The following is a 115343-nucleotide window of genomic DNA, read 5'->3' on the forward strand; positions in this document are numbered from 1 at the left end:
CAGGCGGCGCGTCGTCGGCACGACACAGGAGCTGACCCGATGACCCTCACCCTCGAAACAAGATACGTCTTCACCATCACCGCGCGCATCGGTGACGTCATCACCGCCGGCGAGACCGGGATCGGCGTTCGCCGCATCATTCCGATCATCGGCGGCGAGGTGCAAGGCACGGTCACCGGCAAGGTGCTGCCTTACGGCGCCGATTTCCAGACCATCCGCCCCAACGAACTGATCGATCTCGAAGCCAGATACGCCTTCGAGACCGACGACGGCGCCACTGTCTACGTTGAGAACAAGGGCATGCGCTTCGGCCCGATCGAGCTCCTGCAGAAGCTCAAACGGGGCGAGCCCGTCGATCCGAAACTGATCTATTTCCGCACCGTGCCGAAGTTCGAGACGGGGCACGAGAAGTACCGTTGGCTGATGCAGCACATCTTCGTCGCCTCCGCCGCACGCCATGCGGACCGGGTGGTGATCGACGTGCATCAGGTGATGTGAGCCGAACAGACGTCATTGCGAGCGAAGCGAAGCAATCCAGACTGTCTGCGCGGATACATTCCTGGAGTGCTTCGCTTCGCTCGCAATGACGAAAAATGGGGTAGTGTCGGCGCCCTAAACTCGGCTCGTCGTCCCGGGGCGCGACGAAGTCGCGAGCCCGGGATCCATAGCCACAGGAAGGGGTTTGGCGACGACCCGTAACCCCGATCTCGCGCCACATCGCTCCCTGAGGTTGATGGTGCGGAACGGCCTTCGCAGGGGTGACGAGCGGAGGTTGGCCGCAAAGGAAGCGCATCCCTAACGTGTCAGTCGCAAAAATCGGCCAAGCACCTCGATGGCCCGCTAGGAACCGCATCCTGACCTATCCGCCCCGCCTTGACTCCCCCGGAATTCGTTATACAACATAACTATTCTGACAAGGACGCAAATGACACAGGGAAACGCCGAAGCCGCCAGCGCGGGTGCCGCCGGGCTGCTCAAGATCGAGAGGGCGGACAGGGTTTTGACCGTGGGTCTGAACCGGCCGGCCAAGCGCAATGCGCTGAACGACGGCATCATTCTGGAAATCGGCGACTGCTTCGCGACGCTGCCCGAGGATATCGGCGCGGTCGTCATCCACGGCATCGGCGACCATTTCTCCTCCGGCCTCGACCTCTCCGAATTGACCGACCACGACGCCACCGGCGGGCTCCTGCATTCGCAGATGTGGCACCGGGTGTTCGATCGCATCCAGTACAGCCGCGTGCCGGTCATCGCCGCGCTGAAAGGCGCCGTGATCGGCGGCGGGCTGGAGCTGGCCTGTGCCGCGCATATCCGCGTCGCCGAGCCCTCGACCTATTTCGCGCTGCCGGAGGGGCAGCGCGGCATCTTCGTCGGCGGCGGCGGATCGGTGCGGCTGCCGCGACTGATCGGAGTGGCGCGGATGATGGATATGATGCTGACGGGGCGCGTCTATTCGGCGACCGAAGGCGCTTCCTACGGCTTTGCGCAATACGTGACGGAAGCCGGCAATGGACTCGGCAAGGCGCTGGAGCTTGCCACCCGCATTGCCTCCAATGCGCCGCTGACGAATTTTGCCGTGCTCCAGGCGCTGCCGATGATCGCAGAAGCCAATCCGCAGACCGGCCTGTTGATGGAATCGCTGATGGCGACGGTGGCGCAGAGCGACAAGGAGGCAAAGCGCAGGATCCGCGAGTTCCTCGAGCACAAGACCGCCAAGGTGAAGCCGAAGTCATGAGCGCGCAGCCGTCCTCTTCCACCACGGAGCGCGGCATGAGCACATTCCCGCTGCGGCCGATCTCGTTCGGCGATCCCGCCGTCAATATCGAGCGGCGCGAGGACGGCACGATTTACCTCAGGCCGAAGCAGCCGCTCGGCGACTATCCCGTCCGCATCACCGACCGCCTGCATCATTGGGCAAAGACCACGCCCGACCGCATCTTCATGGCGGAGCGCGAAGGCGGACGCGGCTGGCGCAAGATCACCTATGCCGAGCTGCTCACGGCGAGCCGGCACATCGCCTCGGCCCTGATCCAGCGTGGCCTGTCGGCGGACAAGCCGGTCGTGATTCTCTCCGGCAATTCGATCGATCATGCCCTGCTCGCGTTCGGCGCGTTCTACGCCGGCATTCCGTTCTGCCCGGTGTCGCCGGCCTATTCGCTGGTGTCGAAGGACTACGGCAAGCTGTCCTATCTGATGCAGCTCCTGACGCCCGGACTCGTCTTCGCCGAGGACGCCGACAAGTTCGCGGATGCGCTTCTTGCCAACGTCTCGCTCGGAACCGAGATCGCCGCATCCTACGGCACCGTGGCCGGACGCGACGTCACGCGGCTCGCCGATCTCATCGCGACACCGATCCATCCCGCGCTCGACGAGGTGCACGACAAGATCGGCCCGGACACGATCGCAAAATTCCTGCTGACCTCCGGCTCGACCGGCAATCCCAAGGCCGTCATCAACACCCAGCGCATGATCTGCGCCAACCAGGTGATGCTGCGCGAGACGCTCGCCTTCCTCAAGGACGAACCACCCGTCATCATCGACTGGCTGCCCTGGAACCACACTTTCGGCGGCAACCACAATATCGGACTGACGCTCTACAACGGCGGCTCGATGTATCTCGACGCCGGCAAGCCGATGCCCGGCGGCATCGAGGAGACCGTGCGCAATCTCCAGGAGATTTCGCCGACGGTCTATTTCAATGTCCCCAAGGGCTATGAATCGCTGCTGCCCTACTTGCGCGACGACCAGGCCCTGCGCGCAAAATTCTTCGACCGGCTGCACGCGATGTTCTTCTCCGGCGCGGCTCTCTCGCCCTTCGTCTGGAACAGCCTCGACGAGCTCGCGGTCAAGGAGAAGGGCTATCGGGTACCGATGCTGACCGGCTTAGGTGCGACCGAGACCGCACCGTTCTTCATGTCGGTCAATCCGCGCACCAGCCGCTCCGGCCATGTCGGTCTGCCTGTCTCGGGCAATGATGCCAAGCTCGTGCCGAACAACGGCAAGCTGGAAGTCCGCTGTAAGGGCCCGAACGTGATGCCCGGCTACTGGCGCCAGCCGGACGTGACCGCAAAGTCCTTCGACGAGGAAGGCTTTTACAAGCTCGGCGATGCGCTGAAGCCTGCCGACCCCGATGATCTCAATGCCGGCTTCGATTTCGACGGCCGTGTCAGCGAGGATTTCAAGCTCGCGAGCGGCACGTGGGTCAGCGTCGGCCCGCTTCGCGCCCGCCTCATCGCGGCCTGCGCGCCGCTGGTGCGCGACGTCGTCATCGCCGGGATCAATCGCGACGAGATCTCCGCGCTCGTGGTGCTCGACCTCGACGGCTGCCGCCTGATCAATCCGACGCTGGCGGCCGACGATCTCGTCGTGACCGCGCGAGACCGTCTGGTCCGCGACGCCTTTCGCGAGCGCCTGATCCGTTTCCTCAGTACCGCCACCGGCTCCTCGACACGAATTACGCGCGCGATCCTGCTGGACGCGCCGCTGTCGATCGACAAGGGCGAGGTCACGGACAAGGGTTCGATCAACCAGCGCGCGGTGCTCGAACATCGCGCCGCATTGATCGAGGAGCTCTACGCTGCCAATCCATCGGACCGTGTGATATCGGTCGGCTAACAGGACGAGATTTGTCGTGAAACAGTCGGCCCCGGCGTTCCCTTCACCTCGCCCCGCTTGCGGGGAGAGATCGAATTTGCGCAGAAGCGCAAATTCGGGTGAGGGGGACTCTCCGCGTGTCCGTCTTTCACCTCTTTTGCGGAAGCAGCCCCTCACCCCAACCCTCTCCCGTAAGAACGGGGGGAGGGAGCAGATCGATCGATCCGATCGCATTCGAATTCGAAGGAGAACGCCATGTTGTTGAAGGATCAGGCAGTCATCGTCACCGGCGGCGCATCGGGACTTGGTGCTGCCACCGCGCGTAAACTGGCGGCGCAGGGCGCCAAGGTCGCGGTCTGCGATCTCAATGCCAAGCTCGCAGAGACCGTCGCCGCCGAGATCAAGGGCGTCGCGGTCGCCTGCGACGTCTCCGATGCGGCTTCCGCCGAAGCCGCGATCGCGCAGGCCGCTAAGGCGCATGGCCCGGCGCGCGTGCTGGTCAACTGCGCCGGCATCGGCGTTGCAAAGCGCGTCGTCGGCCGCGACGGACCAATGGCGCTCTCCGATTTCGACAAGGTGGTCAAGGTCAACCTGATCGGCACCTTCAACATGCTGCGCCTCGCCGCGACCGAGATGTCCAAGCTCGAGCCGCAGGCCACCGGCGAGCGCGGCGTCATCATCAACACCGCGTCGGTCGCTGCCTATGACGGCCAGATCGGACAGTCGGCCTATTCGGCCTCCAAGGGCGGCATCGTCGGCATGACGCTGCCGATCGCGCGTGAGCTCGCTCAGTTCGGCGTCCGCGTGCTCACCATCGCGCCCGGGCTGTTCCTGACGCCTTTGCTCGCCAACCTGCCGCAGGAGGCCCAGGACTCGCTCGCCGCAGCGATCCCCTTCCCTCGCCGGCTCGGCAGCCCGGACGAATTCGCCGCGCTCGCGCTGCACATGGTGGAAAATCCCTACCTCAACGGCGAAGTGGTGCGCCTCGACGCCTCGCTGCGCATGGCGCCGAAGTAAGAACGGCAATCGTAGGGGCGCGACATGTTCGTGAACCGGCGCGACGTACAGATCCAGTGGGGCGATTGCGACCCCGCTAACATCGTCTATTACCCGCGCTATTTCGGCATGTTCGACGATTCGACCTCGGTCCTGTTCGAGAAGGCCGGCTTCTCGAAGCAGGACCTGGTCCACAAATATGGCCTGGTCGGCATTCCCATGGTCGACACGCGGGCGAAATTCTACATCCCCTCGACCCATGGCGACTGGATCACCATCGAGACCCGGATCGAGAGCATCAAGCGCTCGAGCTTCGAGGTGAAGCACAACGTCTACAAGGGCGAGGCGCTGGCAATCGAAGCCTTCGAGACCCGCGTCCTGGTCGGCCGCGACCCGGCCGACCCGGACAAGCTGAAATCGGCGCCGTTTCCTCCGGAAATGGTGACGAAATTCATCGGGAGCTAAATCGCCACACCATCCAAAGACGGGGCTGAATTAACCCCCGATTTCTGCTTTCAAAGAAACACGTAAAGGGAGGAATAGATGAGACGCTTTTACCTGACCGCCGCGATCGCCGCCGCGACGCTCGCACTGCCGGCGCTGGCGCAGACCAATGAAATCACCATCGGCATCACCACCACCACGACTGGCCCGGGCGCGGCCCTTGGCATTCCCGAGCGCAACGCGCTGGAATTCGTGCCGAAGGAGATCGGCGGCGTGCCGCTGAAGGTGATCGTGCTCGACGACGGCGGCGACCCGACGACGGCGACCACCAACGCTCGCCGCTTCGTCACGGAATCCAAGGCCGACATCATCATGGGTTCGGCTCTGACGCCGCCGACGATCGCCGTCTCCAACGTCGCCAACGAAGCCGGCATTCCGCATTTCGGCCTCGCGCCGTTTCCGATCACGCCGGACCGCATGAAGTGGTCGGTGGCGATGCCGCAGCCGATCCCGATCGTGGGCAAGGTGCTCTACGACCACATGAAGTCCAAGGGCGTGAAGACCGTCGGCTATATCGGCTACTCCGATTCTTACGGTGACCTCTGGTTCAACGACCTGAAGGCGCAGGCCGTGCCGATGGGCGTGACCGTCGTCGACGAGGAGCGCTTCGCGCGTCCCGACACCTCGGTGACCGGGCAGGTCTTGAAGCTCGTCGCTGCCAATCCCGACGCGATCCTGGTCGGCGCCTCCGGCACCGCGGCCGCGCTGCCGCAGACCGAGCTGCGCGAGCGCGGCTATCAGGGGCTGATCTACCAGACCCACGGCGCTGCCAGCATGGACTTCATCCGCATCGCCGGCAAAGCCGCGGAAGGCGTGCTGATGGCCTCGGGCCCGGTGATGGATCCGGAAGACCAGCCGGACGAGGCGCAGACGAAGAAGCCGGGCCTTGCGCTCAACACCGCCTATGAAGCGAAGTACGGCCCGAACAGCCGCAGCCAGTTTGCCGGTCACTCCTACGACGCCTTCGAGCTTCTCAAACGCATCATTCCGGCTGCACTGAAGACGGCCAAGCCGGGCACGCCGGAGTTTCGCGAGGCCATCCGCCAGGCCCTGCTGACGGAGAAGGAACTGGCGGCCAGTCAGGGCGTCTACAACTTCACCGAAAAGGATCGCTACGGCCTCGATGAGCGCTCGCGCATCCTGCTCACGGTGAAGAATGGCAAGTATACGCTGGTCAAGTAAGCACAGCTTTCGGTTCGAGACGATCAGAGCCGGCCCCATGGGCCGGCTCTTTTTTGCGCGGCGTGGCGCCGAGCTTCAGGCAGCCTGAGCAAGCCTGCTCCAGGCAAACTCCGGATAGTACTTGACCATCATCCGGTCGACATAGGCGGTGAGGTTCGGAAACTCCTCGGCCCGCCCGCGCAGCTTGGATTCGAAGAACGGCGTGAGGATTCCGGCGAGCGCGCCGAAGGCGGTCGCATCGACGCCGCACGGCTTGTCGCCCATCAGATAGGACTTGTCGCCGAGCTGCACCGAAAGCGCAAACAGCGAGCGTACGGCGAGATCGACATCGTCATCAGGCGCATGGCGGCCGAGACCGGAGAGCAGATAATTCTCGGCGACCCGAAATTGCGCATCCTCGCGCAGCTTCTCACGGTTGTGCTCCGGCGCGCCGTCGAAGAAGTGCGCAGGCCCCTTGGCGAAATTGACCGGATCGACCCAGCGCGCCCCGACCAGCGCCCAGTAGACGTGATGCTCGATCATCCGCTCGAAGGCCCAGGCCTGCGCGCGCTGCTGCAGGCTGAGGCCGGCGTCGAAATCGAATCCGTATCGGCGTTCGATATGGGCGCGGATGAAGGTGGAATCGGCGACCGCCTCGCCATCATCGTCGATGAAGGGCAACTGCCCCTTGGGCGAGGCGGGCGGCATCGCCCGCTCCTTCCGATACGGCAGCTCCGCCATCTTGAGCTGCACCTCGGTCTTGGTGACGAAAGGGCTGATTTCCGGCAGGCCGAATCCGACACCGAAGCCGTAAAGGGTGATCATGTCTCGCGCTCCTGATCCTCGAAAGATGCGATGGAACCTATCGTCCGGCTGCTGCCACCATGGTGGCAGCAGCCGTGATATCCTTGGTGAAACGAGCCCCCCGCCAGGCCCGGCCCATGAGGTGGCGGACCAACGCGTTCGCGACCTGGACCAGCGAGCGGGTCACAAGGCTCACCAACGCAAGGCGGAAGTCGATGAACATCAGATCGAGTGACATGAGGCGCCCGAACGCCCAAGTAGGCAGCAAGGCGTGCAGCGAGGCCTGTACCCGCCATAACGGGACGGCCGTGCCGAATTGGGTGGGAATGAACATGGACAAATCCTCTTCTGTCGAAGCGTTGTCCCGGTATAGAACTCCCCTGCTGCCAACATCCTGTCAGCAGCCGCGCGCCGTTTTTTGAGCCGCCTGCGATCACGGATTTGCGAAGAGAACTGTCATGAGACGTGCCGACCGGCTGTTTCAGATCATCCAGGTGCTGAGGCGCAGCCGCAAACCGCTCACGGCCGACGCGATCGCGGCCGAGCTCGAGACCTCCAAGCGCACCGTCTATCGCGACATCGCCACGCTGATCGGCCAGCGCGTGCCGATCCGCGGCGAGGCCGGCATGGGCTACATCCTGGAAAAGGGCTTTGACCTGCCACCGTTGATGCTGACACCTGACGAGATCGAGGCGGCGGTGCTCGGGGCGCAATGGGTCGCTGGCCATGCCGACGCGGCACTGGCGCGTGCCGCCGAAGACCTCATGGCCAAGATCGCCGACACTGTGCCCGAACGGCTGCGGCCGTTCGTGCTGGAGCCCGCAAGCCGCGCCCGGCCAAGCTGGAACAGGGAGCCTGACCGCATGGACATGGTGCGCACGCGCACCCAGATCCATGAAGGCAAGAAGATCATGCTGCGCTATCGCGACGAGCAGGGCCGCCCCAGCGAGCGCATGATTTGGCCGATCGCGGTCGGCTATCTCGAAGCGGTCCGCCTGCTCGCGGCCTGGTGCGAGCTGCGCAGCGACTTCCGCAGCTTCCGCACCGATCGCGTCGTGGAGGCGACCTATCTCGACGAGAGATATCCGGAGCGGCGCGACGTGCTGCGCGCGAAATGGCGGCAGAGCCTGGTCTGGGGCCCGCCGAAGGATACGTAATGGCGATTGATGGGACGTTCGCCGTCGACCTGTCGACCTGCTGCCAGGCTTGCGGCGCCTGTTGTGCCTATTCGGCAAACTGGCCGCGCTTCTCGATCGAGAGCGATGATGAACTTGCGCTGATCCCGGAAAAGCTCGTCAACGATCGGCAATCGGGCATGCGCTGCGAGGGCGATCGCTGCGCGGCTTTGCAAGGAGAGATCGGGACGGCGACCGCCTGCGGCATCTATCAGGTGCGGCCGGAGGTCTGCCGCACCTGCATGCCGGGCGACGCCGAATGCGCCATGGCGCGGCGGAAATTCGGACTGCCGGTGATCGCGGTAGTCTAAGCCGGAACGGCCTCGGCGAGGTCGTCGTCGTCGAGCTCGTCCTCAAGTGGCGCGAGCACAGAGAGCGGCTTGGTCGATAGCGTAATCGGCTTGCGACCGCCCGACACGGACAATGTCGATTTGGCCGAGCGCTCGCGCGACAGCGCGTAGAGCGTCGAGCCGACGCGGCCGCCGTTATCGACCAGGTCGCGCTCGCTGCAGCTCGCCGCGATCGCGACCGCCAGCGAATGCAGGTGGCTGCGGCGGTAGCAGAACAGCGCCAGCCTCGCGCGGACCTCGGGGGAAACACTCTCAACCAGCCTCGGCAGGCCGCTTTCACTGGCGCGATACATCTCGCCAAGGAGTTCGTCGCGGACCGGGCAGAAATCGCTTTCGTAGGCGTCGCGGCTTGAAAACATTGCAGTTCTCCCTCGACGCCGAAGATGCAGCGCAATTCTCTAATGAAAGGTTAACCACACTGACCGGTAGTTCCGCAGGGTTGTTGCGCCCAGGCCGCGAATCAGGCGCGGGCGGTCCCGTTGCGGCGCATCCTTCGAGACGCCCGCCTTCGGCGGGCTCCTCAGGATGAAGTCTGGGTTTGCGGGAAGATCTTTGACCCTCATGGTGAGGAGCGCCGCTTGGCTCGTCTCCGGACGATGCTTTGCATCGCCGGGCGAACCATGAGGCCGAGCCCCCATCGGGAGCGCCCCGGCGTCAGTTGGCGGCCATGAAGATGGAGAGACCGAAACCGGTGAGGTGGTGCAGCGCCTGGTCGACGCCGATCAGGGTCCAGAACCAGGGGTGCTCCTGGTTGACGCCGAAATTGGCCGAGACAAGACCCTTGGCCCGGTCGACCGTAATGTGAATCGCGAAATCGATCAGCGCCACGAACCAGAATCGTGGCGCCACGATCAGGATCAGCGGCAGCGCAACCGCAAGGTGAATCAGGCAGTGCACCAGCAGCGGCAGACCCCAGCCGTGCTTCTGGTCCTTGCCGTGCGCCATCCAAGCGGTTTGCAGCACGAAATCGGCGATGATGTGCTTGAAGGTAAGCAGCATCATCCAGCCAATGAGCGCTTCAACCGGAACCGCCGATGACATGGGTGGAAACGACAAAGCTGACGCCCTCATTGACGTGGGAAGCAAAAATGGAGCGTTCAGCGCAACTTCTTCTTGGACCCGGCCAAATCTCCGGGATCGATCTTTTATGACATTTCCCGCGGCGGAATGCATCCGGGGGGAACTCGAAAATCGCCAACTGTGGCCGAACGGCGATAGGACGACCAATCGACGCGGACGCGCCAAGTCAGGTTACCTTCGGCTCAAAATTTGCATTCTCCTGCCAGGAAGCTATCATCCCCAGGTAGAGAATATCGTTCTTTTTTCAGGCATGTACGAATTTTCAGGCGCGCGCAGCCGGCAAATCCGCCGCCCGCCACCCAGCGTAAGGCCAGAGTGCTGCCCTGAGTACTGTAGGCCCGACGGCACCCACCGAGCAGCAGCCGCCGCGGCGCCCCAAGGTGATCAAGACCAATCAGCAGCAGGTCCTTCGATACGATCGGGCTCGAATGGCTTCTGGTCGCACAGTCCAGGATGTCCGTGACCACGGCCGGCGACCTCGCGCGCATCATCTACGAGAACAAGTCTGCGCTCGGGCTCGATAGCGGCTTTGCCACGCGCATCGAGCCGGCCTCCACCGAGAAGGACGCCCTCGTGATGGCGCATCAGGGCGCGGCCGACTACATCAACGACGACACCAAGTCGTTCATGGATAAGTACAGCGACATGATGTACCTGGGCGCTGCCGCGCTCAGCGTCATCGGCTCTATCTTCGCCGCGATCTACGCCAAGATCACCCAGATCGCACCGGAGAAGGCCAGCGAGCTGTCCACCGCGATCCTCGACATCGGCGAGCGCATCGAGCAGGCCCATTCGTTGGATCAGCTCGAATGTCTTCAGGACGAGCTCGAGGGCATTCTGCGCGGCGCGATCATCGGGCTCCGGGACGGCACGATCAGTACCGATGGACTCGACACGTTCAAGCTCGGCTATGAATTCGTCCGCGACGAGATAGGTATGCGCCGCGACTACCTGAAGCGCCATGCCGCCGAGGTGGAGAAGGACGCCCCCGCGCCGCACGACGACACCAATGTCGTGGTGGTGAAGACCGCACAGAGCGCCTGATCTCGCAGGCGCAGCAACCGAGCTCGAAGACGACCCGGCATTTCGCCTGGATCAGCGTTCGGAACCCCGGGAACCCTCCCGATCCGCAACCGTTGGGGTGCCGAATACAACCGGAGAACGCGGCATGCGTACACTCCTCGTCATCCTCCTCCTGGGAATGCTGGCGGCGGTTGGCTATTTCGCCTATTCCGCGATGGCGGTCGAGGGAGACCCGATCCCGACGGAAGGCTACGTGGCGCTCGCCCTGGGCGCAGGGTTCTCCGTGATCGTCGGCGTCGGCCTGATGGTCCTGCTGTTCTTCAGCAGCCGCCGCGGCTACGACGAGCCGCCGCATTTCAAGTAGTGGCCGGTCTGCCTGTCACCTCCCCGGCATGGCGGATCGAGACCGGCCGGTGACGCCGCCCGATCGGCTTCCTTTTGACGCCGCCGGTCAAACTGTCCTTGCCCGTCGTTGACGCCCCCCGCCCGCACGGGCACTTTGGCGCCGACGTCCCAACCGGGACCTCCAAATCCTATCCCCAGACCCGGGCCGCCTCCCCGCATGTGCAAATCCTTGATCCCCGCTCTGGCGCAGTTCGTAGCCGCCACGGCCGGCCGCAACATGACCAAGGCGGCGTATGGCGCGGTGATCCTCGGTGTCGCGGCCATGGTGCTGCTGACGGTCAACCCGGCCTATGAGGCGGCGTACCGCTGGCTCGATGGCCTGCTGTGGGCCTGCCTTCTCTACTTCGTGTTCGAATGGGTGGTCCGGCTGCGCCACATGGCGCGGCAACGGCGTCTTTCGCTCTACATGTCCACCTCCGCAGGGCTGGTCGACGCGATCGGGGCGCTGGCCGTCCCGACAGCACTGATCTTGGGCATCGAACCCAGAACGGCCTGGCTGCTCAGCGTGCTCTGGGTCATGAAGGTGGTGCCGGGCATTCCCGGCCTGCGGCAGCTTCGCCGCGTGCTGGTGCTGGAATCGGGCCCACTGATCAGCGTGCTCGTGATCTTCCTGATGGTGGTCTTCCTCGCCTCGGTCGCCGAATATTTCCTGGAGCGGGACGTGCAGCCGCAGACCTTCGGCAGCGTCCCGGCCGCGCTGTGGTGGGCGGTGGTGACCCTGACGACCACGGGCTATGGCGATGTCGTGCCGGTGACGCCGCTCGGCCGCATGGTGGCGGCGCTGGTGATGATCTCCGGCCTCGGCGTGTTCGGGCTCTGGACCGGTATTTTGGCGACCGGATTCGCCGCCGAGACCCGGCGCGACAATTTCCTGAAGACCTGGGAGTCCGTCAGCAAGGTGCCGTTCTTCGCCGCCCTCGGCCCCGCAGCGATCGCCGACGTCACCCACATGCTGCGCACCATGGAGCTGCCGGCCCGCACCATGATCATCCGGAAGGGCCAGCAGGGCGACTGCATGTATTTCATTGCGGCCGGCGAGGTCGAGGTCGATCTGCCTGGCAAGAAGGTGCAGCTCGGCGAGGGCGCCTTCTTCGGCGAGATGGCGCTGCTCGGCAACAATGTGCGCGGCGCCAACGTCGCGACCACGAAAGTATCGCGGCTCCTGGTGCTCGACCTCGTCGACTTCCGCGTGCTGATGGCGCGTCATCCGGATCTCGCCGAGACCATCGATGCGGAAGCCAAGCGCCGCGCGCTCGAGAACAAATAAACGGAGACAAGAATGTCGGAGACAGCCGACGCGGCCAGCAGCCCCGTGCTCGAAATCACCGGCGCGCGCGCCACCATCCGCCTCAACCGCCCGAAGCATCTCAACCGGCTCCAGGCCGAAGATCTCGGCGAGCTCATGAAGCTGTTCGACCGGATCGAGGCGGATCCCGCAATCCGCGTGCTGGTGCTCACCGGCACGGGGCGCGCCTTCTCCGCGGGCTACGACCTCAACTCGGTGGCCGAGCGCGCGGTGAGCGCCAAGGAGCAGCAGAGTGCCGGCTCGGCGTTCGAGGTGGTCGTCAACCGGCTGGAGGATCTCGGCGTGCCGACGATCTGCCGGCTCAACGGCGGCGTCTATGGCGGCGCGACCGACCTCGCGCTCGCCTGCGATTTCCGCATCGGCGTCGATACCGCCGAGATGTTCATGCCCGCGGCGCGGCTCGGGCTGCACTACTACAAGAGCGGCATCAAGCGCTACGTGACGCGTCTCGGCGTCGACAACGCCAAAAGACTATTCCTGACCGCGCAGAAGATCAGTGCGCCGGAGATGCTGCGGATCGGCTATCTCACCGACATGGTGCCGGAGGAATCGCTCGACGAGGAGATCGACAAGTTAGCTGCGATCCTGGCCGGCAACGCGCCGAACGCGATGCGCGGCATGAAGCGCGCCATCAACGAATTCGCCCGCGGCGAGCTCAATGAGGCCGCCGCCGACCAGCGCCATCGCGACAGCATGCGCGGCGACGAGATCAAGGAAGGCATCAAGGCGTTCGCGGAAAAGCGGCCGCCGCGGTTTTGAGAAGCGCAAGTCTGGATTGGCAGATTGGCGGTTGGGGATCGGGTGAGCGAGCCCCATATTCGCTCGTCGTCCCGGCGAAGGCCGGGACCCATAACCACAGGAAGCGGTTGTGGCGCGAGATCGTGGTTACCAATCTTCGCCAAGCCAAATCTTGTGGTTATGGGTCCCGGGCTCGCGCTTCGCGCGCCCCGGGACGACGAGTCGGATTTGAGGCGCCACCTTCAGCGAACATTTTTACCCTCCGCAACCGACGAAACAGTCCTGAAACACGATTCTCCCGTCATGGCGTGAACGGATTCGCAGCTCGGCTCGACCGAAACGCAGGGACACAACAACGGCCTTGCGCCAAACTGGAGAATGAAGATGTTTCGCAAGCTTGCACTTGGTCTGATCGCCGCCGGCTCGCTCGGTGTTGCCGCCCTCGCGCCCAACGCTGCATCGGCCCACGGCTTCCACCATCACTGGGGTCCCGGCTGGGGCTGGGGTTATGGCGGCCTCTACGTCAACACCGGCGTCAGCAACTGCTACCAGGAGCGCGCCATCCAGACCCGCCACGGCCTGCGCGTCCGCGTCGTGAACGTCTGCGCGTACGGGATGTACTGAGATCTCGCTTTCGGCAAACAAGCCTCGGTCGCACAGCGACCGGGGTTTTGCTACGTGTCACTCCGGTCGTCCGACGAAAGTTGAGAGAAGACTACTTCATCGTCGTCATTGCGAGCGAAGCGAAGCAATCCAGAGATGTCTCCTCGGTGGGATTCTGGATTGCTTCGCTTCGCTCGCAATGACGACGTAGGAGAATCTCACTCGTCCGCGAAGGTCACAGTATCCGCAACACTCGCGCGCGAGGTGCGGTAGCTGTTGACCTTGTGAGCGTGATCGGCATAGCCGAACGAGATGCCGCAGACGACGCGGCGGTCGTCGGGCAAGTTGAAGTGACGCCGGATCAGCCCGGAGTGGCGCGCAAGCGCGGCCTGCGGAATGGTGCCGAGCCCGAGCGCCTGGGCGGCGAGCATGAAATTGCTGACATAAGCACCGCAGTCGATCGCGCCGTAGATCCCGAGCGGCTCGTTGGTGTGGATCACAGCCACATGCGGCGCGCCGAAGAAATTGTAATTCTCCAGCGCCTGCTTGGCATAGGCCGCCTTGTCGCCGCGGGCAATGCCCAGCGTGTTGTAGAGCTGAAAGCCGCTCTCGCGGCGGCGTTCGAGGTAGACGCCGACATATTCGCGCGGCGGGGTGAAATCATGGTCGTCCTTGGCGCCGGATGCGGCTTCCGCATAGATCGCCTTGTGAAAGCGCTCCTTGGCCGCGCCGCTGGCGATCAGCACCTGCCAGGGCTGGCTGTTGCACCAGGACGCGGTGCGCTGGGCGGTCCTCAGCACGTGCTCGATGGTCGCGCGGTCGACCTCCCTCGGCAGGAATGCACGCACGGAGTAGCGCTCGTTGAGGAGCTCCTCGAGCACCCCGATGCGATCTTCGGTGGCGTAGCGGGCGTTGGGTGATTTCGCATCCATGGCGCAACCTTTGTCTTCCGTAGGGTGGGTTAGCCGAAGGCGTAACCCACCTCTTCTATCGATCGTCATTGAGAGCACTAGTGGGTTACGCGTCGCTAACCCACCCTACGATTCCAAATCAACGTCCCTTCGTGGGGATCTTGTTATACGGCACGTCCTTGTCAACGCGGATGTCACCGGGCAGGCCCAGCACGCGCTCGGCGATGATGTTGCGCAGGATCTCGTCGGTGCCGCCCGCGATGCGCATCGAGGGCGAGGACAGCAGCATCTGCTGGAACTGGCCGTGCGCGGTTTCCTCGTCCATTCCCGTGAGAACGCCGGCCGCGCCCTGGAGGTCCATCGCGTAAGCGGCGATGTCTTGTAGCATCAGGCCCGACACCAGCTTTCCGATCGAGTTTTCAGGGCCAGGCCGCTCGCCCTTCGACAGCGCCGAGATCGCGCGGTAGCTCGTGTATTTCAGCCCGCTCGACTTCACCGCCCAGCTCGCGAGCTTCGAGCGCACCGCGGGATCGTCGATGGCGAGGCCATCCTCCAGCATCAGTTTGGAGCAGAACTCGAACATCTCCGGCACGCCGGTCGCGAGCCGCGCGCCGATCGACATGCGCTCGTTCATCAGCGTGGTCAGCGAAACGCTCCAGCCTTCGCCGACGGCGCCGAGGCGCTGGCTGTCGGGGATCACCACGTCGGTGAAATAGACCTCGTTGAACTCCTGCATGCCGTTGGCCTGCTTGATCGGGCGGACCTCGACCCCTGGGCTCTTCATGTCCAGGAAGAACATGGTGAGGCCCTTGTGCTTGGGCACGTTCGGATCGGTGCGCGCGATCAGGAGGCCATAGTCGGAATAATGCGCGCCCGAGGTCCAGATCTTCTGGCCGTTGACGACCCAACTGTCGCCCTTCTTCTCCGCGCGCGTGCGGAGCCCTGCGACGTCCGAGCCGGCGGACGGCTCGGAGAAAAGCTGGCACCAGATCTCCTCGCCCGCGGCGAGTTTTGGCAAGTACCGGCGCTTGGCATCCTCGCTGCCCCAGGCCATCACGGTCGGGCCGCACATGCCCTCGCCGATCTGGAACGGCTGCGTCAGCTTGCCGTAGACGCCCTCCTCCTGCTGCCAGATCACGCGCTCGATCGGCGTCGCGCCGCGCCCGCCATATTCCTTCGGCCAGTGCAGGCAGGCCCAGTTACCTTCGAACTTCCTCTTCTGCCAGGCCTTGCCGACATCGACGATGTCGTGCTTCGCAAGCCGGATGCGGCCGAGCGAGGATTTCGATAGCTCAGCCTCGAGCTCCTTCGGCGCGTTGGCGTCGATCCATTTGCGCGCTGTCTCGCGGAATGCGGCTTCCTGCGGCGTGTCGTCGAAATTCATGGCGGACCTCACTTCTGCGTAGGATAGGCGCCTAGCGGATTGCGCTTCGCGCATCCGCGGGGCTAACCCACCCTACTTTTCGAACTCATCTTCCCTTCGTCGGGATCTTGTTGAACGGCACGTCCTTGTCGACGCGGATGTCGCCGGGCAGTCCCAGCACTCGCTCGGCGATGATGTTACGCATGATCTCGTCGGTGCCGCCCTCGACGCGCGTACCCGGCGCGCGCAGCAGCATCGCCTGAAAGCGGCCGGCGACTTCGGCGTCTTCAGAACCGCTGATCACGCCGGCTCCTTGCAGATCGAGCGCGTAGGCCGCAACGTCCTGGATCATGGAGCCAGCGACCAGCTTGCCGATGGAATTTTCAGGCCCCGGCCGCTCGCCTTTCGACAGCGCCGAGATCGCGCGCATGCTGGTGTATTTCAGCCCGCTCGCCTTCACCGCCCAGTTCGCGAGCTTCGAGCGCACCGCTGCGTTCTCGATCGCCGGTCCATCCTCCAGCATCAGGCCGGAGCAATAGTCGAACAGCTCCGGAAAGCCTGTCGCCACGCCCGCACCGATCGACATGCGCTCGTTCATCAGCGTGGTCAGCGAGACGTTCCAGCCGTCATTGACCTCGCCGAGGCGCTGGTGATCGGGAATGCGGACGTTGGTGAAATAGACCTCGTTGAAGTCGGACGCGCCGCTCGCCTGCTTGATCGGCCGCACCTCGACGCCCGGACTCTTCATGTCCAGGAAGAACATGGTGAGGCCCTTGTGCTTGGGTACGGTGGGATCGGTGCGCGTCAGGAGGATGCCGTAGTCGGAATAGTGCGCGCCCGAGGTCCAGATCTTCTGGCCGTTGATCACCCATTCGTCGCCGTCCTTCTCGGCGCGCGTGCGCAAGCCCGCGACGTCGGAACCGCCAGCCGGCTCGGAAAAGAGCTGGCACCAGACCTTCTCGCCGGAAGCGAGCGGCGGCAGATATTTGCGCTTATGCTCCTCGCGCGCGAACGCCATCATGGTCGGCCCGCACATGCCGTGGCCGATGATGAACATATGGGAGAGCTTGCCGAACGGGCCCTCCTCCTGCTGCCAGATCACGCGCTCGATCGGCGACGATCCGCGCCCGCCATACTCCTTCGGCCAGTGCAGGCAGGCCCAGCCGGCGTCGGCCTTCTTCTTCTGCCAGGCTTTTGCGACCTCGAGGATGTCAGCGTTCTTGAGCTGCGTGCGGCCGAGCGAGGATTTGCGCAGCTCCTCCTCGTACTGCGTGGGCGCGTTCGCGGCGATCCAGGCGCGGGCTTGGCTGCGGAATTCGGCTTCCTGCGGGGTGTCGTCGAAGTTCATTACGCTTCTCTGTCTTCCGTAGGGTGGGTTAGCCGAAGGCGTAACCCACCACTTCTCTAGAATGTTGTTACGCCGCGTTCTTCTTGCGCATGCGATCGATGAGCTGGTCTTCCCAATAGGTGAGGCTGCCGAGCCCGAGCGCCATGGCGTTGGCGCGACGGTAGTACATGTGGCAATCGAACTCCCAGGTGAAACCCATGCCGCCATGGACCTGGATGTTGTTCTTGGCGCAGTGCTGGAACGCCTGCGTCGCGCTGATGCGCGCCGCGGCGGCTGCTTCGGGCAATTCGGCCGCATCGGTGGAGAGCGCCCAGGCGCCGTAATAGCTGTTGGAGCGCGCCAGCGTCGCCGAGACATACATATCCGCGAGCATGTGCTTGACTGCCTGGAACGAGCCGATCTGGCGCCCGAAGGCGATGCGGTCGAGCGCGTAGTCGCGGCCCATCTCCAGCGCGCGGTCGGCACCGCCGACCTGCTCGAAGGCGCACAGCACCGCGGCACGGTCGAGCACCTGGGTGAGGATGCTCCAACCTTCGCCGGGAGCGCCAAGCGGTTCGGCCTTGCAATCCTTGAAGGTGATCTCGGCCTGGCCACGGGTCGGATCGAGATTGGTCAGGTTTTTGACCTCGACGCCGCCGCCCCTGAGGTCGACCAGGAACAGCGAGATATCGCTGTCGCGCCCGCTCGTTCCCGTGCGCGCGGCGACGACCGCGAAATCGGCGATCGCGCCGTCGGCGACCGGTTTCTTGACGCCGTTGAGCACGCCGTTCGAAGCGGCGACTTTGATGCTCTTCGGCGACGGATTGCCCTTGCCCTCGAACAGTGCCAGCGTGCCGATCGCCTCGCCCGAGGCAATCGCGGGCAGCCATTTCTTCTTCTGCGCGTCACTGCCGGCGATCAGCAGCGCTTCGGCGGCGAGATAGACGGTCGAGGAGAACGGCACCGGCGCATTCGCCCGGCCCATCTCCTCGGCGATGACGCAGAGCTCGAGATGGCCGGCACCCGCGCCGCCGAATTCCTCGGGAATCGCAACGCCGAGAAAGCCCATGTCGGCGAGCCCCTTCCACAGTTCGCTGTCATAAGGCGCCTTGCCGTCGAGCACGACGCGCACCGCCTTGGGCGAGCACTTTTCGGTGAGGAATTTCCGCGCCTGGTCGCGGAGTTGTTTCTGGTCGTCAGAGAAATCGAAGTTCATGGCGGCTTACCTTCTTATTCGTTGTCATTCGTCAAGGCCGTCATTCCGGGGCGCCGCGCAATCGGCGAGCCCGGAATGACGCGTTGATGGATCTTCATTCATCGCAGCACGATCACGTCCTGATCCGGCCTGTCCGCATAGAGCCGCTCGACCAGCGCAGCGCGGCGCTCGAGGCCGGCACGCTGGTTGATGTAGCCCTTGTCGGTGAGCTCGTTGCCGTCGATCGAGGGCGGCTCGACCATCAGCATGGCGCGCGCGATGATGCGGCTGCTCGCGCCTTCGCAGTCCTTGTTGTGGGTCTCCAGCCCGCGCCTGAAGCAGGCGATCACGTCGGGATGCTTCACGGCTTCCTCGAAACTCAGCTCGGGACTGCCGGTGAGCTGACGGCAGGCATGCAGGTTCGGCCAGGCCAGCAGGCCGATGAAGGGACGATCCTGTCCTGTCACCAGCGCGTCATGCACGACCGGAGTCGCGGCCGCGATCGTATCGGTGCGGAGCGAGCCGACATGGACGAAGGTGCCGGTCGTAAGCTTGAAGTCCTCGACGACGCGGCCGGCGAAGATGATGCCCTTCACCGGATCGCTGTCATCGACGAAGATGCCGGCGTCGCCGATGCAATAAAAGCCTTCCTCATCGAACATCTTCTTGGTCAGCTCGGGCTGGCCGAAATAGCCGGGCGTGACGTTGACGCCGCGCAGGCGCAGCTCGTACTTCGAGCCGCACGGCACCATCTTCAATTCGACACCGGGGAACGGCAGGCCGATCAGGCCGACGCGCTCGGTGTCCCAATAGGTGCCGGTCGAGGTCGGTGCGGTCTCGGTGGAGCCCCAGCCGGTATAGAACACGATGCGCTCGCCGGTGGTCTTCACCGCCAGCGCCTGCATGCGGTCGTAGAGATCGTCCGGCAGCCGCGCGCCGCCATAGGCCATGATCGCGAGGTTCTTGAAGAAGGAGCGGCAGAGCGCGTCGTCCTTCTCCATCGCCGCCGCGAGCGCTGCATAGCCGGCCGGCACGTTGGCGTAATAGGTCGGCGAGATCTCGTGCAAATTGCGCAGCGTCTCCTCGAACTGGCCCGGCATCGGCCGGCCGTCATCGATATAGAGCGTACCGCCATCGACCAGCACGGGATGGAACGCCGCATTGCCGCCCATGGTATGGTTCCAGGGCATCCAGTCGAGCACGGTCGGCAGCGGGCCACCCGGTGTGCGCGGCCGCACCTGCATCATCATCGCCGCATTGGCGCCCATCATCTCCTGGGTGTTGATGACTGCCTTGGGCATGCCGGTCGAGCCGGAGGTGAACAGCAGCTTGCCGATCGTCTGCGGCGTGATTTTTGCGATCGACGCCTCGACATCAGCAGTCACAGGGGTCGCTGCGAGATCGGCGAAGCTCACGCTCTTTATGCCGTCACACGGCCGCGCGACGTGAACGACGGTAACGCCGGCGAGGTTGAGCGCCTTCAGCGCCTTCCCGAAGGTCGGGCCGTCCTGCACCATCACGACGGCCGGCTTGATCAGGTCGAACAGATATCTCAGCTTGGCGTGATCGTGGCTCATCAAGGAATAGGCAGGCGACACCGGCGCGGCCGGCGAACGCGCCTGCATCGCCGCCTGCGTCATGAGCGCGTGCTCGATCGAATTGCCGGAGAGGATCGCGACCGGACGGCCGTCGAGCCCGAGATTGAGCAGCGCTTGCGTCAGCGCATCCACGGTACGCTTGGCTTCGTCGTAGGAGACCTTTCGCCATTCGCGATTGGGTCCGCCGCGCTGTGCGAGCCAAATGCGCTCGGGCGCTTGCTTCGCCCATTTCGCCAGCGATGCCGGGATGTGCTTCTCGTAAGGCTGCAGCGGAATGCGCGACTTCAGCACCACCGTGCCGTCGTCGCGGCGTTCGACATTGATGTCGCGCGCCAGCCACTCGACCTTGCGAAAGGCGGGCTTCGTCATCACCGCCGCCGCACTCCCATTCATTTTGCGTCTCCCGGAATTATTGTCCTTTGCGGATCTTGGTCGTTCAGCGCTTGATATAGACAGGCTTTCGCTTCTCAAGGAAGGCCCTGATGCCCTCCGAAAATTCCTCGGAGCGGCTGCACAGGACCTGGTTACGGTCCTCCATCGCAATCGCTGCTTCCAGCGATCCGGCGTCGACGCTCATATTGAGACATTCTTTTGACAAGCGCAGGCCCACAGGCGATGCCGTCGTCATCGCATCGATGTAAGGCGCAGCCGCGTCATCGAGCTTGTCTTCGTCGACGACTTCGGAGACGAGCCCCACCGCGAGCGCGCGCTCCGCGCCGATGAAACGTCCGGTGAGGATCAGCTCCGAGGCCACAGAGACTCCGATGAGGCGCGGCAAGAAATAGCTGGTGCCGATGTCGCAGCCGCCAAGCCCGAGCTTGATGAAGGCACAGTTCATCCGTGCCGACTTCGTGGCGATGCGGATGTCGGAGGCGAGCGCCAGCGCAAAACCTCCGCCGGCCGCCGCGCCCTGCACCAACGCCAGGATCGGCTGCGGGCAGCGCCGCATCAGCATCACGATGTCAGCGATGCGCCGCTGCGAGTCCAAGGACTCGGTGACGCCGGGCGGCTCCTGCTGCCCGGCGCGGCGGGCCATCGCGTGCTTGAGGTCGAGGCCCGCGCAAAAATTCTTGCCCGCGCCCTTCAGCACCACAACGCGCGTGTCGCGGTTGCGCTGGAGGCCCTGGAAATAGACGTTGAGTGCGTCGATCAGCGACGGATCGAGCGCATTGAGGCTTTCGGGACGATTGAGCGTCACCCGGTCGACGCCGTCGTCATGCTCGATCAGCAGCGGTTGGGACATGGATCGCTCCTGCATCCGCGCTTGAGGTGGCGGATATTGTGCCCTCTCCCCTTGTGGGAGAGGGCAAGCACGTCGCTAGCCAGGAATTCGCTTGGGTGAGGGGTTTTTCTCGGCGGATGGAGACCCCTCATCCGGCGCTTCGCGCCACCTTCTCCTACAAGGGGAGAAGGGAAGAGAGCGCCTCTTACCTTGGCGCCATGCGGATGGCGCCGTCGAGGCGGATGGTCTCGCCGTTGAGCATCGGGTTTTCGACGATGTGCACCGCGAGCGCACCGTATTCGGCGGCATCGCCGAGGCGCGAGGGATGCGGCACCTGGGCCCCAAGGCTCTTGCGGGCCTCTTCGTTGAGGCCCATCAGCAGCGGCGTAAAGAACAGGCCGGGCGCAATGGTGTTGACGCGGATCTTCTGGCTGGCGAGGTCGCGCGCGGCCGGTAGCGTGAGGCCGACGACGCCGCCCTTCGAGGCCGAATAGGCGATCTGGCCGATCTGGCCCTCGTAAGCCGCGACCGACGCCGTGTTGACGATGACGCCGCGCTCTTCGCCGATCGGCTCGGCCGTGACGAGACGCTCGGCGAACAGACGCAGGCAGTTGAAGGTGCCGATCAGGTTGACATTGATGATGCGCGCAAACTTCTCCAAGGGATAGACGCCATCGCGGCCGACGATACGCTGCGAGCCGCCGATGCCGGCGCAGTTCATCAGCACGCGCGCGACGCCGTGCGCAGCTTCCGCCTTGGCGATCGCGGCCTTGATCTGCTCTTCGCTGGTGACGTCGGCGTGCAGCGCGACGCCCTTCACTTCAGCCGCGACCTTCTCGGCGTTTTCCTTGTTCTGATCGATCACGCCGATCTTGGCGCCCTTGGCGGCCATGGCGCGGGCGGTTGCGGCACCTAAGCCCGAACCACCGCCGGTGATGAGAACGGCTACGTCTTTCAACTGCATCGTAAGCTACCTTTCCTTGGGCGTTTCTTCTCTAGACTTGAAGGTTTTGGCCGATTATCCGGCCGCGGCGGCTTCCCCGGCTTGCGTGAGGATGCCGCCGCAGATCAGCGTTTCCATGTGCTTGATGTATTGCCGGCAGACTTCGTCGGTGACTGGGCCGACGCCGGTCGCGCGAGACATCGCGTGCCGGCCGAAGAACAGGTGATCGCAGGCGCCGATCAGGCTGGTGTAGAACAGCACGGGATCGGTCGCGCGGAATTCGCCGCGGCTGACGCCTTCGGCTAGCAGACGGCGGTGGAAGTCGAGCAGCGGCGCGACGAAAAACTTCGAGACCTCGTCGGCGGAGTCGGCCGTACTCTCGTGCAGCAGATAGTGAATCAGGCGGTTCATGTAGGGGAACCGGTGATAGGCGCGGATGATGCCGCCGATATGCAGCTTCAGTTTCGCGGTCGGCGTGATTGGCTGCGCCAGGAGAAATTCGAGGTTGGACAGCTCGGTCGCGGCATCGCGCGCGAGCAGCGCCAGCAAGAGGCCGTCCTTGTTGCCGAAGTGATATTTGACCAGGGCGGCGTTGGCGCCGGACTTCTGGGCGATGTCGCTGAGCGAAATCTCGATCGAGGAGCGCTCGATCATCAGTTCGCTCGCGGCCACCAGCAGCTTCTCCGCCGTGGAGCTCTTCGTCGCCGGAAGCCTGGTCGGTACGGTGGTAGTCACGAAATCCCTGTCATCGCCGCGGAGAGGGGCGCAGATAAGCGCAAGCAGCGGCTCATCACAAGAGTTAATTGATCGATTGACTAAACGATCTTCCGCCCTTTTAATCCGCGCCCGACAACCAACCCATTCAGAACCATCAGGGAGAAACCGAATATGGCCGAGGCTTACATCGTCGCCGCTGCGCGGACCGCCGGCGGGCGCAAGGGGGGCCGCCTCGCCGGCTGGCATCCGGCCGATCTCGCCGCCAAGGTGCTCGACGAATTGGTCGACCGCACCAAGGTCGATCCCGCCTTGGTCGAGGATGTCATCATGGGCTGCGTCATGCAGGTCGGCGAGCAGTCCAACAACGTCGCCCGCAACGCCGTGATGGCCTCGAAGCTGCCGGAGAGCGTGCCGGGCACCTCGATCGACCGCCAGTGCGGCTCCTCGCAGCAGGCACTGCACTTTGCCGCACAGGCGGTGATGTCCGGTGCGATGGACGTTGTGATCGCGGCCGGCGTGGAATCGATGACGCGGGTGCCGATGGGCCTGTCCTCGCAGCTCCCGGCCAAGAACGGCTTCGGCAATTACAAGAGCCCGGGGATCGAGACCAAGTACCCCAACATCGTGTTCAGCCAGTTCACCGGCGCGGAGATGATGGCCGAGAAGTACGGCCTGTCGAAGGACGCGCTCGACGAATATTCCTACAACAGCCACCAGCGCGCGATCGCGGCTACGCAAGCCGGCCACTTCAAGAAGGAGATCGTGCCGCTCGAGATCACCCGCGCCGACGGCTCCAAGGACACGCATCACATCGACGAGGGCATCCGCTTCGACGTCAGCCTCGACGGCATCAGGAGCGTCAAGCTGATCGCCGAGAACGGCAAGCTCACCGCGGCCAGCGCCAGCCAGATCTGCGACGGCGCCTCCGGCGTCATGGTGGTGAACGAGCGCGGCCTGAAGCAGCTCGGTGTCAAGCCGCTGGCGCGCGTGCATCACATGACCATGACGGGCGGCGATCCCGTGATCATGCTGGACGCACCGCTGCACGCCACCGAGCGCGCACTGCAAAAGGCCGGCATGAAGATCGGCGACATCGACCTGTTCGAGGTCAACGAGGCCTTCGCCTCGGTGCCGACCGCGTGGCTCAAGACCACCGGTGCCGATCCGGACCGTCTCAACGTCAATGGCGGCGCCATCGCGCTCGGCCATCCCCTCGGCGGCTCCGGCACCAAACTGATGACGACGCTGGTGCATGCGCTGCACCAGCGCGGCAAGCGCTACGGCCTGCAGACCATGTGCGAGGGCGGCGGCATGGCCAATGTGACGATCGTGGAGCGGCTGTAAGAAAAGCAAAAGCGAGTAGTGAATGGCGAGTAGCGAATAGTGAGTAGGCGAAGGGCAGTCCGCTCTTCTTCCTATTCGCCATTCGCTACTCGCCATTCGCGTTTAGAGGAAACGCGATGACCCATCCCTCCATCCACGCCCGCACCACGCCCGACAAGATCGCCTACCGGATGGCCGGAACCGGCAAGGCGATCACCTATCGCGAGCTCGACGAGCTCTCGAACCAGGGCGCCCAGCTCTTCCGCTCGCTCGGGCTGAAGGCCGGCGATCACATCGCGCTGTTGATGGAGAACCGCCTCGCTTTCATGGAGATCTGCTGGGCCGCGCAGCGCAGCGGGCTCTACTACACGGCGATCAGCCGCTACCTGAAGCAGGATGAGATCGACTACATCATCGGCGATTGCGGCGCCAAGGTCGTGATCACCACGCCGAAATGCGCCGACCAGATCAAGGGTCTGATCAAGGGCACCCCTTGCGAGCCGATCTTCTACATGATGGACGAGCCGCTGCCCGGCTTCCGCTCCTACGACAAGGAGGCGGCCGCGCAGCCGACGACGCCGATCGCCGACGAGGTCGCCGGCTATGACATGCTGTATTCGTCCGGCACCACGGGCCGGCCCAAGGGCATCAAGAAAGCCTTCGAAGGCAGTCGGATCGACGTGCCGAACGCGTTCCTGCGCGTGCTCTGCGCCGACATGTGCGGCATGAATGCCGCAAGCACATACCTCTCGCCGGCGCCGCTCTATCACGCGGCGCCATTGCGCTTCAACATGATGGCGATCGTGCTCGGCGGCACTTCCATCATCATGGAACATTTCGACGCCGAGGAGTTCTTGAAGCTGGTCGAGCAATACAAGGTGACGCAGTCGCAGCTCGTGCCGACCATGTTCGTGCGCATGCTGAAGCTGCCGGACGAGGTGCGCTCCATGTACGACGTCTCGACGCTGAAGGGCGCGATCCACGCCGCCGCGCCCTGCCCGATCGATGTGAAAGCAGACATGATCGAATGGTGGGGACCGATCCTGATTGAGTATTACGCGGGCTCGGAAGGCAACGGCGTCACCGTCTGCAATTCGAAAGAATGGCTGGAGCATCGCGGCAGCGTCGGCCGCGCGGTGGTCGGCAAGATCAAGATCCTGGACGAGAATGACGAGGAGCAGCCGCTAGGCGAAATCGGCACGGTCTATTTCGCCGATGCGCCGGCCTTCACCTATCACAACGATCCCGAGAAGACGAAGAAGGCCTACAATGCCAAGGGCTGGTCGACCCTCGGCGATGTCGGCTATCTCGACAAGGACGGCTTCCTCTATCTCACCGACCGCAAGTCCTACATGATCATCTCGGGCGGAGTGAACATCTACCCGCAGGAGACCGAGGACGTTCTCATCTCCCATCCCGACGTCGCCGACGTCGCCGTGTTCGGCGTGCCCAATGCGGAGATGGGCGAGGAAGTGAAGGCGGTGGTGCAGCCGCACGACATGAAGCGTGCGGGCAAGGCGCTGGAGGCCGATCTGATCGCCTACTGCAAGAGCCGCCTCTCCGCGATCAAATGCCCGCGCTCGGTCGATTTCGAAGCCGAACTGCCGCGTACACCGACCGGCAAGCTGGTGAAGCGCCACTTGCGCGACCGGTATTGGCCGAAGAGCGCGGTGAAGATTTGACTCGTGGCAGGGACCGTAGGGTGGGTTAGCCGAAGGCGTAACCCACCTCTGCTCTATCCGCGGGAGCTGAAGAGGTGGGTTACGCTTCGCTAACCCACCCTACTACGATCTTGCGCAACCTTCCGTTATGCCCGGGCTTGTCCCGGGCATCCACGTCCTTCAACATGCGCGAAAGAAAACGTGGATGGCCGGGACAAATCCGGCCATGACGGGAGGATAGATTGACCGCTCAGCCAACCACCGCTCTCCCCGACATTCCCCTGCCCGCCGGTATCCGCTCGCGTTACGTCGACGACATCAACGGCCTGCGCATGCATGCGCTCGAAGCCGGCTTCGAGACCAAGGGGCGCCCCTGTGTCTTGCTATTGCACGGCTTCCCCGAGCTCGCCTTTTCCTGGCGCAAGGTGATGCCGGTGCTCGCTGCGGCCGGCTATCACGTGATCGCGCCGGATCAGCGCGGATATGGCCGGACGACGGGATGGAGCGCGGACTATGACGGCGATCTCGCGCCGTTTCGGCTCTTCAACCTGGTGCGCGACGCGCTCGGGCTGGTGGCGGCGTTCGGCTACAGCCGCGTCGATGTGGTCGGGCATGATTTCGGCAGCCCGGTTGCGTCCTGGTGCGCGCTGATACGGCCCGACGTATTTCGCTCCGTCGTGATGATGAGCGCGCCGTTCGGCGGGCCGCCGCCGCTGCCGTTCGACACGGTCGACGCGCCGGCAAAGCCGCCCGTCGAAGATCCCGTGCATCGCGAGCTCGCTGCGCTGCCGCGCCCGCGCAAGCATTATCAATGGTACTATTCGACGCGTGCGGCGAATGCCGACATGCATCAGGCGCCGCAAGGCGTGCATGATTTCCTGCGCGCCTACTATCATCACAAGAGTGCGGACTGGATCGATAACAAGCCCTATCCGCTGCAGTCATGGTCGGCGAACGAGCTCGCAAAGCTGCCGACCTACTACGTGATGGACGCTGGCGAGACCATGGCGGAGACGGTGGCGAAGGAGATGCCGTCGCCGGCCGCAATCGCCGCCAATCATTGGCTGCCGGACCGCGAACTCGCCTACTACAGCGCCGAATACGGCCGCACCGGTTTTCAGGGCGGGCAGCAATGGTATCGCTGCGGCACTTCCGGCGCTTTCAATAACGAGTTGCAACTGTTCGCGGGCCGCAGCATCGACGTGCCCTCCTGCTTCATCTCGGGCAGGCAGGATTGGGGTACGTATCAGCGCCCCGGCGTGGTGGAGGCCATGCGGGCCAGCGTCTGCACCAACATGCTCGGCTTTCACCTTGTCGATGGCGCCGGCCATTGGGTGCAGCAGGAGCAGCCGGCCGAGGTGAGCCGGCTGGTGATCGACTTCCTGGCGAAGGCTCATGCCGCATGATTTGACCCGGGAACCGCAGCGCATTATATAGTTTAGAACCATTCTAAACTTTGTCGCAGGGCCGTCGTGAAGAACTTTGCCGATCTGACCGAGCGCGAGGTGCTGGCGGTCGCGATTTCCTCAGAGGAGGAAGACAGCCGCATCTACATGACCTTCGCCGAGGACCTGAAGGAGCGATACCCGGACACGGCCAAGATCTTCGAACAAATGGCCGAGGAGGAGCGCGATCACCGGCATCGCCTGCTGAAGCTCTATGAGGAGCGCTTCGGGGTGCATCTGCCGCCGATCCGCCGCGAGGACGTCAAGGGCTTCCTGCGGCGACGTCCGATCTGGCTGACGAAGAACCTGCCGCTCGACACGATCCGCAAGGAGGTCGAGACCATGGAGCTCGAGGCCGAGCGCTTCTATGCGCGGGCCGCCGACCAGGCCGACGATGTCGGCGTGCGCCGCCTGCTCGGCGATCTCGCCGAGGAGGAGAAGCATCACGAGAACCGCGCCATCGCGCTCACGGACGAATTCCTGAAGCCCGACGTGCGCGCCGAGGAAGACCGCACGCGGCGGCGGATGTTCGTGCTGCAATATGTGCAGCCCGGTCTCGCCGGCCTGATGGACGGCTCGGTCTCGACGCTGGCGCCGCTATTCGCCGCCGCCTTCGCCACGCACCATAACTGGCAGACCTTTCTGGTCGGACTCGCCGCCTCGATCGGCGCCGGCATCAGCATGGGCTTTGCGGAGGCGCTCTCCGACGACGGCTCGCTGACCGGGCGCGGCTCGCCATGGCTTCGCGGCATCACCTGCGGGGCGATGACGACGCTTGGTGGGCTCGGCCACACCATGCCCTATCTCGTGCCCGATGCCTGGCCCAACGCGTTCTGGATCGCGACAGCGATCGCCTGCATCGTCGTGTTCTTCGAATTGTGGGCGATCGCCTTTGTCCGCGCGCGCTATATGGACACGCCATTTCTCCAGGCCGTATTCCAGATCGTGCTCGGCGGCGCGATCGTGCTCGGCGTCGGCATATTGATCGGGGCGGCTTAGGTTGCCCTCCGTGTTATGCCCCGCGAAGGCGGGGCATCCAGTATTCCAGAGACTGTAGTCGTATGCGGACAAGCCGCGGCATACTGGATCGCCCGGTCACGCCGGGCGATGACCACGATCTGTTGTGTGGCTTACTCCCGATACGTCTCGCTCACATGGCAATCGCCGTCAAACGGCGGTTGCAGCGTTTGGCCAAACTGCGCATCATTCCCAGGATGAAAGGAGAAGCGTTGTGGCCAAATCGGAATGGAGTTTCAAGAGCGCGGTCGAACTGTCGGCCGCATTGACCGCGAAGAAGGTCTCCGCGGTCGAGCTCACGCGGGACGCGATCGACCGTATCGAGCGTCACGACGGCAAGGTCAACGCGATCTGCGTCCGCGACTTCGATCGTGCGCTCGCCGCCGCCCGCGAGGCCGATGCGGCACTGGCGCGCGGCGAGCGGAAACCGTTGCTCGGCCTGCCCATGACGGTGAAAGAATCCTATAACATCGCCGGGCTTCCGACGACCTGGGGCATTCCCGCGCAGAAGAATTTCATCGCCGAGGAAGACGCTCTCCCGATCGCGCGGGTGAAAGACGCCGGCACCGTGATTCTGGGCAAGACCAACGTGCCGCTCGGCCTCGGCGACTGGCAGAGCTATAACGACATCTACGGCACCACCAACAACCCCTATGACCTCAGCCGCACGCCCGGCGGCTCGTCCGGCGGATCGTCAGCCGCGCTTGCGGCGGGCTACGGCCCCTTGTCGATCGGCTCCGACATTGGCGGCTCGCTGCGCGTGCCGGCTTTCCATTGCGGGGTCTACGCGCACAAGCCCACCTTCGGACTGGTCGCGATGCGCGGCCATACGCCACCGCCGCTGCCGGCCCTACCGTTCGAGCGCGACCTGTCGGTGATCGGCCCGATGGCGCGCAGCACCGCCGACCTGTCGCTGCTGCTCGACGTGATGGCCGAGCCCGATCCGCTGGATGTGGGCAAGGCCTACCGGCTCGATCTGCCGGCGGCACGGCACGGCGCCCTGAAGGATTTCCGCGTGCTGGTGATCGACACCGATCCGGTGCTGCCGACCGACGCGGCCATACGCGGGACAATCAACACGCTGGCCGAGGATCTTGCCAAGGCCGGCGTCAGGGTCGAGCGCACCAGTCCGCTGCTGCCGGATTTCGCCGCCTCCTCGCGGCTCTATATGCGCATGCTGATGTCGTTCCTGGGTGCGACCTTCGCGCCCGACATCTATGCCGGCGCCAAGACGGCCGCCGCCGCGCTGCCGGAGAGCGACAACAGTCTCGCCGCGGAGCGGCTGCGCGGCATCGCGCTCAGCCATCGCGATTGGCAGATGGCCAATGGCGGGCGCACGCGGCTGCGCGCGCAATGGCGCGAGCTGTTCAAGAGCTTCGACGCAGTGATCTGCCCGGTCATGCCGACGCCGGCCTTTCCGCACGACCATTCGCCGGAGCAGGAGCAACGGCGCATCACAATCGACGGCAAGGAGCACGCCTATCCCGATCAGCTTGCGTGGCCCGGCATCGCCACCCTGCCCGGCCTGCCCTCGACCGCGATCCCCACCGGCTTTGCACCGGACGGACTGCCGGTCGGCGTCCAGATCGTCGGCCCGTGGCTGGAGGACCGCACGCCGCTAAAACTTGCCGAGCTGATTGAGCGCGAGTTCGGCGGCTTCACGCCGCCGCCGGCATTTGATGATTAGTCCGTTCGTCATTGCGAGGAGCGGAGCGACGAAGCAATCCAGTCTGCGTCCGCGGAATCATTCCTGGATTGTTTCGCTTTCGCTCGCAATGACGGCGCAACTAACTTCGAGATGCCGGGTTCGCGCTTCGCGCGCCCCGGAATCACAAAAAGGAGAAAAACGCTATGAGCAACGACATGGAGGAGCTCACCGCACTCAACCGCGACTATGTCGCGTCCGTGCAGAACTGCGACGTCAATCGCTTCGACGAGATCCTGGCGCCGGATTTCTACTGCTCCAATCCCGACAAGACGCTGGTCGATCGCGCAGGCTTCCTGGAACAGACGGCGCGGCCAATCGCGATCCGGAACTTGCGCGAGCGCGACGTCATCATCCGCATCATGGGCGATTTCGCCATCATCCACGCGTCGACGAGCTACACCACGGCCGACGGGCAGCAGGCCACCGGCCGCTACACCGACTGCTGGGCCAAGAAGAATGGCAAGTGGCTCGCGGTGTCGGCGCACGTGTCGCGGTGAGGCGGGCGAGATATGTCCACCACTCCGCTGTCATGCCCCGCGAAAGCGGGGCATCCAGTATTCCAGTGGCCGTGCGGTTTACGACAACTGCCGCGGCGTACTGGATCGTCCGGTCAAGCCGGGCGATGACACGTCGTTGATGCTAGCTATCAAACACAATCACGCTGCGCAGCGTCTTGCCGGCTTTCATGTTGGCAAAACCTTCGTTGATTTCGGACAGCTTCAGCTTGGCCGAGATCCAGTCCTCCAGATGCAGCCGGCCGCGCAGGTAGAAATCGACCAGGCGGGGCATGTCGACCCGGAAATGGTTCGAGCCCATCGACGAGCCCTGGATCTTGCGCTCGCGCAGGAAGTCGAAGCCGTGCAGCTCGATCTTCTGCCCGAACGGGATCATGCCGACGATGGTGGCGGTGCCGCCTGCGGCGAGCATGCCGAAGGCCTGCTCCGCGGTCTCCTTGCGGCCGAGCACCTCGAAGGAATGATGCACGCCGCCATTGGTACGATCGCGCACCTGCTGCACGACGTCGCCATCGGCCGGATTGATGATGTCGGTCGCACCCAACTTGGTCGCGAGCTGGAGCTTTGCGGGATTTGTGTCGATGGCGATGATGCGGCCGGCCCCTGCAATCTGCGCACCGTTGATCGCGGCCATGCCGACGCCGCCGCAGCCGATCACCGCCACGGTCTCGCCGGCCTGGACCTTCGCGGTGTTCACCACCGCGCCGTAACCGGTGATGACGCCGCAGCCGATCAGGGCGGCGAGCTCCAGTGGCATGTCCTTGCGGATCTTCACGATGGCGTTCTCGTGCACCAGCATCTGCTCGGCGAAGGACGAGAGATTGAGGAACTGGTGCAGCTTCTCCGGCTTCGACCATTGCATCCGGTTGGAAGCGCCCGGCAGCATCTTCACCGTCGTATCCGTGCAGAGCACCGTGCGGCCGGTCGTGCAGTTGTCGCAGGTGCCGCAGAACACCGAGAGGCAGGTGACGACATGGTCGCCCGGCTTCACATAGGTGACGTCGGAGCCGACCTGCTCGACCACACCGGCGGATTCGTGGCCAAGCACCGCGGGCAGTGGATGCGGATAAAGGCCTTCCATGAAGTGCAGATCGGAGTGGCAGAGGCCGGCGACCGCTGTGCGGATCAGGACCTCGCGCGGGCCGGGCTTGGGCAGGCTCACATCCTCGATGACGAGCGGCTGATTGACTTCATAGAGGACGGCGGCCTTCATCGGTGTTTCCTCGTTGTTATGATGTCGTTGAGTGCGGGTCTTCACCTCTCCGATAGGGAGGTGAAGCGCGAGCGCGGGCCCAATGAGCCTACGCCGCCAGAACGAGTTCGCCAACCTCGCTCATGCCGGCGGCACGATCACCCAGCAGCAGTACGGCAATCTTCTGCTGCGCGGCATTTTCCGTCAGCCGGAACGGGTCGGTTGGCGACACCCGATGATCGATCACCAGCCGCGAAAGCAGCAGCCGGCGCGCATCGCCGCGCGCCTCGTGGATGCGATGCGCCTCCCAGGCGAGCGCGACCGCGCTTGCAACATGATAAAGCAGGCTCGTCGCCCGCCGCGCATCGGCCTCGTTGTCGGCCTTGCCTGCGACCTCGCGCGCGAAGCCGACGGCACGATCGGAGAGGCCACGCAGCCCATCGCGCCAGGCCTGCGGCACGGACGCGCTGTCGTCGAGCCGGGCATGCAGATCGGCGGCGAGCGCGGATTCGGCACCGTGGCGGCCAACGGCGCGCTTGAGCGCATCGATCGCCACGATATTGCCGGTGCCTTCCCAGATCGAGCCGAGATGCGCATCGCGCAGCAGGCGAGCGGTGGCGAATTCCTCGATATAGCCGATGCCGCCGCGCATCTCGAGCGCGTCGCCGCACACCTTGCGGGCATCGCGCGTGGCGCGGAATTTCAGCGTCGGGGTGAGGATGCGCAGCAGTGCCGCGGCATCCTGGCTTCCCGCTTCGGCGCGATCGAGCGCGTCGGCGGTGAGAAAGCTCATCGACAACGCCTGCTCCACCGGCAGCATGATCTTCAGCATCTGCCGCCGTCCGAGCGGCAGGTCGATGATGGGGTTGCCGAACACCACGCGGTTCCTGGCCACCGTCATCGCGTCGTGATAGGCGCGGCGCATCAAGGCGGTCGATTTGACGCCGTTGGAGAGCCGCGACGAGTTCACCATCTCGGCCATCTGCACGAAGCCGCGGTCGAGCTTGCCGACCGCATAGGCGATCGCGCCTTCCAGCTTGATCTCGCCCGACGCCATCGAGCGGGTGCCGAGCTTGTCCTTCAGCCGCACGATCCGGTAGTGATTTTGCGAGCCATCGTCGAGGAATCGCGGCATCAGGAACAGGCCGACGCCGCGCGTGCCGGGACCGGCGCCTTCGGGACGCGCCAGCAGCATAACGACTTTCGCATCCGCATTCGAGCAGAACCACTTTTCGCCGTAGAGCCGCCAGTGGTCGCCCTCCCTGACCGCACGCGTCGTCAACGTGCCGACGTCCGAGCCGCCCTCCTTCTCGGTCATGAACTGACCGCCCTGCGTCAGCTTGCTCATATCGGTCTGGGTCAGGCCGTCGAGATATTTCGCCTTCAGCGCCTCGTCGCCGAAACTTGCAAGCAACTTGGCGCAGCCGTCGGTGACGTTGATCGGGCAACCCATGCCGAATTCGGTCTGGTTGAACAGGAAGGTGAAGGCGTGCTTGGCCACGACGGGATATTTGTCCGGCCAGCCCATGATGCCCTTGCGGATCGAGAGCGCGTGAATGCCGAACTCGCCGAAGGCCGCCTTCTCCAGTTCGCGATAGGCCGGATGATACTCGATCCACTGCACGTCGCGGCCGAACTTGTCGCGCTGATGCAGCACCGGCGTGTGCCGGTCGGCGAGACGCGCGCATTCGTCGAGAGGGCCGCCGGCAAGCTCACCGAGCCGGTCGAGGTGCGGCTCGATGTGACGGAACAACGTGTCCGGCAGATGAATGCGCAACAGATCCGTCAGCGCCGGATCGGCACGGTAGAAATTCATGCCGGTGGTATCGGGTGCGAGCAGGCCCGGCTGGCCTGCCGCTGCATCTGCCTGATGCGAACTGATGGGCTGATGCATGATGACCTCTTCGTTTCCGTCCCGCGGCATTATCAGCGGCTGCTTTCCCGCTTGCCGCGTTGCATGATGTGGATCATGCTCCAGACGGCAACACGGTTAAAGCCGCAAATTGTCAGGGAGGCATGACCGCCGCGAGGGAGCAATTCGCTCTGCGGAATTGTGATCGCCCGGTCCGGCGCGTCCGCTGGTTGTCCGCGCGCATGATGCATAGATGAACGGCTCTTATCCCCGAGGGACCAACCATGGATCACCCAAAGTACAAGATCGCGCTGATCGTCGGCGCCGGTGAAGGATTGAGCGCTTCGCTGGCACGGCTCCTGTCCGGCCAGGGACTGCGCGTCGCGCTCGCCGCACGAAAGATCGAGAAACTCGGCGCGCTCTGCACCGAGACCGGCGCGAAAGCCTATGCCTGCAATGCGACGGAGCCGGAGGAGGTCGAGCGCCTGTTTGGCCTCGTCGAACGCGAGATCGGCACGCCCGACCTCGTCGTCTACAACGCCAGCGGCCGGACCCGCGGCCCGTTCCTCGACCTGGTGCCGGCGGATGTCGCGCAATCGATCGCGGTCAGCGCCTATGGCGGGTTCCTGGTGGCCCAGCAGGCGGCCAAGCGCATGCTGCCGAACAAGCATGGCGCCATCCTGTTCACGGGCGCATCCGCCAGCGTCAAGGGCTACGCCCAATCCGCCCCGTTCGCGATGGGCAAGTTCGCGCTGCGCGGGCTGGCGCAGAGCATGGCGCGCGAATTGTCGCCGCAGGGCATCCACATCGCGCATTTCGTGATCGACGGCGGCATCCGCAGCGCGGCGCGCACCGAAGCGGAGGACAAGCCGGATTCGATGCTCGATCCCGATGCGATCGCGCTGAGCTATTGGAACATATTGCAGCAGCCGCGCAGCGCCTGGAGCTGGGAGCTGGAGTTGCGGCCCTGGGTGGAGAAGTTTTGAGGTGAACTGCCGTAGGGTGGGCAAAGGCGCATAGCGCCATGCCCACCAGCAACGACAACGAAGCAAACGGTGGGCACGCTTCGCTTTGCCCACCCTACAAGAGCAGGGGAGCGAGATGACCACCGAAACCACCATCGACACCGGCACCACCGAGCTTCTTTGCGTCATCCGCGACCGCGTCGCGGTGATCACGCTGAACCGGCCGGAGGCGCGCAATTCGCTGTCGGACGCACTGACCCCGGCGCTGCGCACGATGATCCGGACCTGCGGCGAGGATCCGAATGTCGGTGCGCTCCTGATCACCGGCGCGGGCGAAGCGTTCTGCGCCGGCGGCAACGTCAAGGGCATGGGCGCGCATCGCGACAAGGCCAAGCTCGAAATGTCCTTCGACGACAGGGTCGCCGATCTGCAGGAGCGGCAGCGGCTGCTCACCGGCGCGCTCGTGTCGGTGCGCAAGCCGACGATCGCAGCCCTGCCGGGGCCCGCGGTCGGCGCGGGGCTCGCGATCGCGATGGCCTGCGACATCCGCATCGCCGCGCAATCGGCCTTCGTCGCCACCGGCTACGCTCGCGTCGCGCTCAGCGGCGACTACGGCATCGCCTGGCTGTTGACACGGCTTATCGGCACCGCGCGGGCGCGCGAACTCATGTTCACCGGCGACAAGGTCGACGCTGCCAGATGTGAGGCGATCGGCCTCGTCAACCGCGTTGTGCCCGATGACAGGCTGCAGGCCGAAGCCTTTGCGCTGGCAAAATCGCTCGCCGAGGGCCCGCGCCTCGCGCTGCGCTACATGAAAGACAATCTCGATGAGGCCCTGCTGTTCGATTTCGAGACCGCCCGCGACCACGAGGCCGCGCGACTGATCCGCCTGACCACGACGGCCGATCACAAGGAGGCGGTGCAGGCCTTCATCGACAAGCGCAAACCAACGTTCACGGGGAAGTAAATCTCACGCGTCCGTGGACAGCCCTCCGTCAATCGCGCTCGATGTGGAGTCAAAAAAAGCCCGGCCCTGGGTCACCAGGGCCGGGCTTGGAGTGCGGTCAGGCCGCGGCTGAGGGGCTTGTGGCCTGACGGGAAAGAGCGGCGAGGCGCCAGCTCGCGCAGGGAATGTCCTTCGGCGCGACCGTGATCTCCTTGTCGAAGCGCACCAGCTTCCAGTCGTCCGGATGATTGGTGAAGGCAAAGCCAGATTTGCGCGCGAGCGAGATCATGGTGTCGTTGGAGCGGAGCGTGTCACCGAACATGTGCTCGGCGCCGAGCGCGGCCGCACGGCATTCCAGGTTCTTGAGCAGCGCGCTGCCGATGCCACGGCGCTGCCAGCGATCGTCGACCGACAGGCCGAATTCGAGTGTCGCGGTTTCGGCATGGAAGGCGTAGCGCGCTTCGGCGACGATCGTCTCGAAGCCGTCGACCATCACGCTTGCGACGATCGTGAAGCGCTCGCGCTCGCCGACCTGAAGGAAGTCGTGCAGCAGCCCCTTGGGCAATTCGCTGATCGCGCCGAAGAAGCGGTTGTAGCGGGACCGCGTCGAGAGCGAACGGAAATAGTGCTGAAGCTCATCGGTGTCGCGCGGTTCGACGAAGCGCACGGTCAGGGCGTCGCCATGCCGCGTGCGCAGCGTATCCGAATATTGCCTGAGATCGCCGAGGCGAAGGGTGCTCATGACGCGTGCCCTTTAAAAAGGACCGCCGGCGCCCCTGATCAGGCGGCGCCGGCCTAGCTGCCGTTCAGGCCCGCCAGAAGGGCTTCTCAGCCTCAAAGGCAACATCGCTCCAGGACAGGCCGACATCCTGAAGATCGCGGCTGGTCCACTGGGCGAGCTCGCGCCGGGTCCGATAGCGCTCGTGCCAGACATGAAGGGTCTCGCCGATCTGGTAGATCAGGCTTGGCGCATGATGATTTGTCATCGAATTGGTGGTGCACGTAGACATTTTCAGCTCCTAGAGCTAAATTTGAGCGTAATATCTGCCTGCAAACGCACTTCGACAAACGACAATTTGTACCTTTTCGCATGAATTAAACTCATGAATCCTGCTGCCAAATGACTGCCAGATTGCCATCCCTGAACGGATTGCGGGCATTCGAGGCCGCCGCGCGCCACCTCAGCTTCACGCTGGCCGCGGCCGAGCTGAACGTGACCCAGACCGCGATCAGCCATCAGATCCGGCGGCTCGAGGAGGAGCTCGGCATCCGCCTGTTCGTCCGGCAGAACCGCGCGCTCGCGTTGACGCCGGAGGGGCGGGATTACCTGCCCGGCGTGCGCGCTGCCTTCAACGATCTGCGGCTGGCGACCGACCGGCTGCTGCGCAAGGACGACGACAAGGTGCTGACGGTCTCGACGCTGGCCTCGCTCGCCGCGAAATGGCTGTTGCCACGGCTGACCGATTTCCAGGAGGCGCATCCCGGCATCGACGTGCGCATCACGACTTCGACCAGCCTCGTCGACTTCCAGCGCGACAATGTCGATGCGGCGATCCGCTATGGCCGCGGCCAGTGGCCGGGCCTGCGCGCCGACTGGCTGATGGCTGATGAGCTGTTCCCGGTGTGCAGCCCGTCGCTGCTCCGCGGTGACAAGCCGCTGCGTCGACCGGAGGACCTGAGAGACCATCCGCTGCTGCACACATCCAACGCCAACAGCGACGATTGGCGGCTCTGGCTGACGGCCGCGGGCCTGCCGGCCAATCTCGCCAAGCAGCCCGGCATCACCTTCGACATGATCTTCATGACCATCCAGGCGGCGATCGACGGCATCGGGGTTGCGATGGGGCGGACTTCCTACGTCCAGGACGACATCGCCAAGGGCCGCCTCGTGGTGCCCTTCAAGATCGCCCTGCCGGCGGATGCCGGCTTCTATCTGGTCGCGCCGGACGGCGGCCGCGTAGCGCCGAAGCTTGCCGCCTTCCGCCAATGGGTGGTCGCGGCAGCGCAGAATAAAGCCTGAAAAACCATCAGCTTCTGCAGCAAATTCGGTTGACTCGCAGCGCCCCGCACGACAAGGGGTAGGACAGATTGTCGCAGCATCAATCTGTGCCTGCCGTGAAAATGAGTTCCGGTCCGGCCACGTCTATAGGGGAGCAACGCCATGGCTGGACCGGCCAATTCAACCAATCCACCCGAGATCAAGTCGCGCATCGGCGCCATCCTGCGCGCGACGAGCGGCAATTTCCTCGAGCAGTTCGACTTCTTCCTGTTCGGCTTCTATGCCGCCGCGATCGGCAAGGCGTTCTTCCCCTCGACCAATGAGACGGCTTCGCTGCTCAACACGTTCGGCGTGTTCTGGCTGGGCGCACTGATGCGGCCGGTGGGCGCGATCGTGCTCGGGGCCTATATCGACCGTATCGGCCGCCGCCAGGGCCTGATCGTCACGCTCGGCATCATGGCCGCCGGCACCGTGGTGATTGCATTCTGCCCGAGCTACGCCAGCATCGGCATTGCCGCGCCGATCATCGTGCTGCTCGGCCGCCTGTTGCAGGGCTTCTCCGCCGGCGTCGAGCTCGGCGGCGTCTCGGTCTACCTCGCGGAGATTTCGACGCCAGGCAACCGCGGCTTCTATACCTCGTTCCAGTCGTCGAGCCAGCAGGTCGCGATCTTCGTGGCGTCCATCCTCGGCTACATTCTCTCCGAAGTGATGCCGGCCGACACCGTCGCCGCCTGGGGCTGGCGCATTCCCTTCTTCGTCGGCTGCCTGATCATCCCGCTGATCTTCTTCCTGCGGCGGACGCTGCAGGAGACGCCGGAATTCCTGGCGATGAAGAAACATCCGACCGCGGCGCAGGTGTTTTCCTCCGCGGTTGCCAACTGGCGCATCGTCATCCTCGGCATGATGATCGCGATCCTGACCACCACGACGTTCTATTTCGTCACGGTGTACACGCCGACGTTCGGCAAGAACGTGCTGAAGCTGTCGACGCACGACGCGCTGCTGGTCACGCTGCTGGTGGCGGTGACCAACTTCATCTGGAATCCGGTCGGCGGCGCGGTCTCCGATCGCATCGGCCGCAAGCCCGTGCTGCTGACCATCGCCTGCCTCTCGCTGGTCACCGCCTATCCGGCGCTGCACTGGCTGGTGGCAGCGCCGACCTTCGGCAAGCTGCTCGCGGTCGAGATGATGTTCTCGTTCTATTTCGGCGTCTACAGCGGCACCATGCTCGGCGCGCTGGTCGAGATCGTGCCGGCGCATGTGCGCACCACCTGCTTCTCGCTCGCTTTTGCGCTTGCTGCCGCTCTGTTCGGCACCTTCACGCCATTCGCATCAACCTGGCTGATCGAGCGGACCGGCGACAAGGCCTCGCCCGGCTTCTGGCTGATGTTCGCCGCCGTACTCGGCATCATCGCAGCATCGACCGTCTATCGCGGCGGCGCCAAGGCGGTGGCGACGTACGATCCGGTGGCGGAGCCGGTGGCTGGCCACTAGCCCCATCGTCATTCCGGGGCGATGCGAAGCATCGAGCCCGGAATCCATAGTGCCACAGCAGCGCTACGAGAAATGGATTCCGGGCTCGCCTCTTCGAGGCGCCCCGGAATGCCGGGGGTTGGGGTTACAGCTCCACCACCACGTAGTCGCTCTCGACCCGCACCGGGATCGTCTCGGCGACGTACGGTCCCTTCACCACGTTGGCGCCCGGCTCGACATGGGCCGGATACGCCTTCACGCGGAAGCGGCGGGGGTCGCAGTAGGATTGTCCCGTGCGGACGTCGAACTCCCATCCATGCCAGGGGCAGCGGATGATCTCGCCCAGCTTGGTGTATTCGATCTCGCCGGGGTCCTTTGACTGCGCGAGCCCGATCAGCGGCCCTTCGCACAGCGCCGCGCCCTGGTGCGGACAGCGGTTCAACAGGCCGAAATATTCGCCCTTGATGTTGAAGACCGCGATCGGCCGGCCGTCGATCTCCAGGAATTTCCGCGTACCGGGCGGGAGCTCGTCGACCGGCGCAATCACATGACGCGCCATCAATCGATTCCGTACAGCTTCCGCGCATTGCCCAGATAGAACGCCTCGCGATTGGCATCGCTCACCCCCGGCGGCAGCACACGCGAGGGCTCGTCATAATCCCAGTGCGGATAGTCGGTGGCGAACAGGAGCCGGTCCCAGCCGATCCACTTGATGACGTCGAACAGATCCTCGCGCCGCTCCGGATCCTCCATCGGCTGCGTGGTCCACCACACCTGTTCGCGGATATATTCCGATGGCGGCCGCTTCACATGCGGCACCTCGCTGCGCAGTCGCTGCCAGGCCTTGTCGAGCCGCCAGGCGAGCGACGGCGCCCAGCCGAAACCGGCCTCGATCATCACCATCTTCAACTTCGGGAAGCGCTCGAACACGCCCTCCAGCACGAGGCTCGCAAGTGCCGATTGCTGGCACTGCGAATGGCCCACCATCTCCTCGATGTAGTAACTCGGCCAGCCCGAAGGCGTGATCGGGTTGCCGCCGAAGCCGAAGGCGTGGACGCCGACGGGTAGGCCGGCCTCTTCCGCAGCCTGGTAGATCGGCCAGTATCGGCGCTGGCCGAGCGGCTCGACATTGCGGCTGAGCAGCAGCACCTGGACGAAGTTCTTGTCACCCGCGCGCTCGCGGATTTCGGCAGCGGCCGACAGGCCGTCCTCATTGCCGACGACGATCGAGGCCTTCAGCCGCTTGTCCTTGCTGGTCCATTTGTCGATCTGCCAGTCGTTGATCGCCGAGCACAGAGCGGCCGAGAGCTCGTGATTGCGGATGCCCTGTCCGGCGTTGAGCGGATTGAGCACCCCGAGCTGCACGTTGTTGGGATCGAGATGCTGCGTCTGCATGAAGGAGAGCGAGGAACCTTGCGGCCCGCCCTCTGGCGGATAGGCGTCGCGGCGCGAAGCGTTGGGCTGGGCTTTCGGGTAGGGCGGGCCTTCCATCATGCCCTGATAGGCATGGACGCCGTAGATCTCGAGATGATGCTGCCAGCGTTTGGCGAGGTAGGGATAGAGTTCGGTCCGGGTCGCGCGCGCCGGGTGGATGTCGCAGTCCGCGATCGCGGTTTTGGCGGTCAGGGGGGAAGCGGCTTCGGAGCTCTCGCGGAACTGGATATTCATCGCCTTGCCTCCTTTGGCAGCGGCTAAGTCAGGCGGGGATAGGTTGCATGCGGATTGTCGATCATGATCTTGCGCACGAGATCGGGGGACAGACCTTCGGGCAGCGCAGCCTGGCCGTCGAACTGCCAGTGCGGATAGTCCGTGGAGAATAGGACCAATTCGTCGGACTGCATATGATCAAACAGGCGAATTAATGTCGCCGGCTCTGGCGGCGCGTCAAATGGCTGTAACGAAAAGCGGATGTTGCTGCGCACAATTTCCAGCGGCGCGCGATCGACCCAGGGCGTCTCCATCCGTACGCCGCGCCAGAACTTGTGCAGGCGCCAGAGATAGGGCGGCAGCCAGGAGACGCCGGATTCCAGCATCACCATCTTCAGCCGGGGATGTCGGGCGAACACGCCTTCGACGATCAGGCTGGTGAGCTGGGCCTGGAACGCTTGGGCCTGACCGACATAATCCTCGATGTGATAGGAACCCCACCCGACCGCGGTCGGCGGATTGTGATAGGCGGAACCGGCGTGGACGCCGATGGGAAGGTCCAGCCGCTCCGCCGCCTCATATATCGGCCATAGCGCGCGCTTTCCCAGCGGCACGTCGCCCATCACCAGCATCAACACCTGCACGAAGCGCCGGTCCTGCGCGCAGCGCTCGATCTCGGCGACGGACTTCTCGACGCTTTGCGTCGGGATGACGATCGAGCCGCGCAGCCGCTTGTCGCGATCGAGCCACTCCTTCGCCAGCCAGTCGTTCAGCGCGCGGCAGAAGGCGGCTTGCATGTCCTCGGAAAACACCATCTGCACGCCGTAGAGCGGATTGCAGATGGCGTGGCTGACCTCGAAGGGATCGAGCACATGGCGCTGCATGTCCTCGAGACTTGAGCCGGGCTTGCCGGTTTCGGGACGCCAGTCGTCGCGCGCCGTGATCGGCGAGTTCTGCGGATAGGATTGCGAGACGAGGTCGACCATGCCGCGCGTCGTCACCTGGTCGCGCCAGTAGTCGTTCAGATAGGGCAACAGGCTCGTCAGATGCGGCACCGCCGGGTGCACGTCGCAATCCACACCGCCGGCGATCAGGGACGTCATGACGTCTCCTCTTCACGTTTCCTCTTCTCGCAGCGCTACTGCCGCGCCGTCCTGCGTCCGCCATTCAAGCAGGCCTGTTCGGCCCCTGCAACTCGGCCAAGGCCGCTGTCATATGCTAGGAAGGCGCAGCTCGGTTGCGGAGATGAGGTGCAGGAATGAAGGAGCTCATTGGCATTGCGGAACAGGTCGCCGCAAAACTGATCGCACGCAAACAGACCATTGCGGTGGCGGAATCCTCGACCGGCGGTCTGATCTCGGCAAGCCTGCTCGCGGTGCCGGGCGCATCGGCCTATTTCCTCGGCGGCGCCGTGGTCTACACGCGCGATGCGCGGCGCGTCCTGATGGATATTTCGGACGACGGCATGAAAGGCTTTCGGTCGGCCTCGGAGCCTTACGCAAAGCTCCTCGCCGAGCAAATGCGCAGCCGCTTCGGCTGCGACTGGGGCCTATCGGAGACCGGCGCCTCCGGCCCGACCGGCAACCGCTACGGCGATGCCGCCGGCCATAGCTGCATGGCGGTTGCGGGCCCTGCGGCGGAGGTGATGACCCTCGAAACAGGCAACAACGACCGCTTCGTCAACATGCAAACGTTCGCGGCGACGGCGTTGAAGTTGCTGCTGAAGAATTTGGAGCGGTGATCGCATCGCCACTCTGGTAAATCGACACGACATCACCCCAGATCGCGCTGTCATGCCCCGGCTTGCCGCCTTCGCTAAAGCTTCGGCGGCCGAGCACCCTCGTGGCCCGGCGTAGCCTTGGCGGAGCTGGGACCGGGGCATTTAGTACGCCGCGGCCTATCGATTCAATCACAACCGTCTCTGGAATACTGGATCGCCCGGTCAAGCCGGGCGATGACAGCGGAGAGTGAGGTGCGTCCATCCTCGATGTCGTTTTGGCTTTCACTAGGACGACGTTGGGAAGGCCTTGCGCCTACCTCCCCAAATGCCGCATGAAAATCCGCACCACATAACCCTTGAACCGCGGCGCCTCGTCGTAGAGATCTGACGCGATCCGTTCGATGGTCTCACGCAAGGACAGGAACTGCGCCTGGCGGGCGCTGCTTTCGGTGCCCTGCATGCCCGCAAGCTCATCCATGGCGGCATCGCTGATTTGACACTGCACGACGTCGCCGTCGTTTAGCATGGTGAAACGAAAAGCCAGCCGTTCCAGATCATGGCCCACGATCTTGTCGCGCGTCAGCGGCATCCAATTGTCCCGTTCGCGCCCCCGAACGGGACAATGCTGAAAATCTCGGCTCTTGTCACCATGCGCGCCAAGTGAGGTGGCAGTTATGCCGAGCGCCTCGACGGGTGCGCGCCCGCACGCGGCCCCACGAGCTGGCTCACCTTCAATAGACCAACGCCGTGCCGGTCGGCTTCTCCAGCGCAGCGGCCAACGATTTGTACTCCTCGCAATCCGTCCCGCAAATAGCGGCGATCCGGCTCAGATGATACAGCGCCTGCTCGCGATTGCCCTGCTCGAGCTGCCACAGGCCATAATACTGCCAGGTCAGCACGTGGTTCGGATCTGCTTTCAGTGCGCGCTCGTACCAGACCTGCGATTGCTTGTAGTCGCCGAGCTTGCGATAGGAGTAGCCAATGAGATTGGCGACATTCGGATGGTCGTCATGGCCGAGCGCCTTCAATTGCTCGATCGCGGCCGCGTAGTCGTTGCGCTCATAGATCGTGTCATAGGCCACGCGGTAGCCGGCCGCGAATGCCGGATCGCCGATGCTGGACTGATTGGTGGGCTTCTTGCCCCTATGGGTTGCCTTGGTGCCGGAGCGTCGCGGATAGGTCGGTTGCGGTTGCGCTTTCTGGTCCGAATAGGCACCGGCATAGGGATCGGTGTTGCTGACGCCACCGCCGCCACCACCACCGCCGCCTCCGCCACCGCCTGCGGCAAACGTCGGCGAAGCAAGCAGCGCCGCTGCAAACGTTCCCAGCACGACGACCCTGATCATCGCTGTGATCATTTCTGTCTCCTGTTTCGATCCAAGCGGCCCCGGACGACGTGATAACCCTGCCCTCGCGGCGATATTCCGCGATGCCTGCATGCTCACGGAGACGTCAGCATCCGTACGACAGTCCTTCTGCCCTTCCGACCACGGAAGACTACTGAAATGCCACCTCGGCGAAGCTGCGAAGCTTGCGCGAATGCAGTCTTTCCGATTCCTGCTGCTTGAGCCGCTCCAGCGCCTTCAGACCAATCTCGAGATGCTGGCCGACGCGGCGCCGGTAGAACTCGCTGGCCATGCCCGCAAGCTTGATCTCGCCGTGCAGCGGCTTGTCGGAGACGCAGAGCAGCGTGCCGTAGGGGACGCGGAAGCGATAACCGTTGGCCGCGATCGCCGCCGATTCCATGTCAAGCGCAACGGCGCGCGATTGCGACATGCGCCGGATCACTGCGGGTCCGCTGATTTCCCAATTGCGATTGTCAACGCTCGCCACCGTTCCCGTGCGCATCAGACGCTTGAGCTCAAACCCCTCGAGGCCCGTGACGTCACCGACCGCCTCCTCGAGCGCGACCTGCATCTCGGCCAGCGCCGGGATCGGCACCCACAGCGGCAGCTCGCGATCGAGCACGTGGTCTTCGCGCACATAGCCGTGGGCGAGCACGTAGTCGCCGAGCCGCTGCGTATTCCGCAAGCCGGCGCAATGGCCGAGCATGAGCCAGGCATGCGGACGCAGCACCGCGACGTGGTCGGTGACGTTCCGCGCATTGGACGGGCCTGTCCCGATGTTGATCAGCGTGATGCCGCGATAGTCGGGCGCGACGAGATGGAAGGCCGGCATCTGTGGCGTGCGCTCGGGCGCAACTCCGGTCGTTCCGCCGCCATTGCGCGTGATCACGTTGCCGGGCGCGACGAAGGCCTCAAGGCCGGCCTCGCCGGACTGGAGGCGCTGCTCACAAAACTGCGCGAAGGCGTCGACATAGAACTGATAGTTCGTGAAGATCACGAAGTTCTGGAAATACTCGGGATCGGTGCCGGTGTAGTGATAGAGCCGTCGCAGCGAGTAATCGACGCGAGCCGCCCGGAACAGGGAGAGCGGTTCGGGCGCCCCTGGCTGTAGCTCGAACGTGCCGTCGGCGATCGCATCGTCCATGGCGGCGAGATCCGGCACGTCGAACATGTCGCGCAGCGATCGCATGACAGGGAACGTCTCGCCGCTGGCGATGGCGGCTTCGATATTGATGTCGCGGCGATAGGCGAAGTGGATCGGGATCGGCTCGCTGGACTCGCCGATCTCCACGGGCACGCCATGGTTCTGGATCAAGAGCCCGATCTGCTCGGTCAGATAGCGCCGGAACAGGTCGGGCCGCGTCACGCTGGTCTCATGCACGCCCGGTCCCGCGACAAAGCCGTAAGACAGACGCGAATCCAGCCGTGCATGCGTCGCGGTGGTGACACGAACGAACGGGTAGTAGGCGCGCGCGTGCGTCGTGATCGTCTCGCCGTTGACATAGGCCTCGAACCGGTCGCGCAAGAATTTCGTGTTGCGTTCGTAGATCTCTTCGAGGCGGGCGACGGCGGCGTCCGCATCGTTGAAGGATTCGCTGGCGATGGACGGCGGGGATTGGATGGGAATGGGATGCATGTTGGCGCCAAGTTTCATTGAAGAGCCGCTTGGCGTCGGAGTATAGCAAGAATAAAGCCGCGCCGTCATTGCGAGCGCAGCGAAGCAATCCAGAATCTCTCCGCGGAGACAGACTGGATTGCTTCGCTGCGCTCGCCATGACGAGTGGAAAGCCGTGATTGCCGCCGGGACGGTCGGTGGATACGGCGCTGCGCGCCCTTGCCTACCCTACGAGATCGGAAATGACGCTGCGCGTCACTTCTCTCGGAAGGCGCGCATGAGCTGGTCGTGCAGCGGCTTCATCAGGTAGGACAGCATGGTGCGGTCGCCGGTCTGGACGAAGGCCTCGACCGGCATGCCGGGGATCAGCTTGACGTCGCCGAGGCGGGCGATCTCTTCCGGCGGCATCGAGACGCGGATGGTGTAGTAGCTCTGGCCGGTGCGCTGGTCGGTGGTGACGTCGGGCGAGACGCGGCTGACGAGGCCGTTGAGCTCGGGCGTGGTGCGCTGGTTGAAGGCGGAGAGGCGCAGCAGCGTCTTCTGGCCGATCTGGAGCTTGTCGATGTCGACCGGATTGACCTTGGCCTCGACCTGGAGATCGTCGGACTGGGGCACGATCAGCATCAGGGTATCGCCCGCGGTGACGACGCCGCCAACCGTATGCACGGTCGATTGCAGCACCATGCCGTCCTGCGGCGCGCGGATGTCAACGCGGCGGAGCTGGTCCTCGGCGGTGACCTTGCGCTCGATCAACTCGCCGATCTTGTCGTTGGTCTCGCGCAGATCCTTGGAGACCTCACTCACCATGTCCTTGTCGACCTGGATGATCTGGAGCTCGGTCTCGGTGATCTTGCCCTTGGCCTGCGCCCGCGAGGCGATGTATTGCGCGCGCTCGCCGTTGAGGCGGGCGGAGTCGCGCTCGAGCGTGGTGAGGCGCGAGAGCTGCACCAGATGCTTGTCGTAGAGATCGCGGACGCCGGTGAGCTCCTGCTGCACCAGGGCGATTTCCCTGTCCTTGGCCTTTTCCTGGGCGGAGAGACCTTCGATCTCCTCATTGAGCTGCTGGATGCGCTCGCGAAGCTGCGCCTTCTGGCCGGCACGGCCGTTGACGCGAACGTCAAACAGCTTGCTTTCACTGGCGATCAGCGTTCTGACGTCGGGATCGGCGACGCGATCGAGCAGCGACTGCGGGAACTGGATCTGGTCGAGGCCGCGCTGCTCGGCCTGGAGCCGCGCCGCGCGCGCCTGTGCGGCGTCGAGATTCTTGGTAACGATGGCAAGGTTCGCCTTGGTGACGGTATCGTCGAGCCGCACTACGATGTCGCCGGCTTTGACCACGTCGCCATCGCGGGCGCGCACCTCGCCGACAACCCCGCCGGTCGGGTGCTGTACCTTCTTGACGTTGGATTCGACGACGATCTGCCCGGGCGCGATCAGCGCACCCGAAATCAGCATCGTGGATGCCCAGCCGCCCAGCCCAACGGCCAGAATCAGCATGATCGACAGCCCGAGGATCAGGTGAAACCTGATCGAATGCCGCACGCCCTGCTTCGCGCCGGGCTTCGTGCCGCCAATCGTCATCGTACTCATGGCTTGGTCACTCCGCCCTCGCTGACGATCTTGATCGGCGCCGGCGGCGCGACACGGGGCTGCAGCACCTGGGCCAGCACCTGCTCCTTGGGACCAAAGGCCTGCACACGGCCATCGCGCAGCACCAGGATCTGGTCGACCGCCTCGACGCCGATCGGCCGGTGCGCCACGACGATGACGATGGCACCGCGTTCGCGCGCCGCGCGGATCGCGCGGGTCAGCGCCTCGTCGCCCTCGGTGTCGAGATTGGAGTTCGGCTCGTCGAGCACGATCAGGAACGGATTGCCGTAGAGCGCGCGCGCCAGCGCGACGCGCTGCGCCTGGCCTGCGGAGAGGGCAGCGCCCTGCTCGCCGACCTGCGTGTTATAGCCCTCGCGCATCTTGATGATCATCTCGTGCACGCCGGCCTCTTTGGCCGCGGCGATGATGCCGTCCGACGTCGCCTCGGGATCAAAGCGGCTGATGTTCTGCGCGATGGTGCCGCCGAACAGTTCGACGTCCTGCGGCAGATAGCCGATATGGCGGCCGAGCACATCCGACGACCATTGGTCCAGCGCCGCGCCGTCGAGCCGCACCTTGCCGCGGACCGGCTGCCAGACGCCGACGAGTGCGCGGATCAGCGACGACTTGCCGGAGCCGCTCGGCCCGATCACGCCGAGACCATTGCCCGCGGTCAGCGCGAAGGTGGCGTCCTGCACGATGAGGCGCTGATCGCCCGGCGGCACAATGGAGACGCCTTCGACCGACAGCCGGCTGGAGGGCACCTGCAGTTGCGTCGGCATCGCCTGCGCCGGCATCTGCTCCAAGAGCCGGCTGAGGCGATGCCAGCTCTGGCGGGCGGCGACGAAGGACTTCCAGTGCGCGATCGCGAGATCAACCGGCGCCAATGCGCGCGCCGCCAGGATCGAGCCGGCGATGATGATGCCCGCGGTCGCCTCCTGGTGGATGACGAGATAGGCACCGACCGCGAGCACGGCCGATTGCAGCATCATGCGCAGCACCTTTGCGACCGCACCGAGACCGCCAGCGATGTCGCTCGCGCGCTGATTGCCGGTGAGATATTTTTCGTTGGCCTCGCTCCAGCGCTGGTTCAGCCGGCCGGCCATGCCCATCGACACCAGCACCTCGGCGTTGCGTCGGCTGGCCTGGGCGAGATCGTTGCGCTGTGCGGCGAGCCCCATCGCCTCGCGCGCCGGCTGGCGCGACATGAACTCCGTGACCAGCGTCAGCCCCACCAGGATGATGGCGCCGATCAGCGCGGTCACGCCGATCAGGACGTGGAAGGCGAAACAGATGGCGAGATAGAGCGGCAGCCAGGGTAGATCGAAAAACGCGCTCGGTCCCATGCCGCCGAGGAAGGCGCGGACATTGTCGAGATCGCGAAGCGGCTGCAGTCCCTCGTTGCGGCCACCGATCATAAGCGGCAGGCGCACGATGGTGTCGAACACGCGCTTGTTGAGAGCTTCGTCGAGCGCGGTGCCGACCCGCCCGAGGATGCGCCCGCGGATCATGTCGAGCACGCCCTGCGCGATATAGAGGCCGCCGGCCAGGATGATCAGGCCGACCAGGGTCGGGATGCTGCGGCTCGGCAGCACCCGGTCATAGACCTCCAGCATGAAGATCGACCCAGTCAGATAGAGCAGGTTGATCATGCAGCTCATCAGCCCAACGCCAATGAACGCCGTGCGACAGGCGCGCAAAGCGTCACTGAGCTCTGAACGGCGAAAGCCGGGAACGGCTGCCATCAGTCTGATCTCTTTCGGGTAATGGGCGAAGCCCCTGATCTAAAATGCAATTTCAGGGCTACTTGACCCGGATTAACACCGCGTTTTCGGCCCTTGTCCAATGCAGTCAATAAATCCTAGAAACTGGTACTTCATCATCTACCCCGACCGCGCACGTGCGCAAGTCCGGAATTTCACAGGCTCGCGGCTTTTTCTTCCAAGCTTAACGGCCCTCCCCAGCCTGCAAGCGGCGCCGGGTTCCGACTTGCCAAGCCTCCCGCTAAAGCCGGCCACCGCCGCGGAGCAGCCGCACAACCAGCAGCAGAATGACCGCGCCGATGGCGGAATAGACGATCTCGGACACGAGGCCGGTGCCGAGGCGAATGCCGAGCTTCGGAAACAGGAAGCTCGCCACCAGTGCGCCGGCGATGCCGACCACGATGTCGCCGATGATACCGAACCCGGTCCCGCGCACCACCTTGCCGGCCAGCCAGCCCGCGATCAGGCCGACGAACAGGATGACGAGCAGGCCTTCATTGGAAATGTACATGAGTGAGGTCCCTCTCCGCGAACGGCCTCATGGAACCGGAACGGCGATGAATGAGGTGTGAATGTGCTTCACCTTCGTCCGGTTGCCCCTCAAACAAAAATCGCGAAAACAACCCCATGCAAAGTAGACCGGCACTCGCCGGGATGCGCCCGGTGAATTGTGACAAGTCCATCTTGGCACAAGAGATTTTTCTGTCCTGGCGCAGAAGATTTTCGAAGTAAGGAGCGGGCGAAGTAAGGCGCGCACTTCTCTCTCATTCCCTCCCTCCTTGCGGGGGGAGCGGCAGGGAGGGGGTAGCCACGAACTCCGATCTCGCTTGGGGCTACCCCCTCCCCAGCCCTCCCCCGCAAGGGGGGAGGGAGCGCAGCGTGCGTTGGGCTGCACTTCAGCTCAAATCGACCAGGTCATATCGACAACAAGCTCGCTACGAAGCTGCTGTCACCGCCTCCGCCAGCACGCACCTTGCCGCCCTGCCGGGTGCCACCTCCACATTCGGCGGCAGTTGCTGCAGGCAGCGCGGCTGGGCCGCGGCGCAGCGGGGGGCGAAGGAGCAGTTGTGCGGCTTCTCCGCCAGCGAGGGCGGGGCGCCCGGGATGGTCTCGAGCCGCTGTCCGCGCCTCGCGCCGTGGATGGTGGAGGCGAGCAGGCCCTTGGCATAGGGATGCAGCGGCGCGCGGACGATGTCGCGAAGGCTGCCCTGCTCCACGATCTGGCCGGCATACATCACCGCGACGCGGTCGCAGATCTCGATTGCGACGCCGATGTCGTGGGTGACGAAGATGACGGACATGCCGAACTCGCGCTGCAGCTCGCGCAACAACAGCAAAATCTGGATCTGCACGGTGGCATCGAGCGCGGTGGTCGGCTCGTCCGCGAGCAGGATCTTCGGCCGGCAGGCCAGCGCCAGCGCGATCATCGCACGCTGGCGCATGCCGCCGGACATCTCATGCGGATAGGCGTCCAGCCGGCGTTTGGCCGAGGGGATGCGCACGACCTCGAGCATCTCGAGCGCGCGCGCCCTGCCATCCGCAAAACTCTTGCCTTCATGGCGCACCACGCTTTCGGCGATCTGCGCGCCGATGGTGTAGACCGGATCGAGCGCCAGTGCAGGCTCCTGGAAGATCATCGAGACGGTCTGGCCGCGGAAGGCGGAGAGCTCCTCGTCGTTCATCGCGAGCACGTCGCGGCCCATGACGTTGACGCGGCCGGAGATCTGCGTGCGCTTTCTCGGCAATAGCCGCATCAGCGCGCGCAGCGTCACGCTCTTGCCCGAGCCGGACTCGCCGAGCAGGCCCAGCACCTCACTGTTCCCGAGCGAGAGGCTAAGGTCGTTCACGGCGAAGACCGTGCGCTCGCCGGTAAAGCGGATGTTGAGGCCTGAGATCTCGACGAGCTTTGTCATGACGGCAGTTTCGGTACCCGGTCGTGGTAATCGGTCACGCGCTGGAAGGCGGCGCCGATGGTGAGCAAGGTCGCCTCATCGAAGGAGCGACCGATGAGCTGCATGCCGATCGGCAGGCCGCTTTGAGTGAAGCCGGACGGCACCGTCAGCGACGGCAGGCCGAGATAATTCACCGGACGGGTGAACAGCGTCAGCCGCTGCAACAGCGCCGGCGCGTTCGGTCCGCCGCCGACGTCGCTCTCCGCAATCGTCGGCGCTGGCACCGGCGAGGCCGGCGCGATGACCGCATCGACGTCAGCGGTTGCCGCATTGTGCGCGGCGAGCGCCGGCCCGCGCCAGCGCATCGCCTCCAGATAGGTGATGGCGGGAACGGCGAGCCCGTTCTGCAGGCGCATCAGGACCTGCGGGCCATAATCCTGCGGCCGCTCGATCATCCAGCGCTTGTGGAAGGCGGCGGCTTCGACGGCGAGAATGAGCTGGCTCGCCGCGGACAATTGCCGCTGGTCCGGCAGCTCGACCTTGATGATGTCGGCGCCCTCGCGCTTGAGCACCGCGATGGTCTCGTCCAGCACACGCGCGACCTCGCTGTCGAGATCGTCGACATAGAACGACGCGGGCACGCCGATCTTCAGGCCCTTCAGCGAGCCCTTCGTCGCGACGACATAGTCCGCGAGCGGCTCGTGGCTTGCGGTCGGGTCCTCGGGATCGGGGCCGGCGATCAATGCCAGCAGCAACGCGCAGTCCTCGGCGGTGCGAGCGAGCGGGCCGACCGTGTCCAGCGACTGCGACAGCGGCATCGCGCCGGCGCGGCTGACGCGACTCCAGGTGGTCTTCAGCCCCGTGACGCCACAGAAATGCGCGGGCATGCGGATCGAGCCGCCGGTGTCGGAGCCGAGCGCGGCATAAGTGAGCCGCGCCGCGACCGACGAGCCGGAGCCCGACGAGGAGCCGCCGGTGATGTGCGCGACATTCCAGGGATTGCACACCGGGCCGTAGTGGCTGTTGTGGCCGGTCGGGCCGTAGGCGAATTCGGCCATATGCAGCGTGCCGAGCCGGACCTGGCCGGCATCCTTCAGCCGCTGCAAGGCGGTCGACGTGGTGGTGGCGACGAAGTCGCGGCGGATCAGCGAGCCGCAGGTCGCGACCTTGCCGGCATCGTAATACATGTCCTTGTGCGCGAGCGGCACGCCGTGCAGCGGGCCGCTCACTTCGCCTTTGGCCAGCGCGGCGTCGGCGGCATCGGCCGCCTTCAGCGCCGCCTCCGATTCGATTGCCATGAAGGCATTGAGATGCGGTTGCCACTGCTCGATGCGATGCAGCAAGGCCCGCGTCACCTCTTGCGAGGACACCTGCTTCAGCGCGATCGCACGCGCGACCTCGGTGAGCGTCATCAAGGCGGGCTCGGTGCTCATTTCGAAACCTTCACATGCTGCGCGACCACGTAAAGCGCGGGCTCGAGATCGAACGGCAGCGTGCCGGCGATAGCCGCGAAACCTTCGAAAGCCGGTCCGATCGAGTTGGAGATGCGCGTCGCGATCTCGTCATCCACGGCAATGCCGGCCACCTGCGCCGTCGCCTTGATCTCTTTTGTCGTTGGTCTCGTCATGCAAGTTCCTCCCTCGGCGCGCGGCTATGGCCTGAACCCGGGATCGCCATGTAGCACGCGGCCTCGTGGCCCATCTTATCGAGCGCGGTGAGCTTTGGTGTAGCTTTTGCGCAGAGCGGTTCCGCAAACGGGCAACGGGTGTGGAAGCGGCAGCCCGACGGCGGATCGATCGGATTGGGCGGATCGCCCGTGATCGGCGGCTTCTCGGTGCGCCTGTCAGGGTCGGAGGACGGCATCGCGGCGAGCAGCGCGCGTGTATAGGGATGCGCGGGTGCGTCCCAGACCTGGTCGACCGGGCCGAGCTCGACAACCTCGCCGAGATACATCACCAGCACGCGATCACTGATGTAGCGCACCACGTTGAGGTCGTGGCTGATGAAGAGATAGGTCAGGCCGAACTCGCGCTTGAGATCGGCGAGCAGGTTGAGCACCTGCGCCTCGACCGATTTGTCCAGCGCGGAGACGGCCTCGTCCAGGATCACCAGCCGCGGCGACAGTGCCAGCGCTCGCGCGATGTTGACGCGCTGGCGCTGGCCGCCGGAAATCTCGTGCGGATAGCGGTTGGCGAAATTTTCCGGCCGCAAGCCCACCTTGCCGAGCAGCTCGCGCGCCAGCGCGCGCGCCGCGCTGTCAGCCATGCCGTGGACCTTCGGGCCGAAGGCGATCGACTCCTCGATCGTCAGGCGCGGATTGAGCGAGGCATAGGAGTCCTGGAACACCATCTGCATGCCGCGGCGCAATTCGCGCAAGGACAGCGACCGGCCGACGGTCATGCCGTCATAGACGATGTCGCCGGCATCGCGCGGCATCAGATGCATCAACAGCCGCGCGGTGGTCGACTTGCCGCAGCCGGACTCGCCGACGATGCCGACCGTCTCGCCCTTGGCGACGGAGAAGGAGACGTTGTCGACGGCGCGCACGGTGCGCTTGGCGCTGAACAGCTCGCCGCGAACCGGAAAATGTTTTGTCAGGCCGCTCACCCGCAGGAGCGGCTGCGCCACGCCGCCGCGGTCTTCGACCGGCTCGAGCATTTCGACAGTGGTGGTGGTTTCGCTCATGGCCTAGTTCCTGATATCCATGGCGCTGCGCAGGCCGTCCGAGAGCAGGTTGAAACAGATCGAGACCGCGAAGATCATCGCGCCGGGAAGCGCGGCGACCCAGGGATTGACGTAGATCGCGGTGCGCAGCGTGTTGAGCATCAGGCCCCATTCCGGCTCCGGCGGCTTGGTGCCGAGGCCGAGGAAGGAGAGCCCTGCGGCCAGGATCATCGAGACCGAGATCAGGCTGGTGGCATAGACGAAGATCGCGCCCAGCACGTTGCCGAGGATGTGCACGCGCATGATGGTGAAGGGACCCGCGCCGGAGGCGCGCGCGGCCTCGACGAAGTCCATGTTGCGCACGCCGGTGGTGACGCTTTCGGCGACGCGCGTGATCTGCGGCACGAACACGATGGTCAGCGCCACGATGGAGTTGAGGATGCCGGCCCCCAACGCGCCGGAGATCGCGATTGCGAGCAGCACGGAGGGGAAGGCGTAGAACACGTCGACCGTGCGCATGATCGCGGTGTTGAGCCTGCCGCCGACATAGCCGGCAATGATGCCGAGCGAGGTGCCGATGCCGATGGCGAGAATCACGGGCAGGATGCCGATGACGAGCGACAGTCGCCCGCCATAGATCAGTCGCGCCAGCATGTCGCGGCCGAGCTCGTCGGTGCCGAGCGGATAGCCGGGCGTTGCGATGTGACGGAGACGGCGGATCATCGAGCCCTTGTAGGGATCCTCCAGCCCAAGCCACGGCGCGAGCAGCGCCGAGAGAAAGATCAGGAGCAGCACCAGCGCGCAGGCGATGCTGACCTTGTCGCGCAGGATGCGGCGGCCGACGGTCGCCCAATAGCCGCGCGCCTTGGTCGCCGGCGCGGCCTGAAGTGCCGCATCGCTCGTCGCGGACAACGGAAGCTCGCTCATCGGCTAGCCCCGCTTGATGCGCGGATCGATCGCGGCCTGCGCGATATCGACCAGCAGATTGAGGAAGACGAAGAACAGCGCCAGCACCAGGATGGTGCCCTGCAGCAGCGGCAGGTCGCGCTGGAAGATCGCCGAATTCAAGAGGAAGCCCGAGCCCGGCCAGGAGAACACGGTCTCGATCAGGATCGAGCCGCCGAGCATGTAGCCGAGCTGCAGCCCCATCACCGCCAGCGCCGTGGGCGCCGCATTCTTGATGACGTGGCGGAACACCCCTCGCTCGCGCAGGCCTTTTGCGCGCAAAGCCTCGACGAAGTCCTGCGAGAGAATATCGCCGGTGAGTGCACGCACCGTGCGGGTGACGATGCCCATCGGGATCACCGACGTCGTGATCGCCGGCAGAACCAGGTATTTGAGATGCGCCCAGTCCCAGGCCCAGGCGCCGGAACCGCCGGGACCGGCGCCGACCGCGGGCAGCCAGTTCAGCTCGACCGAGAAGATGATGACGAGCAGCATGCCGAGCCAGTAATGCGGCACCGAGACGCCGGCGATCGCAAAGGACGTCGCCAGCTTGTCGATCCAGGTCTCGCGGAAATAACCGGCGATCAGGCCGAACAACAGGCCGAGCGTGAAGCCGATGATGGCCGCCGCAATCGCCAGCGTGACGGTGTTACCGACCGCGCGCATGACCTCGGCAAGCACGGGACGCCCCGTCGCGATTGAGTTGCCGAGATCGCCATGCAGCGCGCGCAGCAGCCACAGTCCGAACTGCACCGGCAGCGGCCGGTCGAAGCCGTAGGCGGCGCGAAGCTGCGCCGCGAGCTCCTGCGAGGCGTCGGCCGGCAGCACCGCCACCAGCGGATCGCCCGGCGTGATGTGCACGAGCAGAAAGCACACCAGCGCCACGCTGATGACGATCGGGACGACGTAGACGATGCGTCTGGCGATATAGGCGAGCACGTTTGGTTCTTTCTTCCTTCTCCCCTTGCGGGAGAAGGTGGCGCGAAGCGCCGGATGAAGGGTTCTGTCCGCGGGTGCAGTCATTTCGAACGAGGGGTCCGCATCCGCGGAGGGAGACCCCTCACCCGGCTTCGCTTTGCGAAGCCACCCTCTCCCACAAGGGAGAGGGTGCACCGGTCGTGTTGCGCGAGCTACTGCGTCATCGAGATCGGCGAGAAATCGACGAACCAGCTCTTGGGCTGCACGAAGCCCTTGACCTTCGGACTCATCGCACGCGGTGCGACGTCGTGGGCGACGTAGAGGAAGGCCGCATCGTCGACGGAGGCCGCGTGCAGTTCGGCGAGCGCGGCGTCGCGGGCGGCGGGATCGAAGGTCTGCCGCGCCTTTTTCACCAGCTCATCGAACTTGGGATTGTTGATGAAGCCCCAATTGTTCGAGACCGGCGGCGCCATGCCCGATTGCAGGAAGCGCACCAGCGCAAAGAACGGGTCCATCGCCGCATAGGTGACGTTGGTGGCGTTGGAGCCATTGGCGCTGGGATCCTTGGCGCCGCGCCGCCAGTTGGTGAACAGCGTATTCCACTCGATGACGTCGAGCTGCACGTCGAAATAGCACTCGGCGAGTGCCTGCTGCAGATATTCGTTCATCGGCAGCGGCAGCATCTGGCCCGAACCGGATGCCGAGGTCTGCACCTTCACCGTCAGCTTCTTGTTGGGGCCGTAACCTGCTTCCTGCATCAGCTTCTGCGCTGCCGCCTTGTCGTACTTGATCTGGAACGTGGGATTGCCGCGCCAGGGATGGCCGGGCTCGAAGGTGCCGGTCGCCGGCACCATCAGGCCGGCAAGCAGCCCATCCTTCAGGCCTTCGCGGTCGACGCAGAGGTTCGCCGCCTTGCGCACGCGGATGTCATTCCAGGGTGAGCCTTCGACGCGCGAGAACTGCCAAGGCCAGACATGCGGCTCTTCGTTGGAATAGAGCACGAAGCCGCGCTGCTTGATCTCCGGCAACGCATCCGGCGCCGGCGCCTCGACCCAGTCGACCTGGCCGGAGAGCAGCGCCGCGGTGCGCGCATTGGCTTCGGGCATCGGCAAGAGCACCATCTTGTCGACCTTGGGCACGCGCGCCTTGTCCCAGTAGCTCGCGTTCTTGACGAGCTCGAGCCGCTCGCGCGGCGTGAAGCTCGACATTTTCCAAGGTCCGGTGCCCGAGGCGTCCTTGGCGAACGCGGCCCAGGCTGCTTGCGACTTCGCCTTGGCGTCGGCGCCTTCGGCGGCATCATAAAGCTTTTGCCACTTCGCCGGGCTCGCCATGAAGAGATTGGTGAGGTTGATCGGCAGGAAGCTGTCGGGCTCCTTGGTGGTGAGCTCGACGGTCATGTCGTCAATTTTCTTCGCGGAGGCGAGCGTGGGCATGCGCGAGGCGGTAACGCCGACCTGGCTCGCGTCGAATTGCGGCGCGTCCTGCTTCAGCACCTTCTCGACATTCCACACCACGGCGTCGGCGTTGAACGGCGAGCCATCATGGAAGGTGACGCCGGGACGCAGCTTGAATATCCACTTGGTCTTGTCGGCATCGTCGACCTTCCACTCGGTGGCAAGGCCGGGGATCACCACGCTCGCCTTGTCGGCGGAGGACAGGTCCCAACCGGTGAGCCCGTCATACATCGTGAGGCCGGTGAAGCGGTTGCCCTCAAAACCCTGATCGGGCTGGCCGAGCGTGCGCGGAATATCGGCAGCGGTCATGCCGATGCGCAGCACGGTTTCGGCATTGGCAACGCGCGGCCATGTGGCCGCCGTGCCGAGCGCGAGCACCGCGATCAACGCCGCGCGAGAAGTCTTCTTAATAAGCATCGCCTCAATCCTTTTCCGGCTTTCGATGACTATTTTTGATGCAATCGTATGCAATGGCTATGCCAATGGGGAAACTTATTCTGCAAATTGCCCATGCGACGACAAGTCCTTGTGATCGCGCGCCGCTAAACGCGTCGCGCTGCATATTCTGGCATCGAGCTTGCAAGTTTGGCCCCGATTTCTCCCTTCTCGATTCTCCCTTGGAGCCTTGGGCCATGCGTATTCGATCATCGATTTGCCTCGCCGTGCTTGTGCTGGCGTTCTCTGCAATCTCGGCGCGCGCCGAAACCGTGGTGCGCTACGGCATCTCGATGGCGGATATTCCGCTGACGACGGGCCAGCCCGATCGCGGTGCCGGCGCCTATCAGTTCACGGCCTACACGATCTACGATCCGCTGGTCGCCTGGGAGATGGACGTCGCCGACCGGCCCGGCAGGCTGGTGCCGGGGCTCGCCACCGAATGGAAGGTCGACGACAACGACAAGACCAAATGGCGCTTCAGCTTGCGCAAGGGCGTGAGGTTTCACGACGGCAGCGAGTTCAATGCCGATGCGGTGATCTGGAATCTCGACAAGGTGCTCAACGACAAGGCGCCGCAATTCGACAAGCGCCAGAGCGCGCAGGTGAAGACGCGCCTGCCCTCGGTCGCGAGCTACGCCAAGATCGATGACTTCACGGTGGAGATCACGACCAAGACGGTCGACTCCTTCTTTCCCTATCAGATGCTCTGGTTCCTGGTGTCGAGCCCCGCGCAGTACGACAAGCTCGGCAAGGACTGGGACAAGTTCGCAAGCCAGCCCTCCGGCACCGGCCCGTTCAAGCTGACAAAACTCGTGCCGCGCGAGCTCGCGGAGCTCACCAAGAACCCGGACTACTGGAACAAGAAGCGCATTGCGAAGGTCGATAGAATCGTGCTGGTGCCGATGCCGGAAGCGCTGACGCGCACCAACGCGCTGCTGGCCGGGCAGGTCGATCTGATCGAGACGCCGGCGCCGGACGCCGTGCCGCAGCTCAAGGCGGCCGGCATGAAGATCGTCGACAACATCACGCCGCATGTCTGGAATTATCATCTCAGCGTGCTGCCCGGCTCGCCCTGGACCGACATTCGCCTGCGCAAGGCGCTCAACCTCGCGATCGACCGCGAGGGCGTGGTCGGCCTGATGAACGGCCTCGCCAAGCCGGCGAAAGGTCAAGTCGATCCGTCGAGCCCGTGGTTCGGCAAGCCGAGCTTCGACATCACGTATGATCTCGCTGCTGCCAAGAAGCTGGTCGAGGAGGCCGGCTACTCCAAGGACAAGCCGCTGAAGACCACCTTCATCATCGCCCAAGGCGGCACCGGGCAGATGCTGTCGCTGCCAATGAACGAATTCCTGCAGCAGAGTTTCAAGGAAATCAGCATCGACATCGACTTCAAGGTCGTCGAGCTCGAGACGTTATATACGCATTGGCGCAAGGGCGCGGCCGACGAAATGAACGCAGGCATCACCGCCAACAACATCGCCTATGTCACCTCGGATCCGCTCTACGCCATCGTACGCTTCTTCGCCTCCGACCAGATCGCGCCGGTCGGCGTCAACTGGGGCGGCTACAAGAACCCGAAGGTCGATGCGCTGATCAATGAAGCCAAGCAGACTTTCGACACCGTCAGGCAGGACGATCTGATCGCACAGGCGCATGCCCTGATCGTCGACGACGCCGTGCTGGTCTGGGTCGTCCACGACACCAACCCGCACGCGCTGTCGCCCAGGATCAAGCAGTTCGTCCAGGCGCAGCACTGGTTCCAGGACCTGACCACGATCGGGGTGGAGTGAGGGAGTTGAGGCACATCGCAACCACAAATAACTCTGTCGTCCCGGCGCAGGCCGGGACCGACACCTTGCTTTAGGCTCCTGCGGAGCTCACGCACGCAGCGCAGCCCCGCTACTTCGTCAGCAGCGCATAAGCACCGGACCAGCCGTCGGGGGGTGGATTGAGCTGGAAGTCCTTGATGCGCGCCTCGTAAAGCTTGAACAGCTTTTCCAGCGTGTCGGCGTCCTCGCTGCGACGGCCGCGCTCGATCGCGCCGAGCGCACCTTGCCAGTTGCGGCTGCGATAGCAGCCGAGCATCTCGATGGTGATGTTGCGGAGGCGCTGGAAGGCCGCCGAGTGCATCACGTCCTCGCGGCCGGCGATCGCATAGATGACTTCCGGCTCGGTCTTGCCCTTGACCATGATGAAATCGAGCTCGAGGATCGCGAACTTGTCCTTGGCGGCGAGCGCGGTCGAGGAGCCGACGATGATCGGGAATCCGTATTCCTTCGATTGCCCCTCCAGGCGCGAGGCCAGGTTCACGCTGTCGCCGAGCACCGAATAGTTGAACTTGCGGTCCGAGCCCATATTGCCGACCACGCCGATGCCGGTGTTAAGGCCGATGCCGACATTGAGCGGAATGTAGACATGGCCGCCCTCGGCGGCCTCCTGTTCGCGCTCCTTGTTGACCATTTCGATCTGCTCGAGCATCCGGATCGCGGCCTCGCAGGCATTGATCTCGTGCTGCGCATCGTCGAGCGGCGCGTTCCAGAACGCCATGATGGCGTCGCCCATATATTTGTCGATATAGCCCTTCTGCTCGATGATCACGTTGGTCAGCGGCGTCAGGAAACGGTTCATCAGGGCGGTTAGCCCTTGCGGATCGTGCTTGTAGGTTTCCGAGATCGTGGTGAAGCCGCGCACGTCGGAGAACATGATCGTCATCTCGCGCTCCTCGCCGCCGAGGACGAGCTTTTCCGGCGCGAGCGCGAGCTGCTCGACCAGAACCGGCGACATGTATTGCGCGAACATGCCGCGGATCTGCACGCGCTGGCGCTGCTCGCGGACGAAGCTCGCGAAGATCAGCGTCAGATAGATCGCGGTGGTCGACAACAGCGGATAGGTGAAGTCGATGAGGTAGCGGTACCGCGCGTAGAAGAACCAGGACACGCCGATCAGGATGGCCGCGAACATCGCACCCGCGAGCACCAGCCGCACGGGTCCCAGATTCGGCGTGAAGGCGATGACGAGGAGGCCGATGACCAGCGCCGCGAGCAGCTCGACGCCGAGCGCGTAGTTCGGCAGGGAGATGACCGCGCCGCTCAGCACGCTTTCGAGCACCTGGGCATGGATCTCGACGCCCGGCATCGTGGACGACACCGGCGTGGTCTTGATGTCGTTGAGCCCGACCGCGGAGGTGCCGATCAGCACCAGCTTGCCGGAGATCCTGCCGGGCGACACCTTGTTGTCAAGCACGTCGGCCGCCGAGACATAGATCGAGGGATCCTGGCGGGCATAGTGAACCCAGAGCTGGCCGTTCTTGTCGGTCGGAATCTCGAGGCCCTTGAGGCGGACCGCCCTGATCCCGGTCTTGTCGGTCCTGACCAGGAGCGTCGGCGTGCTGGTGACAACCCGCAGGATCTCGAGGCTGAGCGAAGGCATGATGTTGCCTTGCGCGCGCATGATCATCGGCACGCGGCGGATCAGGCCGTCACGCTCGGTCTTGATGGTGAACAGGCCGCGGCCGGCCGCCGCCGTCTCGATGATGGGCACATTGCGCAGCAGGCCGGGGAATGCGTACAGGAAGCGCTCGGCGCCCTCCTCGCCGACCGTGGCGACGCCCGTGAAGGGAAGTGTCTTGTCGATCTCGGCGGTCGCAGCCGGCTGTCCGGTCTCGCCCAGCACCACGCGCGAGCGCTTGATGGCTTCGGAGAGGATCTGGTCGTTGGTCGGCAGCTCGCGCAGCTTGGCGCGGGTGACGTCGTCCAGATAGCGCATCTGGCTCGCGACAATGTCCGGATTGAGCCGGTCGGCCTCGGAGAACACGACGTCGAACCCGATCGCCACCGCGCCGAGGTTGGTGAGGCCGAGGATCATGTCCGCGATCCGCGTGCGCGGCCACGGCCACTGGCCGAGCCTGGCCAGGCTCTTGTCGTCGATGTCGACGATGGTGACCGGCCGCGCCGTCTTATGGCGCGGATCGATGAGCTGAAACATGTCGAAGGTGCGTAGGCGCAGCTCCTGGATCGGCGGCGGATCCCAGAGGCGAAGCCCGGCGAATCCGATCAGCAGCGCCAGGCACATCAGCCGCGCAAAGCCGAACTTCCGCGCGAACCACCGCCGCAGGGTCTTAAAGCGCTTCATTCTGGTCGGACTTCCTGTCCTGCGTCACGCCACAGGCCCCGATCATGGCGCCTAGTCGCGCGATTGGCTATTCCCCGGCGGTGCAAGATTGAGGTTTTTTGCCGCGGTCCAGGCGGGCCGCCCCGCCGGGAGGCCAGGCGTTCCTCAGGTGATGTGGAAAATGAAATCGCTCGCCTTGAGGTTTGCGGCGACCACGCTCTTTAGCAAGATCGATTCATGCTCGGTGACCGGCGCGCTCTCGAACGGGGTGACCTGCTGGGTCCACGTCACCAGCGTGCCTGTGCCGTCGGACTGCTGGGTGATAACGAGATCGTTGATGGAGCTGACGTCCGAGAACTGCCGCAGGTCGATCTTGTCCACGCCCGTCGCAAAATCGTTGATGATGTGCTGGCCGTCGGCACCCGACGCGTTTGGCGAGAACACGAACTGATCCTTGCCGGCGCCGCCGATCAGCGTGTCGTTCGTCTCGGTCGCAAAGATGACATCCTTGCCGTCCGTGCCTTGCAGCGTGATGCCGTTGCTCGTATCGCCCGCCTCGTTGAAGATGAAGTGAACGACATCGGAGTGACCGGCGGAATCGGTGACGGTCAGCGTGATCTCGTCGTCGAGCGGGGCCGGGACGCCGGGATTGTAGGTGATGCCGTTCTCGAAGGCGAGGTTGATGTCGTCGAGCGAGCGGGGCGTGGGATCGACATCGACGCTGCTGCCCTCATGCGCGGTGAGTGCCGTGACCGTGAAGGTATCCGTCGAAGCGCCGGAATCGGTATCGACGACCCGGAGATTGGTGATGAGGTCGGTGTTGGTCTCGTTGCTATGCCAGACCTGGAAGCTTTCGGTGTCGATGACCGGTCCGCCCACGGGAGCCGTCACCTCCGTGCTGATGGTGGTGACGTCGTGCGAGACCGGGGTCGGGCCGCCGGTGCCTGTGCTCGTGAGGTCGATCGTCGCCGGCGACGTGACACCACCCGTATAAGTGTCGTCGAGGGCGTGCACGCCCAGCGCGCCCGGCGTACCGGTGTAACCGTCGGCCGGCACGAAGCGGATCAGCGTATCCGGGCTGAGCACCAGCGCATGCGCATCATCGACCGATCCGATGTCGACCCACTGACCGCCAACCTCGTATTGCCAGACGCCCTGTGCGGAGGTTGCGGCATCCGACGTCACCGCGACCGCCTTCAGGCTCGCACCATTGTCGACGTCGTGGAACTTGCCCGCGAAGAGAACGCTGATGGCCTCTCCGCCCGGATTGCTTTCGTTGCCGGCGACGGACGGCAAGGACGCGTTGTCCAGCGTCGGGGCGTCGTTGACGCCGTTGATCGTGATGGTGACGTCCTGGCTGACTGTGCCGCCGTGGTGATCATCAAACGTGACGGTGTAGACCTGAGTGATGGTCTGGCCCGCGGCCAGCGACTGCAGCGTCTGATCGCTGTCGTCGAGCGTGAAGTGCCAGCCGAGCGTCGCGCCGTTGTCCGTGTCGGTGGTCAGCTCGGTCACCGACGGATCGATTGTGAAGGTGCCGATATGCGAGCTGCTGTCGAAGCCCGGCAGAGCCGAGCTGACGGATGAAGACTTGAACGTCGATGTCGCCGTGTGGGTGTCGATCAGATCCAGATCCTGGATCGCCAGCGTGCCGTCGAGCGACAGCGTCAGGCCCGTATCCTCGGTGACGTCGCCCGCTGCCGCCGCCGCACCGCTTGTGATCGTCGGCGCGTCATTGACGCCGGTGATGGTGACCGTGACGTCCTGCGACACCGTCGCATTGTGGTCGTCGGTGAAGGTGACGGTATAGACCTGGGTGATGGTCTGGCCTTCGGCCAGCGACTGCAACACCGGATTAGAGTCGTCGAGCGTGAAGTGCCAGCCCAGCGAGGCACCGTTGTCGGTGTCGGTGTTCACTTCGGTCACCGACGAATCGATCGTGAAGGTACCGATATGATCGGTGCCGTCGCCGAAGCCGGGCAGATGCGCATTCGACGTCGACGACTTGAACGCCACCTGCGCCGTATGGGTGTCGATCAGATCGAGATCCTGGATCGTAAGCGTGCCGTCGATCGACAGCGTCAGGCCGGTGTCCTCGGTGACCTTGCCCGTTGCCGCGGCGGCGCTGCTGGTGATGGTCGGGGCGTCGTTGGTGCCGGTGATGGTGACCGTGACGTCCTGGCTGACAGTTCCGCCGTGATGATCGTCGACGGTGACGGTGTAGACCTGGGTGATGGTCTGGCCCTCGGCCAGCGACTGCAGCACCGGATTAGAGTCGTCGAGCGTAAAGCTCCAGCCGACCGACCCGATGGTGCTGACGCCGGGATGCTCGGTCACCGCCGTCAGCGCGAACGTCCCGATCTCGCTGAGGGGCGCGGTTTCCGAATAGCCTGGCAGGTTGGCGTGTGCATCCGACGACTTCAGCACGAAGCTCGCCGTGTGAGTGTCCGTGAGGTCGGGATCGCGGAAGGTGATCGTGCCGTTCGCTGCCAGCGTCGTCGCCGCATCCTCGGTCAGCGCTCCGGTCGCGGTCGTCGACTGGTCGACGATCGTCGGCACGTCGTTGGTGCCCTCGATATTAACGTCAGCGCCATTGATAGAGACGGTGACCGGCGTACTGACGACGCCGCCGTGCCCGTCATCGACCTGCACCACGTAATTGAGGACCAGCGTCTCGCCGTCGGCGAGGAAATCGAAAAAGTGGTCGGCGACGCTATAGGTCCATTTGGCCGTACCATTGTTGGCATTGCCCGCGGCCTGCACCACGGTGAGCGGCACCTCGACGGCGGCGATCGCGGCCAACTGCTCCGGGGTCAGTGACGACGTGACATCGTGGCCTTGCGCATCGAGATATTTGAACGGTTGGGTCGACGAGATCGCCGCACTCACGATCGGCCGATCGGTCAAATCGACGTCGGTGAAGGTGACGGTGCCGGTGATGGTATCCAGAACCGTGTTGCCGGTCCCGATCTGCTCGATCACGGTACCGCCCGACGTCGCGATGGTCGGCTTGTCGTTGGTGCCGGTGATCGTGATGGTGATCGGGATGTAGGTCGTTTCGTTGTTCGGTGCGAAATTATTGTCGACGCGAACGACGTAGGTCAGCGTCAGCGTCTCGCCCCCCGCGAGGAAGTCGAAGCTCTTGTCGGGAATGCTGTAGGTCCAGACCGCCGAGCCGTTGTTGTGGTTGTTTGCATCGGGCACGACCGCGATCTTGATCTGGGTCGCCGCGATGTCCTGCTGCTGCAGCGCCGTGAGCGTGGCGGTGACGTCCTGCTGGCCGGCGTTCTTGTAGACGTAGTTGGGCGCGAGATCGACCTGCACCGTCGGCTGGTCGCCCCGATTGAAGTCGAGGAAGGTGATCCTGCCGCTGACCGTGTCGAGATCGGTCGCGTCGCCGGTCTTGTCGGCGCGCTCGGTGAGCAGGAACGCCGTCTGCACATTGCCGTCGAGATTGAGGCTCCGTGCCTCGGGCGGACCGGGGATGCGGTCGTTCGACGTCGTATGGTCGGCGGGCGCCTGCGGCGTCGGACCTAGCTGGTTGAGATTGACGAAGGTCGGGATCGCGACAAAGCCCGCGGCCGTCTTGATCACGAGACCGTCACTGGTCTGCGTGATCGTATCGGTGAAGTTCGTGGTCAGCTTGGTGTTGCTGTTGTTGTCGGTGAACTTCAGCGTGAACACATCCGTGATCAGCTTCTGCACGTCCGGCGACAGCAGCGCATTGCTGACCGAGACGTTGCCGCCGCTGATCTGGATCATCTGACCGGCCTGGTTGACGGTCGCGATCGGCAGCAGCGTGATCTTGTCGAACAGGATGTAGGAGCCGGTCGTGCCGTTGGGCTCGACCAGCACCTGGAAGTTCGCCTGCGGCTGCGGATCGCCGCCGCCGGGGGGCACGATGAAATTGATCTGGGTCAGCACCGCCGTGCCGCGGATGCCCATGGTGGCGACCGGCGTGTCGACCTTCATGTCGCCGTGCTTGGCGGTCTCGCCGGCAACGAAGGTGATGGTGCCCGCGACCAGGCTGAGCAGCGAGGAGTTGTTCGACCCATTGGGGTCGTAGACCATGTCGTTCAGCACCATCCGCGCGTTGGAGGACAGGCCGAACACAGTGCCGTCGATGAAGGTAATGCCGAGCGTCGAATCCGCGCCGGTCGAGACCACGTCGCCCTTCTCGACGTTGTCGCCATTGTTCAGGATGATCGAGACGCCGTTGCGCACCGCGGTCGCGCTGCCGGCGAGCTTCGTGACGTGGCCGATGACCTCCGCGCCAGCCGCGCCGGCCGCCGCCTGCGCGTACTGGACGTGACCGGTGAGCGCGCTGACGATGTCGCCGGTGAGATGCGCGCCGTCCGGTGAGGCGATCGCCGCGCGTTTGTCGCCTTTGAAATAATCGTGAACGACGAACTCATGACCGTCGTTGGACAGCACGAGATCGACGCCGGCGCGGCGGAACTCACCGTGGAAGATCAGGTTCGGATCGGGAACAACGACGGCGCCGTCCGGGACATGACCATGCGATTTCGCCGTGAAGGAATCGACATGGACGTCGGCGGGCGGGTGTAAACCCTGGCCATCCAAGGAGAGCGCGGCGTCAAGCTTGCCAGCGTAGTAATTCAACGGGGCACCGTAAAAACGTTAATATTGAAATAAGTATCGGGCGCGCGGGCCCCGCCTAAGCTTGCATATCATTACCAAGTCCTTAGTGAAACCGTCTATTGCTTGTGTGATTTCGCATCACAAGACCACCCGACCCCGATCCGGGTAGTGGGACCGGAGAGGAAGCAAGGTAAATTTTCGAGGTTCCCCAGTCGAATTCAGCTCATTCAGACGCATATTTCGTCTTTTGAAGTATACTGCCGTCAAAGTTCGGCGGCGATTACTTGTGTCATCTTTGGTTCGTGGTGCCCTGCAGCATCCTGCAGCAAACACGGAACTAAAACTGTGAGGCAGCTAACAGAACCCGTGAAATTAGCGGCCCGTTAGCCATAGAACGCAGAATCAATTGTTCCACAGCCTGCACCGGCAATTGGTTCCATTTCACGGCAACTCCGGCCTCAGTTGCGGCCGATCCGTAAAATTTTACCCAAAACGTCTAGTCTGATTTCAGTCTGTTATTGGTTTTTGGCGCCCTCCGCCGCGCGCGTTAAGCTGACCAAAACGCCCCGCCTCGCACCATCTGCGCGAAAGCAACAAAGCCCGGCACGGACAGGTCGAGGGGATCTGACGAAGCCGGAAGGGGAAGTCAGATGGAGACCACAGCTCGCAGGCGCGCCTGGCGCGCAATCCTGGTCCTGTGCGGATTGAGCCTGCTCGGACCAAACGCCGAGCTTCGCGCCGGCACGCTGCTGTCGCCGGGATCCGCCGTGCTGGTGCGCAAATCGGCCGAGCCGTTCGGCGTGTTCGCCTTCGCCATCTCCACCGGCAGCCTGCGGCAGAAATGGTCCGCGCTGAAGGACAAGATCGATGACGACATGGTGCAGCTCGCGCTCTGCGACGGCGACCGCGACAACTGCGCCTCGCCCGCGGCCCTCAAGCTGCTCGCCATCGTCGACCGGGCTCGCGCCCGCGACGGACGCGCGCGGCTGGGCGAGACCAATCGCGCCATCAACCTCGCCATCAAGGCTGCGAATGACGGCGCTGAGGATGTCTGGAGCTCACCGCTTGCGACCTTCCAGCGCGGCACCGGAGACTGCGAGGACTACGCCATCGCCAAGCTGGCTGCGTTGCGGCTCGCCGGCGTTGCGGCCGAAGACCTCCGCATCGTGGTGGTGCGCGACACGCACTCCGGCGCAGAGCACGCGGTCGCGGCCGCGCGGCTCGACGGCCGCTGGCTGATGCTCGACAACCGCCGCATGGCGATGGTCGAGGACGAGGACGCCCGGAGCTATCAGCCGCTGTTCGTGCTCTATCGATCCGCCGTGCTGAAATATGTCGACGAGCCGGTGCGCGTGTCGCTGGTCGCCGTAAGCGCGGCGATGCACTGAGCCGGGCGACTTGTAGCCCGTACCGCCACAAAGGCATTTCGCCGCGCGATCGGGGAAGCTAGCATGGCCGCCACCATGCTGGGGGGCAACGGAATGCGGTTCATCGTGCTGACTGTGCTTGCGCTGCTGGCGTCGCCGGCCTTCGCGCAATCCGGCACGTCCGATCGCTCCATCGCCGACAAGCTGCCGTTGTTCACCAAGAACAACTGCGCGCAGAACCGCGATCCCGCCAATCAAATGTTCTGCGGCGATGCCCAGCTCGCCGCCGCTGCCGAGAAATTGAGCGGAGCGATCGAAGCGCGGCTGGCTCGCTTGCCCGATCGCCTGCCCGCGATCGAAGAGAATGCGATCTGGATCCGCCAGCGCAGTCTCGGTTGCGGAATCATCGGCCAGGCTGCGGTTCGCTACGAGGATGTCGAACGGGTCAAGGCCTGCCTCCTCAAGGTGACCGAGGAGCGCGCCGCCATCCTGCGCGATCCCGATTTCGACTGCCTCGCCGCCAACACGGCGGCGGGCGCGCTGATCTGCGCCGACCCGGCGCTGGCGCTGACCGAAACGGAGCTCAACAAAGAGGTCCTCGGCCTGATCAACAAGCTGAACCCGACCGAGGCGCGCTTTGCCTTCGCCGAGTACGGACGCTGGACCAGGGAGCGCGACCGCAAATGCAATCTGGTCGGCAAGGAGAACGTGCCGCTTGCTGAGCTTTCGCCCGCGGAAGATTGTCTCGCCGACTACCTGAGCAGCAAGACCGCGGAGATCGCCGCCGCCAAAGGCGATCCGAAGAAGGTGTTCGGCCGGCAGATCGCGGCGCAGCTCCCCGACACCGATGCCGTCGACTTCTGCGCGGCGCGAATTCATGCGGCGAGTTCATGCGGCAACTTCGTCCGGATCAACCGCGTCTTCGCGGTCGACAGTCAGGTGACCGAGCAGGAGGCACAGGTCACCGGCGAGATCGAAATGGTCGTGCTGGCGCCCTTCACCGCCTGCAGCAAGATTGCCTCGACCTGCACCGGCACCTGCTGGGACACGAGGTCCGGCCGTCCGCAGCCGGGCGCCGCCAACAGGGAGCGCTCCGCAGAAGCCTTCAACGTGACGCGCCGCTTGCGGATCCAGCGGACTTTCGCCTTCGTGAAAGCCGCCGACGGTTGGCGATGCCGCGAAGACGAGCTGGCGCCGGTGAACTCGGGGATTGCGAGCGGGGGGTCGTAGGTCCTTCTCCCTCTCCCCGCTCTTCGCGGGGAGAGGGTTGGGGTGAGGGGCTGCTTCCGCAAATTCGGCTCAAGAGGGACTCGCTGAGAGCCCCCCTCACCCGGAATTCAAGCTTCGCTTGAATTCCGACCTCTCCCCGCAAGCGGGGAGAGGTGAAGTCAGAACATCAGATTGTCCTTCACCAGCACCCAGCGGCCGCCCTTGACCTGCTGCACCTGGGTGATGGTGTTGGCGAGGTGGTCGGTCTTGGAGAACTTGGTCGGCGGCGAATTGAAGATGTCGAGGAATTTGTCACCGGACTCCAGCGCGTCCAGCATCTTCTGGCCGGTGAGATCCTTGCCGGCCTTCTGCGCATAGAAGCCGAAGGTCATCACGGCGTTATAGCCGATGATCGCCTGGGTATTGGCGTCGGTGCCGAACATCTTCTTGTAGTTGACGAGCCAGTCATGGACCTTGCCCTTGGCCGTGTCCTCGTACGGGATCTCGAAGCCGCTCGCGGCGTAGAGCCCTTCGACCGCGTCCTTGCCGAGGGTGGGCACTTCCAGCACGTTGGTCGGCGTGGCGCCGAGGAAGGTGACGTCCCAGCCGAGCTTCTTTGCTTCGCCCATCGCACCGATGGTCTCGCGGATCACGGTGCCGAGCACGACGAGATCGCAGCCGTCCGATTTCATCTTGGCGACCTGCGCGCTGAAATCGGAGGCGCCACGCTTGTAGCTCGTCACAGAAGCAGGCTGCACCTTCATGGCGGTGAGTTGCTGGTTGAAGCCGTCGAGCACGTTCTTCCCGTACTCGTCGTCCTGGTGCATGATGCAAGGCTTCTTGAAGTTCTTCCACTCCATCATGTATTTGAGCGCGGCCCGCGTGCTCTCGACGTACGGCAGCAGGTTGTTGAACTTCAGCCGCTCCTGCGGCTTGGCCGGATCGAACTTGAAGGTGAACTCGGCCGCCGTCAGCGGAAAGAGCTGAAGCACGCCGGCGTCGAACAGCGTGTCCTGCGCTGCCAGCACCGTCGGCGAGCCCATCGGGCCGATCATCGCGAAGATCTTGTCGCGCTCGACCATCTTCTGCGTGGCGAGCACCGCCTTCTTCGGGTCGTAGCCGTTGTCTTCCAGGATCATCTTGATCTTGCGGCCGTTGATGCCGCCGGCCGCGTTGATCTCCTCCACCGCCATCTTCATGCCGTTGGAGACCGGTACGCCCCAGACCTTGATCGGACCCGACAGATCCTGATGGGTGCCGATGACGATCTCGGATCCCGAGATGCCTTCATTGGTGACCTTGGTCTGCGCCGCGGCCGGCAGATGGGTGAGCGCCACCGCGCCTACCGCAAGGCCGAACGCCCTCAACGACTTCGACATTGACGTCTCCTCTCCTTGGGCCCGTGTTGTGCGAAGGGCGGGGCCATCGCTGCTTCGCTTCTTTTCTGCGCACACCCCGTGCCGGAAAACCTGCTTCCACTTTCCGGGGCATGCGCTCTCAAGCCACCGCGCGCTCGCGATACATCGCGTCGATTTCGGCGGCGTAACGCTTGTTCACGAAGCTGCGCTTCAGCTTCATGGTCGGCGTCAGCTCCTCGTCCTCCGGAGTGAGCTGACGTTCGATCAGGTAGAATTTCTTGATGGTCTCGACGCGGGCGAAATTCGCGTTGACCTGCTCGATCTCGCGCCAGATCAGGTCCTGGATTTCCATCGCCCGGCACAGGCTCGCATAATTGGTGAAGGGAATGTCGTGGTCCTGGGCGAACTTCTCGACGTTCTCCTGGTCGATCATGACAAGGCAGGTGAGATAGGCCCGCTTGTCGCCGATCACGACGGCGTCGGAGATGTAGGGCGAGAATTTGAGCTGGTTCTCGATCTCCGAGGGCGTGATGTTCTTGCCGCCGGCGGTGATGATGATGTCCTTCATACGGTCGGTGATCCTGACGAAGCCTTCGTTGTCGATGGTGCCGACGTCGCCGGTGTGCAGCCAGCCGCGCGGATCGATCGTCTCCGCCGTCTTCTCCGGCTGGTTCAGGTAGCCCATGAACAGGAAGTCGCCCCGGATCAGGATCTCGCCTTCGGGCGAGAGCGCGACCTCGCCCCAGGGTACCGCCTTGCCGACCGAGCCGAGCTTGATGTGCTCCGTCGGCATCATGGTCGCGACGCCGCAATTCTCGGTCTGGCCGTAGAGCTCGTGCATGTCGATGCCGAGCGCGAGATACCAACGGATCAGGTCGGGCGCGATCGGTGCTGCCCCTGTGTACGCAATGCGGCAGCGGTCGAGCCCGATCATGCGGCGGATGTTGCGGAACACCAGCCGGTAGGCGAGACGGTTGGCCAAGCGAAGCGACAGCGACGGCGTCGTCCCCTCGAGCCGGCAATCGACCATGCGGTAGCCGATGTCGATGGCACGACGATAGACCCATTGCTGGAGCGGCGTCGCATCCTTCAACGCGATGGTGATGGCGGAGTAGAATTTTTCCCAGATCCGCGGCACCGCCAGGAACACGGTCGGCTGCACCTCGCGCAGATTGTCCGGCACGGTCTCCGGGCTCTCGGCAAAATTCATCACCGAGCCGAGCGCGACCGAGATGTAGTAACCGCCGACCCGTTCGGCGACGTGGCAGAGCGGCAGGAAGATCAGCCGGTCCTCGTCTTCGCTCGCCGGAATGAAATCATTGGCGTGCCGCATCTGATGCGTCACGCTGCGGTTGGCATGCATCGCGCCCTTGGGCGGGCCGGTCGTGCCCGAGGTGTAGACGAGAACCGCGAGATCGCCTGCGCTGCGGCTGTCGATCATCTCCTGCCACAGCGCCTCGCGGCCGACCATGTGATTGCGGCCGAGCGCGCGAAACTCGTCCAGCGACATCACCATGTCGTCGGTAAAGCCGCTGAGGCCCTCCATGTCGAACACAATGATCTTCTGCAAGGTCGGGCAGCGCGTGCGGCAGGCGAGGATCTTGTCGAGTTGCTCTTCGTCCTCGGCGAAGATCACCTTCGTGCGGGAATCGTTGACGAGATATTCGACCTGAGCCGACGCATCGGTCGGATAGATGCCGGACGAGACGCCGCCGGCACATAGGATGCCCATGTCGGCGTAGACCCATTCGGGCACCGCGTTGGCGATGATGGAGGCGACATCGCCGGGCATGAAGCCGCTCGCATGAAGCGCATAGGCGATCTCCTTGGAGATCGAGAGCCACTCGCGCCAGTTCGTCGGCTGCCAGATGCCGAACTTCTTCTCGCGAATTGCGGGCCGGTCGCCCCGCGTCTCAGCGGCGCGCAGAAAGCTCTTCGCGATCGTGTCAGCGACCGTCAGCACCGCCGGTCGGGCCATGCCATTCCCTCCTTGTCGCTTCCCCTCCGCTGCCTGCCTTGCCGGCGGTCTATCTCTTACGGACGGGCAATGCCATTTAACGCCACGTTTTCTTCTTTTTCCAGCGCCGTTCGCCCCGCGCGCCCTGCTCTTTGGCGCCAAGGTAAAATTCCTGGATGTCCTGGGAATGCATCAAGCGGTCGCAGGTGTCGTTCATCACGACACGCCCGATCTCCAGCACATAACCGTAATGCGCCGTCTCCAGTGCTACCTTCGCGTTCTGCTCGACCAGCAGGATCGACATGCCCTGCTCCTCGTTGACGCGGCGGATGATCGTGAAGATCTCCCTCACGAGGATCGGCGACAACCCCAGCGATGGCTCGTCGAGCAGCAACAGCGTCGGCCGGTTCATCAGCGCACGCCCGATCGCGAGCATCTGCTGCTCGCCGCCGGAAAGCTGGCCGGCCGGCTGGTCGATGCGCTCCTTCAAGCGCGGGAAATAGCCGTAGACCCGCTCCAGATCCTCCACCACACCGTCGCGATCCTTGCGCGGATAGGCACCCATCATCAGGTTCTCGCGCACCGACAGGAACGGAAACACCTCGCGCCCCTCCGGCACGTGGCTGAGGCCGAGCCGCACGATCTTGTCCGCTTCCATGCGCTGGATCGGCTTGCCCAGGAATTCGATCGCGCCCTTCTGCGGATCGAGAATGCCCGAGATCGTCTTCAGCACCGTGGTCTTGCCGGCGCCGTTGGCGCCGAGCAGCGCGACGATGCGGCCGCGCGGCACCTCCAGCGAGATGCCGCGGATCGCCATGATCGGCCCGTAATAGCTCTCGACATTGGAGAGCTTTAAGATGATGTCGGGCGTCACCGTCGCATCCATCGCGTCAGGCTCCAAGATAGGCGGCGACGACGTCGGGATGCTGCTGCACCTCGGCCGGCGAACCCATGGCGAGCACCCGGCCGTAGTTCAGCGCGATCACGCGATCGGAGACGCGGTTGACCAGCGTCATGTCATGCTCGACCATCAGCACGGTGATGCCGAGCTCGCTCTTCATGTCGCGGATCCAGAACGACATGTCGTCGGTCTCCTCGACGTTGAGGCCGGAGGACGGCTCATCCAAGAGGATCAGCTTCGGCTCCGAGCACAGCGCGCGCGCAAGCTCGATCACCTTGCGCACGCCGTAGGGCAGGCCTGAGATCAGTTTGTCGCGATAGGGCTCGAGATCGAGGAACTCGATGACCTGCTCGACGCGGCGGCGATGCACCTTCTCATTGGCCCGGACGCTCGGCAGGAACAGGAGCTCCTGCCAGAGCCGCGTGGTCGAATGCCGGTGCCGCCCGACCAGGAGGTTGGAGAGCACGGTCGCGTTCTCGAACAGCTCGATGTTCTGGAAGGTGCGGGCAATGCCGAGTTTTGCGATGTCGTAAGGCGGCTGCTCGGTGATGTCCTGGTCCTCGAAGAAGATGCGGCCCGAGGTCGGCCGGTAGATCCGCGAGATCAGGTTGAAGATCGAGCTCTTGCCGGCGCCGTTCGGTCCGATGATCGAAAGGATCTCGCCCTTCTCGACCGCGAACGACACCGCATCGACCGCTTTCAGGCCGCCGAAGTGCAGCGACAGATTCTCGGCGCGGAAATAGCTCACCGGTTCCGCTCCGATTTCACGTAGATCTTCTGCCGCTTGAAGGTGGCGCGCTTGTAGAGCGGGAAGAGCTGGAAGAAGAGCTTGATCTTGAGCCAGCGGCCGTACAGACCGAGCGGTTCGAACAGCACGAACAGCACGATGATGATGCCGTAGATCGCGCCCTTCAACCCGTTCAGCGAGGCGAAGGCCGCGACCTTCGACTGGATGTTTCCGGCAGTCTCCGTGCCCGCCCCGAGCGTCGCGGCGACACCGGCGATGATGCCGGGCATGTCGTCCTTGAGGTAGGTCAGGAACGGATCGAGCATCACGATGAAGATCGCACCCAGCACCGCGCCGTGCAGGCTGAAGGTGCCGCCGATCAGGATCACGATAATGAACTCGATCGAGAGCTGGAGCGTGAACATCTCCGGCAAGATGAAGGAGAGCTTGTGCGCGAACAGCACGCCGGCAAATCCGGTGATCGCCGCCGAGATCGCAAAGGACTTCACCTTGTACAGCGCGACATTGACACCCATGCTGCGCGCCGCCGTCTCGGAGTCGCGGATCGCGACGAAGGCGCGGCCGGTCGGCGAGCGCAACAGATTGAGCGTGCCGACGATGGTCAGCACCAGCACGGCGAGGCAGAGGAAATAGAAGGTCGGGCTGTCGCGCGGCACCGCGACGCCGAGCAGCGACAGCGTCTTGATGCGCATGCCCTCATTGCCGTTGGTGACGCTTTCCCAGCGCGCCAGGATCTCTTCGACGATGAAGGCGAAGGAAATGGTGGCGATGACGAGATAGATGCCCTGGAGCCGCAGCGCCGGGAAGCCGACCAGCGCGCCGATGAGGCCGGTCAGAAGCCCGGCGGCGAGGAAATAGACCGGGAACGGCACGTTGTATTTCTGCAGGTAAGCCGCGGTGTAGGCGCCAATCGCAAGGAATGCGGCATGGCCAAGCGAGGCCTGCCCGGTGAAGCCGGTCAGGATCAACAGCGCAACTCCGACGGTCGCATAGATGCAGACGAAGACGAGCTGGCTCATCAAATAGCTGGAGAGCACGTAAGGCGCGATCAGCAGCACAGCGATCAAGAGGCCATATGAGACCACATAGCCCGAATGCGGAAACAGGCGGATGTCGTCCTCATAATCGGTCTTGAACAGGAAGCGCATGGCGTTCAGACCTTCTTGCGGACGTGAAGGCCGAACAGGCCTTCGGGCTTGAGCAGCAGCACGGCGAGCAGCACGATGTAGGGCGCAACGTCCTTCCAGCCCTCGGGCAGATAGAAGCCGGCCATGCTCTCGATCACCCCGATCAGCACACCGCCGACGACGGCGCCGGGAATCGAGCCGAAGCCGCCGAGCACGGCCGCAGGAAAGGCCTTCAGCCCGAGCACGAGGCCGACATTGGAGTGGATAAAGGTGATCGGCGCCAGCAGCACGCCGGCGCAGGTCGCGACCGCGGCGCTGATCGCCCAGACGATCGACACGACGCGCTTGACCGGGATGCCCATGTAGTAGGCGGCCAGCATGTTCTCGGAGCTCGCGCGCATTGCGGTGCCGAGCGTCGTCTTGTTGAAGAACAAATAGAGGAGCGTGCAGAGGATGATCGTGGCGGCGATCACCGAGAGCTTGTCATAGGCGAGCACCAGCGAGCCGATCCGCAGCACGCCCTGGCTGAACGGGGTGTCGATCTTGAAATCGTCGGTGCCCCAGATCATGCCCGCAACCGAGCGCAGGAAATAGCCGAGGCCGATGGTCGCCATGATGATGGAGAATTGCGGATAGCCCAGAATCGGCCGCACCACCACGCGCTCGGCCAGCATGCCGAACAGCGCCATGGCGGCGACCGCGCCGGCGAAGCCGAGCCAGTAGTTCAGGCCCATCATGCCGATGAAGGTGAAGGCGAAGAAGCCGCCCAGCATCATCAGATCGCCCTGGGCGAAATTGACGACCTCGGTGGCCTTGTAGACGAGCACGAAGCCGAGCGCGATCAGGCCGTAGACGCAGCCGAGCGCGACGCCGCTGACAAGCTGCTGAACGAAGTCCAGCATCGCCGTACGTCCTCCCGACGCAACCGGCGGTTCTTTTTGACCGCCTCGCCGCATCTTGTGTCCAGTCGCTACGCAGTCGTTTCGCCGCGCTAGCGCTATTTGTCCCGGCGCCAATTCAGCCTGAACCGTCCATCGCTGTCAATAAACGGTGACTTGCCTTTGGTCGATGCCGGATGGCGGAATTTGCTGCCGTAGATTCACGGTGCCGAAACATCTTGGGGGCATGGTCACGGGCAATGCGAAACCGGATGGTGTGGCCGTCATGAAGCCGGACAACGCGGCACTCGAGGTCCGAGGGTTAACGAAGCGTTTTGACCGTTTGGCGGTCGATGGCCTCGATCTCACCATCCATGCCGGCGAATTCTACGCACTGGTCGGCCCCAACGGCGCCGGCAAGACCACCACCCTGCGCATGGTTGCCGGCCTGCTCAGGCCCGATGCCGGCGCCGTGTCGATCTTCGGCATCGATGCGCTCGAAAATCCCGTCGCCGCCAAGCAGGTGATGGCGTGGGTGTCCGACGAGCCGATGATCTATGACAAGCTGACGCCGCTCGAATATCTCGAATTCGTCGCCGGCCTCTGGGGCATCCCGCCGCGCGTCTCGGAGCCGGTGGCGCAGGAGCTGTTGAGCTCGCTCGGCCTCGCGCCGCACCGGCACGAGCGCTGCGAGGGTTTTTCCAAGGGCATGCGCCAGAAGGTCGCGCTCGCCGGCGCGCTGGTGCACGATCCCCGCCTCATCATCCTCGACGAGCCGCTCACCGGGTTGGATGCGGTCTCCGCCCGTCACGTCAAAGGACTGTTGAGCGAGCGCGTCCGCGCCGGCTGCACCGTGATCATGACCACGCATATTCTCGAGGTCGCCGAGCGCATGGCCGACCGCATCGGCGTGATCGCGTCGGGCCGCCTGGTCGCCGAGGGCACGCTTGCCGACCTGCGCCGGCAGAACGGCCATGCCGACACCAGCCTCGAGGATCTCTTCATCGCGCTGGTGACGCTCCAGGCCGCCGCATGAGCTCGGCGACGGCGCTCTCCTGGTTCGCGCGTCACGAGCTCCGGCTCGCCTGGCGCGAATGGGTCGCGATGATGACGGGCGGACGCAAGCGCAGGCGCGCCGCCGTGATCGGCCTGATCGCCTTCGCCGCGCTGCTGCACCTGCCGGCCTGGGCGGTGATCGGCCGCTTTGCCGGGCTGCAATTGCCGCTCGACAAATCGTCGCTGATCGTGATCACGGCGACGATCGGGCTGGCCTGGACGTTGATGCTGTCGCAGGCGATCGAATCGGTGACGCGGGTGTTTTATGCCCGCGCCGACCTCGACCTCATCATGTCGTCGCCGGCGATGCTGACCAACCTGTTCTCGGTGCGCATCGCCGCGATCGCGCTGGCGATCACGGCGATGGCGCTGCTGTTCTCGACGCCTTTCATCGACGTGCTGGTGATCGGCGGCGGCGCGCGGTGGCTTACGGCGTTCGGGGTGGTCATCGCCATGGGCCTGTCGGCCGCGGCGATCGCGATCGCCGTCACCATCCTCCTGTTCCGCCTGATCGGGCCGGCGCGGACGCGCCTCATTGCCCAAATCCTGGCGGCCATCATCGGCGCCGGCTTCGTGATCGCGCTGCAGATCGCCGCGATCATGTCCTACGGCACGTTGTCGCGCTTCACCATGTTGACCTCCGATGCCGCAGCCGCCTACGCGCCCGACGCCGACAGCATCCTGTGGTGGCCGGCGCGGGCGACCATGGGCGACAGCGCCGCGCTATTGTCTCTGCTCGCCCTTGGGCTGGTGCTGCTCGGAAGCGTCATGGCGCTGTTCTCGGACCGCTTCGCCGACACTGCAATCGACGCCGCCGGTTACGGCGCGGCCGGCCGCCGGCGTGCGAAGGAGCGCCCATTCCGCGCCGGATCGCGCCAGCAGGCGCTGCAGCGCAAGGAGTTCCTGCTGCTCTGGCGCGATCCCTGGCTGATCTCGCAGACCTTGATGCAGCTTCTCTATCTGGTGCCGCCGGCGCTGCTGCTCTGGCGCAGCTTTTCCGACAGCTCCGCGGCGCTGACACTGATCACGCCGGTGATCGTGATGGCGGCCGGACAGCTCGCGGGCGGGCTCGCCTGGCTGACGATTTCGGGCGAGGACGCACCCGACCTGGTCGCGACCGCGCCACTGTCACCCTCGCGCGTCATCCGCGCAAAGATCGAGGTGGTGCTGATCGCGATCGCCGTCATCTTCACCCCGCTGGTCGCAGCGCTCGCCTTCGCATCGCTATTCCAGGCCGCGATCACTGCTGGCGCCATCATCGTCAGCGCAGCCTCCGCCACCGCGATCCAGCTCTGGTTCCGGGTGCAGGCCCGGCGCAGCCAGTTCCGCCGCCGCCAGACCTCCTCGCGGCTTGCGACCTTCGCCGAAGCCTTCTCCTCGATCGGCTGGGCCGCCACCGCCGCGCTCTTCCTTGCGCTTCCGATCGCCGGCCTCATCAGCGGCCTGATCACCGCGGGCCTCGTCGCCATCACCTGGAAGTTCAGCCCGCGGCATGAATGAGGCTGCGACACTGACGCGCTGTTGATCGCGCGCTGTTGGCCGCGCGCCGCATTGCGCGTTAGACTTCCTCGGGCGTCATCGGGGACGAATTCATGTGGCGACTTGCTTCCGCGGCCCTCGCGCTGTTCGGCGCATTCCTCAGCCCTGCCCTCGCGCAACAGCAGCCGCAGCGCAGCGAGTGCCTGGCAATGGCCAACGCGGCGCCGCGCGCGGTGCCGGTGGCGTTTCGGCAGGCGGCGAACGTGGCCGAGGTCGAGATCACCTATGCCGGCCATTCCACCTATGTCATCGACACGCCCGGCGGCTTGCGCATCGCGACCGACTATAGCGGCGCCTATCAGGTCGGCCGGCTGCCCGACGTCGTCACCATGAACCGGGCCCACAGCACCCACTACACTCTGTTTCCCGACAGGCGCATTCCGCATGTGCTGCATGGCTGGGGCGAAGACGGCAAGCCGGCGCTGATCTCGGAGCGCATCGGCGACACCTTCATCCGCAATGTCACGACCGACATCCGCCGCTATTTCGGCGACGATGCCGGCGTCGACATGATCCGCGACGGCAATTCGATCTTCATCTTCGAAGTCGCGGGCCTCTGCATCGGCCATCTCGGCCATCTGCACCACAAGCTCGACGACAGCCATTTTGCCCAGATCGGCCGGCTCGACATCGTGATGGTGCCGATCGACGGGACCTACACCATGTCGCTGGAGGGCATCTCGGAGATCACCAAGCGCCTGCGCGCCTCCGTGGTGCTGCCGATGCACCGCTTCGCCACCCCGCTCGACGACTTCATGCGCCGCATCGGCAGGGATTTCGAGATCGACCGGCGGCTCGAGCGCAGCTTCCGGATGTCGCGCGATGCGCTGCCGGGTACGCCGACGGTGATCATCCTCGACGGGGTCTGACGCGCAATTTTCTCCAAGTCCCCTGCCATCCGTTCGTGCTGGTCTGCCGCCAACAGGAGATCATCATGACCGAATTTGCGAGATTTCTGCACGCGGACGGACCGCATCCCGAGCACGCCGCGGCACTTCAGCTTTACGGACGGTTCGTCGGCGACTGGGACGCCGAGATCACGGCCCATGCGCCCGATGGCAACCGGCACGTCGCGCCCGGCGAAATCCATTTCGGCTGGGTGCTCGAAGGGCGCGCCGTCCAGGACGTCTGGATCATCCCGCGCCCTGCCGGCGCGCCGGCCTTTCCGATCGCGGGCAACTGGTACGGCACGACTTTGCGGGTCTACGATCCAACCATCACGGCCTGGCGGATTGCCTGGTTCGATCCCGGGCGCAGCGTGTTCCGCCAGCAGATCGGCCGGCCTCGGGGGCCGGATATCGTGCAGGAGGGCACGACCGAGACCGGCGACCTGACGCGCTGGAGCTTTACCGAGATCACGGAGGATTCCTTCCACTGGCTCGGTGAGGTCAAGCCGGCCACCGCGCCGGACTGGCGGCTGAACGTCGACGTGAGGGCACGGCGACGCAAGGGCTGACGACCGCGCCGATATGCCCCGCGATGACGGACGTGGGTTGCGCGGCGCGCGCTGCTGTGCGCGCGGACGAGATGCTAGGCTTCCCGTACAATAATCATAAGGGGAAGCGAACGCCAATGGCAGCAAGCGGCCTGCCCGCCAACACCAGCGGACTATTCGTCGAACCGCGCGAGGACTGGCTCGCGCAGCATCAGGAAGAGGTCATCGATCCCTTACGGCCGATCGTCGATCCCCATCATCATCTCTGGAACCGCGGCCAGCGCTACCTGATCGAGGAGATGGCGGCCGACATCGCCTCCGGCCACAACATCATCGCCACCGTCTATGTCGATTGCCGCTCGATGTATCGCGCGCACGGCCCAGAGGCATTCCGGCCCGTGGGCGAGGTCGAGTTCGCGAACGGCGTCGCCGCGATGAGCGCAAGCGGCGGCTATGGCAAGGCCGCGATCTGCGCCGGCATCGTCAGCCACGTCAACCTGCTGCTGGGCGATGCGGCGAGACCGGTGCTGGAGGCGGAGATCGCCGCCGGGAACGGACGCTTCCGCGGAATCCGGCACTCCTCGGCCTGGGACGCGGACCCCGTCGTCGCCGGCATGTATGCGAACCGGCCGAAGGGATTGTTGCAGGATGCGACCTTCCGTAAGGGCTTTGCCTGCCTTGCGCCCTTGAGCCTGAGCTTCGACGCCTGGCTGTTTCATCCGCAGATCGGCGAACTGACCGAGCTTGCGCGCGCCTTCCCCGACACCAGGATCGTGCTCGACCATTGCGGCGGCCCGGCCGGCGTCGGCCGATTCGCCGGGCGGCGCGAGGAGGTGTTTGCGCAATGGCGCACGTCGATCCGCGAGATCGCCAAGTGCGAGAATGTGGTGGTCAAGCTCGGCGGGCTCGCGATGTGCCTGCTCGGCTATGACTTCCATCTTCGCCCCAAGCCGCCTTCGTCGGAGGAGCTTGCCGCGGCCTGGCGACCCTATATCGAGACCTGCATCGAGGCGTTTGGCGTGGGGCGCGCGATGTTCGAGAGCAACTTTCCGCCCGACAAGGGCCAGTGCAGCTATCAGGTGATCTTCAATACCTTCAAGCGTATCGCGGCACCACTGAGCGAGGCCGAGAAGACCGCGCTGTTCTCGCAGACGGCCACAAACTTCTACCGGCTCGAGCTTCCGTCATGACGTGAAGAGGGGCCGGGAGTTCATCCCGGCCCCTCTTCCGTCGCAGTCGCTGGGAAGCGTCTTGGAGAAACTAGCCGGCGCTCATCAGCGTCGCCGGGCGACGCTCGCCGGACGCGAAGAACATCCGCTTGAGCTTGTTGACGACGCGGACCATGAAGCCGATCAGCACCGGGTTGGTCTTGCGGCAGAAGGCGATCTTCTTGACATAGCCCTCGACATGCCACTTGGCGTGGGCGCCGTCGCGGAAGAACACCACGTCGCCGACGCCATAGCGCTTCGGCGGCATGCCGTCACTTTCGAGAACAATCGATCCTTCCAGGATCATGATCGTCTCGTCGAAATCGTAGTACCAGTTGAAGCGCCCTTCGGTGCAGGACCAGATGATGGTCGATGCAGTGCCGTCGCTGCTGGTCGACAGGATGTGCGAGCGCGACACCGGATTGCCTTCGATGATCCAGGCCGGGTCGATCGGCCGCAGCTCAAGATCCACATTGCAACTACTGGTTTCGATCAATGCGCGCGACATCGGCTTCCCCAAGAGATAGACTATACTAGGTGGGTCATCAGGCCCGGATGTTTCAAAAGATGTCCGAGACGCTAGTAGGGGCCTTTTAATTCTTCCTTACGCAGGCTCGGACAATCAGCCCTAAGTTGCATGTGCGATACGGTTAACGTGCCGACTTGCCTGCAGATTCGTGCATCCGAACACTTCTTCTCCGGGGTGCGACAAAATGCGCGTCGCGCTGGCGCTTGGGGCGCTGAAGCTTCGGCATCGTCATGGCCAGGCTTGTCCCGGCCATCCACGCCTTGCCCTGCAGTACAAAGAACGTGGATGCCCGGGACAAGCCCGGGCATGACGGCAGTCGCATATGCGATGCCCTGCAGGCAGAGGTGATCAGAGCTCTGGGCTCATACTGATCCAACCAGAACTCACCGCGCCTTACTTCGCCCACTCGCCTTTGCGGAACACCGGCACCTTGCTGCCGTCGGCAAGAATGCCGTCGATGTCGGTCTCGGCTGAGCCGATCATCCAATCGATATGGATCAGGCTCTGGTTGCCGCCCTGCGCCGCGATCTGCTGCGGCGTGAGCTGCGCGCCATTGACGAAGCACTTCGAATAGCACTGGCCGAGCGCGATGTGGGAGGCCGCGTTCTCGTCGAACAGCGTGTTGAAGAACAACAGTCCGCTTTGCGAGATCGGCGAGGAGTGCGGCACCAGCGCCACTTCGCCGAGCCGCCGCGCGCCCTCATCGGTGTCGAGCACCTTGTTCAGTACCTCCTCGCCGCGCGAGGCCTTGGCGTCGACGATCTTGCCGTCCTCGAAGCGCACCGCGATGTTGTCGATCAGCGTGCCCTGATAGGATAGCGGCTTCGAGCTCACGACATGGCCATAGACCCGTCGGCAATGCGGCGTGGTGAAGACCTCCTCGGTCGGGATGTTGGCGTTGCAGCTAATACCGTTCTTGGAGAGCGAGGCACCGCCCTCCCACTCATGGCCGTCGGCAAGGCCGATGGTGAGGTCGGTGCCCGGTCCGGTATACTGCAGCGCGCGGAAACGTTTGGCGTTGAGCCAGTTGGTGCGCTCACGCAGCACCGCATTGTGGTTCGCCCAGTTCGCGATCGCATCCTCACGGTCGACGCGGGAGGCGGCGAAGATCGCATCCGCGAGTCTGCCGACCGCGACCTCCTCGGAGTCGCCAGGGAACACCTGCTTCGCCCAGGACGGGCTCGGATAGGCGATGATGTTCCAGTTGGTGTCGAAATTGACGATCTTTTCCAGCGCCGGCTGATAAGCCATCGAATTGGCCTTGCTGGCGCGCGCGACCTTGGCGGGATCCTCGCCCGACAGCAGCATCGGATTGTCGCCGACGATGGCGAGCCGCGCGGTGTTGTCGGAGAACGCCTTGGCCATGCCCTCATAGAGCCAGCCGGCGGCGCGATCGAAGCTGTTGTCGTGGCCATGACGGTAGCGCGCCAGCGTCATCTCTTCATCCGACAGGATCGGCGTGACGATGCCGGCGCCGGCCTTGTAGGCGTGCACGGCGATCCGCCGCACCAGGGGCAGCGCGATCGCCGGCGCCGTCAAGAGAAGATCCTGTCCCGGCCGCAAGCCCAGGCCCACCTTCACCGCCACCTCGGCCAGCCGGTCGAGTTTCGCGGGATCGATGGGAGTGGCGGAATTGCGGTGATCGGTCATGCGGAATCCTCTGTAAGGGTCACTGTCTCATCTAAGTCTAGCATCGCGAGGCACAATAGCGCGAGCGTCTTGCGCCCCCTGAAAGATACGGAGTTTCACGCATCCTGGTTTTCAACGCGTTGACGATTTCAGCACCCGATCCACCATGGCCGGCGCGAGGCCAAGGTAATTTTTCGGTGAGGTGAGCGCCTCGATGGCGGCGCGGTCGATCCTGCTCGAAATGCGCGGATCGGCCGAGAGCGCATCCGCAAGGCCCAAGCACTTCTCATTGGCGAGCCGGCAGGCGTCATAGACGACGTCATGTGCCTCCTGCCGGCCGATCTGCGGGGCCAGTCCCATCATCACCGCCTCCGCCACGATCAGGCCGCGGCTGATGGCCAGATTGTCATCCATCTTCTTTTCATCCACGATGAGACCCGCAAGCGCAAACTTCGCCTGATGCAACGCGCCCGCGGTCAGCACGAAGCTTTCCGGGATTGCCATCCACTCGGCGTGCCAGGGACCGGTGGCGCGCTCGAAATCCTGCACCATTGCATCTAACATCAGGCCGGCATGCTGGCGCACCGCCTTGGAGGCGGCGAGCATCAGTTCGGAGGAGATCGGGTTGCGTTTCTGCGGCATGGTCGAGGACGCGCCGCGCCCCTTGACGAAGGGCTCGTAGACTTCGGCGAACTCGGTCGAGGCCATGATCATGATGTCGAGCGCGATCTTGCCGAGCGAGCCGGTGACGAGCGCCAGGAAATTCACGGCCTCCGCAAAACCGTCGCGGGCGACGTGCCAGGTCGAGGCGGGAACGCCGAGCTTCAGCTCGGCGCAGAGCGCCTCCTGCACCTCGAAACCCTTGTCTCCGAGCGAGGCCAGCGTACCGGCGGCGCCGGCGAACTGGCCGACCAGGACGCGCGGCTTGAGCTGCGCCAGCCGTTCGGCGTGGCGATCGAACATGGCGAGCCAGATCGCAGCCTTGTAGCCGAACGTCACCGGCAGCGCCTGCTGCAGATGGGTGCGGCCCGCCATCGGCGTATCGCGGTAACGTTTTGACAGATTCGCGAGGATGCCGCGCAATTCGGCGATGTCCTGACCGATGATCTCGAACGCGGCACGTAGTTGCAGGACCACAGCGGTGTCCATGATGTCCTGGGTGGTCGCGCCCCAATGCACGTAGCGGCCGGCATCGCCGCACTGCTCCACCATCTGATGCACCAGCGGCAGGATCGGATAGCCGACGATGTCGGTCTCTTGCCGCAACAGATCGAAATCGAGTGCGGCAACGTTGGTCCGCGCCGCGATCGCCTCGGCCGCATCTTGCGGAATCACGCCGCATTTGGCTTCTGCCTTCGCCAGCGCCACCTCGACCTCGACATAGCGTGAGACCAGCGCGAGATCCGAAAACACCTCCCGCATCCCCGGCGTGCCGAAGGCATCGCGGAACAGGATGGAATCGAGCACGGTCGTGGAGGTCGGAAAGGCGGGCATCGGCGCTTCTTCGTGGTTGGTGTGTTGTGTACGGCCTCAGCTTACGCAGGCCGCGCCGTTCGGCAATCGACATTCGCCGTTCGCCGCATACTCTCGTCGTTCGGTACTCCTACCGTCCGGCTTTCGCCAGGACGACATTGGGGAGGTGTCTCGCGCTGCCTCAACGCCGTCATTGCGAGGATCTCGCGACAAAATTGCGCAGCAATTTTGCGCTGAAGCGACGAAGCAATCCAGAGTCTCTCCGCGTAGTGCGTAGCGGTTCGCGCCGGGCCAGCGGCACTCCCAGCGTGCGGCGGGCTGCCGCGGCATCGTAGGCTTGCTCCAGCAGCGCAGCATTGTCTGCGATGATTTACATAGCCTGACGCTCGCGCGATTGATCGAATCGCTCCAAACAATTCGAACCGAACCGCCACATTCCCTTCGAGGTTGTATCCCTATCCGCAAATGGCATGGCAGGCATCCCGCAATTGGATGAACCGACCATGCCGTTCAATGGACTTACAGACTTCAAGCCGGAATCCATTTTGACATTTCATTTTCTTGATTTTGTCGTGAGGCCAGAGATTTCGACGTGCAGTTTGTGTTCAGGGACCACCTTCTCGACACCGATCGGCGTGAGCTGAGCCGCGAGCAGGTTCCCGTTTCCGTGGAGCCGCAGGTTTTCGACCTCGTCGTCCACCTCATGGAAAATCGTGACCGGGTCGTCAGCAAGGACGAGCTGATCGACAAGATTTGGCACGGACGCCTCGTCTCCGAGTCCACCCTGACCAGCCGGATCAACGCGGCCCGCAAGGCGATCGGCGATGACGGCGCGAGCCAGGCGCTGATCCGCACCGTGGCCCGCAAGGGCTTTCGCTTCGTCGGCGACGTCGCGACGAAGACCGCGGCTGCTGCGTTGGAACCCGGCCGGGAACCTGGACAGACGCAGGCTGCGCCGGCTCTGCCCGACCGGCCCGCGATCGCCGTGCTGCCTTTCACCAACATGAGCGGCGACCGCGAGCAAGACTATTTTTCCGACGGGATCAGCGAGGACATCATCACCGCGCTGTCGAAGCTGCGCTGGTTCTTCGTCGTCGCGCGCAACTCGTCCTTCGTCTACAAGGGCCGCGCCGTGCACATCCACGAGATCGCGCGCGAGCTCGGCGTGCGCTACGTGGTCGAAGGCAGCGTACGGCGTAGCGGCGAGCGCTTACGCATCTCGGCGCAGCTCAACGACGTCTCGACCGGCAGCCATCTCTGGGCCGAGCGTTACGACCGGGGCCTTGCCGACGTCTTCGCCGTGCAGGACGAGATTACCGAGGCGATCGTCGCCGCGATCGAGCCGCAGCTCTATGCCGCCGAAAGCTTTCGCGCGCAGCAGAAGCCGCCGGGCAGCCTGGACGCCTGGGACCTCCTGATGCGCGCGCTGTCGCACTACTGGCGCATCACGCGCGAGGACAATGAGGCCGCGCAGACGTTGCTCGCCAAGGCGAGCGCGATCGATCCGGCCTATGGCAAGGCACTCGGTCTGCTCGCGACCAGCCACATTTTCGGCGCGCACATGGGCTGGGCCGACATGGAGGCAACCATCCCGGTCGCCGAGCACGCCGCGCTGGCGGCCGTTGCGGCAGATCGCGACGATCCCTGGGCCCATCACGGCCTTGCCTACACCTACCTGTTCCGCCGCCGCTTCGACGACGCGCTGGCGGAGTTCGAGCTGGCGCTGCAGCTCAACCCGAATTTCGCGATGTCGTATGCGTTTTACGGCGTCACGCTGTGTTATGCCGGCCGCTGGCAGGAGGGCGATGCCGCCGCCCGACGCGCGCTGCGGCTGAGCCCGCGCGACCCGTTCGCAGCGATCTATTGCGGCGTTGCCGCCTACGCCCAGTTCATCGGACGCAACTATGACGAGGCCGTGCAAATGGCGCGCGAGTCGCTCAGGCAGCGCGGCGATTTCGTCGGCGCGCACCGTGTGCTCACCGCCTCAGCCGGCATGCTTGGCAATCGCGAGCTCGCCGCCTCCGCACTGCAGGGACTGCGCCGCGCCCAGCCGAATATCTCGCTCGGCTGGATCATGAACGAACTCCCGATGCAGAAAGACGAGGACCGCAAGCACTATCTCGAAGGATTCCGGCGCGCGGGGATGAAGTGAAAGCGATCCCGCCGCCGCTGACGGTGCACCCTCTCCCCTTGTGGGAGAGGGTGGATTCGATGCGAAGCATCGAAGCCGGGTGAGGGGTCTCTCTCCGGGCGTCACCCTTTCAAGTGCGCGGAGAGAGACCCCTCATCCGGCGCTTCGCGCCACCTTCTCCCACAAGGGGAGAAGGGATCGCAGCGTGCGCTTGGCTACTCCTGCGCGGTCTCGCCTACTCCTGCATCATCTCGCCGCTGCCGCCGAACTCGGCGGGAAAGTCCTTCAGCTTGGGCAGGCCGTCGCGCATCGGCAGCACCGTCTCGGCATAGTTGACGTGGACGGCGGGCGCGAAGGTGAGCGTGGGGATGGTGGCGGCGAACACGTCGATCATGTCGAGCGGCGGGTGATTGGTCATGAGATGACCGCCGCACTTCTTGCAATATTTGCGCTGGCTGAGCGGCGTCTTGGCGTAGGTCTCGACATGCTCGGCGCCAGCCGTGATGCGCACGGCTTCCGGCTTCCACAGGCTGAAGGCGTTCACGGGTCCGCCCGACCACGAGCGGCAGGAGCGGCAGTGGCAATAGCCCATCGCCTCCGGCGCGCCCGTGACCTCGACCGTGACGGCGCCACAGAAGCAATTTCCGACATGTTTCATTGGGGTTCTCTCCTTGTGAAAATGAAATTTGGCGAGGCGGGCTGCCTCTTCTCCCTCTCCCCGTTCTTACGGGGCCGCGACGAGCTTCGCTCGCGCTGAGAGGGTCGGGGTGAGAGGCTGCTTCACCATTGCGGTGAGAGTTCGACTCGCGGAGGCTCCCCCTCACCCGCCGCGCTCCGGACGATGCTTTGCATCGCTCGGCGCGCGTCGGCCTCTCCCCGCAAGCAAGGAGAGGCGTGGTCCGCACCGCAGGCTTACGCCGATCTGCGCCAGGGAATAAGCATCGATACGCGTTGTTTGTACTCCCGGTACTCGTCGCCGAAGAGGTCGACGAGATCGCGCTCCTCCAGCGCGATGCCGACGAAGATGTAGAGCGTGGTCACGGCCGCGAACAGCAGATGGCCCACTGTCATGGTCGGCGCTGCCCAGAACGCAATGATGAAGCCGAGATAGAGCGGATGACGCACGATTTTGTAGAACAGCGGCGTCTTGAAGCGCGGTGGCGGCGCTTCCTTGTCGAGGAGATGATTGGTCACCTGGTGCAGCCCGAACAGCTCGAAATGATTGATCACGAAGGTCGAGGTGAAGACCAGCACCCAGCCTGCCAGCGCCAGCGTGACCAGTGTGACGGCGAGATCCGGATTTTCGACATCCCAAACGATCGCGGGTAGCGGGCGCCATTGCCAGAACAGGAGGAGCAGCGACAGGCTCGCCGCTAGCACGTAGGTGCTGCGCTCGACGGGCTTGGGGATCACTTGCGTCCACCACGCCTTGAACCGCTGGCGCGCCATCACGCTGTGTTGAATGGCGAACAGCGCCATCAGCAGAAGATTGATGATGACGGCTTCGACCGCGGGCGTATCGGTGTCGATGCTCTTGGGTACCACCAGCCCCATGACGAAGCCGATGGCGTAGAGAACGGTCACGAAAAACACGAGATACGCCGCAATTCCGTACAGAAAGGCGATGAATTTAAATATGCGAGAGCCCGCAAAATCCGGGCTGATAGAATGCACGTGGTTATCAAATTGGGTCATAGACAGCTCCGTTGTGCCGAGGCGTCGGCACTGCTTGGTCGCTGCAACATGCCGTATTGGACCGGTCTAAGCTTTTGCGGACGATTGATTTTAGCCTGAGACCACTTTGATTTTTGCTTGAGATGACAGAATCGTGCGATTTCGCCTTGAAAATTATGTGCTCGACGACGGCCTGCGCGAGCTGACCTGCGACGGCGCCACGGTTCCGCTGCAACCGCAGGTGTTCGATCTGCTGCTCTATCTCGTCACCGAACGCGCCCGCGTGGTCAGCAAGGATGACCTGATCCGCCATGTCTGGAGCGACCGGATCGTCTCGGACTCCGCCCTGAACAGCCGCATCAACGCCGCACGCAAGGCCCTCGGCGACGACGGCGCGGCACAGCGGCTGATCAAGACCGTTCCGCGTAAGGGCTTTCGCTTCGTCGGCGACGTCGCGGCGGAAGCCGCTGTCCCGCCCGCACCAGCCGAAGGCGGATCGTCGCCGGCGCGGCCGACGCCCGCACGACCGGCAATCGCGGTGCTCGCCTTCGAGAACATGAGCGAAGATCCCGAGCAGGAATATTTCGGCGACGGCATCAGCGAAGACATTCTCACCGCGCTGTCGAAGCAGCGCTGGTTCCTGGTGATCGCCCGCAATTCGTCCTTCACCTACAAGGGCCGCGCGGTCCATATCCGGCAGATCGCCGAGGAACTCGGCGTCCGCTACATCGTCGAAGGCAGCGTGCGAAAGGCGGAGAACCGCGTGCGGATCACCGCGCAGCTCAACGACGCGACCACCGGCAGCCATCTCTGGGCCGAGCGCTACGACCGCGAGCTCGTCGACGTCTTCACCGTGCAGGACGAGATCACCAACGCGATCGTCGCGGCGATCGAGCCGCAGATCCATGCGGCGGAGAATTTTCGCGCGCACCGCAAGCCGCCAGCGAGCCTGGATGCCTGGGACCTCGTGATGCGGGCGCTGTCGCATTACTGGCGCGTGACGCCGCAGGACCATATCGCGGCGCAGGCGCTGCTGGAACGTGCGGTCGCGATCGACCCGACCTACGGCCAGGCGCTGTCGGTGCTGGCGGCGAGCCACATGTTCGGCGTCCATCTCGGCTGGGCCGAGCTTGCCAAGGCGGCTCCGATCGCGGAAGCCGCAGCGCTCGCCGCGGTGCGCTGCGACCACGAGGATGCCTGGGCGCATACCGCGCTCGGCAGCGTCTTCTTCTCGACGCGCGGGCTCGCCGACGCGCTGTCCGAGTTCGAGCAGGCGCTCGCGCTCAACCCGAACTTCTCGCTGGCGCAGGGCTATTACGCGCTGGCGCTGTCTTATGCCGGCCGTTCCAAGGATTCGTTCGAAGCGGCGCAGAAGGCGATCAGGCTCAGTCCGCGCGATCCGTCGCTGGCGATCTATCACGGCATCGCCGGCTATGCGCGCTTCACCGAGCGGCGTTATGACGAAGCCATTGCGCTCGCGCGCGAGGCAATCCGCCACCGCGGCGACCTCACCGGCGCCTATCGCGTGCTGGCGGTCTCCGCCGGCATGACCGGCGATGTGGGGCTTGCAGAGATGGCGCTCCGCGAACTCCGGCGCACCCAGCCCAACATCTCGCTGCATTGGATCGCGACGCAACTGCCGTGGACCAACGCGGCCGACCGCGAGCACTATCTGGAGGGCTTCCGGCGGGCTGGCCTGAAGTGAGGCCCTCTCCCGAGCTGTACATTTTTTGAGCGGTCACTGTCGAGACTTTCATCTTGCGGCGCGGAACGGGACCGTGTGAGCCTCGATAACGGATGGGGACTGGGATGGGCTGGCCGCGCCTTTGCACGCGATGACGTTGCGGAGCGCGTGCGGCTGGCCGCGCTTGAGAAAGATACGTCATGCTGAAACGAGTGTTGCTTGGTCTCCTCCTCGCGTCAGGCCTCACGGCCACGGCGTCGGCGCAAGAGCCGAAGACGGGAGGCGTGATCAATGCGGTGATCCAGCCCGAGCCGCCCGGCCTGATGCTTGCGATGATCCAGAATGGTCCGACCCAGATGGTGTCGGGTAACATCTTCGAGGGGCTCTTGCGCTACAGCCCCAAGCTCGAGCCGCAGCCGGAGCTCGCCGAGAGTTGGAGCGTCAGCGAGGACGCCAAGACCTACACCTTCAAGCTTCGGAAGGGCGTGACCTGGCATGACGGAAAGCCCTTCACCTCCGCCGACGTGCTGTTCTCGGTCGAGATGCTGAAGCAGACGCACGCCCGCGCCCGCAATAATCTCGTGCAGGTCGACAAGGTCGAGGCGCCCGACGACTACACCGTGGTGTTCACGCTGAAGCAGCCGTTCGGCCCCTTCCTTGGCATCTTCGAGGTCGGCTCGATGCCGATGGTGCCGAAGCATCTCTATGAAGGCACCGACTGGAAGACCAATCCCTACAACAACGCGCCGGTCGGCACCGGCCCCTTCATGTTCAAGGAGTGGCAGAAGGGCTCGTTCATCCGCCTGGTCAGAAACCCGAACTACCACGAGAAGGGCAAACCCTATCTAGACGAGATCTACTGGCAGATCATCCCGGACGCCGCCGCCCGCTCGGTGGCGTTCGAGACCGGCAAGGTCGACGTGCTGCCCGGCGGCTCGGTTGAGAATTTCGACGTGCCGCGGCTGTCCAAGCTGAAGGACACCTGCGTCACCGGCGCCGGCTGGGAGTTCTTCTCGCCGCTGGCCTGGCTCTGGCTCAACAATCGTCAGGGACCGCTCGCCGACAAACGGGTGCGGCAGGCGATCCTGTATGCAATCGACCGCGATTTCGCCAAGGACGTGATCTGGAATGGGCTCGGCAAGGTCGCCACCGGTCCGTCGGCCTCGACGATCAAGTACTACACCGACGACGTGCCGAAATATCCGTACGACCCGGCCAAGGCCAAGGCGCTGCTCAAGGAGGCCGGCTACAAGGGCGAGAAGATCCGCCTGCTCCCCCTCGCCTATGGCGAGACCTGGCAGCGCTGGGGCGAGGCCGTGAAGCAGAACCTCCAGGACGTCGGCATGAACATCGAGACGATCGCAACCGATGTTGCCGGCGGCAACCAGAAGATCGGCGACTGGGACTACGACATCGCCTTCACCTATCTCTACCAATACGGCGATCCCGCGCTCGGGGTGGGACGCAACTACGTCTCCAGCGCGATTGCCAAAGGCCAGGTGTTCAACAACGTCGAGGGCTACTCCAATCCCGAGATCGACAAGCTCTTTGCCGATGGTGCGGTCGCAACGCCCGATGCCAGGCGCAAGGAGATCTACGAGAAGGCGCAGAAGATCCTGGTCGAGGACGTGCCGGTGGCCTGGATGCTCGAGCTGCAATTCCCGACCATCACGCGCTGCAAGGTCAAGAACCTGATCACCACCGCGATCGGCGTCAATGACGGCTTCAAGGACGCATGGCTCGACAAGTGATGTCCTGCCACTTCACCTCTCCCCTCAAGCGGGGCGAGGGAGCCCACGGCCCGCCCGTGTGGCCATAGTTACGACCACCAACATGGCTCCCTAAAATGCTCTCCTTCGTCGCTCAACGTGTCCTGAAGGGCGCGATCGTCCTGCTCGCGATCGTCGTCCTCAATTTCCTTCTGATCCGGCTTGCGCCCGGTGATCCCGCGGTCGTGATGGCAGGCGAGGCCGGCGCCAGCGATCAGGTCTTCGTCAAGCAATTGCGGGAAAAGTTCGGTCTCGACAAGCCACTGCCCGAGCAGCTCTTCATCTACGTCAAGGGTGTCGTCACCTTCGATCTCGGCTTCTCCTTCCGCCAGCAGGCGCCGGTGTCGAAGCTGATCCTCGAACGGCTGCCGGCGACGCTGCTGCTCACGCTGACGGCATTCGCGATCTCGCTGGCGCTCGGCATCCTGTTCGGCACCTTAGCTGCGCGCTTCGCCGGGACATGGCTCGATACCGCCGTCACCGTGTTCGCGCTGATCTTCTACGCCATGCCGATCTTCTGGGTGGCGCTGATGGGGATCCTCCTGTTCTCCGTCGCGGTCGATTGGCTGCCGAGCTTCGGCTACGACACGGTCGGCGGCAACTTCACGGGCTTCGCCCATGTGATCGACGTCGCAAAGCACCTGATCATGCCGGCGATGACGCTCGGCCTGTTCTTCATGGCGACCTATACCCGCATGACGCGGGCCTCGATGCTGGAGGTGAAGCGGCTCGACTTCATCAAGACCGCGCGCGCCAAGGGCCTGTCCGATGCCGTGATCCAGCGTCGCCACGTGCTGCGCAACGCGCTGCTGCCGGTCGTGACGCTGGCCGGCGTGCATTCCGGCACGCTGATCGGCGGCGCGGTCATCACCGAGACCGTGTTCGCCTGGCCCGGCATCGGGCGGCTGATGTACGACGCGCTCTTGCAGCGCGACTATAACCTCTTGCTCGGCGTCTTCGTGATCTGCTCCGCCATGGTGCTGATCTTCAACCTCATCACCGACCTCGTCTACCGCCTGGTCGACCCGCGCATCGAATTCGCCGCATGAAACAGTTCTGGACATCGATGATGCGCAGCCCGAGCGGCGTCATCGGCCTCATCATCCTTCTCTTCGCGATCTCGGTCGCGGTGTTCGGGCCGATGCTGTTCCCGAACTCGCCCTGGCGCATGGTGCAGCGGCCGTTCCTGCCACCCTTCACGCTCTCGACCGTGCCGCTCGGCACCGACGCGCTCGGCCGCGACGTCTTCGCCGGCATGATCTTTGGCGCACGCGTGTCGCTTCTGGTCGGACTCGTTTCCACGCTGGCCGCACTGATCGTCGGCGTTCCGATCGGCGCCACGGCCGGCTATTTCGGCGGCAAGGTCGATGATGCCCTGATGCGGTTCACCGAATTCTTCCAAACCATCCCGAGCTTCGCGCTCGCGATCGTGCTGGTCGCGATCCTGCAGCCCTCGATCCATTCGATCGTGGCCTCGATCGCGGTGGTGAGCTGGCCGCCGGTCGCCCGCCTCGTCCGCGGCGAGGTGCTGTCGCTGCGCACGCGGGAATATGTCCAGGCTGCCGTGGTCACAGGCCAGAGCAGCACCTGGATCATCCTGCGCGAGATTTTGCCAAACGCGCTGTCGCCGGTGATCGTGCTGGCTTCGCTGATGGTGGCGACCGCGATCCTGCTGGAATCCTCGCTGTCGTTCCTCGGCCTCGGCGATCCCAATCTGATCTCCTGGGGCTACATGGTCGGCGCCGGCCGCACCGTGATCCGGCAGGCCTGGTGGATTACCGTGTTCCCTGGTGTCGCCATCCTGTTCTCGGTGCTCGGCCTGAACCTGATCGGCGAGGGCCTCAACGACGCGCTCAATCCGCGCCTGTCGCGCGAAGGACGCTGATGATGACCACCCCGCCCGTCGTCTCCATCAAGAACCTCAAGATCGCGCTGCCGAAGGGCGCCGAGCGGCCGTTCGCGGTCGATGGCGTCTCGCTGGACCTGAAGCCCGGCAAGATCGTCTGCGTGGTCGGCGAATCCGGCTCCGGCAAATCGATGTGCGCGCATGCGCTGATGGGCCTCTTGCCGGACACGGTTGCCGTCACCTCCGGCGAGATCCAGTTCGAAGGCCGCGACCTGCTGGGACTCGACGACGACGCCTGGCGCGACCTGCGCGGCCGCAGGCTCGCGATGATCTTTCAGGAGCCGATGACCGCGCTCAATCCGTTGATGCGGATCGGCGACCAGATGGCGGAGATGTTCGAGGCGCACGGCCTGCTCTCGCCCAAGGAGCGGCGCGCGAAGGCGCTGGCGCTGGCTCGCGAGGTCGGCCTGCCCGACCCCGAGCGGATCGTGCGCGCCTATCCGCACCAGCTCTCCGGCGGCCAGCGCCAGCGCGCCATGATCGCGATGGCGCTCGCGCTCGAGCCTGTGGTGCTTGTCGCGGACGAACCGACCACCGCACTCGACGTCACCACACAGGCCCAGATCCTGAAGCTGATCCGCAATCTCCAGCAGAGCCGCAACATGGCGGTGATGTTCATCACCCATGATTTTGGCGTGGTCGCAGACATCGCCGACCAGGTCGTGGTCCTGCGCCATGGCAAGGTCGTCGAGGAGGGTCCCGCCTCGGCCGTCTTCGATCAGCCGCAGCACGACTACACAAAGGCGCTGCTCGCCGCCGTGCCGTCGATGGACCCGCCGGCGCGCACCCCGCTCGACGATCGGGCCAAGGCCGTCGAGGTAATCGGGCTGGACAAGACTTACGTCACCTCGGGCGGCTGGTTCCGCGAGGACCGCCGCGTCGATGCGGCGTGCGAGGTCAATTTCACCATCCTGAAAGGCGAGACGCTCGGCCTCGTCGGCGAATCCGGCTCCGGCAAGTCGTCGGTAGCGCGCCTCGTGATGCGGCTGATCGAGCCTGACCGCGGCACGGTGCGGATCGGCGAGACAGATCTCACCTCGCTCCAAGGCAAGGCGCTGCGCGCCGAGCGCCATCGCATCCAGATGATCTTCCAGGATCCGTTCGCTTCGCTCAATCCGCGCCGCAAGATCGGACACATCATCGCCGACGGCCCGATCGCGGCGGGCACCGAGTCGAAGGCGGCGTTCGCACGCGCCCGCGATCTCCTGAAGATGGTCGGCTTGGATGCCGGCGCGCTCGACCGCTACCCGCATCAATTTTCCGGCGGCCAGCGCCAGCGCATCGGAATTGCGCGCGCGCTCGCGCTCGATCCTGAGATCATCGTCGCCGACGAGGCGGTCTCCGCGCTCGACGTCTCGGTGCAGGCGCAGGTCTTGAAGCTGCTCGAAGACCTCAAGGCCCGCCTCGACCTGTCGATGCTGTTCATCACCCACGACTTACGCGTCGCCGCGCAAATCTGCGACCGCATCGCGGTGATGCAGCGCGGCGCCATCGTCGAGCTGAAGCCGACGGCGCAGCTCTTCGCCGCGCCCGAGCACGTCTATACGCGCGAGCTGCTGGCGGCGGTGCCGGGACGGAAGCAGCGCGCGCCCGCGGCGTGAGCGATCGGTCGCGCGCCGGTGCCGCCACGGGTTCGTCGAACTTTGAGATGGTTCCAAAGATTTGCGCACTGGCCGAGACGAAACATATTCGATCCAGCAGCATTTGCTCCGGGCGACTGCGCTTGCTGATGACAGCAGGGGGTAAGGTGGCACCAGCATTCGCTCGCCCGGCTGCTGAAGCCTCGCACGAGGTGGTGAGTAGCTTCACAATCCGGCGCGAGAGAGCCGGTAACGCTAGAGTGTCCGGAGCAGTCACGCGCTTTTTATCCCATCGTGATTGCCTAGCCAGCTTCAAAGCTGCAAGTGGCACCCTACTTCAGGATCAAATGATATCCATCATCTCATGATGGATTTGCTTGCGAATGTTTGGAGCGAACGGAGCGAATATGGGCGAAGTTATACAGTTTGTCTCGAGATCCGAGCGCGAGCGAGCGCGCCTCATCAAGGAAGCACGCGCGATATATGACAGCATCTTCCCGGCAGCCGAGCCGGTCGCGCAGCAGGACAACGCAACGATCACTCGCGGCAACGACGGGGGCAATCTCTCGTGATCAAGATCATCGCCGTGCTCTGCAGCCTCTCCTCTCCGGCAAATTGCCACGAGCAGATCGTCACCACCTCGGACTTCGCTAACGTCTCTGTGCAGTCCTGTCTGATGGGCGCACCGCAGCTCGCCGAATGGATGAACCAGCATCCCGCGGAGCGCCTCGCGGCGTGGCGCTGCGTGATCGGCCAACAGAACGGCAGGGGAGCTTAGGCCGCTCTGCCGTGCCCCGAGCACGCCTATACGCGCAAGCCTCATCGCAAACCAGCCATCTTGTACAGCGGCGAAGCGCCCGTCGAGGACCCAGCGGTGACGACACGACATCCCCGGAGTAACATGCCGTGTGCGCCGTCTGAGCGTCGCCGATAAGCAGGCATGAAGGGGGAAGCCGGATGGAAGTCGCTGGCCTGGTCCTTCCCGTGTTCGCGATCATCGTCACCGGCTGGCTGGCCGGGGAGCTCGGCTATCTCTCCCGCTCGCTTGCCGACGCCCTGGTGCATTTTGCCTACAACGTGGCGATGCCGGCGCTGCTGATCGTCACGATCGCCCAGGAGCCCGCACGCAATCTGCTGGAGTGGCGCTTTCTGCTCGCATTCGGCGGTGGCTCCCTCCTTTGCTTCGCGCTCGTCTTCCTGGCGGTTCGCGCTGGCGGAAAGCATGATCTCGCCAGCAGCACGATCTATGGAATGGCGGCAGCGATGACCAATACCGGCTTCGTGGCGCTGCCGATCCTACACGCCATCTACGGCCAGCCTGCCGTTCTGCCGGCCGCGGTGGCAACGGTGTTCGTGGCAGCCGTGATGTTCCCAATCACGGTCATCCTGCTGGAACGGCGGGACGCTCGCAGATCGTCGCACGCCGCCGGATTGGTGAGACAGATCGTGCTCAATCCGATGGTGCTGTCGACGCTCATCGGTCTCGGATGGGCGGTCTCGGGCTTGCCGATTCCAAAACCGGTCGCGGCCTATCTGAACATGATCGCGGCCGCACTCACGCCTTGCGCGCTGTTTGCCATCGGACTCGGCCTGTCCGTCGAAGGCCTGCGCTCCAACCTCACGGCATCATTCGCGCTCGCGGCCGTGAAGCTCGTGATCATGCCGCTGATCGTCTACGGACTTTGTTTGGTTTGTGGCTTCAATCCACTCTACACGGTCGCCGCCGTCGTCTGCGCGGCGGTGCCGACCGCAAAAACCGTGTACGTCCTGGCCCACGAGCACAAGGTCGAGGAGGCGCTGGTCGCGGCCACGGTGTCGATCACGACGGTTCTGTCAGTCGGGACGCTGCTCGTCGCGCTCTACCTTCTGTCCGGACTGGCGACGGTCACACACTAGGGCCGTCGGGTCGCGCTGGACCGGCTCGCCCTCTATCGCATTGGCGGATTGGTGTTGCGCCAGGTAGGGACCGCGTTGGTCACCCCGACCGAGGGCCAGTTATACGTTCCGACCGATGGAGCGGTGACTGTCCCGACCGACTGGCCGGAGCTGCCGTAAGTCCTGGGTTGCGTTGCTACCGGCGCTGCGGCGCCGCTGCCATAAGTCGGAGCCACCACGCGCGTGCCATGATGTCTGGCGGCACTGTGCTTCTTCGCCTCGGCAGCGAAGGGCGCGGCGAGCAACCCGACAGCGACGAGTGCGGCAGTGGCGAGTCTGATGCGTGTCATGGCGGATCCTTTCGTCGACGCTGCCCCGTCGCAGCGACCGTTGATTGATCGGACGGCCGTTGTACGTGCCAAGCTGACAACGCCGGGCCGGCGGAAATGTGCCGGATTGCGCAGGAACTGTCCGATCGGCGCCGCATCGGGCGGCACGCGTTGCAGTTATGCCGCTCCTTCAGGACGCGACCGCGGGCATCATAGCCTTGAAGGCCGCTATCGCCTTGTCGTCGCCGATCACGTCATCGCGATGCGCTCCGGGATGCTCGATCACGGCGAGCAGCGCGTCGGCGATCCGGCCGATCTGCTTGCCGAGCCTGCGACATCGGAGAGCACGTCCTTCTCGACCTCGGGCGCGCTGCGACATTCTGTCGCGCGAACCGGAACCATATAACAATTTTAGATGGTTTTGACTCTACAATTGTAGATACGAATACGATCGTTCTTAGGTTGTATGCGCTATCTCGTCGGCGGACGTGAAATGGAATTGAAATGCCGGACGGGTTTGAGCACCACACCAGAGCCTATGGCCTGTATCTCCGGAATTGGATTGCCCTGGCAACCCTGACTCTGGTCATCGGCATATCCTTGCCCATGGCCGGCTTCTCCCTTGAGCTTGACGGAGAAACATGGGGAGAGCTGTGCCTTTCGGCTGTCCTGGTCGCGGCCGGCCATATCCTGTTCTCGCAAAGCCGCTGGCGGCTTGCATTCGTCGTTGTTTCCATTGCGCAGCTCGGCCTGCTCTCGATGCTTGCGGCCCTTCTGACCTATGTCGCGGCGTCGGCGAGCCTGCCGTTGCAGGACGCGACACTGGATCACTGGGATCGGGCGCTCGGACTGGACTGGGCCGCCTACTACCGGTTCATGACCGCGCGGACCGAGTTTTTGCCGTACGCACTTCTGGCCTATGGCGCGATCGCGCTGCCGCCGTTCTGCGTGCCCCTTGTCCTCGGGCTGACGGGGCACCCCGTCCGGCTGCAACGTTTCACGATGGCGACGCTGCTGACTCTCTGCATCGTGGCGATCATGTCGGCGCTCATACCCGCGATCGGAACGTACCAGCTCTACGACCTGCCGACGGAATTTGCGACGTACAAGGCGACGGGTTACCTGATCCAGCTCGAGCGGCTGCCGGTGATCAGGAGCGGAGACCTGCATGTTCTCGTCGTCTCGCAGATCGGCGGCATCGTCACCTTCCCAAGCTTTCATGCCGCGGCGGCAGTTCTCGCGCTATGGGCCTGGTGGGGCGTCTGGTGGATGCGTCCATGGGCATTCTTGATGAGCGCCGCCATGTTGATTGCGACGCCCTTGCTTGGCGGTCACTATTTCGTGGACGTCTTCGCCGGGATCGCCGTCGCAGGCATCGCAATCGCACTCGCATCGTCGATCGAGCGGCGCCCCTTTGCCGCACCGGCCGCGGCGAGCGCGTCGCTGCCGGTTGCATCAGCCTGAGGCGCATTGATCTGCCACGACCGCCGGGCAGGGCCGCTGCCAAGATCTTGCGCGCGAAGACACCTTGTTGGCGTTCGCTTAACCCTGTCTGCTGATGTCCGTGCAAATGGATACATCCGGAGACATTACGCAACAGTCTGCAACTTTTGCTTACCTTTCGCCCCTAGGTTGTCCTATCGAAACCCCAGGGGGTCAAGGATGACAACGATCGAGCTGCCTGCGGCCTCGCCGCCTCAAGCTGCCGCACCGGCGCGCATCCGTACCCTCTGCATCCTGTTCTTTTTCTCAGGCTTCCCGGCGCTGATCTACCAGCTCACTTGGCAGCGCAGCCTGTTCCGAATATTCGGCGTCAACACGGAATCGGTGACCATCGTCGTCACCGCGTTCATGCTCGGGCTCGGCCTTGGCAGCCTCGCTGGAGGCTGGCTATCGAAGCGCGACAATATCAAGCCGCTGTTGCTGCTCGGGACCATCGAGCTTGCGACCGCCGCCTTCGGCCTGGTGTCGCTGTCGGTCTTCGACCTGGTCGGCCGGCTCACATCCGACATGTCGCTGCCGGCGATCGCGGCGATCAACCTTCTGCTCGTGCTCCTGCCGACGCTAATGATGGGCGCGACGCTTCCGATCCTCGTCTCCTATCTCGTTAGGATCTCCGGCCAGATCGGCAGCGCAGTCGGCACGCTGTATTTCGTCAACACGCTCGGCGCCGGCGCTGCCTGCCTGATGTCCGGCGTGCTGATCTTCCCCTTCCTCGGCATGCATAGTGCGATCATGATCGCGGCCGGCCTCAATATCACGGTCGGCCTCGGCGCCATCGCTGCGCATGTCATCGGCCGTGCGCCGGCCGCCGCTTCGCCAGGTGTGTCCATTCACCGCACGGCAGCACCCGTCCTCGGCATGGGCTTTGTCTCCGCGCTCGCGGTCGCCGGCGGCTTCATCTCGCTGTCCTACGAGATCTATCTGTTCCGCACCATTTCCTTCGCTTCAGGATCGAGCTCACTCGCCTTTGCGATCACACTATGCAGCTTCTTGATCGGCATCGCCGTCGGCGCCCAGCATGCCGGGCAGGTCTGCGAGACGCGGTCCGCAAAAGACGCAATCGCGCGCGCGGCGATGGACCTGGTCTGGGCCAACGGCTTCGCCGCCGCATTCCTGCCGCTGATAGCACAATTGGCCAGCAACGTTGCCGCCATGATGATCGTCGCCGTGATCGCGACCTATCTGATCGCGCGGCAGTGGGGCGCGCTGCTCCCCTATCTGTCGCAATTCGGCATCGCCGCCGACGCCGGTGCGGGCCAGCAGACCGCCCTGCTCTATTTCTCCAACATTGTCGGCTGCGCCACGGGCGCGGTGCTGACTGGATTCGTCCTGACGGATTATTTCGGCCTGAAGCAAATGGCCGTGTTACTGCTGATCGCGGGAACGCTGTGCGCCCTCGTGCTCGCATACTCTTATCCAGCGACGCGGCGCGAGCGTCTGCGCTTCGGCGTCATCGCGACCAGCGTGCTCGTTCTCGGCATCGCCGCGAACGCCCTGTTCGCGCAGCGGCTGCTGGAAAATCTCCAGAGCAAGTCGATCGCCGACCATGATTTCGCAAGAGTCGTGGAAAACCACAGCGGCATCATCACTATCGACACCGAGGGCACTGTATTCGGCAACGGCATGTACGACGGCGCCTTCAACACCGACGTCAAGCACGACCGCAACGGCATCATCCGCCCCTATACGCTGAGCCTGTTCCACGGCGCGCCGCGCGACGTGCTGATGATCGGACTCGCCTCCGGCTCCTGGGCCCAGGTCATCGCCAACAATCCGGATGTCGCCTCGCTGACCGTCGTCGAGATCAACCGCGGCTATCTTCAGATCATCGCGGCGCAGGACGACGTCAAATCAGTCCTCAACAATCCCAAGGTCCGGATCATCGAAGACGACGGCCGCCGCTGGCTCACCCATCATCCCGAGGCGCATTTCGATGCCGTGGTCGTCAACGCCACCTGGCACTTCCGTGCCAACGCATCCAATCTGCTGTCGTCCGAATTCATGGAGCTGGTGAAGCGGCATCTCAACGAGGGCGGCATCTACCTCTACAATACCACCAATTCGCGACGCGCCCAGCGCACCGCCTGCGTCGCATTCGCCCATGGCGCCCACTTCCTCAATCACATGGTCGTCTCGCAATCGCCGATCGATTGGAACCATGCCCGCTGGCGCAGGACGCTCGAGGCCTACCGCATCGACGGCAAACCCGAATTCGCCGCCGGCAACGCAGCCGATCAGGCAGTGCTCGACCGGCTCATGACCGATTACCGCGAGGACGGGCCGATGTTCGAGCAATGCCCGCAGCTCCTTTCCGCAACCGAAGGCGAGACGCCGATCACTGACGACAATATGGGCACCGAGTGGCGCTACTTCCTCGGCCTGGAATGAGTCCGCCTCGCAAAGGACCGAACGTCTGCTGTCATCGCCACAGGATAAACCCGAATCACCCCTAGCGCGTTCCGCTCGACGCACTTACGGAACGAACAGCATGACCGGCCCCGAACTGAAGCAGCTTCGCACCGACCTCTCCGACGCCATTGAGCGGAAGCTGACCGCGGCCGACATGGCGAAGCTGTGCGGATTGCCAGACAAGGGCGGCGCCGACACGATCCGGCGCTGGGAGGTGAGCGGACCGACACCGGCCGCGACCAAGGTGCTGCGCGTGCTCGCGATGGCAAGCGAGCGCCATCCGATCCTGGAGAACTTCAATGTGTTCGATCGCCACGACGTGCGCGAGCAAGACCGCCCCGCACGGCGCGCGGCATTCCGCGCGCAAATGTGCGACGAGGTGCGGCGCCGTCTTGGTTAACGAGCGGCGCATGCAGACGGCGCTGCGCGCGCAACGTTAAGCCTTCCTTCAGCGTTTCTTAAGCCGCCATTAAGCACAAAAAACCATTTACGACCCAACAAGTTGGGTTGGCTGCTGTTGTGCCACGGATGTGACAGCATTTTCGTCAAAAGCGAGCTATCTGCGAAAGCAACGACGGCGCGGCAAGCGCGCCTGCCGGGAATGAAGTGTTGGAGTTCTAAGACGATGAAGAAGATCCTGTTTGCGACCGTGGCGCTGTTCGTGGTGGGCGCAGCCGCGCCGGCCGTCGGTGCCGATCTCGGCGCCCGCAACTATTACAAGTCGCCTGCGCCGGCCTATGCCGCGCCGATCTACAACTGGACCGGATTCTATCTCGGCGCCCATCTCGGCGGCGCGTTCTCCAGCGACAACAATTTCAACGGCCTCTCGACCGGCAACAACGGCAACGGCCGTTTCCTGGGCGGCGTGCAGGTCGGCGCAGACTGGCAGATGAACCCGAACTTCGTGGTCGGCCTCGAGGGCCAGTATTCCTGGCTCTCCGGCAGTGTCGGCGCGGTATTCCCCGGCGGATTTGCCTACACCAACGACCAGCGCGGGCTCGGCTCGATCACCGGTCGCGTCGGCTACACCTGGGGTCCGGGCCTCGTCTACGTGAAGGGCGGCTACGCCTATTCGGACAACAACGAGAAGGTGACGCTCGGCGGCGTACCGGTCGGCTTCGTCATCGATGGCGATCACCGCAACGGCTACACCGTCGGCGCCGGCATCGAATACATGTTCGCGCCGAACTGGTCGGCCAAGGCCGAGTACCAATATTACAATTTCGGCGACGCGCATTTCACCGCGCCCGGTCCGCTCGTTGCGGCCGGCAGCTTCACGACCGACGATCACACCGTCAAGGCAGGTCTCAACTACCGCTTCAACTGGGCAGGCCCGGTCGTCGCGCGCTACTGATCGGTTAGCAAAACCTTATCCTGACGAGGGGCCGGCATGCTTGCCGGCCCCTCTTTTTTCATTCTGCCTTTTTCGCTCTGCGGAACGCGCGCAAGCAATTGGGCAAATTGCGATTTCTTAACCGGCCCCGACGATACTGCGCCCTGAAAACAAGAAAGAGTTGGGGGAATATCGATGGCGATCCGTCTGGGCCTTGGCCGTTTCCGGCCTCGTTTCTCGTTGCCGAAATGGGGCGTGCGCGGCAGCCTGTTCGCGGCCTTCGCGGTGATCGCAGGCATGGGCCTGGTGATCTCGGCCGGTGCCGGCCTCGTGCTGCAAAATCTCGGCGGACGCATGACCGAGCTGAGCGGACGGGACATTCCGCGTCTAGCCGCAAGCCTGCAATTGTCGGCACTGAGCGCTGGCCTCGCCGCACAGGGACCGGCGCTGCTTGCAGCTCAAAGCGAGGACGCCCTGAACGAGCACACCAGGAAGCTCAGGGAATTGCAGGAGCAGACGCAGCAGAAGCTTGGCGAGATCATCGAGCTCGGCGCCGACAAGACCGTCGTCTCCGGGCTCAGCGAGACCATCAAGAGCATCAACGAGGCGGCCCAGAGCCTGGCCAAGGCCGCCCGCGAGCGGCTGGATATCGCCGCCCTCCATGACAAGCAATATGACGCGCTGCGCAGCGCGCAGAGCGCGTTCGTCGGCGCGGCCAGTCCGGCGATGCTGAACGCCCAGACCCAGGTCAACGCCATTCTCGGATCGGCCAACCTCTCCGCCGAAGATGCCACCGAAGCCGCACAGACCGTCGGCCAGCTCGGCAACGTCGTCGCCAGCGGCAATCTCGTCGCCGCCGACATGAGCGCGGCGCTGTCGGCGAACACGAGCGACAAGCTCGACGACATCCAGAAGGAATTCAAGACGGCACAGGGACGCTTGCGGTCCAACCTCGATCTGTTGCCGAACAACGAGGGCACCAAGATGCTGCGCGAGACGGCGGAAAAGCTGCTCGCGCTCGGCATCGGCAAGACCGGGGTGTTCAACCTGCGTGAGAAGGAGCTCGACTCCATCGACTACGGCCAGACCATTCTGGACGAGACGCGCAAGCTCAATGTCGGCCTCGGCATCAGCGTGCAGCAGCTCGTCGACGCCGTGCAGAAGGAGACCAACGCGTCGACCTTCCAAGCCCGCCAGCAGATCTCGCTCGCCACGTCAGCCATGCTGGCGCTCGGCGCACTGACGCTGGTCGGCTCGGCACTGTTCGTCTGGCTCTATGTCGGGCGCAACATTCTGCGCCGGATCGGCTCGCTGCAGCGCGCGATGGAGCTGCTCTCGGCCGGCGATCTCGACGCAGACATCGCCCGCGCGAAGCATGATGACGAGATCGGCACGATGACCGACACGCTCCAGGTGTTCCGCCAGAGCATGATCGAGGCCCGCGCACTGTCGAGCGAGCAGGACAAGGACCGCGTCGCCAAGGCCGAGCGCGCCGCGCGCATGGAGGCGAAGATCGCCGAGTTCGAGGGCATGGTACGCACCGCGCTCGACAATCTCGCGCAATCGGCCAATTCGATGCAGGCGACCGCGCAGAGCATGTCGAATACGGCCGACCAGTCCAACGCGCTGGTCAGCGCGGTGGCCTCGGCCGCCGAGGAGACCTCGGTCAACGTGCAGACCGTGTCGGCCGGGACCGAGCAGCTCTCATCCTCGATTCAGGAGATCAGCCGCCAGGTGGTCACCTCGGCCGAGATCGCCAAGAAGGCGGTCAGCGAAGCCGGCGCCACCGACACCACCGTGCAGAGCCTCGCCGACAGCGCGAGCCGCATCAGCGTCGTGGTCGACCTGATCCAGACCATCGCCTCGCAGACCAATCTGCTCGCGCTCAACGCCACCATCGAGGCGGCGCGCGCCGGTGAAGCCGGCCGCGGCTTCGCCGTGGTCGCCTCGGAGGTCAAGAGTCTGGCGAGCCAGACCGCGAAGGCGACGGAGGAAATCCGCACCCAGATCGTGAGCATGCAGGAAGTCACGACGTCGGCGGTCGGCGCTATCCGTGGCATCGGTCAGACCATCGGCGAGATCAACGATGTGACCACGGCGATCGCCGCGGCCGTCGAACAGCAAGGCGCGGCAACCCGCGAGATCGCCCGCAACATCCAGCATGCGGCCGGCGGCACCAGCGAGGTCTCCAGCAACATCATCGGCGTCTCCACCGCCTCCGCCGAAGCCGGCGTTGCCGCCGGCGAAGTGCTGAGCGCCTCCGACGCGCTCCGCCGCGAGGCCGACACGCTGCGCTCGGAGATCGACGCGTTCCTCAACAACATGCGGGCGGCCTGATTGTCATTCCGGGGCGGCGCGAGAGCCCCGAACCCCATTGCGCAAATTGCGCAATGGGGGATCTCGCACCTCCGGATTTCCCGGGTTCGCGCTCGCGCGCACCCCGGAATGACTTCTGAGTAGTTCGCCCGGCCTTGCATGCAGAGCGGCGGACCCATGCTGTCCCTCCGAAGCCGCGGCGCGATCCGCTGATGCGATCTGCTGCGCGCAGGTTTGATTTGTTGGCAGCAAGAAAAATCGGAACGGGATCGGCGCGCCTCGATTGTCCAGATGACGTCCGGTCGAGGAGGCGGCGCTCGCCATCAAACTGTGGGTTCCCCAGCCGTCCAAAGGACGCTCCAGCGTCAAGACAAGACGGCGCGCGAAACGCGACCTCGCTGTCGGACGGGCGAAACGCCGCATGGCAAGCGCCTGTCACGCAGCCTCGGGGGCGTAGCGCAGAGGCACATTATGAATGAAGCCTTCCCTTGTGAGCGCCGGGTAACGCCAGTGGAGCGGCTGTCATGAAGATTGCCGTTGCCGCGCCGCTGTCCGGACCTGCTGCCGCTCTCGGGCGTGAGATGGCGCAGGCCGCCCGGATGGCCGTCGAGGACTCGGCACGGGACCAGCCTGAAATCGGCATCGACATCATCGACGATCGCGGCGACGAGGAGACCGGCGTCGAGATTGCCCGCTCCCTGGTCGCAGACGAGTCGATCGTGGCGCTGCTCGGCCACTACAACAGCAACATCACGCTGCGGGCAGCGCCGCTTTACGACACCGGCCTGCCTCTGATCGCGCCGATCGTGTCCAATCCGACGCTCACCGATTCCGGCTGGCGTAACGTGTTCCGTTTCACCAACCGCGATGACGCGACGGCCGCCGCGATCGCGCAACATCTCATCGCCACCGGCAAGCGGCGGGCTTGCGTCGTGGTGAGCGGAACGACCTACGGAACGAGCATGGGTCACGAATTCGCGCGCGCCTTCGACGGGCTCGGCGGCAAGACCCTGTCGTGTCACCGCGTCGAGGAGGGAGAGACGAAGTTCGAAGCGCTGGTCGAGCAACTGCCGCGCGGCATTGACATACTCTTCTATGGCGGCACGTTCGAGGGTGCACCGCTGCTGCGCACGATGCGGACGCGCGGCAGGGACGTGCTGCTTGCCACTGGAGACGGCTGCTGGGATCGCGTCAATTTCCTCGAGCCTGCCGGAGCCGCCGCCGAAGCGGGAGAAGGCGTGCTCGTTCTCTCTGCCTGCCCCGAGATCGGCCGCGTGCAGGGATCGCGCGAATTCGCCGCCCGCTATGAGCAGAGATTCGGTCAGATCGGCAACTATGCGGTCAACGCCTACGACGCAGCAAAGCTGCTCATCTCGGCGATCCGAACTGTGGGCCGCCGGGCCGACCGGGCTTCGGTTGGTGACGCAATTCGGCACACCGAATGGCGAGGCATCGCCTATCCGGAGCCTGTCAGGTGGGATGAGAAGGGCGACAATGTCAGCGCAGTCACCGCTCTCCACGTGGTGAAGAATCACCGGTTCAGCCAGGTCGCACTGATCCCGCGCTAAGTCGCGGACAGCCTTTTGATTGCGCCGTAATGCTATAGCGTCGAGGAGCCAACGGTCGGCGCCAAGCCTGCGCGAAGACAGGTCCGCGCAACCCGGGGCCTTTCGCACGGGTTTTACCGGATTTCGCTGTGCTTCATCCGGGCCGCGGAAAAATCCGGCCCCGGAATGACGGCTATGCACGCCGCTTCGCGGCGTTTTTCGGCTGGCGCGGCGGCGCCAGTGGGTTTAAGCCGATAGCATGCATTCGAAGACCGACATCGTGCAGTCCTCGGCCGAGGCCCTGCGCTATCCCTGGGAGCAGCATCCCGGCCCCGAAGAGGTCGTTGAGGTGAAGCCCGGCGTGTTGTGGGTGCGGCTCAAGTTGCCGTTCCGTCTCAACCACGTGAACATCTACCTCATCGCCGACGGCGATGGTTACGCGATGGTGGATTCCGGCTTCGGCAACGAGGAGACGATCGAGGCCTGGACAAAGCTGTTCGACGGCCCGCTGAAGGGCGTCCACATCACGCGGCTTATCGTGACCCATTCGCATCCCGACCATGTCGGGCTCGCTGGCTGGATCGTCGAGCGGTTCACCTGCCCGCTGGTGATGTCGCAGGTGGAATACCTGCAGTCGGTCTACCACCAGAACCGCGGCACCGAGGAGCGGCGCAATGCGCAGCGGCTGTTCTTCCGCCGTCACGGCATGGACGAGTCGCTCACCGAGAAGCTGCTCGGCCGCGGCCAGGATTATCTCAAGCGAGTCTCGGTGCTGCCGCCGTCCTACCGCCGCATCTCGCATGGCGACGAGGTCGTGATCGGCACGCGCCGCTTCAAGGTGGTCACGGGCGGCGGGCACGCGCTCGACCAGGTGATGCTCTACTGCGCCGACGACAAGCTGTTCCTTTCCGCCGATCAGGTGCTGAGCAAGATTTCGCCGAATGTCAGCGTCTGGGCGGTCGAGCCGGACCAGAACTCGCTCGGCGAATATCTGGCCTCGCTGGCGAGCCTCACCACGACGCTGCCCTATGACGTGCTGGTGCTGCCTGGCCACGGCGTGCCGTTCTACGGCCTGAAGACCCGAATCAAGCAGCTCGCCGACCACCATGAGGAGCGCTGCCGGCTGATCGCCGAAGCTTGCCGCGAGGTACCGCAGACCTCGCGGGCATTGGTGCCCGTGGTGTTCAACAAGCACGTGCTTGACGAGCACCAGATGGGCTTCGCCGCCGGCGAACTGGTCGCCCACGTCAACTACATGCTGGTCGAAGGCCGCCTGACCGCAGAAGAGAAGGACGGCGTGTTGCGCTTCAGAACAACCTGAAGCGCAGGTCTTCATTGCCTCACTTTGCAGCGGCGATCGCGCCGCGAAGCTGGGTGCTGACCGTCAGCTCGCCGATCTTCCTGCCCATGTCCTTCCCGGCTTCGGTCGAAAAGCGATAGTGGAATCCGGCATAGATGCGCGAAGTTGCGATCTCGTCGCTATAGTCCTGCAATCGCGTCCATTTGCGGGTACAGCCTCAGCTCACGGGGGACTGGATCAGGACAGCCGTTTCATACCAGACCGGAGAGCTGATGGAGCGCTTCGTCGACGGCATGCGGAAGGCAGGCCTGACCTAAAGTCCTTCCGGGCGGCTCACTTCATCTGCGCGATCGTGTGCATGGCCGCGATATAGCCGTAGGGGCCCAGACCGCAGATCACGCCGGTCGCCACGAACGAGATCTTCGAGTGTCGGTGATATTCGTCGCGGGCGTGGATGTTGGAGATGTGCACCTCTAGCACCGGGCCCTCGAACACCTTGATCGCATCCATGATCGCGACCGAGGTGAAGGAGAAGCCGGCCGGATTGATGATGATGGCGTCCGCATCCTGCCGCGCCGACTGGATCAGGTCGACGATGACGCCTTCATGGTTGGACTGGTGGAAGGCGAGGCTGAGCCCGAGCTTTGCGGCATTCTGCTCGCAGCTCGCCTTGATCTGATCGAGCGTCGTCGTGCCGTAAATATGCGGCTCACGGATACCCAGCAGATTCAAATTGGGACCGTTGAGGATCATCACGCGCTTCATGGTCAGGTCCTTTCGAAAACTATCCGCCGAACCACTTTGCCGGGCCGGTGACGAGAACGGGAAACAGCGTCAACAAGCCTAGCACGGCGAGCTGCGCGATCATGAACGGCCAGACGCCGCGGATCAGGTCGTCCATCGAGATGCGGGAGACACCGCAGACCACGTTGAGCACGACGCCGACCGGCGGCGTGATCAGCCCGATGGCGTTGTTGATGATGAAGAGCACGCCGAAATACACCGGGTCGATGCCGGCCTGCTTGACGATCGGCATCAGGATCGGCGTCAGGATCAGAATCGTCGGCGTCATGTCGAGCGCGGTCCCGACGATCACGACGATGATCATCAGCACGATGGTGAGGAGGGTCTGGTTGCCGGCGAACGGCTTTACGAGCGCGACGATCTGATCGGAGATCTCGGCGACCGTGATCAGCCAGGACGAGACCAGCGCGGCGGCGACCAGGAACATCACGACAGCGGTGGTCTGCGCCGTGCTGACCAGCAGCGCCGGGAGTTGCGACGGCTTGAGCTCGCGATAGACCCCCATAGCTACCACGAGCGAATAGACCGCGACCACGACGGCGGCCTCCGTCGGCGTAAAGATGCCGAAACGCAGGCCGAAGATGATGATCATCGGCAGCATCAAGGCCCAGAATCCGTCGATCAGCGCGCGCCAGATCTCAGCAAAACTCTTGCGCGGCAGGCGCGCAGGGGCTTCCTTGCGCACCACCCACCACCAGGCGAGGCAGAGCCCGACGCCGAGCATGCCGCCCGGCACGATGCCGGCGAGGAAAAGCTTCGAGATCGAGACGTTGGCGGCGACGCCGAAGATGACGAAGCCGATCGACGGCGGGATCACCGGCGCGATGATCCCACCCGCCGCGACGAGCCCGGCCGCACTGGCGCGATTGTGGCCGGCGGCGGCCATCATCGGTACCAGCAGTGCACCGAGCGCCGCGGCGTCCGCGACCGCCGAGCCCGAGAGCGAGGCCAGGATGCAGGAGGTGAGGATCGCGACATAGCCGAGGCCGCCGGGGAAATGGCCGACCAGCGCGATCGCGAAGTTCAGGATGCGCCGTGCCAGCCCTCCGGTGTTCATGACCTCACCGGCGAGGATGAAGAACGGCACCGCCATCAGCGGAAAGGAATCGACGCCGTTGACGACGTTCTGCGCGACGATCTGGGAATCGAAGGTGCCGAGATAGGTCATCAACGCGACGCCGCAGATGATCAGCGCGAACGCGATCGGCATGCCGATCGCCATGGCGGCGAGCAGCGAGAAGGTGAACACGGCAACGGTCATGCCTGAAGCTTTCCGCCCGCGGCGTCAGCGGAATGTGTCAGTTCCTCGGATTCGCTGACCGCGACGAGATCGGCGTCCGCGATCTGTCCTGTGACGAGCCGGTAAAGCTCGTGGACGATGATCACGCAGGAGGAGGCGCCGAACACGATGCCAGCGGCATAGAACAGCCCGACAGACAGCCCCGAAGCCGGCGCCACCGTGTCCCAGTTCAGCACCGTCTGTTTCCATGACCCTTCCGTCAGCAGCACGGAGGCATAGAGCATCAGCGCGTGGCTGAGGCCGTAGCAGATCCGGCGTCCGAACGGCGGCAACGCCTTGACGAGGCTGTCGACACCGAGATGGGCGCGCTGCCTCAGGCCGATGATCGCGCCCAGGAACACCATCCAGACGAACAGCCAACGCGACAACTCTTCCGAGATGGTGATGCCGGAGTTGAAGCCGTAGCGCAGCAGCACGTTGCCGAACACCAGCACGACCATGACTGCGAGCAGCACCGCGATCACCGCGCGCAGCAGCCGGAAATAGACATCGACTATCGTTTTCATGATCGCTGGCCTGCGGCGAGACGGCTTACGGCTTCAGCGCGTGCACGCGGTCGAGCTCGCTGTTGAACAGCTTGACGATCGCCGGATCATAGTCGGCGGAGAATTTTTCCGCGATCGGCTTGGTCTTGTCGCGCATGCGGGCCAGCTCGGCGGGCGCGATCTCGTTGATCTCCATGCCCTTGGCCTTGAGCTCGTCGATCGCCGCCTTGGCCTGCTCGCGGCTAACCTTGCGCTGATAGTCGCGGGCCTCGATCGCGGCGTCCTGCAGGATCTTCTGCTCGTCGCTGGAGAGCTGGTCCCAGAACTTCTTGCTGATCAGGATGATGTTGGTCGAATAGGTGTGATTGGTGACGCTGAGATATTTCTGCACCTCGAAGAACTTGTTGGAGAGGATGACCGAGAACGGATTCTCCTGGCCATCGACGGTACGCGTCTCGAGCGCGCTGTAGAGCTCGGAGAAGCTCATCGGCACCGGGTTGGCGTTGAAGGCCTTGAAGGTCTCGAGATAGACGGGGTTCGGGATCACGCGGATCTTGATGCCGTCGAGATCCTCGCCCTTGGTGATCGGCCGCCGGCTGTTGGTGACGTTGCGGAAACCGAGATCCCAATAGGCGAGGCCGACGAGCCCCTTCTCCGGCAGCTTTGCCAGGAGTGCCGCGCCGAGCGGACCATCCAGCAGGGCGTCAGCCTGCTGCGGCGTCGAGACGATGAAAGGAAAATCGATCAGGCCAAAATCCTTGACGATGCCGACCAGCGAGGTCGTCGCCGGCGACTGCATCTCCTGGGTACCGGCGCGCAGCGCGGACTGCTGCTGCATCTCGCTGCCGAGCTGATTGGCCGGATATTCGCGCACCTTGATCTTGCCGCCGCTCTTGGCGGCGACGATCTCGGCGAATTTCTGCACGCCCTTGCTGACGGGATGATCGGTGTTGTTCAGGTGCCCCCAGCGGATGGTGCGCTCCTGGATGTTCTGAGCCGAGGCCGCTCCCATCGTGCCAAATGCGATCGCGCCGATCGCCACCACCCAAGCCAAACCTTCGAACCGAACGCGCATCGCCGCCTCCCCTGCTGACCTTTTCTTTAGGGGCGGGACCATACTTGTATGACAAAATATAAATCAACTGATATTTTTCATATTATCATATGATATAGGAAACGCTTGATAAAGATACGAAATTTGACGAAGAGCACGTTCGACGCGCTAGGATGAGGCATGCAGGACCTATCTCCCGATACGAGCGCCGAGACGGTGGGCGACAGCGCCTACCGCCGGATCCGCACCGACCTGATCTTTGGCAAGCTGACGCCGGGTCAGAAGCTGAAGCTGGAGCGGATGAGCGGCGCCTATGGCACCAGCATCTCCACCCTGCGTGAGACGCTGAACCGGCTGTGCTCGGAAGGGCTCGTCGTGGCCGAAGGCCAGCGCGGCTTCGAGGTGGCCCCGATCTCGGCGACCGAATTCCAGGAGATCGCGGAGCTGCGCGAGCTGCTCGAAGGCCACATGATCGAAAAGTCCTTCGCGGCCGGCGATCTCGACTGGGAGGCCCGCATCGTCTCCGCCCATCACAAGCTTGCGGCGATGGAGCGGATGCTGCTGTCAGGCGAAAAATCCGATGCCGAGAGCTGGAAGCAGTGTGATTTCCAGTTTCACCGCGCCCTCGTTGCGGCCTGCGGATCGAAGGTGCTGCTCGACGCCCATGCCGCGGTCTATGACCGCTATCTGCGCTACCAGATGATCGCCGTCGTGTTCCGCGGCGAGATGGCGGCCGCCGAGCATCGCGAGCTAAAGGAGCTCGCCCTGCAGCGCGACGCCAAAGGCGCAGCCAAGGTACTGCACACCCACATCCATGATTGCGTGGTGCACGCGCTGCGCAATTCGGATTGGTTGAAGCCGGCAACCAAGGAAGCGCGCGCCGAGCCGCGCAAGCGGGCCAAGGCCGGCTAGACCGGCAGCAACCAATTGCCGCGAACGGGCTTGATCGGGATCAAGCCCGTTCCTTCGCCGATAGGGCATTTTGCCCAAATGCCCCGCAGGCCCAAATGTGGGATAGCGCATGGACATTAGAGCTGGAAAAGCTCTAAGAAGATGCGGCCCCTTTGGTCAGGTTCCGTTGCAGGTTTGCCGATGGATTACAGCCAGTTCTTCGATTCCGCCCTCGATCGTCTCCATGCCGAGCGGCGCTATCGCGTGTTCGCCGACCTCGAGCGCATGGCCGGCCGGTTCCCACATGCGGTGTGGCACTCGCCGAAGGGCAAGCGCGAGGTCGTGATCTGGTGCTCCAACGACTATCTCGGCATGGGCCAGCACCCGAAGGTGGTCGGCGCCATGGTCGAGACCGCGACCCGGGTCGGCACCGGCGCCGGCGGCACCCGCAACATCGCCGGCACCCATCATCCGTTGGTGCAGCTCGAGGCCGAGCTCGCCGATCTCCATGGCAAGGAAGCCGCGCTGCTGTTCACCTCGGGCTATGTCTCGAACCAGACCGGCATCGCAACCATCGCAAAACTCATTCCGAACTGCCTGATCCTGTCGGACGAGCTCAACCACAATTCGATGATCGAGGGCATCCGCCAGTCCGGGTGCGAGCGGATCGTATTTCGCCACAACGACCTCGCCGATCTCGAGGAGCTTCTGAAGGCGGCGGGTCCGAACCGGCCGAAGCTGATCGCCTGCGAGAGCCTCTATTCGATGGACGGCGATGTCGCTCCGCTCGCCAAGATCTGCGATCTCGCCGAGAAGTACGGCGCGATGACCTATGTCGACGAAGTCCACGCCGTCGGCATGTACGGCCCGCGCGGTGGCGGCATCGCCGAGCGTGACGGCGTCATGCACCGCATCGACATCCTCGAAGGCACACTGGCCAAGGCATTCGGCTGCCTCGGCGGCTACATCGCCGCCAACGGCCAGATCATCGACGCGGTGCGCTCCTACGCGCCGGGCTTCATCTTCACCACCGCGCTGCCGCCGGCGATCTGCTCGGCCGCGACCGCTGCAATCAAGCATCTGAAGACCTCGAGCTGGGAGCGCGAGCGCCACCAGGACCGCGCCGCCCGCGTCAAGGCGATCCTCAATGCCGCCGGCCTGCCGGTGATGTCGAGCGACACCCATATCGTGCCGCTGTTCGTCGGCGACCCCGAGAAATGCAAGCAGGCCTCCGACCTCTTGCTCGAGCAGCATGGCATCTACATCCAGCCGATCAATTATCCGACGGTCGCCAAGGGCACCGAACGGCTGCGCATCACGCCCTCGCCCTATCACGACGACGGCCTGATCGATCAGCTCGCCGAAGCCCTGCTGCAAGTGTGGGACCGCCTCGGCCTGCCGCTCAAGCAGAAGTCGCTGGCGGCGGAGTAGGGTTTCTTTCGCCGCTCCCAAATCCAACTCGTACCGCCCCCGGGGCCACCCCCCTCCCCAGCCCTCCCCGGCAAGGGGGGAGGGAGCGCAGCGGTGCTTGCAGCATGGACCGAGAGCACATGCGCAAGTCCTACAATCAAACCCGTTTGGTCGCCTAGCCGAGCTAACTGCCTCGCAAGCTTTGCTGCCGCTCGCTCCATTCCCGCCGTTCCCTCCCCCCTTGCGGGGGAGGGTCAGGGAGGGGGTGCCGCACGGGGACTCTCTCCGTATTCGCGCGGACGCCGCGCGCATGGCAGCGCGGCGTGGCTTAACGACGATGATAGTTCCTAAGCTCCTCGGGCATTTCGCTGTCGCTTGCTGGCGCTTAACGCGCTAAATTTGCTTGGAAAATGAGATCAGGCGCGAAGTTTCGCGCCCAGGGAGAGCGCGCTCGCCATGCTGCACGACTGGGGCGTGATCGCTGCCGCCTTCGGCTATATCGGCTTCCTGTTCCTGGTGGCGAGCCATGGCGACCGCCGCTCGCCGGCCAAGCCCGGCCGTGCCTCCGGGCTGATCTATCCGCTGTCGCTGGCGATCTACTGCACCTCCTGGACCTTCTTCGGCTCGGTCGGGTTCGCCACCCGCACCTCGACCGACTTCCTCGCGATCTATGTCGGCCCGGTGCTGATGATCGGGCTCGGCACCGGCATCCTGCGCCGTGTGATCCAGCTCGCCAAAGCCCACAACATCACCTCGACCGCCGACTTCATCGGCGCGCGCTACGGCAAGAGCCAGGCGGTGGCCGCGACCGTGGCGCTGATCGCGATCATCGGCTCGGTGCCCTACATCGCGCTCCAGCTCAAGGCGGTGGCCTCTTCGCTGCAGACGATCCTCAGCGAGGACCAGGCTTTCTCCCACATCCCGATCCTCGGCGACATGGCGCTGATGGTGACCTTGGCGATGGCGGCTTTCGCCGTGCTGTTCGGCACGCGGCAGACCGACGCCACCGAGCACCAGCACGGCCTGATGCTCGCGGTCGCGACCGAATCCATCATCAAGCTGGTCGCCTTCCTCGCCGCCGGCATCTTCGTCACCTTCTGGATGTTCTCGCCGCACGAGCTGATCGAGCGTGCCATGAAGACACCGGAGGCGGTGCGCGCGATCAACTATTCGCCCTCGATCGGCAATTTCCTCACCATGACGCTGCTGTCGTTCTGCGCGATCATGCTGCTGCCGCGCCAGTTCCACGTCAGCGTGGTGGAGAATTCCTCCGATGCCGAGGTCGGCCGCGCGCGCTGGTTGTTTCCACTCTACCTCGTCGCCATCAACCTGTTCGTGATCCCGATCGCGCTCGCCGGCCTCGTCAGCTTCCCGTTCGGCGCCGTCGATTCCGACATGTATGTGCTGGCGCTGCCGATGGAGGGCGGCGCTGAGCTGCTCAGCGTCGCCATCTTCGTCGGCGGCCTGTCGGCGGCGACCGCGATGGTCATCGTCGAATGTGTCGCGCTCTCGATCATGGTCTCGAACGACCTCGTGGTGCCGCTGGTGCTGCAGCGACGGCCCGAGGGTCGCACCGGCGGCGCCGATTTCAGCGACTTCCTGCTGCGCTCGCGGCGGCTTGCGATCTTCGCCATCATGGTGATGGCCTATTTCTATTATCGCGCGCTCGGCAATACCCAGCTCGCGGCGATCGGCCTGCTCTCCTTTGCCGCGATCACCCAGCTCGCGCCCAGCTTCTTCGGCGGACTGCTGTGGCGGCGAGCGACCGCGCGCGGCGCGATCGGCGGCATGCTGGTCGGCTTCGCGGTGTGGGT

General features: G+C 64.3%; 103 protein-coding genes and 1 pseudogene (1 of these 104 running past the window's edge). 51 read left to right on the forward strand and 53 right to left on the reverse strand.

Annotated features, from left to right (window positions below; genetic code table 11):
* The first annotated feature begins 39 nt into the window (after nt 1-39).
* From MTR72_RS29260 to MTR72_RS29285, 6 genes are all read left to right on the forward strand, one after another.
* Nucleotides 40-498, forward strand: coding sequence for a DUF3237 domain-containing protein (locus MTR72_RS29260; protein ID WP_280966900.1), 459 nt, complete (start codon nt 40-42; stop codon nt 496-498).
* Between the two features lie 427 nt (nt 499-925).
* Complete coding sequence (locus MTR72_RS29265; protein ID WP_280966901.1) at nt 926-1735, forward strand: crotonase/enoyl-CoA hydratase family protein; 810 nt, start codon at nt 926-928, stop codon at nt 1733-1735.
* Complete coding sequence (locus MTR72_RS29270) at nt 1732-3615, forward strand: feruloyl-CoA synthase (RefSeq protein WP_341511633.1); 1884 nt, start codon at nt 1732-1734, stop codon at nt 3613-3615. The genes MTR72_RS29265 and MTR72_RS29270 overlap by 4 nt, the downstream gene beginning before the upstream one ends.
* 234 nt (nt 3616-3849) lie before the next feature.
* Entirely contained in the window at nt 3850-4611 is a 762-nt protein-coding gene (locus MTR72_RS29275; protein WP_280966903.1) for an SDR family NAD(P)-dependent oxidoreductase, read from the forward strand.
* Between the two features lie 24 nt (nt 4612-4635).
* A complete protein-coding gene (locus MTR72_RS29280; RefSeq protein WP_280966904.1) occupies nt 4636-5055 on the forward strand; it encodes an acyl-CoA thioesterase in 420 nt (139 codons plus the stop codon).
* Between the two features lie 78 nt (nt 5056-5133).
* Entirely contained in the window at nt 5134-6276 is a 1143-nt protein-coding gene (locus MTR72_RS29285) for an ABC transporter substrate-binding protein (protein ID WP_280966905.1), read from the forward strand.
* Nucleotides 6277-6351: 75 nt separating this feature from the next.
* Here the strand turns inward: MTR72_RS29285 and MTR72_RS29290 are convergent, their stop codons facing one another.
* Nucleotides 6352-7080, reverse strand: a complete 729-nt coding sequence (locus MTR72_RS29290; RefSeq protein ID WP_280966906.1) for a glutathione S-transferase family protein — start codon at nt 7078-7080, stop codon at nt 6352-6354.
* Nucleotides 7081-7117: 37 nt separating this feature from the next.
* The gene (locus tag MTR72_RS29295) at nt 7118-7393 is read right to left on the reverse strand and encodes a hypothetical protein (protein WP_280966907.1); all 276 of its coding nucleotides are present in this window, start codon (nt 7391-7393) and stop codon (nt 7118-7120) included.
* A gap of 124 nt (nt 7394-7517) precedes the next feature.
* Here MTR72_RS29295 and MTR72_RS29300 point away from each other — a divergent pair, with 124 nt between their 5' ends.
* Both MTR72_RS29300 and MTR72_RS29305 read left to right on the forward strand, forming a co-directional pair.
* Entirely contained in the window at nt 7518-8216 is a 699-nt protein-coding gene (locus MTR72_RS29300) for a helix-turn-helix transcriptional regulator (protein ID WP_279373205.1), read from the forward strand.
* Entirely contained in the window at nt 8216-8545 is a 330-nt protein-coding gene (locus MTR72_RS29305; RefSeq protein WP_280966908.1) for a YkgJ family cysteine cluster protein, read from the forward strand. The genes MTR72_RS29300 and MTR72_RS29305 overlap by 1 nt, the downstream gene beginning before the upstream one ends.
* On the opposite strand, the gene MTR72_RS29310 is transcribed toward MTR72_RS29305, so the two are convergent.
* From MTR72_RS29310 to MTR72_RS29320, 3 genes are all read right to left on the reverse strand, one after another.
* Nucleotides 8542-8943, reverse strand: a complete 402-nt coding sequence (locus MTR72_RS29310; protein WP_280966909.1) for a hypothetical protein — start codon at nt 8941-8943, stop codon at nt 8542-8544. The two genes, MTR72_RS29305 and MTR72_RS29310, sit on opposite strands and share 4 nt — an antisense overlap.
* 295 nt (nt 8944-9238) lie before the next feature.
* Nucleotides 9239-9586, reverse strand: coding sequence for a DUF3307 domain-containing protein (locus MTR72_RS29315; protein WP_280971140.1), 348 nt, complete (start codon nt 9584-9586; stop codon nt 9239-9241).
* Between the two features lie 260 nt (nt 9587-9846).
* Nucleotides 9847-10131 (reverse strand): hypothetical protein, encoded by a 285-nt coding sequence (locus MTR72_RS29320; protein ID WP_280966910.1) that lies wholly within the window; start codon nt 10129-10131, stop codon nt 9847-9849.
* Between MTR72_RS29320 and MTR72_RS29325 the strand changes: the two are divergent.
* The 5 genes and pseudogenes from MTR72_RS29325 to MTR72_RS29345 all read left to right on the forward strand — a co-directional run.
* A pseudogene (locus MTR72_RS29325) lies at nt 10073-10708 on the forward strand (TAXI family TRAP transporter solute-binding subunit); the annotation flags it as partial. The gene MTR72_RS29320 and the pseudogene MTR72_RS29325 overlap by 59 nt on opposite strands.
* A gap of 124 nt (nt 10709-10832) precedes the next feature.
* Nucleotides 10833-11051 (forward strand): hypothetical protein, encoded by a 219-nt coding sequence (locus MTR72_RS29330; RefSeq protein ID WP_280966912.1) that lies wholly within the window; start codon nt 10833-10835, stop codon nt 11049-11051.
* A 198-nt stretch (nt 11052-11249) separates the two neighbouring features.
* Nucleotides 11250-12359, forward strand: coding sequence for a cyclic nucleotide-gated ion channel (locus MTR72_RS29335; RefSeq protein WP_280966913.1), 1110 nt, complete (start codon nt 11250-11252; stop codon nt 12357-12359).
* A gap of 12 nt (nt 12360-12371) precedes the next feature.
* Nucleotides 12372-13157: an enoyl-CoA hydratase/isomerase family protein gene (locus MTR72_RS29340; RefSeq protein ID WP_280966914.1), complete on the forward strand. Its 786-nt coding sequence runs from the start codon at nt 12372-12374 to the stop codon at nt 13155-13157.
* Nucleotides 13158-13520: 363 nt separating this feature from the next.
* Nucleotides 13521-13760 (forward strand): hypothetical protein, encoded by a 240-nt coding sequence (locus MTR72_RS29345; RefSeq protein WP_280966915.1) that lies wholly within the window; start codon nt 13521-13523, stop codon nt 13758-13760.
* A gap of 197 nt (nt 13761-13957) precedes the next feature.
* Here MTR72_RS29345 and MTR72_RS29350 read toward each other — a convergent pair whose 3' ends face one another.
* From MTR72_RS29350 to MTR72_RS29385, 8 genes are all read right to left on the reverse strand, one after another.
* A complete protein-coding gene (locus MTR72_RS29350) occupies nt 13958-14671 on the reverse strand; it encodes a nitroreductase (protein WP_280966916.1) in 714 nt (237 codons plus the stop codon).
* A gap of 118 nt (nt 14672-14789) precedes the next feature.
* A complete protein-coding gene (locus tag MTR72_RS29355) occupies nt 14790-16034 on the reverse strand; it encodes an acyl-CoA dehydrogenase (protein WP_280966917.1) in 1245 nt (414 codons plus the stop codon).
* Between the two features lie 85 nt (nt 16035-16119).
* Nucleotides 16120-17361, reverse strand: coding sequence for an acyl-CoA dehydrogenase (locus tag MTR72_RS29360; protein WP_280966918.1), 1242 nt, complete (start codon nt 17359-17361; stop codon nt 16120-16122).
* A 67-nt stretch (nt 17362-17428) separates the two neighbouring features.
* Nucleotides 17429-18556, reverse strand: a complete 1128-nt coding sequence (locus MTR72_RS29365; protein ID WP_280966919.1) for an acyl-CoA dehydrogenase family protein — start codon at nt 18554-18556, stop codon at nt 17429-17431.
* Nucleotides 18557-18654: 98 nt separating this feature from the next.
* On the reverse strand, nt 18655-20526 hold the full coding sequence (locus MTR72_RS29370; RefSeq protein WP_280966920.1) for an AMP-binding protein: 1872 nt from the start codon (nt 20524-20526) through the stop codon (nt 18655-18657).
* A gap of 43 nt (nt 20527-20569) precedes the next feature.
* Nucleotides 20570-21376, reverse strand: coding sequence for an enoyl-CoA hydratase/isomerase family protein (locus MTR72_RS29375; protein WP_280966921.1), 807 nt, complete (start codon nt 21374-21376; stop codon nt 20570-20572).
* Nucleotides 21377-21560: 184 nt separating this feature from the next.
* Nucleotides 21561-22319 carry an SDR family NAD(P)-dependent oxidoreductase gene (locus MTR72_RS29380; protein ID WP_280966922.1) on the reverse strand — a complete coding sequence of 253 codons (759 nt, stop codon included), beginning with the start codon at nt 22317-22319 and terminating at the stop codon, nt 21561-21563.
* A 54-nt stretch (nt 22320-22373) separates the two neighbouring features.
* The gene (locus tag MTR72_RS29385) at nt 22374-23033 is read right to left on the reverse strand and encodes a TetR family transcriptional regulator (RefSeq protein WP_280966923.1); all 660 of its coding nucleotides are present in this window, start codon (nt 23031-23033) and stop codon (nt 22374-22376) included.
* Nucleotides 23034-23186: 153 nt separating this feature from the next.
* Between MTR72_RS29385 and MTR72_RS29390 the strand changes: the two genes are divergently transcribed.
* The 6 genes from MTR72_RS29390 (at nt 23187) to MTR72_RS29415 (ending at nt 30666) form a co-directional block, all read left to right on the forward strand.
* Nucleotides 23187-24359 (forward strand): acetyl-CoA C-acetyltransferase, encoded by a 1173-nt coding sequence (locus MTR72_RS29390; RefSeq protein WP_280966924.1) that lies wholly within the window; start codon nt 23187-23189, stop codon nt 24357-24359.
* 116 nt (nt 24360-24475) lie between these two features.
* Nucleotides 24476-26020 carry an acyl-CoA synthetase gene (locus MTR72_RS29395; protein ID WP_280966925.1) on the forward strand — a complete coding sequence of 515 codons (1545 nt, stop codon included), beginning with the start codon at nt 24476-24478 and terminating at the stop codon, nt 26018-26020.
* 221 nt (nt 26021-26241) lie between these two features.
* Nucleotides 26242-27405, forward strand: a complete 1164-nt coding sequence (locus MTR72_RS29400; RefSeq protein ID WP_280966926.1) for an alpha/beta hydrolase — start codon at nt 26242-26244, stop codon at nt 27403-27405.
* Nucleotides 27406-27471: 66 nt separating this feature from the next.
* Nucleotides 27472-28443, forward strand: a complete 972-nt coding sequence (gene mbfA, locus MTR72_RS29405) for an iron exporter MbfA (protein ID WP_280966927.1) — start codon at nt 27472-27474, stop codon at nt 28441-28443.
* A gap of 232 nt (nt 28444-28675) precedes the next feature.
* Nucleotides 28676-30148 carry an amidase gene (locus MTR72_RS29410; protein WP_280966928.1) on the forward strand — a complete coding sequence of 491 codons (1473 nt, stop codon included), beginning with the start codon at nt 28676-28678 and terminating at the stop codon, nt 30146-30148.
* A gap of 164 nt (nt 30149-30312) precedes the next feature.
* Nucleotides 30313-30666: a nuclear transport factor 2 family protein gene (locus MTR72_RS29415; RefSeq protein ID WP_280966929.1), complete on the forward strand. Its 354-nt coding sequence runs from the start codon at nt 30313-30315 to the stop codon at nt 30664-30666.
* 142 nt (nt 30667-30808) lie between these two features.
* Here MTR72_RS29415 and MTR72_RS29420 read toward each other — a convergent pair whose 3' ends face one another.
* Nucleotides 30809-31897, reverse strand: a complete 1089-nt coding sequence (locus MTR72_RS29420) for a Zn-dependent alcohol dehydrogenase (RefSeq protein WP_280966930.1) — start codon at nt 31895-31897, stop codon at nt 30809-30811.
* Between the two features lie 88 nt (nt 31898-31985).
* Nucleotides 31986-33770 (reverse strand): acyl-CoA dehydrogenase family protein, encoded by a 1785-nt coding sequence (locus MTR72_RS29425; protein WP_280966931.1) that lies wholly within the window; start codon nt 33768-33770, stop codon nt 31986-31988.
* Between the two features lie 242 nt (nt 33771-34012).
* Here MTR72_RS29425 and MTR72_RS29430 point away from each other — a divergent pair, with 242 nt between their 5' ends.
* The gene (locus tag MTR72_RS29430) at nt 34013-34714 is read left to right on the forward strand and encodes an SDR family NAD(P)-dependent oxidoreductase (protein WP_280966932.1); all 702 of its coding nucleotides are present in this window, start codon (nt 34013-34015) and stop codon (nt 34712-34714) included.
* A 115-nt stretch (nt 34715-34829) separates the two neighbouring features.
* Nucleotides 34830-35660, forward strand: coding sequence for an enoyl-CoA hydratase (locus MTR72_RS29435; protein ID WP_280966933.1), 831 nt, complete (start codon nt 34830-34832; stop codon nt 35658-35660).
* A 97-nt stretch (nt 35661-35757) separates the two neighbouring features.
* Here MTR72_RS29435 and MTR72_RS29440 read toward each other — a convergent pair whose 3' ends face one another.
* Nucleotides 35758-36381, reverse strand: a complete 624-nt coding sequence (locus MTR72_RS29440; protein WP_280966934.1) for a GNAT family N-acetyltransferase — start codon at nt 36379-36381, stop codon at nt 35758-35760.
* Between the two features lie 64 nt (nt 36382-36445).
* Entirely contained in the window at nt 36446-36649 is a 204-nt protein-coding gene (locus MTR72_RS29445) for a DUF1127 domain-containing protein (RefSeq protein ID WP_280966935.1), read from the reverse strand.
* Nucleotides 36650-36759: 110 nt separating this feature from the next.
* On the opposite strand from MTR72_RS29445, the gene MTR72_RS29450 reads away from it, so the two are divergent.
* Complete coding sequence (locus tag MTR72_RS29450; protein WP_341511634.1) at nt 36760-37659, forward strand: transcriptional regulator GcvA; 900 nt, start codon at nt 36760-36762, stop codon at nt 37657-37659.
* A 141-nt stretch (nt 37660-37800) separates the two neighbouring features.
* Nucleotides 37801-39132 (forward strand): MFS transporter, encoded by a 1332-nt coding sequence (locus tag MTR72_RS29455; RefSeq protein ID WP_280966937.1) that lies wholly within the window; start codon nt 37801-37803, stop codon nt 39130-39132.
* 124 nt (nt 39133-39256) lie between these two features.
* Here the strand turns inward: MTR72_RS29455 and MTR72_RS29460 are convergent, their stop codons facing one another.
* From MTR72_RS29460 to MTR72_RS29470, 3 genes are read right to left on the reverse strand one after another with little or no spacing between them, the layout of a single operon-like run.
* Nucleotides 39257-39670, reverse strand: a complete 414-nt coding sequence (locus MTR72_RS29460) for a Rieske (2Fe-2S) protein (protein ID WP_280966938.1) — start codon at nt 39668-39670, stop codon at nt 39257-39259.
* Entirely contained in the window at nt 39670-40779 is a 1110-nt protein-coding gene (locus MTR72_RS29465; RefSeq protein ID WP_280966939.1) for an amidohydrolase family protein, read from the reverse strand. Before MTR72_RS29465 ends, MTR72_RS29460 begins: the two co-directional genes overlap by 1 nt.
* Before the next feature lie 23 nt (nt 40780-40802).
* Nucleotides 40803-41861, reverse strand: coding sequence for an amidohydrolase family protein (locus tag MTR72_RS29470; protein ID WP_280966940.1), 1059 nt, complete (start codon nt 41859-41861; stop codon nt 40803-40805).
* Nucleotides 41862-42016: 155 nt separating this feature from the next.
* On the opposite strand from MTR72_RS29470, the gene MTR72_RS29475 reads away from it, so the two are divergent.
* Complete coding sequence (locus tag MTR72_RS29475; RefSeq protein WP_280966941.1) at nt 42017-42499, forward strand: CinA family protein; 483 nt, start codon at nt 42017-42019, stop codon at nt 42497-42499.
* Between the two features lie 292 nt (nt 42500-42791).
* On the opposite strand, the gene MTR72_RS29480 is transcribed toward MTR72_RS29475, so the two are convergent.
* The 13 genes from MTR72_RS29480 to MTR72_RS29540 form a co-directional block, all read right to left on the reverse strand.
* The gene (locus MTR72_RS29480) at nt 42792-43067 is read right to left on the reverse strand and encodes a DUF1488 family protein (protein ID WP_280966942.1); all 276 of its coding nucleotides are present in this window, start codon (nt 43065-43067) and stop codon (nt 42792-42794) included.
* Nucleotides 43068-43209: 142 nt separating this feature from the next.
* Nucleotides 43210-43836 (reverse strand): tetratricopeptide repeat protein, encoded by a 627-nt coding sequence (locus tag MTR72_RS29485; protein ID WP_280966943.1) that lies wholly within the window; start codon nt 43834-43836, stop codon nt 43210-43212.
* Between the two features lie 139 nt (nt 43837-43975).
* On the reverse strand, nt 43976-45478 hold the full coding sequence (locus MTR72_RS29490; protein WP_280966944.1) for an AMP nucleosidase: 1503 nt from the start codon (nt 45476-45478) through the stop codon (nt 43976-43978).
* Nucleotides 45479-45694: 216 nt separating this feature from the next.
* On the reverse strand, nt 45695-47029 hold the full coding sequence (locus MTR72_RS29495) for an HlyD family type I secretion periplasmic adaptor subunit (protein ID WP_280966945.1): 1335 nt from the start codon (nt 47027-47029) through the stop codon (nt 45695-45697).
* A complete protein-coding gene (locus tag MTR72_RS29500; RefSeq protein ID WP_280966946.1) occupies nt 47026-48774 on the reverse strand; it encodes a type I secretion system permease/ATPase in 1749 nt (582 codons plus the stop codon). Before MTR72_RS29500 ends, MTR72_RS29495 begins: the two co-directional genes overlap by 4 nt.
* A 259-nt stretch (nt 48775-49033) precedes the next feature.
* Entirely contained in the window at nt 49034-49303 is a 270-nt protein-coding gene (locus MTR72_RS29505) for a GlsB/YeaQ/YmgE family stress response membrane protein (RefSeq protein WP_279373246.1), read from the reverse strand.
* Nucleotides 49304-49727: 424 nt separating this feature from the next.
* On the reverse strand, nt 49728-50705 hold the full coding sequence (locus tag MTR72_RS29510; RefSeq protein WP_341511635.1) for an ABC transporter ATP-binding protein: 978 nt from the start codon (nt 50703-50705) through the stop codon (nt 49728-49730).
* Nucleotides 50702-52117: an amidase gene (locus MTR72_RS29515; protein ID WP_280966948.1), complete on the reverse strand. Its 1416-nt coding sequence runs from the start codon at nt 52115-52117 to the stop codon at nt 50702-50704. The genes MTR72_RS29510 and MTR72_RS29515 overlap by 4 nt, the downstream gene beginning before the upstream one ends.
* Nucleotides 52114-52311 (reverse strand): hypothetical protein, encoded by a 198-nt coding sequence (locus tag MTR72_RS29520; RefSeq protein WP_280966949.1) that lies wholly within the window; start codon nt 52309-52311, stop codon nt 52114-52116. The genes MTR72_RS29515 and MTR72_RS29520 overlap by 4 nt, the downstream gene beginning before the upstream one ends.
* Nucleotides 52308-53369 (reverse strand): ABC transporter ATP-binding protein, encoded by a 1062-nt coding sequence (locus tag MTR72_RS29525; RefSeq protein WP_280966950.1) that lies wholly within the window; start codon nt 53367-53369, stop codon nt 52308-52310. The genes MTR72_RS29520 and MTR72_RS29525 overlap by 4 nt, the downstream gene beginning before the upstream one ends.
* Before the next feature lie 3 nt (nt 53370-53372).
* Nucleotides 53373-54275, reverse strand: coding sequence for an ABC transporter permease (locus tag MTR72_RS29530; RefSeq protein WP_280966951.1), 903 nt, complete (start codon nt 54273-54275; stop codon nt 53373-53375).
* Between the two features lie 3 nt (nt 54276-54278).
* Entirely contained in the window at nt 54279-55232 is a 954-nt protein-coding gene (locus MTR72_RS29535) for an ABC transporter permease (protein WP_279373252.1), read from the reverse strand.
* 191 nt (nt 55233-55423) lie between these two features.
* Nucleotides 55424-57082, reverse strand: coding sequence for an ABC transporter substrate-binding protein (locus MTR72_RS29540; protein WP_280966952.1), 1659 nt, complete (start codon nt 57080-57082; stop codon nt 55424-55426).
* Nucleotides 57083-57297: 215 nt separating this feature from the next.
* Here MTR72_RS29540 and MTR72_RS29545 point away from each other — a divergent pair, with 215 nt between their 5' ends.
* On the forward strand, nt 57298-58893 hold the full coding sequence (locus MTR72_RS29545; RefSeq protein WP_280966953.1) for an ABC transporter substrate-binding protein: 1596 nt from the start codon (nt 57298-57300) through the stop codon (nt 58891-58893).
* A 109-nt stretch (nt 58894-59002) separates the two neighbouring features.
* On the opposite strand, the gene MTR72_RS29550 is transcribed toward MTR72_RS29545, so the two are convergent.
* Together MTR72_RS29550 and MTR72_RS29555 are read right to left on the reverse strand one after the other, a co-directional pair.
* The gene (locus MTR72_RS29550; RefSeq protein ID WP_280966954.1) at nt 59003-61234 is read right to left on the reverse strand and encodes a CHASE2 domain-containing protein; all 2232 of its coding nucleotides are present in this window, start codon (nt 61232-61234) and stop codon (nt 59003-59005) included.
* Nucleotides 61235-61378: 144 nt separating this feature from the next.
* The gene (locus MTR72_RS29555; protein WP_341511636.1) at nt 61379-65836 is read right to left on the reverse strand and encodes a VCBS domain-containing protein; all 4458 of its coding nucleotides are present in this window, start codon (nt 65834-65836) and stop codon (nt 61379-61381) included.
* A 629-nt stretch (nt 65837-66465) separates the two neighbouring features.
* On the opposite strand from MTR72_RS29555, the gene MTR72_RS29560 reads away from it, so the two are divergent.
* Together MTR72_RS29560 and MTR72_RS29565 are read left to right on the forward strand one after the other, a co-directional pair.
* Nucleotides 66466-67203, forward strand: coding sequence for a transglutaminase-like cysteine peptidase (locus MTR72_RS29560; RefSeq protein WP_280966956.1), 738 nt, complete (start codon nt 66466-66468; stop codon nt 67201-67203).
* A 93-nt stretch (nt 67204-67296) separates the two neighbouring features.
* A complete protein-coding gene (locus tag MTR72_RS29565) occupies nt 67297-68412 on the forward strand; it encodes a lysozyme inhibitor LprI family protein (protein ID WP_341511650.1) in 1116 nt (371 codons plus the stop codon).
* Between the two features lie 158 nt (nt 68413-68570).
* Here MTR72_RS29565 and MTR72_RS29570 read toward each other — a convergent pair whose 3' ends face one another.
* From MTR72_RS29570 to MTR72_RS29595, 6 genes are all read right to left on the reverse strand, one after another.
* Nucleotides 68571-69770: an ABC transporter substrate-binding protein gene (locus MTR72_RS29570; protein WP_280966958.1), complete on the reverse strand. Its 1200-nt coding sequence runs from the start codon at nt 69768-69770 to the stop codon at nt 68571-68573.
* Between the two features lie 118 nt (nt 69771-69888).
* Nucleotides 69889-71727, reverse strand: a complete 1839-nt coding sequence (locus tag MTR72_RS29575; protein WP_280966959.1) for an AMP-dependent synthetase/ligase — start codon at nt 71725-71727, stop codon at nt 69889-69891.
* Between the two features lie 76 nt (nt 71728-71803).
* Nucleotides 71804-72592 (reverse strand): ABC transporter ATP-binding protein, encoded by a 789-nt coding sequence (locus MTR72_RS29580; protein ID WP_280966960.1) that lies wholly within the window; start codon nt 72590-72592, stop codon nt 71804-71806.
* A 4-nt stretch (nt 72593-72596) separates the two neighbouring features.
* Complete coding sequence (locus MTR72_RS29585; RefSeq protein ID WP_280966961.1) at nt 72597-73355, reverse strand: ABC transporter ATP-binding protein; 759 nt, start codon at nt 73353-73355, stop codon at nt 72597-72599.
* Nucleotides 73352-74503 (reverse strand): branched-chain amino acid ABC transporter permease, encoded by a 1152-nt coding sequence (locus MTR72_RS29590; protein WP_341511637.1) that lies wholly within the window; start codon nt 74501-74503, stop codon nt 73352-73354. Before MTR72_RS29590 ends, MTR72_RS29585 begins: the two co-directional genes overlap by 4 nt.
* A gap of 5 nt (nt 74504-74508) precedes the next feature.
* Complete coding sequence (locus MTR72_RS29595; RefSeq protein WP_280966963.1) at nt 74509-75384, reverse strand: branched-chain amino acid ABC transporter permease; 876 nt, start codon at nt 75382-75384, stop codon at nt 74509-74511.
* A gap of 262 nt (nt 75385-75646) precedes the next feature.
* Between MTR72_RS29595 and MTR72_RS29600 the strand changes: the two genes are divergently transcribed.
* The 5 genes from MTR72_RS29600 to MTR72_RS29620 all read left to right on the forward strand — a co-directional run bounded on the left by MTR72_RS29600 (nt 75647) and on the right by MTR72_RS29620 (nt 80580).
* On the forward strand, nt 75647-76396 hold the full coding sequence (locus MTR72_RS29600; protein ID WP_280966964.1) for an ABC transporter ATP-binding protein: 750 nt from the start codon (nt 75647-75649) through the stop codon (nt 76394-76396).
* Nucleotides 76393-77916 carry a permease gene (locus tag MTR72_RS29605; protein WP_280966965.1) on the forward strand — a complete coding sequence of 508 codons (1524 nt, stop codon included), beginning with the start codon at nt 76393-76395 and terminating at the stop codon, nt 77914-77916. The genes MTR72_RS29600 and MTR72_RS29605 overlap by 4 nt, the downstream gene beginning before the upstream one ends.
* A gap of 92 nt (nt 77917-78008) precedes the next feature.
* Nucleotides 78009-78824, forward strand: a complete 816-nt coding sequence (locus tag MTR72_RS29610; protein WP_280966966.1) for an MBL fold metallo-hydrolase — start codon at nt 78009-78011, stop codon at nt 78822-78824.
* 65 nt (nt 78825-78889) lie between these two features.
* Nucleotides 78890-79411, forward strand: a complete 522-nt coding sequence (locus MTR72_RS29615) for a hypothetical protein (protein WP_341511638.1) — start codon at nt 78890-78892, stop codon at nt 79409-79411.
* A 116-nt stretch (nt 79412-79527) separates the two neighbouring features.
* A complete protein-coding gene (locus MTR72_RS29620; protein WP_280966968.1) occupies nt 79528-80580 on the forward strand; it encodes an amidohydrolase family protein in 1053 nt (350 codons plus the stop codon).
* A 70-nt stretch (nt 80581-80650) separates the two neighbouring features.
* Here MTR72_RS29620 and MTR72_RS29625 read toward each other — a convergent pair whose 3' ends face one another.
* The 3 genes from MTR72_RS29625 to pcaB all read right to left on the reverse strand — a co-directional run bounded on the left by MTR72_RS29625 (nt 80651) and on the right by pcaB (nt 84250).
* The gene (locus MTR72_RS29625; RefSeq protein WP_280966969.1) at nt 80651-81106 is read right to left on the reverse strand and encodes a cupin domain-containing protein; all 456 of its coding nucleotides are present in this window, start codon (nt 81104-81106) and stop codon (nt 80651-80653) included.
* Between the two features lie 414 nt (nt 81107-81520).
* Entirely contained in the window at nt 81521-82777 is a 1257-nt protein-coding gene (locus MTR72_RS29630) for an aminopeptidase (protein ID WP_280966970.1), read from the reverse strand.
* 111 nt (nt 82778-82888) lie between these two features.
* On the reverse strand, nt 82889-84250 hold the full coding sequence (gene pcaB, locus MTR72_RS29635) for a 3-carboxy-cis,cis-muconate cycloisomerase (protein WP_280966971.1): 1362 nt from the start codon (nt 84248-84250) through the stop codon (nt 82889-82891).
* Between the two features lie 571 nt (nt 84251-84821).
* On the opposite strand from pcaB, the gene MTR72_RS29640 reads away from it, so the two are divergent.
* Nucleotides 84822-86381, forward strand: a complete 1560-nt coding sequence (locus tag MTR72_RS29640) for a winged helix-turn-helix domain-containing protein (protein ID WP_280966972.1) — start codon at nt 84822-84824, stop codon at nt 86379-86381.
* Nucleotides 86382-86595: 214 nt separating this feature from the next.
* On the opposite strand, the gene MTR72_RS29645 is transcribed toward MTR72_RS29640, so the two are convergent.
* Complete coding sequence (locus MTR72_RS29645) at nt 86596-87018, reverse strand: GFA family protein (protein WP_280966973.1); 423 nt, start codon at nt 87016-87018, stop codon at nt 86596-86598.
* Between the two features lie 254 nt (nt 87019-87272).
* Complete coding sequence (gene mddA / locus MTR72_RS29650; RefSeq protein ID WP_341511639.1) at nt 87273-88055, reverse strand: methanethiol S-methyltransferase; 783 nt, start codon at nt 88053-88055, stop codon at nt 87273-87275.
* Between the two features lie 133 nt (nt 88056-88188).
* On the opposite strand from mddA, the gene MTR72_RS29655 reads away from it, so the two are divergent.
* The 8 genes from MTR72_RS29655 to MTR72_RS29690 all read left to right on the forward strand — a co-directional run bounded on the left by MTR72_RS29655 (nt 88189) and on the right by MTR72_RS29690 (nt 96869).
* Complete coding sequence (locus MTR72_RS29655; RefSeq protein WP_341511640.1) at nt 88189-89739, forward strand: winged helix-turn-helix domain-containing tetratricopeptide repeat protein; 1551 nt, start codon at nt 88189-88191, stop codon at nt 89737-89739.
* A 179-nt stretch (nt 89740-89918) separates the two neighbouring features.
* The gene (locus MTR72_RS29660) at nt 89919-91469 is read left to right on the forward strand and encodes an ABC transporter substrate-binding protein (protein ID WP_280966976.1); all 1551 of its coding nucleotides are present in this window, start codon (nt 89919-89921) and stop codon (nt 91467-91469) included.
* 95 nt (nt 91470-91564) lie between these two features.
* On the forward strand, nt 91565-92536 hold the full coding sequence (locus tag MTR72_RS29665; RefSeq protein ID WP_280966977.1) for an ABC transporter permease: 972 nt from the start codon (nt 91565-91567) through the stop codon (nt 92534-92536).
* A complete protein-coding gene (locus MTR72_RS29670) occupies nt 92533-93372 on the forward strand; it encodes an ABC transporter permease (RefSeq protein ID WP_280966978.1) in 840 nt (279 codons plus the stop codon). Before MTR72_RS29665 ends, MTR72_RS29670 begins: the two co-directional genes overlap by 4 nt.
* A gap of 2 nt (nt 93373-93374) precedes the next feature.
* A complete protein-coding gene (locus MTR72_RS29675; RefSeq protein WP_341511641.1) occupies nt 93375-94994 on the forward strand; it encodes an ABC transporter ATP-binding protein in 1620 nt (539 codons plus the stop codon).
* Nucleotides 94995-95380: 386 nt separating this feature from the next.
* Entirely contained in the window at nt 95381-95545 is a 165-nt protein-coding gene (locus tag MTR72_RS29680; RefSeq protein WP_341511642.1) for a hypothetical protein, read from the forward strand.
* On the forward strand, nt 95542-95751 hold the full coding sequence (locus tag MTR72_RS29685) for a hypothetical protein (RefSeq protein WP_280966980.1): 210 nt from the start codon (nt 95542-95544) through the stop codon (nt 95749-95751). Before MTR72_RS29680 ends, MTR72_RS29685 begins: the two co-directional genes overlap by 4 nt.
* Nucleotides 95752-95930: 179 nt before the next feature.
* Nucleotides 95931-96869 (forward strand): AEC family transporter, encoded by a 939-nt coding sequence (locus MTR72_RS29690; RefSeq protein WP_280966981.1) that lies wholly within the window; start codon nt 95931-95933, stop codon nt 96867-96869.
* Between the two features lie 32 nt (nt 96870-96901).
* Here the strand turns inward: MTR72_RS29690 and MTR72_RS29695 are convergent, their stop codons facing one another.
* Together MTR72_RS29695 and MTR72_RS29700 are read right to left on the reverse strand one after the other, a co-directional pair.
* The gene (locus tag MTR72_RS29695) at nt 96902-97198 is read right to left on the reverse strand and encodes a hypothetical protein (RefSeq protein WP_280966982.1); all 297 of its coding nucleotides are present in this window, start codon (nt 97196-97198) and stop codon (nt 96902-96904) included.
* A gap of 169 nt (nt 97199-97367) precedes the next feature.
* Nucleotides 97368-97556, reverse strand: coding sequence for a hypothetical protein (locus MTR72_RS29700; RefSeq protein ID WP_280966983.1), 189 nt, complete (start codon nt 97554-97556; stop codon nt 97368-97370).
* 125 nt (nt 97557-97681) lie between these two features.
* On the opposite strand from MTR72_RS29700, the gene MTR72_RS29705 reads away from it, so the two are divergent.
* From MTR72_RS29705 to MTR72_RS29735, 7 genes are all read left to right on the forward strand, one after another.
* Nucleotides 97682-98641 carry a phosphatase PAP2 family protein gene (locus MTR72_RS29705; protein WP_280966984.1) on the forward strand — a complete coding sequence of 320 codons (960 nt, stop codon included), beginning with the start codon at nt 97682-97684 and terminating at the stop codon, nt 98639-98641.
* A 198-nt stretch (nt 98642-98839) separates the two neighbouring features.
* On the forward strand, nt 98840-101068 hold the full coding sequence (locus tag MTR72_RS29710; protein WP_341511643.1) for a fused MFS/spermidine synthase: 2229 nt from the start codon (nt 98840-98842) through the stop codon (nt 101066-101068).
* A 100-nt stretch (nt 101069-101168) separates the two neighbouring features.
* Entirely contained in the window at nt 101169-101489 is a 321-nt protein-coding gene (locus tag MTR72_RS29715; protein ID WP_280966986.1) for a hypothetical protein, read from the forward strand.
* A gap of 225 nt (nt 101490-101714) precedes the next feature.
* Nucleotides 101715-102443, forward strand: coding sequence for an outer membrane protein (locus tag MTR72_RS29720; RefSeq protein ID WP_280966987.1), 729 nt, complete (start codon nt 101715-101717; stop codon nt 102441-102443).
* Between the two features lie 174 nt (nt 102444-102617).
* Nucleotides 102618-104759, forward strand: a complete 2142-nt coding sequence (locus MTR72_RS29725) for a methyl-accepting chemotaxis protein (RefSeq protein ID WP_341511644.1) — start codon at nt 102618-102620, stop codon at nt 104757-104759.
* Nucleotides 104760-105262: 503 nt separating this feature from the next.
* Nucleotides 105263-106306 (forward strand): branched-chain amino acid ABC transporter substrate-binding protein, encoded by a 1044-nt coding sequence (locus MTR72_RS29730; RefSeq protein ID WP_341511645.1) that lies wholly within the window; start codon nt 105263-105265, stop codon nt 106304-106306.
* A 238-nt stretch (nt 106307-106544) separates the two neighbouring features.
* A complete protein-coding gene (locus MTR72_RS29735; RefSeq protein ID WP_280966990.1) occupies nt 106545-107606 on the forward strand; it encodes an MBL fold metallo-hydrolase in 1062 nt (353 codons plus the stop codon).
* Between the two features lie 19 nt (nt 107607-107625).
* Here MTR72_RS29735 and MTR72_RS29740 read toward each other — a convergent pair whose 3' ends face one another.
* From MTR72_RS29740 to MTR72_RS29760, 5 genes are all read right to left on the reverse strand, one after another.
* Nucleotides 107626-107778 carry a hypothetical protein gene (locus tag MTR72_RS29740; protein WP_280966991.1) on the reverse strand — a complete coding sequence of 51 codons (153 nt, stop codon included), beginning with the start codon at nt 107776-107778 and terminating at the stop codon, nt 107626-107628.
* Between the two features lie 140 nt (nt 107779-107918).
* Nucleotides 107919-108350, reverse strand: a complete 432-nt coding sequence (gene aroQ, locus MTR72_RS29745) for a type II 3-dehydroquinate dehydratase (RefSeq protein ID WP_280966992.1) — start codon at nt 108348-108350, stop codon at nt 107919-107921.
* Between the two features lie 19 nt (nt 108351-108369).
* On the reverse strand, nt 108370-109650 hold the full coding sequence (locus tag MTR72_RS29750) for a TRAP transporter large permease (RefSeq protein ID WP_280966993.1): 1281 nt from the start codon (nt 109648-109650) through the stop codon (nt 108370-108372).
* A complete protein-coding gene (locus MTR72_RS29755; protein ID WP_280966994.1) occupies nt 109647-110195 on the reverse strand; it encodes a TRAP transporter small permease in 549 nt (182 codons plus the stop codon). The genes MTR72_RS29750 and MTR72_RS29755 overlap by 4 nt, the downstream gene beginning before the upstream one ends.
* Nucleotides 110196-110220: 25 nt before the next feature.
* The gene (locus MTR72_RS29760; RefSeq protein ID WP_280966995.1) at nt 110221-111249 is read right to left on the reverse strand and encodes a TRAP transporter substrate-binding protein; all 1029 of its coding nucleotides are present in this window, start codon (nt 111247-111249) and stop codon (nt 110221-110223) included.
* Nucleotides 111250-111408: 159 nt separating this feature from the next.
* On the opposite strand from MTR72_RS29760, the gene MTR72_RS29765 reads away from it, so the two are divergent.
* The 3 genes from MTR72_RS29765 to MTR72_RS29775 form a co-directional block, all read left to right on the forward strand.
* Nucleotides 111409-112140, forward strand: a complete 732-nt coding sequence (locus MTR72_RS29765; RefSeq protein ID WP_280966996.1) for a GntR family transcriptional regulator — start codon at nt 111409-111411, stop codon at nt 112138-112140.
* A gap of 180 nt (nt 112141-112320) precedes the next feature.
* Nucleotides 112321-113550, forward strand: coding sequence for a 5-aminolevulinate synthase (hemA, locus tag MTR72_RS29770; RefSeq protein WP_280966997.1), 1230 nt, complete (start codon nt 112321-112323; stop codon nt 113548-113550).
* A 435-nt stretch (nt 113551-113985) separates the two neighbouring features.
* On the forward strand, nt 113986-115343 hold the start of the coding sequence (locus tag MTR72_RS29775; protein ID WP_280966998.1) for a PAS domain-containing hybrid sensor histidine kinase/response regulator. 2152 nt of this gene lie beyond the right edge of the window; 1358 of the gene's 3510 nt are visible here — the first part of the coding sequence; it begins with the start codon at nt 113986-113988; its stop codon lies beyond the right edge, outside the window.

Source organism: Bradyrhizobium sp. ISRA442 (assembly GCF_038085055.1).
Classification (GTDB): Bacteria; Pseudomonadota; Alphaproteobacteria; order Rhizobiales; family Xanthobacteraceae; genus Bradyrhizobium.

Coding starts and splice junctions, on each gene's coding strand:
- MTR72_RS29415 (WP_280966929.1), top strand. CDS start 30,313: ATGAGCAACGACATGGAGGAGCTCACCGCACTCAACCGCGACTATGTC.
- MTR72_RS29455 (WP_280966937.1), top strand. CDS start 37,801: ATGGCTGGACCGGCCAATTCAACCAATCCACCCGAGATCAAGTCGCGC.
- MTR72_RS29645 (WP_280966973.1), bottom strand. CDS start 87,018: ATGAAACATGTCGGAAATTGCTTCTGTGGCGCCGTCACGGTCGAGGTC.
- MTR72_RS29290 (WP_280966906.1), bottom strand. CDS start 7,080: ATGATCACCCTTTACGGCTTCGGTGTCGGATTCGGCCTGCCGGAAATC.
- MTR72_RS29485 (WP_280966943.1), bottom strand. CDS start 43,836: ATGATCACAGCGATGATCAGGGTCGTCGTGCTGGGAACGTTTGCAGCG.
- MTR72_RS29500 (WP_280966946.1), bottom strand. CDS start 48,774: ATGGCAGCCGTTCCCGGCTTTCGCCGTTCAGAGCTCAGTGACGCTTTG.
- MTR72_RS29280 (WP_280966904.1), top strand. CDS start 4,636: ATGTTCGTGAACCGGCGCGACGTACAGATCCAGTGGGGCGATTGCGAC.
- MTR72_RS29430 (WP_280966932.1), top strand. CDS start 34,013: ATGGATCACCCAAAGTACAAGATCGCGCTGATCGTCGGCGCCGGTGAA.
- MTR72_RS29690 (WP_280966981.1), top strand. CDS start 95,931: ATGGAAGTCGCTGGCCTGGTCCTTCCCGTGTTCGCGATCATCGTCACC.
- MTR72_RS29305 (WP_280966908.1), top strand. CDS start 8,216: ATGGCGATTGATGGGACGTTCGCCGTCGACCTGTCGACCTGCTGCCAG.
- MTR72_RS29340 (WP_280966914.1), top strand. CDS start 12,372: ATGTCGGAGACAGCCGACGCGGCCAGCAGCCCCGTGCTCGAAATCACC.
- MTR72_RS29595 (WP_280966963.1), bottom strand. CDS start 75,384: ATGCTGGACTTCGTTCAGCAGCTTGTCAGCGGCGTCGCGCTCGGCTGC.
- MTR72_RS29735 (WP_280966990.1), top strand. CDS start 106,545: ATGCATTCGAAGACCGACATCGTGCAGTCCTCGGCCGAGGCCCTGCGC.
- MTR72_RS29440 (WP_280966934.1), bottom strand. CDS start 36,381: ATGAGCACCCTTCGCCTCGGCGATCTCAGGCAATATTCGGATACGCTG.
- MTR72_RS29480 (WP_280966942.1), bottom strand. CDS start 43,067: ATGCCGCTGACGCGCGACAAGATCGTGGGCCATGATCTGGAACGGCTG.
- pcaB (WP_280966971.1), bottom strand. CDS start 84,250: ATGCCCGCCTTTCCGACCTCCACGACCGTGCTCGATTCCATCCTGTTC.
- MTR72_RS29375 (WP_280966921.1), bottom strand. CDS start 21,376: ATGTCCCAACCGCTGCTGATCGAGCATGACGACGGCGTCGACCGGGTG.
- MTR72_RS29675 (WP_341511641.1), top strand. CDS start 93,375: ATGACCACCCCGCCCGTCGTCTCCATCAAGAACCTCAAGATCGCGCTG.
- MTR72_RS29660 (WP_280966976.1), top strand. CDS start 89,919: ATGCTGAAACGAGTGTTGCTTGGTCTCCTCCTCGCGTCAGGCCTCACG.
- MTR72_RS29425 (WP_280966931.1), bottom strand. CDS start 33,770: ATGCATCAGCCCATCAGTTCGCATCAGGCAGATGCAGCGGCAGGCCAG.
- MTR72_RS29700 (WP_280966983.1), bottom strand. CDS start 97,556: ATGTCGCAGCGCGCCCGAGGTCGAGAAGGACGTGCTCTCCGATGTCGC.
- MTR72_RS29705 (WP_280966984.1), top strand. CDS start 97,682: ATGCCGGACGGGTTTGAGCACCACACCAGAGCCTATGGCCTGTATCTC.
- MTR72_RS29300 (WP_279373205.1), top strand. CDS start 7,518: ATGAGACGTGCCGACCGGCTGTTTCAGATCATCCAGGTGCTGAGGCGC.
- MTR72_RS29605 (WP_280966965.1), top strand. CDS start 76,393: ATGAGCTCGGCGACGGCGCTCTCCTGGTTCGCGCGTCACGAGCTCCGG.
- MTR72_RS29560 (WP_280966956.1), top strand. CDS start 66,466: ATGGAGACCACAGCTCGCAGGCGCGCCTGGCGCGCAATCCTGGTCCTG.
- MTR72_RS29285 (WP_280966905.1), top strand. CDS start 5,134: ATGAGACGCTTTTACCTGACCGCCGCGATCGCCGCCGCGACGCTCGCA.
- MTR72_RS29615 (WP_341511638.1), top strand. CDS start 78,890: ATGACCGAATTTGCGAGATTTCTGCACGCGGACGGACCGCATCCCGAG.
- MTR72_RS29620 (WP_280966968.1), top strand. CDS start 79,528: ATGGCAGCAAGCGGCCTGCCCGCCAACACCAGCGGACTATTCGTCGAA.
- MTR72_RS29670 (WP_280966978.1), top strand. CDS start 92,533: ATGAAACAGTTCTGGACATCGATGATGCGCAGCCCGAGCGGCGTCATC.
- MTR72_RS29490 (WP_280966944.1), bottom strand. CDS start 45,478: ATGAAACTTGGCGCCAACATGCATCCCATTCCCATCCAATCCCCGCCG.
- MTR72_RS29475 (WP_280966941.1), top strand. CDS start 42,017: ATGAAGGAGCTCATTGGCATTGCGGAACAGGTCGCCGCAAAACTGATC.
- MTR72_RS29345 (WP_280966915.1), top strand. CDS start 13,521: ATGTTTCGCAAGCTTGCACTTGGTCTGATCGCCGCCGGCTCGCTCGGT.
- MTR72_RS29565 (WP_341511650.1), top strand. CDS start 67,297: ATGCGGTTCATCGTGCTGACTGTGCTTGCGCTGCTGGCGTCGCCGGCC.
- MTR72_RS29530 (WP_280966951.1), bottom strand. CDS start 54,275: ATGAGCGAGCTTCCGTTGTCCGCGACGAGCGATGCGGCACTTCAGGCC.
- MTR72_RS29525 (WP_280966950.1), bottom strand. CDS start 53,369: ATGAGCGAAACCACCACCACTGTCGAAATGCTCGAGCCGGTCGAAGAC.
- MTR72_RS29760 (WP_280966995.1), bottom strand. CDS start 111,249: ATGCGCGTTCGGTTCGAAGGTTTGGCTTGGGTGGTGGCGATCGGCGCG.
- MTR72_RS29695 (WP_280966982.1), bottom strand. CDS start 97,198: ATGACACGCATCAGACTCGCCACTGCCGCACTCGTCGCTGTCGGGTTG.
- MTR72_RS29630 (WP_280966970.1), bottom strand. CDS start 82,777: ATGACCGATCACCGCAATTCCGCCACTCCCATCGATCCCGCGAAACTC.
- MTR72_RS29765 (WP_280966996.1), top strand. CDS start 111,409: ATGCAGGACCTATCTCCCGATACGAGCGCCGAGACGGTGGGCGACAGC.
- MTR72_RS29505 (WP_279373246.1), bottom strand. CDS start 49,303: ATGTACATTTCCAATGAAGGCCTGCTCGTCATCCTGTTCGTCGGCCTG.
- MTR72_RS29750 (WP_280966993.1), bottom strand. CDS start 109,650: ATGACCGTTGCCGTGTTCACCTTCTCGCTGCTCGCCGCCATGGCGATC.
- MTR72_RS29545 (WP_280966953.1), top strand. CDS start 57,298: ATGCGTATTCGATCATCGATTTGCCTCGCCGTGCTTGTGCTGGCGTTC.
- MTR72_RS29315 (WP_280971140.1), bottom strand. CDS start 9,586: ATGATGCTGCTTACCTTCAAGCACATCATCGCCGATTTCGTGCTGCAA.
- MTR72_RS29580 (WP_280966960.1), bottom strand. CDS start 72,592: ATGGATGCGACGGTGACGCCCGACATCATCTTAAAGCTCTCCAATGTC.
- MTR72_RS29730 (WP_341511645.1), top strand. CDS start 105,263: ATGAAGATTGCCGTTGCCGCGCCGCTGTCCGGACCTGCTGCCGCTCTC.
- MTR72_RS29590 (WP_341511637.1), bottom strand. CDS start 74,503: ATGCGCTTCCTGTTCAAGACCGATTATGAGGACGACATCCGCCTGTTT.
- hemA (WP_280966997.1), top strand. CDS start 112,321: ATGGATTACAGCCAGTTCTTCGATTCCGCCCTCGATCGTCTCCATGCC.
- MTR72_RS29725 (WP_341511644.1), top strand. CDS start 102,618: ATGGCGATCCGTCTGGGCCTTGGCCGTTTCCGGCCTCGTTTCTCGTTG.
- MTR72_RS29715 (WP_280966986.1), top strand. CDS start 101,169: ATGACCGGCCCCGAACTGAAGCAGCTTCGCACCGACCTCTCCGACGCC.
- MTR72_RS29265 (WP_280966901.1), top strand. CDS start 926: ATGACACAGGGAAACGCCGAAGCCGCCAGCGCGGGTGCCGCCGGGCTG.
- MTR72_RS29710 (WP_341511643.1), top strand. CDS start 98,840: ATGACAACGATCGAGCTGCCTGCGGCCTCGCCGCCTCAAGCTGCCGCA.
- MTR72_RS29540 (WP_280966952.1), bottom strand. CDS start 57,082: ATGCTTATTAAGAAGACTTCTCGCGCGGCGTTGATCGCGGTGCTCGCG.
- MTR72_RS29600 (WP_280966964.1), top strand. CDS start 75,647: ATGAAGCCGGACAACGCGGCACTCGAGGTCCGAGGGTTAACGAAGCGT.
- MTR72_RS29515 (WP_280966948.1), bottom strand. CDS start 52,117: ATGAGCACCGAGCCCGCCTTGATGACGCTCACCGAGGTCGCGCGTGCG.
- MTR72_RS29270 (WP_341511633.1), top strand. CDS start 1,732: ATGAGCGCGCAGCCGTCCTCTTCCACCACGGAGCGCGGCATGAGCACA.
- MTR72_RS29470 (WP_280966940.1), bottom strand. CDS start 41,861: ATGACGTCCCTGATCGCCGGCGGTGTGGATTGCGACGTGCACCCGGCG.
- MTR72_RS29435 (WP_280966933.1), top strand. CDS start 34,830: ATGACCACCGAAACCACCATCGACACCGGCACCACCGAGCTTCTTTGC.
- MTR72_RS29575 (WP_280966959.1), bottom strand. CDS start 71,727: ATGGCCCGACCGGCGGTGCTGACGGTCGCTGACACGATCGCGAAGAGC.
- MTR72_RS29610 (WP_280966966.1), top strand. CDS start 78,009: ATGTGGCGACTTGCTTCCGCGGCCCTCGCGCTGTTCGGCGCATTCCTC.
- mddA (WP_341511639.1), bottom strand. CDS start 88,055: ATGACCCAATTTGATAACCACGTGCATTCTATCAGCCCGGATTTTGCG.
- MTR72_RS29275 (WP_280966903.1), top strand. CDS start 3,850: ATGTTGTTGAAGGATCAGGCAGTCATCGTCACCGGCGGCGCATCGGGA.
- MTR72_RS29330 (WP_280966912.1), top strand. CDS start 10,833: ATGCGTACACTCCTCGTCATCCTCCTCCTGGGAATGCTGGCGGCGGTT.
- MTR72_RS29390 (WP_280966924.1), top strand. CDS start 23,187: ATGGCCGAGGCTTACATCGTCGCCGCTGCGCGGACCGCCGGCGGGCGC.
- MTR72_RS29665 (WP_280966977.1), top strand. CDS start 91,565: ATGCTCTCCTTCGTCGCTCAACGTGTCCTGAAGGGCGCGATCGTCCTG.
- MTR72_RS29495 (WP_280966945.1), bottom strand. CDS start 47,029: ATGAGTACGATGACGATTGGCGGCACGAAGCCCGGCGCGAAGCAGGGC.
- MTR72_RS29420 (WP_280966930.1), bottom strand. CDS start 31,897: ATGAAGGCCGCCGTCCTCTATGAAGTCAATCAGCCGCTCGTCATCGAG.
- MTR72_RS29365 (WP_280966919.1), bottom strand. CDS start 18,556: ATGAACTTCGATTTCTCTGACGACCAGAAACAACTCCGCGACCAGGCG.
- MTR72_RS29395 (WP_280966925.1), top strand. CDS start 24,476: ATGACCCATCCCTCCATCCACGCCCGCACCACGCCCGACAAGATCGCC.
- MTR72_RS29720 (WP_280966987.1), top strand. CDS start 101,715: ATGAAGAAGATCCTGTTTGCGACCGTGGCGCTGTTCGTGGTGGGCGCA.
- MTR72_RS29460 (WP_280966938.1), bottom strand. CDS start 39,670: ATGGCGCGTCATGTGATTGCGCCGGTCGACGAGCTCCCGCCCGGTACG.
- MTR72_RS29570 (WP_280966958.1), bottom strand. CDS start 69,770: ATGTCGAAGTCGTTGAGGGCGTTCGGCCTTGCGGTAGGCGCGGTGGCG.
- MTR72_RS29360 (WP_280966918.1), bottom strand. CDS start 17,361: ATGAACTTCGACGACACCCCGCAGGAAGCCGAATTCCGCAGCCAAGCC.
- MTR72_RS29335 (WP_280966913.1), top strand. CDS start 11,250: ATGTGCAAATCCTTGATCCCCGCTCTGGCGCAGTTCGTAGCCGCCACG.
- MTR72_RS29380 (WP_280966922.1), bottom strand. CDS start 22,319: ATGCAGTTGAAAGACGTAGCCGTTCTCATCACCGGCGGTGGTTCGGGC.
- MTR72_RS29350 (WP_280966916.1), bottom strand. CDS start 14,671: ATGGATGCGAAATCACCCAACGCCCGCTACGCCACCGAAGATCGCATC.
- MTR72_RS29520 (WP_280966949.1), bottom strand. CDS start 52,311: ATGACGAGACCAACGACAAAAGAGATCAAGGCGACGGCGCAGGTGGCC.
- MTR72_RS29450 (WP_341511634.1), top strand. CDS start 36,760: ATGACTGCCAGATTGCCATCCCTGAACGGATTGCGGGCATTCGAGGCC.
- MTR72_RS29260 (WP_280966900.1), top strand. CDS start 40: ATGACCCTCACCCTCGAAACAAGATACGTCTTCACCATCACCGCGCGC.
- MTR72_RS29680 (WP_341511642.1), top strand. CDS start 95,381: ATGGGCGAAGTTATACAGTTTGTCTCGAGATCCGAGCGCGAGCGAGCG.
- MTR72_RS29465 (WP_280966939.1), bottom strand. CDS start 40,779: ATGAATATCCAGTTCCGCGAGAGCTCCGAAGCCGCTTCCCCCCTGACC.
- MTR72_RS29310 (WP_280966909.1), bottom strand. CDS start 8,943: ATGTTTTCAAGCCGCGACGCCTACGAAAGCGATTTCTGCCCGGTCCGC.
- aroQ (WP_280966992.1), bottom strand. CDS start 108,350: ATGAAGCGCGTGATGATCCTCAACGGTCCCAATTTGAATCTGCTGGGT.
- MTR72_RS29355 (WP_280966917.1), bottom strand. CDS start 16,034: ATGAATTTCGACGACACGCCGCAGGAAGCCGCATTCCGCGAGACAGCG.
- MTR72_RS29295 (WP_280966907.1), bottom strand. CDS start 7,393: ATGTTCATTCCCACCCAATTCGGCACGGCCGTCCCGTTATGGCGGGTA.
- MTR72_RS29510 (WP_341511635.1), bottom strand. CDS start 50,705: ATGACAAAGCTCGTCGAGATCTCAGGCCTCAACATCCGCTTTACCGGC.
- MTR72_RS29445 (WP_280966935.1), bottom strand. CDS start 36,649: ATGTCTACGTGCACCACCAATTCGATGACAAATCATCATGCGCCAAGC.
- MTR72_RS29755 (WP_280966994.1), bottom strand. CDS start 110,195: ATGAAAACGATAGTCGATGTCTATTTCCGGCTGCTGCGCGCGGTGATC.
- MTR72_RS29625 (WP_280966969.1), bottom strand. CDS start 81,106: ATGTCGCGCGCATTGATCGAAACCAGTAGTTGCAATGTGGATCTTGAG.
- MTR72_RS29370 (WP_280966920.1), bottom strand. CDS start 20,526: ATGAATGGGAGTGCGGCGGCGGTGATGACGAAGCCCGCCTTTCGCAAG.
- MTR72_RS29550 (WP_280966954.1), bottom strand. CDS start 61,234: ATGAAGCGCTTTAAGACCCTGCGGCGGTGGTTCGCGCGGAAGTTCGGC.